The sequence below is a fragment of the Shewanella sp. Choline-02u-19 genome (assembly GCF_002836205.1).
In the GTDB taxonomy this organism is placed as follows: Bacteria; Pseudomonadota; Gammaproteobacteria; order Enterobacterales; family Shewanellaceae; genus Shewanella.
In genome coordinates, this window is record NZ_PJBE01000010.1 from 57,672 (window position 1) to 173,014 (window position 115,343).

Genomic DNA, 115,343 nt, shown 5'->3' on the forward strand with positions numbered 1-115,343 from the left:
GAGTCGAGCATGTTGTCACCGGTTTGAAATACCGTGGTACCGCGACCGCCGTCAAGCAGCCTTGGCGTGCGAGCCACCATTTGGTTTAGATCACGCTCAATGATCCCAAAGCCTTGTTGCATCGCTTTTAACTTGCCAGCAAACTCACGCGTAACCGTGTCGTTTTGTAGCACTGTGTGCAGTACCGTATTGGCTGCCAGCCCTAACAAAGCAAAAATCGAAATAGCGATCAACATCTCAAGCAGCGTAAAGCCACGATTAGATTTAGTCAGACTTGAGGACATAACTGCTCACCTCGGCAATGACACGACCAAAGCGCTCATCGTCGCTGATGGTTATTCGTATCATTCTAAAATTATCATCCGTTGTCTTAACAACCTCTTTGCGCCAGTACCAATCTTTGCTCGCTAACCGCTCTTGGCCATCTTTACGACCAATATCAGGAAACTTAGACTCTAAGCGGGCTTCAACCATTTGGTTATGCGCGACCCACTGTGCCATGGTGCGCTCTTCCAATATCGGCATATTAGCCATCTGCTCGCCTAAGCTTTTGGTAATCGATACCGCGGCAATAGAAAAAACCGCTAGCGCGACGATCACTTCGAGTAAGGTCATACCGCGTTGCTTAATAAACATAAGCACTCACTCTGTTGCTTGCGCTTGAAAATGCTGGAAAATAACTAGATATCATCTTCATGGTCCAATTTTAATCTACCCAGCACATCGCCAAACACAACCACTTCAATCTCTTTATTCATTTCATTTCGGGTGACGAAAGACAGTTCAAATGCACTCATTTCACCACTCGGGAATAGCAGGATTTGCGGTTCCGGATATTTCTTTTTGTCGTCCGCTGATGGCTCAATTAAAGGCTCATCGAACCAGCTGTCTTGTTCTTCATCTTCTTGCACTAGCGGCAAACCATCTAGAACAAGGTGTAACTCAAATCCAGGTTCCATTTGCCTTGCAGATAACAGCCGGTCTTGTTCTAAGGGCTTCCATTTACCGTCGTCGTAGTCGTAATAGACATATTCATAACTGTCTTTTTCAACAACAATACCAATGAATTGACCGCTAAGTACCGTTTCATCTAACACCATCTCAGCTGACATCATAAATTGCACAGCCAGACGTTCGAGCGCTTTCTCTTGGCTTGCGCCGCCCATACTTAAAGTCACAGCCGAAGCGGCTAATCCCATCAGTAACACCACGAGCAACACCTCCATTAAGGTGAAGCCCGCTTGACGTGCTCGAACAATTCGTGACAATGTCATCTTATTGCAAGTTCTGCAGGTTCCAGTTACCGATATCATCTTCTGTACCAGCCTGGCCATCAGGCCCGACACTGAAGATATCTAACTTACCATTTTCACCTGGGCTTAAAAGCAGGTAATCATTGCGCCATGGATCTTGTGGTAAACGCTTAACATAACCATCTTCGCGGTAGTTACGTGGCTCTGGCGACATCGTTGGCTTCTGCACTAACGCTTCTAAGCCCTGCTCTGTCGTTGGATAGATACTGTTGTCTAACCGATACATATCTAACGCATTTTCTAGCGCGACAATGTCTGAAACCGCTTTTTGTTGATCAGCTTTATCTTTGTTACCCATTAAGTTAGGCACGACCATCGAGGCTAAGATACCTAAAATAACGATAACGACCATCACTTCTAAAAGTGTAAAACCTTTTTGTTTACTACGAATTTGCATTGAAAACTTCCTTTAACTGAATGACTTATATATCTCGCTATATGGCAATGCCAACATCGAAACTATTCGTTAACCACTGATCAGATTATTCAGCGCTAAAATTGGCTGAAGAATCGCTAACACAATAAATAACACCACTGCGGCCATACTCACAACCAACATAGGTTCAAATACACCAAGTGCAATCGTGACATTTGACTCAAACTCCCGATCTTGGTTATCTGCAGCCCGCTCCAACATCTGCTCGAGTTGACCACTTTTTTCACCAGAGCTAATCATATAGAGCATCATTGGCGGAAAAAGTTTAGTATTTGCTAAAGCAGCACCCAAACTTGTGCCCTCACGCACACGCGATGTGGCCTCTTCAACGGCCGCTTTAACTCTTACATTAATCAATACATCGCTAGCAATACGCATAGCATCAAGCAATGGCACCGAACTCGCTGCGAGGATACTCAAAGTACGAGCAAAACGAGCGGTATTTAAACTTTTACTGACCTTACTGACCACGGGAACACGCAATAACAGCGTATCGTATTTCATTCTATTGGCTGGCACCACGAGTAAGCGCTTCAATAACACAAACAGTCCGATAAGCAGCCCAAGAACAACCAGTCCATAGTCTCGAATAAAATCAGAAGAGCTGATGAGTAACTCGGTAGTCCAAGGTAATGCTTGGCCCATGTGCTCAAACTGACCAACCACCTCAGGCACTACGGCTGCAAGCAAAATAGCAATCACACCCACTGCAACACACGTTAGGACAACAGGATAGATCATTGCTTGAGTCATTTTACTTTTGAGTTGCTGGCGACGCTCGGTATAGTCTGCAAGACGATTCAATACCACTTCTAAGTGACCAGACTTTTCACCTGATGCCACCATAGCGCGATAGAGCTCGTCAAAAATGTGGGGAAACTCAGCCATCGAGTCAGCTAAGCTATAACCTTCAACAACACGTGAACGAACCGCCATAATCATACTGGCGAGGCGATCTTTTTCGCATTGTTGACCGACGGCTTTAAGGGCCTCTTCAATCGGTAAGCCCGCCGCCACTAACGTTGCAATTTGGCGAGTGATCAATGCCAGTTCAGACACTGATATTCCGCGCTTAAAAAAGCTCACTCCTGCCGATTTTGTTTTACTCTCTTTTTCGACCACTGGGGTTATTTCCAGTGGCATTAAACGTAGCTCTCTGAGCTGGCCTCGGGCATGCCTTGCAGTGTCTGCTTCAACAACGCCTTTTTGTTGCTTGCCGGCTTTATCTAATGCTTTGTATTCAAATGCTGGCACTGATTATTCCTCGCGAGTGACACGCAGCACTTCTTCAAGGGTGGTTTTCCCTGCAAGCACTTTACTCATACCGTCATGACGAATACTCGGCACGGTTTTGCGAATATGTTTCTCTATCGCTAGCTCTCCGCGACCGGTATGGATTAATTCACGGACATGATCATCGACAATGAGCAGCTCATGGATACCGGTACGGCCACGGTAGCCATTATGGCCACAGATCTGACAGCCTTTAGCACGGTAGATTGTACGTGGGTCATCAAATGCAATACCCAGTAGCTCTCTTTCACGCTCGTCGGGTACATGTTCTTCTTTACAGTGCTTACATAAGGTTCTGATCAATCGCTGTGCGAGCACGCCCAACAAACTCGACGAAACAAGGAAAGGTTCAACACCCATATCTTGTAACCGCGTAATAGAACCAGATGCAGTATTCGTATGCAGTGTTGATAGCACCATGTGACCGGTTAACGAAGCTTGTACGGCAATTTGCGCCGTTTCAAGATCTCGAATTTCACCAATCATGACCACATCAGGATCTTGACGCAAAATAGCGCGCAGACCACGAGCAAAAGTCATATCAACCTTGGTGTTTACTTGCGTTTGACCAATACCCTCTAACTCATATTCGATAGGATCTTCGACGGTTAGAATATTGGTATCAACTGAATTGAGTTCGGTTAAGCCTGCATACAAGGTGGTACTTTTACCAGAACCAGTGGGCCCGGTGACCAAGATAATACCGTGGGGCCTGCGGATTAACTCATCGAATTTGACACGAACAGCTTCTGTCATTCCCAGCTGAACCAGATCTAAATTGCCAGCATTTTTATCGAGTAAACGCAGTACTACACGTTCGCCATGGCTTGATGGCATAGTCGATACACGTACATCAACGGCTCGACCAGCAATACGCAATGAAATACGACCATCTTGCGGGACGCGTTTTTCTGCAATATCTAATCGCGCCATTACCTTAATACGCGACACTAATAGTGACGATAGTTTGCGGTTAGGCTTTAGGACTTCTTTTAAGATACCGTCAACGCGGAAACGCACAACAAGTTGCTTTTCATAGGTTTCGATATGGATATCGGAAGCTTCTTCTTTAATCGCTTCAGACAAGAGCGCGTTGATCAATTTAATGATCGGCGCATCATCGTCACCCTCAAGCAGATCCTCTGTTTGAGGTAGCTCTTCTGCGATGGTAAACAAGTCCATCTCGTTACCAATATCTTCCATCATTTGCTGCGCTTCTGATGAATTGGCTTGATACGCTTGGGTTAAGCGTGTTTCAAACGCAATATCCTCTAGCTTGACCAGTGGTAACGACTTGCCACTATAACGACGAGCCTCCAGCAGCGCCGATAACGGGGTGCCGTTGGTATGGTAAAGCGATAAAACGCCATGTTCATCTTTATCTAATGCAGCGTTGAATCGATGCGCAAATGCAAAGGGCAACCGCTCTTTGCTCGTCGAGTGAAAGACTTCGTCAGCTTCTGCTTCAGACACTAGCCCAAGCTCATTCGATACTTGTGCTAGTTCATCATCTGCTTGGATCTTATTATCACTCATCAGCTGAATCTTTATCAATATCAGTTGCGGTTTCTGCCTTTGCGGCCTCAGCAGCATCTTCAGCCGCTTGTGCTTTTTCTGCGTCAGTATTTTTATTCTCAGAAATACTCTTTAAAGCAGCATCTGTTTGGCGCATCTTAGTATCTAGCCCTTTACCGTCTTTATAACGATTCAGCACTTCGTTCACTTCATCGGGCAGATATGCCTCTTGATCCCATTCTTCCAGAACTGGCACATTAGAATCTGGCATCAAGTTAACACCACGCTCTTGTTGCTCAAGTTGCAGCGCACGGAAATAGTTGTACTTGCGACCTGCGATACCTTGCATGGTAATACCATCTCGAATAATCGTGGGCTTAATAAACACCATTAAGTTGGTCTTTTTCTTGCCGCTAGAAGATGACTTAAACAGATAACCAATAATCGGGAGGTCGCCCAAAAATGGTACTTTTTGTACGGACTCTTGCACTTCTTCTTTAATTAAACCACCCAGCACCACTATCTGACCTGAATCTGCCATGACAGTCGTGGTTAAACGGCGAGTGGCAAACGTAACATCGACACCAGTTTTACCGTTAATGCCAGAGACTTCTTGCTCAATGGTTAGCTTAACCGCATTACCTTCGTTGATCTGAGGAAGCACTTTTAGCTTAACACCGACCTCTTTACGTTCAACGGTTTGAAATGGGTTACTGTTACCATTACTTGAATTCTGGCTACCGGTAAGGATCGGTACTTCATCGCCCACTATGAAAGTTGCTTCTTGGTTATCAAGTGTAGTAATAGAAGGCGTTGAAAGTACATTTGACTTGGTATCGCTCGACACAGCTTGGATTAGCGCGCCAAAGTCGCCCATTGCCACGCCCCAAGCCATACCATTCACTTTGCCTAAAGCTTGTGCCAGCAAGGTGATATCACCTTTTGTATCAGGATTATCAGTACAGGTTTGATTAATTCCAGAGCCGGTACATGTTTGCGATGCTTTCTCTGGTTGTGCTTGCCAAACACCGGCACCAATTTCGCCAATGGTAGGGCCTAAGTTGTTAAACTGTGTTCCACCGCCTGCAGCCGTTGCCCACTGCACACCAAAACCAACATCGTCGCCTTCGCCGACTTCAACAATAATGGCTTCAACCAGTACTTGAGCACGGCGAATATCTAACTGATTGATCACGCTTTCAATCGTGCGCATTTGGTCAGGTTCAGCACTAATAACCAACGCATTGGTATCGTTATGCGCCATAATATTGATTTCGTTACGGCGCTTCTTAGTACCTTGAGCTGCGCCACCTTTGTCGTCCACCAGTTGTTCAGCGAAACCAGTTAACACTTCAACTAAATCCTCAGCTTTAGCGTAATGTAGATAACGTACCTTGGTATTGCCCGTGCTCGCTTGCTCAGCATCTAATTGTCTAATTAACTTAACAACACGCTGACGGCTCTTTTCGTCACCACTGACCAGAACGCCGTTAGTACGTTCATCAGCCACAACTTTAGGCGCTTGGCCTGGCATTTTGGCTTGATTAGCCGTTGAACGATAAAGAGTATCGACGATACGGACAATTTCACCCGCTGAGGCAAATTCAAGTTTGACCACTTCAACAGCGGTGTCGCCCTGTTTATCAACGCGGCGCACAATTTCAACTAACTTATTGACCACGGCAGCACGGCCCGAGATCATCAATACGTTTGATGGGTCGTAGTTCACTACGTTACCGCCACCGGCATTATCATTTAACTGACGTAGCAATGGCGCTAACTGCTTAGCTTCGGTGTTATAAAGCGCAACGATACGAGTGACCATCTCGTCACCCATTCCAGGCGCATTATCATCAGCAACTCGAATTGACGCTGTTTTAGCATCTTTATCCTTGATGACCTTAATGATGTTGTTATCCATTTCGACAACAGCGTAACCGTAGACTTGAAGTACATTGAGAAAAAATTGATAGTATTGGTCGTCATCTAAAAGGTCATAACTTCGAACATTAATTTTGCCGCGTACGGTAGGATCGACAATAATAGTGCGATTCAAGTTCTTACCAACAATGTTGATGAACTCTTGAATATCAGTGCCCTTAAAGTTAGCCGCATATTGTTCAGACCAAGCAAGTTGTGGTGCGAGTAATGATGCCCCCATGACGATGCCAGCGATTAGTCTGCGTCTAATCCTTTTATTATTCATTGTAATACGTCCCCTAAAACCTTTAATTGCGGCAAGCTCAATTATTTATTGCAGCAGCCTTTATTTTTATTGGTTGCTGCTCTTTTATTGCGGCAAGCTAAACATAATTTCGATCAGTTGACCTTCACGCTCAACCATTAAGGCAATTTCAGTCATTTCTGGTAATTGCCCCATTACTTCCAATGCTTGACCCATATTGGTCAAGTCATAACCATTAATCGATTTTGCCAAATCATTGGGCTTAAAACCCGCCTCAATAAATAGCTTTCTGTCTTTACCGGGATTGAGTCGGTAGCCCGCGATCTCTCCACCACTTTTAACGGGTGAGATTGCTAAGTAATCGGTAATTTTACTGGGATCAGCCAAGATTTGTTCACGTGACTGACTTAACTCACGGGCCACTTCACGGTTTTTACGTTGATCTATTTTTCTGCTTTTAGGTAAGCTCTTGGCTTGTTGCAGTTGCTGATTAGCATTGCTGTTGGTGTTGTATTCAAGTCCATCCAACATCAAGGTTTCGTATCTGCCACTGTTAGTGATAATAATACGATCGGCATAGACCTCTTTTAACGACGCTGATGTGCCTTTAATTTTGTCGCCCAAGCCATAGGTATCTTGGCTACCGCTTGACGCAATCACCGCTAAACCTTTTTGCTCAGTTGTTGATGCAACCACGCCAGTCAATTGAATTGACAGCGATGTTTTGGGTGCGTCGGTAATAACCTCTTCTGTTGGAGCAACTTTAGGTTTGGTAGAAGTACCGTCAGTACGCCCAAATAACCCTAAATCGTGCAAGCCTGAGATGTTAACTGCCCCCGAAACTGTCGAAGAGGCAGGTGTCGGCGTCCAGCGAGAAACAGCTGAATTTTCAGGAACTAACTTCCATGTGATCTGCGCTAATAGAAACAGCATTAGCACAACACCGATACTAAATATCGCGGAGCTAACAGGTTTTTGAGGCACTGTAGCCGCTTTAGTTAAAAACTTATCTAATAAATCCATATTTATGTGGACCCTCTGCACAGGTCTCTGTTCTGATTATGATAATTTAGCCAATCCTGACTCATGCTAACCTACACTGCACCCCGCAACAAGCCCATAACAGCAGCAATGTTGGCGATAATAGGCCAAACATGCTAACTTTACGCGCCTTAAAAGGGTGTGAAGCACGCCACTATTATACGAGTAGGGACACACTCATTTGTATCTTAATACTCAGCTTGTGAACTTACCCCTACTTTAACAAAGGTTAATCTACCACTGGAGTCGCTCATGAACGACAACGAGCAACAAGCAGAAAAAGTCAGGCTAGATAAATGGCTCTGGGCCGCACGCTTCTATAAGACTCGCGCCATCGCAAAAGAGATGATTAATGGTGGTAAAGTACACTACAACGGCCAACGTACCAAATCGAGTAAATATGCCGAGGTAGGGGCCACCATTAGATTAAGGCAAGGGTATGACGAAAAAGAGATCGTCATCATAAAAATGTCCGAACATCGCCAAAAAGGGTTAATCGCGCAAACCCTTTATGAAGAAACACCGCAAAGCATAGCTAAACGTGAGACATATGCCGAGCAAAGACGTTTAAATATACTTCATAATCCCGCTCCAGAGCAGAAGCCGGATAAGAAGCAGCGTCGTCAAATCATGCGCTTTAAAGAAAGCTAAAATTGGAATACCGAAATGACTAAAGACAATTTATATCGTTACCTGTTCGAGAACGCTAGCGTGCGTGGTGAATTGGTACAACTAGAAAAGAGCTACCAAGAAGTCATTGCAGCGCATGACTACCCACTGGCCATTCAACATCTATTGGGTGAATTGATGGCTGCGACATCACTGGTAACAGCCACATTAAAATTCAGCGGCGATATTAGCATTCAATTGCAAGGTGATGGCCCGGTATCATTAGCCGTCATAAATGGTAATAACCTACAGCAGCTGCGCGGCGTTTCTCGCTGGACTGGAGACATTGCCAATGATGCTCCACTACAAGCTCTGTTTGGCAAAGGACACATGGTTATCACCTTAACGCCTAATGATGGCGAGCGTTACCAAGGTGTGGTCGCACTCGACAAGGAAACATTGGGCGAATGTTTAGAGGCTTATTTTGAACAGTCAGAGCAGCTACCGACTAAAATAAAGCTGTTTGCAAACACTAAGCAAGCGGCCGGTATATTCCTGCAAGTGTTGCCTACTGACGGCGAGCATAATGACGATTTCGAACACTTATCAGTGTTGACTGAAACCGTTAAGCAAGAAGAGCTATTTGAGCTTGAAGCCGAGGATGTACTGCATCGCTTGTACCATGAAGAAGAGGTCCTTTTATTCGACCCTGTTGCGGTTACGTTTAGCTGTACATGTTCAAAAGAGCGTAGTGCTCAAGCGATTCGCACCGTCGCTAAAGAAGAGATTGATTCTATTATTGCAGAGGAAGGTAAAATCGAGATGGGTTGTGAGTACTGCAATAGTAAGTATGTATTTGACAGCATTGATGTCGAAGCGATTTATGCTATTGCCCCAAGCAGTGATGTCACTCAGTAGTCATTAAATTAATTAAATCGATTAAAGGCGCTCATTGAGCGCCTTTTTTATGATTAAAATCTGCCCTCCTAACATGAATATCGGGCACCATGATGTAGCAGTAGTCACTTTTTAAGCTTTTTTTTGAACTAGTGCACATATTCAATTGCGCATACGTTACAATCGCCTCAGACAAAATAGCTGGCGCCATAGACCGGCAAACTTAAACGACCCTACAGATGGAGACCTTACACATGGCGGATGGATCTAACCGCGAGTACCTTAACCTCTCTACAGGCCAATTAGTCGAGCTTGCGTTAGCACGCGGCGAAGGTGAATTGACTGCAAACGGTGCTTTAGTTGCAAAAACCGGCGAACGTTCTGGTCGTTCACCCAATGACCGCTTTATCGTGAAAGAGTCTAGCTCAGAAGCTGATATTGAATGGGGCCCCGTCAACAAGCCATTTGAAGCTGACGCTTTTACCGCCCTTTGGGATCGTGTTGAAGCATACTTAGCGGATAAAGACACTTTCGTATCGAATCTAGAAGTCGGTGCAAGTAAAGAGCATTACCAGCCTGTTACTGTAACAACTGAATATGCATGGCACCAACTATTCGCCCGTAATCTTTTCATCATTCCAGAAGAGTTTAATGCGGCTGATAAGCCGACTTGGCAGATCATCAATGCACCCGGTTTTGAATGTGTGCCAGAGCGTGACGGTACTCATTCAGATGCGACTGTCATCTTAAATTTCGCAGAACGCAAAGTGCTACTTGCTGGCCTTAAATATGCTGGCGAGATGAAAAAGTCGATGTTCTCGGTACAAAATTTCCTACTTCCAGCGAAAGGTGTATTACCAATGCACTGCTCAGCTAACGTGGGTACTGACGGCGACACCACACTGTTCTTCGGTCTATCAGGAACGGGCAAAACAACCCTTTCAGCTGATCCTAAACGTTTCCTTATCGGTGATGATGAACATGGCTGGGCACCTGGTGGCGTATTTAACATCGAAGGCGGTTGTTACGCAAAGTGTATCGATCTTAGTGAGAAGAACGAGCCTGTGATCTGGGATGCTATACGTTTCGGCACTGTACTTGAAAACGTCGTCACCGATGAGAACCGTGTACCTGATTACACAAACTCTTCACTGACAGAAAATACCCGTGCAGCCTATCCACTTGAGCACATCGCTCAACGTAAAGAGGAAAACTGCGGTGCAGAGCCTCATGCAGTTGTATTTCTAACATGCGACGTTTCGGGTGTATTACCACCGGTTTCTAAGCTAACCAAAGAGCAAGCTGCGTATCACTTCTTGTCGGGTTATACCGCTAAAGTGGGTTCTACTGAGATGGGTTCAACAGCCGCCATTCAGTCAACGTTCTCAACTTGCTTCGGCGCACCTTTCTTCCCACGCCCAGCAGGCGTATATGCTGAGCTATTAATGAAGCGTATCGAATCATTTGGTAGCCAAGTGTACTTGGTCAATACAGGTTGGACTGGTGGTCCACACGGGATTGGTAAGCGTTTTGATATCCCAACGACTCGCGCCATTGTCGATGCGATAGTCAGCGGTGAGCTAAAAGATGTTGAAACTGAGCACCTTGAAAAGCTAAACCTACATGTACCAGTGTCGGTCACAGGTGTAGACAGTAATTTGTTAAACCCAATCAACACTTGGGAAGATAAGCAACAATACGCAGAGTTTGCACAGCACTTAGCTGACAGCTTTAAAGCTAACTTTGAAAAATACCAAGTGCCTGATGCAATCAAGAATGCAGGACCAAACGCTTAACGCCAATCATTAGCGTAAGTGCTTAAAAATCCCCGTTTAGCTCAGCTAAACGGGGATTTTTTTTGACTTAAAATCGTTAGTTTAACGATTAGATTCAGCCCTTAATAAGTAAAGTGAATCAAACTTAAAGTAAAGCCTACTTGACTTACATATCAAACAAGCCTAACTTTAAGTCAAGCTTACTTTACATTACAGCAAAACAAAAGGAACTGTATCGATGAAGAACATACTAAGTGCAATCTGTGCCAAAGGGCTGCCTAAGCGCGATCTGAAAAATGCCAATCGGGTTAACCTACTGGCACTGCTTTGGGCGCTGACCCTTATGATTAGCACCTATTTAGCCAAAACGGATATGCTTGATAGCGTACTCACTCTTACTATCGCCTTTGGGATACATACCGTTATAGGTATCGCTATGCTGCTGTCTTACAAACACTTTCTCACCCAACTCGATGAATTGGAACGTAAAGTACAGCTTGATGCATTAGCGCTAGCTGTCGGTGTTGCCATTATTAGCTTTTCTAGCTATTCAATCTTAGCTAAAGCAGGTACCTTACCGCCTTTAAACAGCTCTTATCTCATTGCACTCATCGCCTTGACCTATATGGTTGGCATTATTAAAGGAAGGTTAGCCTACCGATGAAAAATCGTCTCAAAGTACTTAGAGCTGAACGAGATTGGACCCAAGCTGATCTGGCTGACAAACTCGAAGTTTCACGGCAAACCATCAATGCGATTGAAAAAGGCAAGTACGATCCCAGTTTACCGCTGGCCTTCAAAGTTGCCCGTTTATTCGAGATGCCAATTGAAGCTATCTTCGAAGATGAAACAGAAGTAGAAGTGGGTTAGGTAAATAGGTCCTCCTTACGGGAGGACTTATTCATTGGCGCAATGGATGTCTCATTCTATAGCTGCAAATACCTCACCTTTCCCTTTTCGTGGACAAAGCGACACTATCTGCGTGACTTTATGTATTTATGGTTCCAATGACCTGCGGTGGTGCTGGACAGGATCTCCGAATGTCTTGATCACATGGTCAATGATGTTCCCGACATCATAACGACATTTCCCATATCCCTATGGGTCAGATGTGAATGAGCGACCGTATGTGCAGACGCGACTGAAGCTCGCTGTCATGCTTTATGAAAGAATGGGTCACTGTAAGCTCAACGAAAACATCTGACTTCCAGAGATGGATGATGCCGGGAATAAAATTGGCCCTGTTTTCGACGGCCTCGACCACATCTTCACTGGGTTAGAAAAGTACAAGCATTCGGCCATTGAGTTCACAACAGAAAACGATAAAACTCATTGTTCCCTTCAAACTAACGGTTAACAACCATTCCCCATCAAAGTTGCCGGAGTACGTTGAAGACTTCTTATAAACCAAAGTCCTTAATGCCATACCGTAACTCGACCAATCAGCATAATTAGACACAGTTATCCTATTGCACTCATTGGCATTTTGATGAAATATAAAGGACTTATAATAATTCTAAATTGATCTAATAGATGGATATCCTATCATGCGCCTAACACCCATCCAGACGAGGAACGTCGCCCTTACTGGCCTTATTGCGCTTGCGACAAGTGCCACCAGCTTATGCACTGTTGCAGCTGAACACGACACCCCGCCTCAACTGGCAACAACTTACGTTAATGACGCCATTTTACCGCCTAATATTGAATGGCATGGAAAAAGCGAATCGCTGTTAGCGGCTCCTGACAGTGAGTGGGCGACCCCTTTTGAAAAGAACGGCCTTAAAACCAGCCCAAGTTACGACGAAACATTTGCCTGGTTAGATAAGCTCATTGCCCAAAGCGATATGCTTAAAAAAGTCAGCATAGGTAAAAGTCCACAAGGGCGTGATATTTGGATGATTGTCGCGTCCAAAGAAGGCGCCGAAGATGCCGTCACGTTACTGAAGAACAGTAAACCAAGTGTGTTAGTACAAGCGGGGATCCACTCAGGCGAAATCGACGGTAAAGACGCTGGCATGATGTTACTACGAGATATCATCTTCGGCGGTAAAGCATCGCTGCTCGACCATGCTAACTTGCTGTTTGTGCCTATTTTCAGCGTCGACGCCCACGAGCGCTCAACAGAATATAATCGCGTCAATCAGAGAGGCCCGTTAAACATGGGTTGGCGTACTACCGCCAATAATCTCAACCTTAATCGTGACTACGCTAAAGCTGATACACTCGAAATGCAGCATATGCTGCGGGCTATCAATATCTGGCAACCTGAACTGTATATTGACATACACGTTACCGATGGCATCGACTATCAGTACGATGTTACCTTTGGCTATAACTTAGCTCAAGGTCAGAGCCCTGCAAGCTATAAGTGGTTAGAGCACAGTTATCGCCCAGCAATTGAAGCTGCGCTTGTAAATGAAGGTCATACCCCCGGGCCACTAGTGTTCGCGCTAGACAATACAGACATCACTAAAGGAATGTCTTTGTGGAACGCCAGTCCGCGTTTTTCTAATGGCTACGGCGACGCACGCCATCTGCCGACCATCTTGATAGAGAACCACAGCTTAAAACCGTTTAAGCAGCGAGTACTTGGCACTTATGTCATGCTCGAAGCCACGTTGAAAACCATTGGCAAAGAATCAACCAAGCTAAAGACTGCTATTCAGCAAGATAAGTATCGCTACTCGCCACGACTCACATTAACTTGGAAACAAGAACAGCAGAAACAGGGTTGGGACTTCAAAGGCATCGGCTACTCAATGGAGCAAAGTGCCATTAGTGGTAGCGAGATTGTGCGTTGGAATGGTGAGCCCAAGCTATACGAGAACTTACCAGTGATTGGGGGGACTAAAGCAGATATCAAAGTTAATCGTCCAACGGCGTATTTTGTGCCGCCTCAATGGACAGACGTAATTGAGCGATTGAGTATTCACGGTATCCGCATGACCACCCTCACCAAACCAAGCAAACAAAAGTTGCAACAATATCAATTTGCAGGCGCTAAGTTTGGCACTGCTGATTACGAAGGCCACCAGCGCGTCGAAGCCAAGGTCAGTAGCAACAACATCACCACAACGTTACCCGTCGGTACAGTCCGTATCGATACCGAGCAACCTTTGGGTGACTTAGCCATACTGCTGCTTGAACCACAATCGCCTGATTCACTGTTTCAGTGGGGTTTCTTTAACCCTATTTTCACTCGCACCGAATATATTGAAAACTACGCGGTTGAACCACTGGCGGCCAAAATGCTTAAACAAGACCCAGCATTGCAAGCTGAGTTTAATGAAGCATTAAAAGACAGTGAATTTGCTGCCAACCCTAAGGCAAGACTGCGTTGGTTCTATGAGCGTAGCCCTTACTATGATAACGAATACCAAAAGTACCCAGTACTGCGCAGTAACTAGCTTGTCAGATTAAACCTAGATAAGCATAGCTTTACATTCACTTAGCTAAAAGCAGCGCCATAAGGCGCTGCTTTAGTAACGCCTATCTAGCTCAAGCTTTCTTGAATCCTGAGATGGCATAGGTCAGCGGTAAACGCTGGCCTTGCTGCTCTACATAAAAACGCTCGCATTGTGTTTTACCTGCCGGTAACTCGACTTCAACAGCCTCTTTGGTTAGCCCCTCAAAACAGTCATAGGGGCTGAAGGGAAACTCATTGAATGACTCAATTTCAATACCTGCACCAATCAACGCATTAATGACATCTGATAAAGAGTGCGCCCAACTGACAAAAGTATCGGTTTCATCTGTCGCATTCTCGGTGTAGGTAGCCTCATCTTCGATATCGGGTTCATCTTGATGAAAATAGCTATAACCTTCAAAGGCAGCCTGAGCTGGATGAAACTCCACCATATAGAACTGGCCACCAGCCTTGAGCTTACTCGCTACAGTCTGGGCCCACTTGTCTAAATCCGGTAGCCACACGATGGCGCCATAAGAGGTAAACACGATATCGAACTGGCCAGCCACCTGCTCCGTCACCTTATAGACATCGGTACACACAAAGTCAGCATCCAACCCTGCTTGAGTTGCCAATGAATTGGCTTGTGCAATCGCCGCGATAGAAAGATCCACACCAGTCACCTTGGCGCCAAGTCGCGCCCATGACAGTGTATCTAAGCCAAAATGGCACTGTAGGTGTAATAAGCTTTTGCCTGCTACCTTCAACGCCGCTAGCTCTATCTCTTGTAAAGAGCTGTTACCCTCTAAAAAACCAGCAACATCGTAGAAATCTGAAGTGACGTGCGTTTGTACGCGGCGATCCCAACCTTGTTGGTTTACTGATAAATAATCCATGATTTTGGCTTCCATTCTAATAGTGCTAATTTGATTCTTTACTATCAAGGCCTTGAGGAAAATCACCACTAATGTTGATTTTGGCCAACTTGATGAGCTAATTCACCACTGCAAATTAAGATAACAATAAAACATCATAATTAAAACAATTAGATAACCACTTGGCACGTTACCTGCAAACATTAAAAAGCAAAGCAGTATGACTAAATATTGATCACTAAAATAAAAAACAAAAATAACAAGGACATCTTCTAATGAAACTACTCTCTAGCCTTTTTGCCGCAGCGATTACGCTAACCCTCTCCGGTTGCATCATCAATGTTAATGGCGCGAGTGCCGGTCCTATGGATCACCAGAAAAAAACAATTAAGATTGAAGCCGCTGGCATCGACACACTCATCGCCGATACGGGTGCTGGAGACTTGAAGATCCAAGGCATTGAAGGACTCACTCAGATCACCGTCATTGCCGACATATACACCTATGGCGATGTTAAAGCCGATTTAAGCTTAAATAGAAAGGGGAGCAACGCAAAATTGATCGCCGAGTTTGACAGCAATATCAACTTCAGCCGCTCTCCCTATATTGATTTAACCATTCAAGTACCCGCCACTATGATGCTTAAGCTTGAAGATGGCTCTGGTGATATTGAGATCAAAGATGTCTCAGCAAATATCGACCTTGAGGATGGCTCAGGTGATCTTTGGATTCAAGGCGGACATAACCTCAGCATCATCGACGGCTCTGGCTCAGTATCAATTAGCAACACCACAGGCAAGCTCACCCTAGAAGATGGTTCTGGGTCTATCAACGTAAAAGGGATCGGTGGCGATACCAACATTAATGATGGTTCTGGAGATATGACGGTCACCAACATCAATGGCCATGTCGTTATTGACGACGGCTCTGGTGACATCGAAGTCGACAACACCAAAGGCCTTAGCATTGTTGATTCAGGTAGCGGCGACCTCAGCGTCGACAATATCAACGGCTCTGTGAGCATGAACTAATTCGGCATTGAGTCGAATTAGTCATCCAGATAAGCGATTCAAACTCGCTTTTAAAACTAACTCTTAAATGAGTAAACCTTCCCGGCGCAGGTGCTGTTGTCGATTAATGTGCTTACCGGTCAGTTATGCTGACCGAAAGCACACTAGAGTACAGCAGTGCCCTGCCCACCCCATTTAGCTTTATCTCAGCGACATCCCCTATCTAAAGCCTAACTCCGAAACATTGAAATTGATGGTGCCAATGACCTGCGGCCAACGGCAGTACAGATATTCCCATCGAATATTGGCGGCTGAGGGTTGTATCTAAGATCTCAAACAACAAGGAAATAGGTTTTACCCCAATCAAGTGAAAGATGGACAATAGTTAACTTTACATAACAAATTAAAGGTTTACTGTTTTTGACTTAATATCCCACACTATAAATGATTAAAAAATGTCTATGAAAAAGATATTAGTTCCTCTATTCATCGCGCTTGGCGTTAGTGCTTGCGACACCAATAAATTAGATCTAACTGACCTTAATCAGGCCCAAAAAGACCAGCTTGGTGAGGTTGTCAGTGATTACCTCGTTCAGCACCCTGAGTTCTTAATTAAAGCGTCTGAGAAATTAAACCAACAGAAAAAAGCTGAAATGGCCCAGAAAGCAGTTGAAGTTGCGGTCTCAATGGCCAAACAACTCACTCAAGACAAGAAAACACCTTTTATAGGTCCTCAAGATAGCAAAGTAAGTGTTATTGAGTTTTTTGATTATCAATGTGTATATTGCTCAAAAATATCACCGATTATTACGCAATTGATCCAAGATAATCCTGATGTGAAATTTATTTTTAAAGAGACGCCCATATTCGCGCAACGCTGGAAGCCTTCTATGTATGCAGCAAAAGTAGGTCAATGGATTTTTAAACAAAAGGGCAGCAAAGCCTATATGACTTACCATGACAGTATTTTTGCTACTGGAAAGAATGAAGGAAAGCTCACTAAAGCAGATATTAATCAGCAAGCACAACTTGCTGGTATCCAAATAGCTGATTTTGAAGCCGCTGAACATAAAACTGATGGTATAGATGATAATTACCAACTTTTTTCTCAGCTTGGTTTCCAGGGAACACCTGCACTTATTGTGATGCCAACGTCTAACCCAACCGCAGAGAATATAAAAATAATCAGTGGATTTAACCCTGATAAATTAAAAAATACCATTGAGGAAATGAAAAAAAGTCTTCAATAACCCAGAGAAGATATGAGAGGGAGCTGACCTAATGTTGTCGCAAAATTGAAGCCCCTCCATATACCTGATAAACACAAAATAGCCAAACTAAAAGCGACCTCAACGTCGACAATATCAACGGCTCCGTGAGCATGGGCTAATTCGATATTGAGTCAAATTTGTCATCCAGATAAGTGATTCGAACTCACTTTTATAACTCATTCTTAAAATTTGGTCTAAAATTAACTCTTAACAGAGCAAACTTTCACGGCGCGGGTGCTGTTGTCGGTTAATGTGCTTTCGGTTGGTTATGCCGACCGCAAGCGTATTAAAGTACGACAGTGTCCTGCCCACCCTTTCAGGATCTCAGCTGGATTATCAGCTGAGGTTCGATAATCTCCTTCAGCTTTATCGTCACTCCGTAATCCAAAGTTAACTTCAATATTGTTGGTTCCAATGGTCTGCGGTGATGTTGGGTACTATTCGTGAACACATGATCAGTGATGCTCCTTACATCATAATGACACTCCTCATATCGCTATAGATCAACTCAAAATGAACAACCTGATGGCCAGATACACGCTTTAGCCTAATATGCATGAAACGCCACGACATGTATTTTGTCTTGAAGCTAATGAGCAGCTTGATACATCTGTGGTTCCAATGACTGCGGCCAGCGCATGTGCAGACGCTACTGAGGCTCGCCGCAAGTTCGTCTGACCTCCAGGGATGGAGGGAATGCCAAATTCTGTATGGAACAGAATTGGCCCTGTAAGCTCTACGATGGCATCCATGCCATCAAAGGCCTCAGCCGCATCTACACTGGTTTATAAAAGCACAACGGTCCAACATTTGTGTTTTCAATTTAAAAAAACTAGATCCAACTCTAAATCCGAAGCTATCAAATAACACCCACTTCCCCATCGAAGTTGCCGAAATACAGAGATAAAAATGCCGTAGAACCATCATGGTCTTTCCCGTGCATCCATGCACTTCAAGACATTCAGGCATCCTGCCTATCAGATGATGGTTCAAGCTCGGGGTACATGGATGTACCATCTGAGTCGTTAGGCGATTTTTGTTGGAGTATGAGGCTCGTACCAAATGCATGTAACTTCGTCGGGGCGTCGTGGTGGATGCAAGGAGGATAAGGACGAGCAGTGTGTGGGCGAAGCGCCACGACTTTGGTCAAGCGCAGCTTGATACTCTACCTTCTATGATTCCAACTGCTAGCCACAAACACTCGACAGAATGTCGGAATGCCCAATGGTTAACCATCGTTGGCTATCAACGCCAACTTCTTCGACCTTGGCCACTTCTTTAACGCTATTTCTCGTTTAAGCGCATCACTGCGACCGCCTACCGTTTCAGAGTAGACCAAGCTCAACGGGCCTTTACCGCGTAAGAACTTGGCTGACTTGGCATTACCACTCTGGTGTTCGTTAAAGCGCCGTGCAACATCCGTGGTAACGCCTGTGTATAGGTGGCCGTTTGCACAGCGCACCATATACAAAAACCAGACTGACTCGGTTGCCACTACTTAGCAGTTTCCTTATCCAGACTCTTATCTAAACCATTACCTAAACCTAGCAAGCCAATGAAGAAGGCGTACTCTTGTGCTTTGTCTTCATATTGGCGATAACGACCACTCTTACCCCCATGTCCCGCTTCCATATCGGTATCAAACAGCAGCACATTATCGTCCGTCTTCATATCACGCAGCTTCGCAACCCACTTCGCAGGTTCGAAATACTGCACCTGTGAGTCATGCAAGCCTGTCGTCACCAACAAGTGGGGGTAGGCTTGTGGTGTTACATTGTCATAAGGCGCGTAACTCAGCATGTAATCGAAATAGGTTTTCTCGTTCGGATTGCCCCATTCGTCATACTCGTTGGTCGTTAGCGGAATAGATTCATCCAACATAGTGGTGACCACATCCACAAACGGCACGTGAGCTGCAACCGCAAAATAGCTTTGTGGTGCTTGGTTTATCACTCCGCCCATTAACAAGCCACCCGCACTGCCACCCGCCGCAACGACTTTGTTTTTATCGGCATAACCTTGCGCAGTTAATGCTTGGGTAACATCAACAAAATCATTAAAGCTATTTTGCTTATTGAGCATACGACCATCGTCATACCAACTACGCCCAAGCATTTCCGAACCTCGAACATGCGCGATGGAATACACAAAGCCGCGATCGAGCAAGCTTAAAATCGAGGAGCTAAAGTCGGGTTCAACCGTATAACCGTATGAGCCATAGCCATACTGATACATTGGGTTAGTACCGTCCTTATTGAACATATCTTTACGGTAGACCAGGGTTACCGGTACCTCTTTACCGTCTCTGGCTTTAATAAAGACACGTTCTGCTTGGTAAAGCTCTGCATCAAAGCTACCAAGCACTTGTTCTTGCTTAAGCAGTTGGCGTTGATTTGGTTCGGTGAGATCATACTCATAGACAGATTCAGGCGTGGTTGGGCTAGAGTAATACACTCGAAGTTTATCACTCAGTTGGTTGGCATTCACATCAAAGCCGACAACATAGGCAGGGTCATTGAATTTAAGCTCAAAGCCCGCGGTGATATCAAAGTTTTGGTTTTTTACTGGGTACACATGGATCCGACTGATACCACGCTCACGTGTTTGCACCACCATGTATTGCTTTAACAGTAAAACGTCTTCAATTCTCGATTGCTCATCGTGGCCAATCACATCTTGCCAAGCGTGTTTGTCAGCAGCTTGATCAACCGCCACTTTCATTAATCTAAAGTTACTCGCCTGCCAGTTGGTTAAGATGTAATAGCTATCACCCAATTTAGAGACTGAGTACTCATGCCCCTCTTCGCGAGGCAGTACCGGCTTAAACTCGCCTAAGGCTGCATTGGCATTGAGCATTAACACTTCACTGGTAACGGTACTTTCAGCGTACAAGGCAATCGAGGTTTCATCGAGCGATTTGCCTAGGCCAATGTAGAATGTGTCGTCTTTCTCTTCATACACCAATACATCTTCAGTTTGAGCCGTCCCTAGCTTATGACGGAACACTTGATATCCGAGCAAAGTTTGTGGATCTTTAGCGATATAGAATAGATGCTGATTGTCATTTGCCCATACCACGTCCCCGTCAGTGCCTTCGAGCTTATCTTTGATTAGCTCACCACTGTTAAGATCTTTAAAATAGAGGGTGTAAATTCGGCGACTAAGCAGATCTTCAGCAAACACCAATGTCGTTTCATCAGGGCTGACCGACACCCCGCCTAAACCATAAAAATCATGACCCTTAGCGCGCTCATTGACATCGAGTAACACCAACTCTTCACTGCTTGCCAACTCGACTTTTCTGGCAACAACTGGGTATTCAAAACCTGCTTTGTAATAGCGGTAATACCAATGGTTATGCCAAAAATAAGGCACACTCGACTCATCTTTATCGAGTCTGCCAATCAGCTCTTCAAATAACTGTTTTTTGAGTGCGTCGTAAGGCTTAAATTGCGCCACGGTATATTCATTTTCAGCATTAAGGTGAGCAATGATTTTAGGGTCTTTACGCTCATCGTCACGCATCCAGTAATAGTCATCGACACGAGTTTCACCATGCAGCTCCATGATATGCGGAACTTTGTCAGCTTTAGGGGGTTCGATTTGTGGTTTTACGGTCATATTAGTACATCCGAGTAGCATTACGGTGCTTAGTGTAAGAGCGAAAATCAATTTCATGTGGCACATCCTTATGGGCAAAAGTATCGCGGCGAGACAATTCATCACCATGGCCACACTTCTGTATTCGCCAGCTTGTCATTTTAATCAAATTGACGCAACATGGCGGCGCTTATCTAATCAACAAACGTAAGATAAGCATAATTCTCAGGGCGGGGTGTAACTCCCCACCGGCGGTAAGTTATTAACTGATGACCGATTTCATTGAATGAAGTGGGCCATTACGACATAAAAGCCCGCGAGCGCCTACCGATACGACAAGAGGTCCACAGGTAGGGTCAGCAGATCTGGTAAACACGCCTTAGTGATGACGCACGTCATATTGAGGTTGCACCTACTCCAGAGCCGACGGTAATGAATACTACAGCGCACTATGTCGCTGCATGTACTAAGTCCGGATGAAAGAGAATATAAGAATACGCTAGTCATCCAAAGTGCTTTTACGCATTGCGGTGAATACGCACAGCTCTTATTAAGCATATGCCTTTGTCATTTTTATATGACCAAAGTCACATGTCATTTTCTGTACGCCCTGATTCTGGCAACCCAATGTAGTTTATTAAAGGATGTTAACCATGAATCAGTCTTTACTCGCGCCTTATGGCAATGCTATCGAACGTGTCAATGCAGCACTTATCGCCCTCCAACAAGGAAAAGGCGTCTTGGTTGTTGATGATGAAGATAGAGAAAATGAAGGCGACCTTATCTATGCAGCAGAAACACTAACCAATGAGCAGATGGCGCTATTAATTCGTGAATGCAGCGGCATTGTATGCCTTTGCCTTACCGATGAGCGCATTGCGCAACTTGAGCTGCCCCCCATGGTCGCTAACAACAACAGCCAATACGGTACAGCCTTTACGGTCAGCATCGAAGCTAAAGTTGGTGTCACCACTGGCGTATCGGCAGCAGATCGAGTCACCACGGTAAAAGCCGCTATCGCTGATGGCGCAAAACCTGATGATCTTGCGCACCCAGGGCATGTCTACCCGCTACGTGCTCGACCTGGTGGCGTATTGGAGCGTCGTGGCCATACCGAAGGCACCGTTGATTTAATGAAGCTTGCTGGATTGAAACCTTTTGGCGTTTTGTGTGAAGTGACTTTGCCCGACGGCACGATGGCGCGTTTACCTGAGATTATCAGTTTTGGTCAGCAACATGATATGCCCGTACTGACGATTGAAGACATTGTGGCTTTTCGTAACTCGCAGTAATGCCGTTGAATAACCATTGAATTAGCTGCTCTAACTTCTTGTTCCACGCTCTAATTATACCAGTAGACCGCATTTTTATGCGGTCTACTTCTTTGCCTAGATCTATTCCCCTCAAAGATAAAATCGCTTAAGCGAAAGCATTTTTCTAGCCAAGCTAACGATAAGATAATTTAGCAACAACGCATCTATTAGCATTTCAGGTAATTGACAGTGTCAAAAAAAAACCAATTAGAAGAAAGTTTTAGTCACTGCATTGACACTAACAACTAAATTCGTGACCTAGATTAGACTTTGGTGAATTAACTGAGACACCACAATCTTGATATGGTTATTATTTGGCGCGTTTTTAATCTCATCTTTTTATTTTTAATGATTAAAACAACAATGTTGATAATTAGAGTATTACGCGAAAGGGTTGTCGCCGAATGTTAAGCCTATTGAACCGCTTAAGCTTTAAACAAAAGCTATTCTTATTTGCCTCATTGCCAATGTTTATATTGGTGGTGTTTGCTGTGCTGCATTCCATATCGCTATTTAAGCAATATCAAAGTGCCTCCGCGAATGCGTTAACCACCCAGGTCACTCTCGGCGTTGAGAACGTCATTTTCGAGCTACAAAAAGAGCGCGGTTTATCAGCTGGCTACTTAAGCAGTGGCGGCAAAAAATTTGCCACTGAGCTACAGCAGCAGTGGCAAACCACAGATCAAGCATTACAAAATTTAGCCCATAACAGCTCACTTAAGAACGTAATACAAACCAGCCAAGACGACTATCCGTTAATGATTGCACTACAGGAGCGGATTGACCGCAGCAGTGCTGAACGCAAACGCTTGACACAGTTTCGTCGCCAAGTGCTCAATCTCGACAATAGTCAGTACTTTAATTATTACTCGCAACTAAATCAAAAACTGATCAATTTTGCCTCGCAACTGCGCTTGAAAAGTGAAGATTCCTACCTAGTAATGATTCAAGCCGATCTTGTAAACACCTTAAAAATCCAAGAGCTAGCAGGGCAAGAGCGCGGCTTAGTCAACCAGCTGCTTGCGGCGCCAACAATAAACCTTGACTCATACGGTGCCATTTTAAGCATCAGCAACCAGCTTAATAATTCCATTAACAACGCTAGATTGTTAATGACAAAAGATAATCGCACTAAGTTGAATGCATTTTTGAATAGCCCTGAACAACAAGAGATCCAAGCGTTACGACAAAAACTACAACAACAAGTTGGCCTCATCAAACATGCACGCATCATTAGTGATCTCATGGGCCATCAGGGCTTAATGCATGACTTCTATCGCTCAGTCACATCGGCAAAGCAGACGGATAACATGAGTTTTGAGCAGCACTATGCTGAACTCGGAATAGCCCTTACAGAGATTAAGCGCAAGCAAAACTTAACTGAGCATCAACTGCAACTCATTGCCGCTCTTGAACGCACTGTTGATCGTTACTCTCAGCACCTACAGCAGATTAAAAGCACGCAACAGCCATTCCTGAGCACCACAACAATTGTGGATGAATACACGGCAATGCATCAAGCCTTACAGCGATTACAAAACCAAACCCCAGTGATTAGCAGCGCACATTGGTGGTCAATGGCCAGTGCGGGGATCGAATTGTTGCATCAAATGAACATTCAACTGACAGAGAAAATAGCCCGTCAAAGCGATATCGAAAAACAACAGATTTTGTACTCTCTGTATATTAATCTGCTCACTGGCATATTGTTTTTCTATATTATATTTATCTTAGGTAAATACATCGGCAATAGCCTTATCAATTCAATCACCGTCATAGTACGTGATGTTGAAAAGATGGCAAAAGACCCAAATCTACAGCTGAAAATTGAGATTAAAGGCAACGATGAATTAGCACAAATATCCACCGCACTTAACCAAATGCTAAGCGAGCGCACGCTGGCCCAAATCTCATTACAACAAGCATCTGCGGTATTTGAACACTCTGCCGAAGGCATTATGGTGACCGATGCCGACAATCGTATCGAGTTGGTCAACCCCGCTTTTACTAAAATCACCGGTTATAACCTTGAAGACGTTAAAGGGCATAAACCGAGTATTTTAAGCTCCAACCATCATCATCCACAATTTTATCGTCAACTGTGGCAATCACTGGCTGACACCAATCATTGGGAAGGCGAGATCTGGAATAAGCGCAAAGATGGCAACGTTTATCCAGAGTATCTGTCGATCACTGCAGTAAAGAATGCCCAAGGTGATATTTGCCAGCACATAGGTTTATTCCTGGATGTGAGTAACCATAAGCAGTATGAACAAGACTTGTGGTACAAGACTAATTACGATTCACTGACTAAGCTGCCTAATCGCCATCTGTTTTCATCACGATTACAGCACGCCATTGATACCGCAAGCCAACATCAATCTCAGATTGCCGTTTTCTTAATCGATTTAGATCGTTTCAAATTCATTAATGAACTGCATGGTCATGCCGCTGGTAACAAAATCCTCAAACAATCAGCCATGCGCCTTGAAGCCGTACTGGGGCCGAAAGATTCTATTGCTCGTATCGGTGGCGATGAATTCGCCATTATCTCACCGCAACATAATACAACTGAAACTGCAGAGCATCTGGCGCAGAAACTAACAGAGGTGTTAGGGCAACCGATAAAGCTCGATGCGATTGAAAGTAATATATCCGCCAGCATCGGGGTCTCATTCTACCCAGAAGATGGCCAAGACATAGAGACGCTACTGAGAAACTCCGAAACTGCGATGTACCAAGCCAAGCGAGATGGCCGAGCACATTTCCAGTACTTCTCACCAGAGATGAACGTGGAGATGTTAGCGCGGATGCGACTCGAGCAACGGTTACGAAAAGCAGTAAAACAGTCTGAATTTTATTTGGAATACCAACCCGTTGTTGATATGCAGCGCGGCACAGTTGCCAGCGTTGAAGCGTTGATCCGCTGGCGAGATCCTGAGTTTGGCATTATCTCTCCCACGCTCTTTATTCCCATCGCTGAAGAGGCTGGGTTGATTGAATCGTTAGGGGAGTGGATTTTAAATCAAGCGCTTACCGACTTGGCTCTGTGGCATTCACAAGGTCATATGCTTAAAGTCGCCATTAACGTGTCTGGCCGCCAATGCATTAACTCTAATGGTCGCAGTTTTTATCAGATACTCAAGCAAGCGTTAGCACACCACTGCATAGCACCGCATTACTTGCATGTAGAGATAACAGAAAGCATGCTGATTGAAGACAAGCCTTATAGCTTACAGATCCTTAACTCGATCAGGCAGCTTGGTATCGATATCTACCTCGATGACTTTGGCACTGGCTATTCGGCATTAAGCTATCTTAACCAATTCCCTATTTCAGTGATCAAAATTGATAAGAGTTTCATCGATAACGCAACGGTTAACCAGTCTGATGCCAAACTCGTTAAAGCCATTGTTATGATGGGGCAAAGTTTAGAGATGCCACTTGTGGCCGAAGGAATCGAAACCGAAGAGCAATGGGATTTTTTACAAGCGCTCGGCTGCGACTATGCCCAAGGCTACTTAATGTCTAAACCATTATCCAGTGAAAAACTGCTTACCTTTCTTGAAAATGAAACCGCCATTAACCGTATCATTAACCGCAAAGCACTTAGCTATGTCGTTAATTAAGCTTAACCCTTTAGCGGTTATAAATTAAGCCCATAAAAAAAGAGCAGCCTAGCTGCTCTTTTTTTATGTACTAGCCGCGATTAAGCAGTGCTAGACATCACGCTGGCAGACTCTTCAACCGCCATTTGTGCTAAATCTTTATCGACGAAGAACAAGGCTTTGCCGTCTTCACCCACCAAACGAATTTTATCTACGATTGATTTGAATAGTTTCTCTTCTTCATGCTGCTCTGAAACATACCACTGCAAGAAGTTAAAGGTAGAGTAATCTTGATTAGAGAATGCTGCGTGAGCAAGCTCGTTAATCTTTTTAGTGATCAATTGCTCGTGCTCATAAGTGTATTCGAATAACGCCAGCAAAGAAGGGAAGTCAGCCTGTGGCGCTTCAATCGTCCCTAACAGTGGCATGCCACCTGTTTCACTGACATAAGTGAACAAACGGTGCATATGCCCCATCTCTTCATCAGCATGGGTGCGCATAAATTTAGCCGCGCCTTCAAAACCTTTGTCTTCACACCATGCACTCATCTGTAAGTACAGGTTAGAGGAGAAAAACTCCATGTTGATCTGGTCGTTTAATTGGTCAATCATCTTCTGGGCCAACATCTTAATTCCTCTGACTATTCTGTTTATGGTCGCTATTGTTATCAAGCTAGCGTAGAAATGCAATGAAATTTACTTAAGCTACTGTTTAATAAATAATAATGGTTTTCATTCACATAAAGAGGTGATTGCTAATATTGCGACTGTATGATTAAAAAACTCAAAAGAATCAGCCCTTAGCCTGAGCTGGCAAAAAGATAAAGTAATCGATGTAAGCCATAACCGAACGCTGATTTATTTGTCCTGTGGTAAGAAAAATAATCATAAAGCTGCGATCAGCTGTTAAAACTGCCAAGCAGATCATAGTCATCTACAATCACCATGGCATAATGCGCTATATTCGTTTTTACTTAACGTACTCTTATTAAGCCTCAAGGATAGATAGATGCAGACTCATGCAGACCCGTGTTCTCAACCTAGCCTAATGCATCCCACGCTGGCTATCGTAAAATTACTAGAGCAAGTGCAGCCGGTCACCGATTCAGAAGTCGTGTTACTGACACAAGCCCTAGGACGCGTCTTAGCTGAAGACCTAGCTTCTCATGTCGACCTACCTCCTTTCGACAACTCAGCAATGGACGGCTACGCCTTTAATTTTGATGAGCTTGACCCTGCTAAGCCGTTAACGCTTATCGGCGACTCTTTTGCCGGGCACCCGTTTACAGGCCAATGCGTTAAAGGCGGCTGCATTCGCATTATGACTGGGGCACCGGTTCCGGCTGGCTATGACACCGTTCAGATGCAAGAAAAAGTGACTGCTGACGGTACAAACATCAGCATTGAAGCGCCAAAGAAAAAAGGGGCAAACGTCCGCTATCGCGCTGAAGAACTCACTATTGGCACCAAAGTTCTTAAAGTAGGCACCCATATCGGGGCAGCCGAGATGGGAGTGCTTGCAACGATAGGCGCAAGTCAGTTACGTGTATTTCGTCCACTCAAAGTCGCTTTTTTCTCAACCGGTGACGAATTGCGCCCCGTCGGCAGTGAGCTTGGCCCTGGCCAGATTTACGACTCAAATCGATACAGTATTCAAGGCCTACTCAGCCGCGCTAACGTTGAGTGGATAGATCTCGGCGTCATTGAAGATGACAAAGAAGCAATTCGCCAAGCCTTTAAAACAGCTTCAGTAAGTGCCGATATGGTACTGACATCAGGCGGTGTTTCAGTCGGTGACGCAGACTATACCAAGCAAATTCTTGACGAAGAGGGTGAAATCACCTTTTGGAAGCTCGCCATTAAGCCCGGCAAACCGTTTGCATTCGGTCACTTAGGTGATGCTGTTTTCTGTGGACTTCCAGGCAACCCTGTTTCCTCTATGGTGACGTTTTACAAGCTTGTTTGGCCACTACTGCAAAAAATGCAAGGCCTACCCCAAGTTAAACCTGTCACATTCAAGGCCACGCTAACCCAAGATATTCGCAAGTTTCCTGGCCGAATGGAGTTCCAACGGGCGGTACTGAGCTATAACGAAGAAGGTGAAGCACAAGTCGCCGTCACTGGCGGACAAGGCTCTGGCATGTTGACTTCAATGACGTTAGCCAACTGTTTTATCATCTTAGAGCAAGATTGTGATGGCGTAGCCGCAGGCGAACGAGTGACGGTTGAGCCCTTCAATAGCGTACTAGCGTAAGAGACAAATACTAATGCCGAGTCAACACACCGTCACGGACGAGATATTAACTGACGCAGAAATATTGCGTTATAGCCGTCAAATATCCATTAAATCGATGGACTTTGAAGGACAGGAAAAGCTCAAACAAGCCAAAGTATTGATTATCGGTGCCGGCGGTTTGGGCTGTGCAGCCAGCCAGTACTTGGCCGTAGCGGGTGCAGGCTTAATCACACTAGTCGACTTTGATACGGTTGAAGTCTCTAACTTGCAGCGCCAAGTATTGCATCAAGATGCCAATGTAGGACAAGCCAAAGTTGACTCCGCCAAAGAGACGTTAACGAGCTTAAATCCGCATATTCAAATTGATACTATCAATGCCGTGTTAGACGACCATGAGATTGAAGCGCTCGTTAAGCAGCACTCAATCGTGATGGATTGTACTGATAATGTGGCGGTGCGGGAGCAGCTTAATCAAAGTTGTTTTTCCCATAAAGTGCCCTTAGTATCTGCCGCCGCGATTAGAATGGAAGGCATGGTCACGGTATTTGATTACCAAGCCAGCACGCCCTGTTATCACTGCTTCAGTCAGCTATTTGGTGAGCAACAGCTTAGCTGTGTTGAGTCGGGCATTCTTGCCCCTGTGGTCGGCATGATAGGTTGTTTACAAGCCGTAGAAGCGATAAAAGTGATCGCCAATATGGGACGCACCTTAGCGGGACGAATTTTGATGATCGATGCCATGACCATGGAGTTTCGTGAAATGAAGTTACCCAAACAGCCAAACTGCCCAATCTGCTCCACCGGTAGCTAATCCTTAGCTGAAATAATGAGAGATATTCGCTAACGGCGGATATCTCGCTTCTCTCTTGCTCAACCCTCTACTTATTCAAAAACAACTATCATAGCTACAGTAAACCGTTGTGCATTTCGCACCAAAGGAAAAACGCTAACTTAGATCCTTCAGCTAATACTGAGTAAAAATAAGAAAACATGCGATTATCAACACTTGAAGCGCTTATTTTATAACAGAAATAGATTGCCAATCTATGGAATAGTTTACTTGCCTAAATCTCATAGCCTTATGTCCTCTCAGGCTGTTCTACAAGGTCACTTATATTGAAAAACATCTCTAACCATGCAAGTATTCCTGCACGGTAATGACCATTACCGTCGTAAAATCCAAGTATATATAGCAAGGGTTTTACGTAAGCCAATAGTATTAATACTGACCAACATGGGTACAATTAAATTGCGATGACAATTGAGATGCTATTATATAACTACTAGATTGCTAATCTGGATTTACGTATCTAACGTTCATTTATGTAAATAAGAATCACTCTTTACCAAAAGGATTTGGTATACACATTGAGAATATGGAAGTTGTATGTCAGCATTATTTCGTCAACAAGCCGTTGAGGCACAAAAACAGAAGTTGCATGGTGATGTGTCATTGGCGCAGCCTATTTCAATTTATTTAACTGCATTCATTTTGCTCTGTATTATTATTGCACTCGCTCTATTCCTTTCTTTTTCTCATTATGCTCGTAAAGAAACAGTCCGTGGTTATTTAGTTCCAGACAAAGGCCTAATCAAAACATTTTCCAACCGTAGCGGTAATGTCGAAATATTACATGTGTCTGAAGGTGATATTGTTAAAAAGGGCTTCCCTTTAGCGACGATAGTATTACGACGTAGCATGCTCTCTGGTGAAGAATTAAGTGAGTCACTGATTGAAGAATTAACACTGCAACTTACCCTGCTTCAAACTGAGCAGAGCGTTAATAATGCCATGGAAGTAAAAGAAACCTCGCGCTTAAAAATTGCCATGACTGACAGTCGCTCATCGCTGGCGGTATTAACTAAGCTCGAAGAGTTGTTAGTTGAAAAGTTAGCACTACAGATGGCGCAACAAGTTCAGCACAATAAGCTATATAAAGATGGCTTCTTATCGACATTAGATTATCAATCCCAGCAAGAGAAATTCATTGCTGTTCGGCAAGAAATAGAAAGTTTAGCCTCCAACAAGATACAAACTCAAAGCCAACTTAATGCTTCGTCAGCAGAGCTGGATGTATTACCGAGCCAATATGCACTTAAAGACGGCGACCTTGCTCGGAGGCGCTCAGAACTCAAGCGCCAAATTGATGAAACCGAAAATAATTACCGTTATGTTATCCGAGCCACTGAATCCGGTACGGTTGCCTCGATACAAGTCGTAGAGGGTGAGTTTGTGGTCAACAGTCGCCCATTAATGAGTTTAATTCCACAAGGGGCGCTATTGGTCGCAGAGCTATTACTGCCGACGCGCAGTGCTGGTTTTGTAAAGTCGGGAGATGAGGCCCGATTGCGTTTCGATGCATTCCCTTATCAGCGCTTTGGCTTTCTTGAGAGTCACGTTTCACGAATTGATAAAGCCTTATTACTTGATGGTGAAGCCAGAGTGCCCATCACTTTATCTGAGCCTGTTTATCGCATTAGAACCCAGCTATCAAAACAAGATATGCTGGCCTATGGTGATAAGTTCCCATTGAAAAGCGGCATGCTACTTGAGGCTGATATCGTACTCGATAGGCGCAGTTTGCTTGACTGGCTACTCGACCCTATCTACAGCTTACAAGGGAGAGTGGGATAATGCGTGACACGCCATTAAACCAACCTAGCAATCCTGTTGAATTGTTGGAGTTTTCAGGCAATAAACGTGTGCCACTTATCCTGCAGGCTGAAATGGCAGAGTGCGGCTTAGCGTGTGTCGCCATGATTGCCAGTTTTCATGGTCATAAGCTGGATATGGCAGCATTAAGGAAACGCTATAGTGCTGACCTTAAGGGGATGAACTTACAGCAGCTTATTGGCTTAAGTGACAGCATGGGACTAGCGAGCCGTGCGCTGCGATGCCCGATTGAAGAGGTTGGTAAGTTAGCTTTGCCCTGTGTGTTGCATTGGGACATGAATCACTTTGTAGTGCTTACTGGTGTCACAAAATCAGGGGTGAGTATTAATGACCCAGGGCTAGGTAAGAGAAAGCTATCCCTTAAAGAGTTTGCCGAGCACTTTACGGGGATAGCACTGGAACTGACCCCAACCAAGGGCTTTGAACAGCAAGATGAGCGCCAGCAAATGCATTTATCCCAACTCTGGAGCAAGATGACTGGGTTAGGTAAAACCTTAACCTCTTTGTTTGTACTGTCCATATTGCTCCAAATCTTTGCACTTGTGACGCCCTATTACATGCAGTGGGTTGTCGATGAAGTACTGATTAGTCAGGACAAACCACTGCTAATCGTGCTCGCTTTAGGCTTTGGCTTGCTTGCCATTATTAATGTCATTACTACCGGTGTACGTAGCTGGTTAGTGCTTAGGGTATCAAGCCTACTCAATATGCAGATGGGCGTTAATCTGCTGCGTCACTTGCTTAGACTGCCCATGAGCTATTTTGAAAAACGCCACATTGGCGATTTAGTGTCACGCTTTGGCTCCCTTGCTCAAGTACGTGAAAGGCTCACTACAGGGCTCGTTGAAACGGTAGTTGATGGTGTTATGTCAATTGCCGTATTGGTGATGATGCTCTTATACAGCGTCAAGCTGACATTCGTGGTTGTCGCAGCCATTTTGATTTATGCCTTGCTGCGGTTAGCCCTCTATCGTCCCTTACACCGTGCAACCGAAGAGTCCATTCAGGCTAGCGCAAAAGAGCAGACTAACTTTCTTGAAAATATCCGTGGTATTCAGACTATCAAACTGTTTACCTGTGAGCCACAAAGGCAAAGCATTTGGCAAAACCGTTATAGCGAAGTTATCAATGCAGACATTCGACTCGGTAAACTAAAAATCAGTTTTGAAGCGGTTAATAAACTGCTATTTGGCCTTGAGAACATCATTGTTATCTATCTTGCGGCAACAATTGTCATGTCTGGCGACTTAACCATCGGTATGGTACTGGCATTTATCGCTTATAAAAATCTATTGACGGAGCGTTTCGCGAGTTTAATCGAGCAACTTATTCTGTTTCGTATGCTGCGCCTGCATCTGGACCGAATTTCAGACATTGCATTGCATGAACAAGAAGCTAATCGTGAAAGCATTATGCCGCTTAACAAGGTGACTGGCCAGCTTACCCTTGAGCATGTCAGTTATTGTTATGGCGATAATGAGCCGAATATTATCAACGATGCGTGCCTAACCATTAATGCACATGAGTCAGTCGCAATAGTGGGAGAGTCGGGCTGTGGTAAAACGACCTTAGTCAAACTGATGCTCGGGTTATTCACCCCCACTCAAGGCCGCATATTGATCGATGGGCAAGATATTACTCAAATCGGCCTGACTCAATATCGGCAACAGATTGCGGCAGTCATGCAGGACGATACCTTGCTATCCGGTTCCATCGCCGACAACTTAACCTTCTTTGAGCCTGAGCCCAATTACTTGCGCATGCAGCAGTGTGCCCAATTGGCCGCCATTGACAGTGATATCAGTAAAATGACCATGGGTTACAACACGCTTGTGGGGGATATGGGTAGTCAGTTCTCTGGTGGGCAGGTTCAACGCTTATTACTGGCAAGAGCCCTATACCAGCAGCCTAGTTTACTGTTTATGGATGAAGCCACCAGTCATCTTGATATCGAAAACGAAGCAAAAATCAGCGAGCAGATAAAGCACCTTGAAATGACGCGAATTATTATTGCCCACAGACCTGAAACCATCAAGCAAGCGCAGCGGGTATTAGTCATGCACCAAGGCAAAGTCTACACGCCTGAAGAGCTGCAGCAATTAACAGGAACGGAATAAAAAAGATGATGCGAGAGTAAAAAGGTGCATCGAAAAAGGAATTTAAACAGTGAAGTATTGAGTTTAAAGTAACGATGATATTTCATTGGTTAAAAACAAGGATGTGACAATTTTAGACGGACGCCACACCCTTGGTCAATCGCTTAAGGCTGGGATAGTCGAATAGACTCTTCAAGCACTTAGGCAAACATAACGTTAAACAGTGTAATTTAAGGAAGATATTATGCAAGTTTCAAAAATAGAAGAGCTAACAGTGAGTGAAGTGGAGCAAGTAAATGGTGGCGGGAGCTGGTTTGGTGCATTGATACTAGGTACGATAATCGGCGAAGTTTGGGGAGATTTTAAAAGCAACCCTTCATCATATGGTTCACGTTATTCTAATATGAACAATATGCACGCTAAATATTAATTGGGCCCCCCTTTACCCTAATAGAGTAAAGGGGGGGGAGATCTGACATGACGTTAAATTCATTGTTGAATTATAAATTTGGGAATAACTACCCAGCTCTTATTTTAGAAGCTTTTATAATTAATTTTTTTGTCCTTTTTTTATTTGTTTTCATATGGGGAGGGGAGAGTAATGTAGGTGCATTTGTATTTAACATTAGTAACATTGTGACTGCTATCTTCATTGTTCCCTTATTGGAAACTATCATTTTTTTTATTGTTCTTCCTTATGTTTTGTATGCTTTTGATATGAAAGCTTTCAACATCTGTATTATTTGCTCATCTGCTTTTTCATTTTCTCATAGCCCTGACGTAGCAGTTTTTTATATTTTTTATTTTCTATTTGGTTGGTACTTATCGGTTTGCTCTAGTAAATTTGTTTTTTCTAGCGGAAGTATGCTAAGAGGTGCATTTTTAGTGTTTTTCATGCATGCTATTTGGAATTTGATTATTCTCTCTATCTCTTACTTTATTGGTTAGTGTTAATGGCTCGCAATTATTTCGGCCAATTTTCGTTTACCTTCAGCGGATTTTCGGTCTCTACGTGCCTAACTACTGTGGGCTGATACTGTATCCATCCCGCGAACTTGGGTTCTGTCACAAACAGAGATTGAGCAGCTATAAATTGAGGAGAATTATTGTTGGAGTAATAGAATAAGTTCAACAAAATTAAAATATAATATTAGAAAGTACATTACTCATTTTAGCTTTATTTTATATAGGAAATTTGCTTAATTTAATTGTGACGCATTATCTTTTAATAATTATTCAAAATTTGAATAAACAACCACCCAGAAAGCCTTTGCCCTGTTTTTATAGTCAAACAGATACGAATCACACAACCTTCTTCGTATAAGTTATGTGGTATTACAACAATGAGACTTCTAGCCTGAAATGATACAAAACCACGATATTGGTGTAAAGTCTAAATGTAGAATGTGCTAAGTAACAAATAGCTACTTAATTTAGTGTAGTGGCAGTATATTAATAAGGCATTTAAGGAATATATGGAATTTATACTTCAACTATTATCTCTCTTAATTAAGCTTTTTTTCTTTATTAGCGTCATTCAGTTTTTTTTAGGAAAAAAGTTTATTAGAGAAAGTTATATTAATTTTCTCTAAACACTAAATAACCACTACAAATCAGTTGTATGCCTAGTTTGAGTGATGTCAACGCTTAGCCTCTATCAGCTCCTTTTTATAACAGGGCGGCCATGAGTGTGCATCATTTTAATAACGGCCTTTGTAAACGTTCAGAAACTCTGCCGCGGAAAACCCCATACCACAATAAATGGTCTAAACCATGCTACCCCTACCCTCAACTGAAGAGCCCATAGATACTGAGTACCACTATCTCTAAAATAAAATTATACTATTGATTATTAATAACTGAAGATATAATTTCCGTTGTGGATTTTCGCTAAATGAAATGCCGAGTTCTGCCGAATAAAGCTCGGAAGGAACATGTTTTAAAGGTTTTTCATTTTATATTAATCACAGGCTTTATCTTATGCTAAAAGTGTCGACTTACTTAGGCTATAGATTGTTGTTTTTTACTCATGCTATGACTCGATGTAAACGACAGAGCTGATTATTGAGTTCTGTTTTTACTGAGTTCAGTGTTTAACTAAGTTTATGTTGAGGTTTGTTTTGTCTGCCTTTTACCACCGATGTCGCTATTTCTTTCTTCCCCTTTTATTCACTGGCATAACATTGAGCATAATTCAGCTCTCTCAGCCAAGCTTACAAACTTGGCTGAGAGTGATTGAACAACTGCCTAACTGGCTACTTCCTGCTGTCGCTATCATCGCGCTGCAATTCAACCGCAGTCGATTAGCCTATTTAGCCATCTTATTGTTGGCATATTACTTCTGTATCACCACTGATCAAGTTGCAATAACAGATCTCAATCTATACTCAGATCCGCTACTGCTTGCAGGTGCTCTCACCATTACTTGGTTCGCGTTTATTAAAGACAGAGGGCTTCTGTCTTCCCATAGTGTAGTGAGGATCCTTGGGGTAATATTGAGCTTGGCAGTCGCTTTAGGTTGGATCTGGGTTAACACTAAATTCAAGATAACACTCGATAGTTATCTTCCCAGTATGGTTACCATAGAGATTCGAATATTAACGCCTTTGTATATCTGCTTATTATTGACTTTTATGCGAGGAATTTGGCCGTCTAATTTGGTCAATACTTCGATATTCATTACATTAGTATTATGGGCAATACATTTTATTTATCCTAGCTTGATCCCCATCTCCATTTCCATGACAGCATTGGCCATTCTTTATATTTTAACGGTCCTGACAGATTCCTACTTTCTCGCTTATCGTGATGAACTAACAGGGCTCGCTTCACGCCGTGCCCTTTATAATGCAGTGCTTTCCCTAGGCCGTAAATACAGCGTGGCCATGCTAGATATAGATCATTTTAAGAAGTTTAATGATACCTATGGCCATGATGTTGGTGATCAGGTTCTTAAGCTCGTCTCCAGTAAAATTGACCAGGTAAATGGCAATGGTAAAGCCTTCCGCTATGGCGGTGAGGAGTTCACCATCATCTTTCCCCGTAAAGATGTATCATCAGTTATCCTCTATCTTGAAGAGGTGCGCGAGGCCATAGAAGACTACGATATAGTGCTACGCAATGATAAACGTAAGCAACAAACCAAAGCTAAACGTAGCACCACTCAAAGTGACAGGAAAACTGTCAATGTCACCATCTCGATAGGCGTTGCAGAACATAAAAATGGCGAAACTTTTGAACAAACTCTGAAGAGATCTGATGTAGCCTTATACAAGGCGAAGAAAAAAGGACGTAACCAAGTTTGCGTTTAGTCCGTCACAGAGATAAATGAAAGTAGTGAATCAAAAGGCGATTTGTTAACTATTCTTTCTATAGTCGAGCCTCAACTAACCCTTTTGCGTATTCAGTGCGTTAGTACTTATAACGATACTTATCAGCCAACACACAGCAGAGAACGCAACATGAGAAAAATAACCTTACTTAGTCTTATAACCATCACAACATTATTTCTCCTAGGCTGCGATGCTCAGAAAACAGAACAAGCGTCAGCGGGCTCTATCAGCTTGGCAAACCCCGCATCTACTTATTGTGTCGCTCAAGGCGGTACCCTCTCGATTGAATCTGAAGAAGATGGGCAAGTTGGTTATTGCACCTTGCCCAGTGGTGAGAGAGTGGAAGAGTGGCAGCTGTATAAGCGTGACCACAAAGAGAGTAATGAGGATATTGAAGTGACCGAGATGCTACAAACTCCGAATCCAGCAGCTGAATACTGCTTAAAACTGGGCGGTACTTCAGATCTTTCCAGCGGTAATTGTATTTTGCCAAATGGCGAAAAAATTGATCAGTGGCAACTATTTCGCCGAGATCACCTGTTTATCGACCCACAAAACAGATAGCTCAGCAGCAAGTCCACCAATAAGATAAATTCAATCGACCGAACGAGCCGTTGCCATCAGTAAGCCCTTCTCAATCCAGATTGATACCTCTACGCCCCTTACGACTTGTTCAATGGGTTGCTGTCCTTGCTCTAGCACTGGCAGCTCTCCATAAAGACTGGGATCGTATTGCACCTCATACAGAGTAACGGGTGCACCGTTATCCTGTTTAAAGCGGATCTGCGCGGCTGTTAGCCCTTGAATGGAGCAGTAGCGGCCGCCCAACATTTTACTTGCGGAGTTATCTAACAAACTCGAATTAACCAAGGTGAAATCCAGTTGAGTGAAATACTCTCTAAGCTGGTTTAAGTTTTGTGTTTGCACTTCCAGTGGTTTCATCTTCACATGATTACGGGCGACTTCATCGGCTATTTTCCAGCTCATATCTCTAGCCGCAATGGCCGGTGAACCTGAGTGTAAATAACGGCGTAACTCCACACTCGAAGACAACTGATATCCTGCCACCAGCAGCAATAAGCTGGCGACCATGGCGTAAACCATTTTGCTGATACTGCGAGATTTTTTGTTAAGGATCTTGCCCGCGCTTGCACCAGTAGATATTTCGCCAGGTACTTCGCTGCACTGAGCACGATTATATTCAGTAAGCTGAGCATCGGTCAGGGTAGCAGGCTGCGCTAGTGACGGCGTGTCTGCGGCCAACGTTGACGAGTCAGCCGCTAACAGCGCTTCCATGCGTGCGAGCCCATCTTGTGAAAGACTTTGTGCTTCAATATATTGCTTTACCATGCCTTTAAAGTTGTTGTCGGCGGCGCCGTGTTTTTTACTCATGATGTTAGCCCCCCTGACCTGTGGTATTTGTTTGAGCAGACAGCTGCATAATATCGACTGATTTAATCTTAATACGATGCAATCTCGATAAAATGGTGCCTCTGGGTTGACCTAAATCCTTAGCAATTTCAGCGGCGCTATAGCCCTCAACCGCCCATAGATAAAGCACCTCTCGTTCCGCCGCGTTTAGCTGCGAAAACAGATACTCGATTAAGTCATGCTGTAGCTCGACCTCTTCCAAACATGTTTCATCGAGTAAGGCGGGAGCATGATCATCTATGGGTTCGAAATCAATTATTTTTAAGCGCCTGCAGTCATCAATAAATTGATTACGGATCACGGTGCGTAAATAGGCCCTAGGGTGCTCTGGTTTTGCTTCGCTCCTTAACCAACGTTCAATGGCTGTTTGCAGTAGGTCTTCCGCTTGCGCATTATGCCGAGTGAGACATAAACAATAACAGTATAAGCTCTGTAACAGCTCTCTATCCATCATGGGTTACCATTGACCTATAGCCAGCAATCCACCCTTGTTGGATCAACTGCGGCAGTATGTTCAAATCAACATCAGCATCCGTTAATGCCCCCAAAGACAAGCCGCGCTTTATCGCCAGCAATAGCAGTGCTTCAGCAGCTGAAACCAGCGTGAATGTCGTCTTAAAACGCTCTCTAAAGGTCAATAGGTATAGTGGAGATGTGTCGCTTTGCGACTGTGAATATTTCACTGCATCAGCTGAAGCTTGATGCTTTAACCAAATGCGATGCACTGGATACCTACAGGTAAGTAACTCCATGTCAGGCTGTAATAACAACACCGCTTGTTGTTGCTGCACTTCACTCAGCTGTCCCAGCCCTTCAAGTTTACATACCTGCGGTTGTTGCAAAAAATCTGTACGGTTCTGTGCGTAATAACCTTGCTTTAACGACCACTCTAGCGCCGCGAGCTCAGGCAGATACTCAAGTCCCGCAAACGCTTGATGTTGCTTTATCTCTTTAGCGAGCAGTTGCGAAAACTGTGCGCCATAATGATTTAAATTAGCGTCGTTAAGCGGATAAGCGGTGCAATACTGCTGCGCTAACTGACTGAAACAGCCCTCACCTAGCACCGTTTGGCACACTGGAAAACTGGTCTGTAAACCATTTAACAACGCCTGAAATGCATTATTTCGATAGACACTCAGCCGCGACTGTTCACGCTGATTGACCATGCTGAGCAACTCACTATCATCGCCATCAGCTTGCAACGCTTGAATAAATGCCCCTTGCCAGTCAGCTAAGCGCATTGGTCAACCCCCGCTGATGGCTTGCTGTTAAACTGCATGATATCAGCGGCAATCTGTCGCTCTTGCAACAGTCTATTTAATGAAGGGATCTCGCTGTCCCACTCGATCATGGTGGGAATATTGCCATTAAGCTCTATATAGCGCTGATAAGCGTTCCAGACTTGCGGATCGACGGGGTGGTTATGCGCATCAAGCAGATAGTCACCTTTTTGATGAAAGCCTGCCAAGTGGATCTGTTTCACCCGCTGTGCAGGTACAGCATCTAAAAATGACTGCAACTGCTGATCAAGATTCACGCTCGTCACAAAAGCATTGTTGATATCAAGCAGCAGATAGCAATCTGCCTCTTCGGCAATCGCGGCGATAAACTCCCCCTCACTCAATTCATTATGTTGACAGCTCATGTAGGTAGACACATTTTCGAGCAATATTCTTTCACCCATAATGTCTTGAGTTTGCTTTATCCTGTTACTGATATGCATTACCGCTTCGGCGGTATAGGGCAGCGGCAGCAGGTCAGCCACCTTAAAATCGTCGTTGCCAGAAAAGCTCGCGTGTTCCGAATACCAATGGCCGCCACACGCTTGCTTGAGTGATTTGATCTTATTGAGGTAATCAACATCTAGCGTATTCGCACCGCCAAGAGACAAGCCCACGCTGTGAAACACCAGCGGAAAACGCTCGCTAATACGATTGAGCAGATGTTGATTCAGTCCGCCGTCCACCAGCCAGTTATCAACCAAGACTTCAAGCCAAGGGATCTCAACACTGTCGTCAGCCAGAATCTGTTGTACGTGAGGAATGCGCAGGCCAATACCTGCGCCTGCTACAGCCGTAGCTAACATTAGCTTTTAGCCGGTTTAACCGCTTTTACTTCGCCGCCGGCTATCTTGTCGCATGTTCCAGCGGGCACATAAACCCACTCAGCCGCCAAGTTGTCAGTTTTAGCTTGGCCCGCACAACCATGGCTACCATCTAAAGCACCACAATCATTGGCACCCGCTTTAGCGATACCAGCGCATTTTTCCCACTCTTTCGGTTGATCAGGTACCGCTTGTGCACCTAAAGATAAACTGGCAGCCAAAATACCTGCCACGGTTACGCCGAGTGCTGTTGTAGATTTCATATCGATTATTCCTTTTGATAGATAACACATTCAACCCTATAACGATTGAGTCATGGGATTGATTGCATTGTGGTCAAAATTAATTCTAGTTGAATCGAGATGAATCGTGTAAACCACTCACGCTAGCGGGAACAAGTACCACTTTCGCAACGCTTCTTACCGGTTAACAGGTAAGAGATACGGTAGCGATGCTTAGCAAAAAATAGATAACCTTTATCGGCGAATGGTTTCACTAATGAGCAGCGCAACAATGAAACCCACCTCTCTTTGCCGACCACTGTCCAAGCTTCGTAAGTAACATCAAGCCCGGTAATAATTGAACCATCTGGACGTTGGGCATGCAGTATGCGGTTAGCAACAGTGAAATCAATCTCTGGAAATTTACTCGCAAAATCACTCTGATTAAGGTCTTGTAGTTCTATATCATCGCCAATATCTCGGGCTTTTATATGCTGCATTTCAGCGTCACAAAGCGGACAAAGTGAGTCATAAAAAATACGTAGTTTCATTGCAAACCTCCAAACAACTGATGGATCAACATCAGTAAATGCATACTCACAGCCACCAACGTTAGGCGATGTCTCATCGAGAGATAGTCATCATTAAGGCATAGCGCTTGCGATTTTTTCTCAACCGCAAGCAAACTTAAATAACCTACCGACAGAATTGCCAGACTGATGACCTCTTGATTGAGTAATAAAGCGACCCAAGCGAGTATTGAATAAAGATTACTGAGGATCAGTAATCGACCTATGGTGCCACTCGTCGATAGGGCTAGCGCACGGCCCCAAAGAGTGCCGGAAATAAAGCTAAGGATAATCGCGCTGTAGCTAATAAACGCAAAATGGGCACTAAACCACGGCAGCTGCCAACCCAGCCAAACCATTAATGTGGATAAGATAAAAGGCAACAGCCCGGCATAACCCAGTCCTAGCCAAACACGTTCATTTTTCCCCATAGCGGACTCATCTTCAGCGCTAAACATGACTAATCTGTACGATGTCAGTTGACTTTTAGATCTCTGCTTGATGTAAATGAGTCGTTAAGAGTTGATCTTAATCGCGGGATTATCCGTATTCTTGCCTATAATTGTACTTTTGGCCTCGCGTGAGTTTGAAAGCCCGTAGCTAAGGAAGCTAACGTTCGATATACGACTGGATGGATGCCTTAGCCGAGAATAACTATTAGCTTTTTGCTTTCAGTGCTTTAAATTTCCACTGAATGAACAGATACTGAATACCATCAGTATCCATTTAAAAGGACTCTAAATGACGACCAGCAATGCCATTATAAAAGTGACCAATTTACGCCTGCGCACCTACATCGGCTTCAATATCGAAGAGCGCGAGAAGATGCAGGACGTGGTGATTAACATTGAAATCCACTACCCCGCAAGCAATGCGATTCGAGAAGATAATGTAGACGAAGCGCTCAACTACAAGAAAGTGACCAAAGCGGTTATCCAACATGTGGAAGAGGGACGATTCCTACTGTTAGAAAAGCTCGTGTCTGACGTACTCGACATCAGTAGTCAACATCCATGGGTGCAATATGCCCGTGTGACGATTGATAAACCCCATGCATTAAGATTTGCAGACTCTGTTTCATTGTCACTCGAGTACCGTAAATCCTAATGCCCAATTGCCAAATTATTCATTCACAGCAGGAGTCAACTATGGATGTATCACAGGCTGAACAAGTGAGAGAAGCACTCATTGCCCAAGGGCTCGAAACGCCATTAACGCCCTCGGATATGACCGCCGAGCAAAAATATGAACGTATTAAAGGCTTAATGACTGAAGTCGTATCCACCCTAGGGCTCGATCTTAGCGATGACAGTTTGCAAGAAACTCCGCATCGTATTGCCAAGATGTATGTAAACGAAATATTTGCAGGCTTAGATTATGCAAATTTCCCCAAAATTGCCCAAATTGAAAATAAAATGGCTATCGATGAAATGGTACGGATCACCGATATCAGCGTGGTCAGCACCTGCGAGCACCACTTTGTCACCATCGATGGGCTCGCAAAAGTCGCCTACATACCCAATAACACCATTATCGGTTTATCGAAGATCAACCGCATTGTGCGATTTTTTGCTCAACGCCCTCAGGTGCAGGAGCGCTTAACCAAGCAAATTTTAGTCGCACTGCAAACATTACTGGCGACCGATAATGTAGCGGTGAGCATTGACGCCACGCACTACTGCGTAAAGTCCAGAGGGGTTATGGATACCCAATCTAAAACTCAAACGACAGCACTGGGTGGAAACTTTAAATCGAATGCTTCAACCCGTGCAGAGTTTTTAAGATAAATAAAATCAGCACCTCGGCTATCAGGCCCTAAAGGAATTAGATTAACGGAAGTGGTATAATGACAGCCCCCATTTTAATTACGGGAGTCGGTAAGCGTGTCGGCTTTTATCTTGCTAAACATTTAGCCCAGCTAGGACACAAGGTGATTGGCACCTATCGTAGCCAATACCCGCAACTGCAAGAGCTTGAAACCTTAGGTGTCGAGCTGCATCGATGTGACTTTGAAGATGCATCACAACTTGATGAGCTACTGGTCACGCTAAAACAGCAACCTGCAATCAGAGCCATTATCCATAATGCATCCGATTGGTTACCAGACGGTGATGCAGCCTCTGCCATATCCATTATCGACAAGATGATGCGTATTCATGTCAGCGTGCCTTATGCTATCAACCTTGCCCTGACAGAGCAGCTCAATGCCTACACAGGAGGCGCTGCTGATATTATTCACATTACCGATTATGTCGCTGAAAAAGGCAGTAAGAAGCATGCCGCTTATGCCGCCAGTAAAGCAGCACTGCACAACTTAACCTTATCGTTTGCCGCTAAGTTAGCGCCTAGTGTTAAGGTCAACAGTATTGCGCCCGCCATGCTGATGTTTAACCCCGATGACGATGAGCAGTACAAGCAAAAAGCCCTCAAAAAATCACTGCTACAGAAAGAGGGTGGCGAGAGTGAGATTTTAAATGCGGTGACTTACTTGTTGCAGAGTCAGTATGTGACGGGACAAGTGCTCAAGATTGATGGGGGTCGACATTTAGTTTAACGACGGCATCAATGTGATCGTAAACCCGAGCTCAGTTTAAAAATAGCCCATCGAAAAGGCACGTAAATACGTGCCTTTTTTCTTTAAATTAACTTCTCAGTTCGGTTTAGTGGCTTTGCAAGCTGCGAACATCTGCGCCTGTTGGTCCTTGGTAAACCCTTAAACCAAACTCCGGCAATATGGCGAACACATGGTCAAAGATATCGGCCTGAATGTCTTCATACACTGTCCACCGAGTATCGTTGGTGAAAATATATAGCTCAATAGGGACACCCGATGATGTCGGCGCAAGCTGACGAACCATCAATGTCATGTCTTTATGTATTTGCTCATGCTGTTTCAAGTAGGACAACATGTAAGCTCTGAACGTGCCGATGTTGGTTAGGTGACGACTATTCACGGGCATGTCGGCATCAACAACTTGAGCGTTAAATGTGGCGATCTCCTGCGATTTAGCAGTGAAATAAGACTTAAGGTGATTAATCTTAGCTAAGCGTTGTTTATCGTCTTCGGTTAAAAAACCGATTGAACAGATATCTATTTGCACCGAACGCTTGATCCTGCGACCACCTGATTCAGACATTCCGCGCCAATTTTTAAAGGCATCAGACACCAAAGCATAAGCTGGGATCATGGTAATCGTCTGATCCCAATTTCGCACTTTAACCGTGGTCAGCGACACCTCTTCTACTGCACCGTCGGCGCCATACTTGTCCATTTGGATCCAATCTGTTGGGCTCACCATTCTATTGGCGGCCAACTGAATTCCGGCCACAAAACCCAATATGGTGTCCCTAAAGACCAACATCACCAAACCCGTTGCGACACCTAAACCACTGAGAAAATAGACTGGCGATTGGTCAGCAAGCACTGAAACAGAGATGATAATGGCGACGAAAAACATGAATAACTTAAACAACTGCACAAAGCTTTTGATGGGTAATCGGCGGCTGACCAAGTTTACATCTGCAATTTCATTGGCGGCATCAAGTCCGCTATACACTGCTCGCACAAACAAAATAACGATAGTGACATCTAACAATCTGTCCGCCAAACTCGCCAATACAGCATGTTCGGTCAACGCTAGCGGCAGAATAATATTGAGGATCAGCGCAGGCACCAGCTTGGCTATTTTCTCCAGTACGCGATAGCGCATGAAGATGTCGTCCCAAGTGACACGAGAACGCTGGATAACCATGTTCATCGTGCTAACGACACCCCGCTTAACAACAATGTAGCCAATAAATGCCACAATGAAACAGGCTACAACCAAAATGCTAGTTGAAACCCCATCTGCAGGCTGGCTGTCGATACCAGCACTGGCTAACCATTGCGTAATAGTTGCTCGTAATTCCTGATCCAAAATCTAAATCTCCAAATAGTGAGTAGACAAAAAGTAACTCATCAATCTTATAAAAAAAAGTCAACACCCTAGAATCAAATAACAAACAACAGCGTTACAAATATCAATTTTAACAGCTATTTGAGCATTGTGAGTTGACTGTAATCTAAAGATTCACAACAATCCATTTTCTATTACCTGATAGCCAAATGAGAAGACCATGACCAAATATCTAATTGTCAGCCTTTTGGCTTTAATGAGCACTCAAGTTAGTGCTAATGACTTCAGTTTTGATGAACCCATCTTACCTAAGCCTGTCATCGCCCTCACGCTAGACTACATACCCGCGACGTCTGACATGTATGGCATCACCATTGCACCAAGCCATTACGACACTGATTATGCCAACTGGGGCTATTACATTGGCTATGCGCGGAGCAAAGAGACTGATGTCATTGTAGAAGAGCCTGGCGAAGCCCACACCAAAGATACCCAGTGGCGCTTTGGTCTCAGCTATACCTTGCTGCCTAAGTTAAGCTTATATGGCGGCGCCGCCGCTTATTCCAGCGAGTATACCTATACCAATAATATCGTGCCCTTGATTGTCGGCGGTAAGCCCGTTTGGGAAACTGACAAAGATACCACTTGGGGAGCTGAGATAGGCTTACGCTATGTAGTGGGTAAGCACCTGTCTTTAGGCGCTGGTTATAATTCGGCCACTGAATCTGCCGTATTCAGCATTGGTTACAGTATGTAGTTTGGCTGATAGCTTAAAGCGAGAATTTTTGATCTTGTCAGTATTAATTTATCTGCAGTTTGACTATGCTAGAACAATCTCCTTTATCAGGTAAATTGTCATGTATAACACTCTGCGAACCTTCGCTTCTGTCGTCTTATTAGTCTTTGCTTTACCAGCACTTGCAGACGAAGTCGGGCGAGTCACACTAGAGAATGGCGCAACAGTCAAACTCAACGATGATTTTACCTGGGAATATGTGATCCTAGAAAGTCAGACTCAAGACAGCACTGTAACCGCAGTCACTCTACCAGCCACCATCGCAGCAACTTCTGCCGCTGTCGCAACCGACGCCAGCACAGTAGCTAACACAGCACCAGCAGTGCCGACCACATTACCTGCCAATGCCGACAACCTGACTTCAAATGCGATAGCTCAAGCAGCCCTGCTTAAATCAACGGGTAAAAGTGGCGTAAAAGTTAGCTTTTTTAATGAGCAGTGGGACGATGATGGCCGCCTTGGCTTGACCTTCGAGCTATCGAGCAATAGCACAGAGCATTATGTGATGATCGAATTAGAGATCAGCTTATTTGCCGATTCTGGTGCACTCATTAAGAAAGAAACGGTCAATGTATGGCAAGCAGTATTTAGAATGCCTGACTCTTATTTACGTAAAGGCCAAACTCGAGAAAGCCGTGTGTTCTGGATAGAAGGCATAGATAAAGCCCAGTGGACTAAGCAGCTGATGAGCTTGAAGATGAAAGAGATGGATTCTCGCATGTAGTTCGCCCTTTGTGTAAGCAATACCCTTTAGAGACCTAGCCAATTCGGCTAGGTCTTTTTGTATCAGCTTGGAGTATTTTGGCTGCACAATTTTATCTGCAGCAACTAGAGCTGAGGCCCTTCGGCCTAGAAAGTTGTGGCGCTTAATCCACTCCTGAGTTTTAAGATGTAAAACTTTACCAGATAGCCAACAACCAGAAACCCTGCCTTGTTTTCAGCAATTGTAATGGATAGCTCACAGGGCAATTTACAAGCGCTTAAGTATATCGATACATTTAGTGGCGGCAGTATGGTCACCAGTCACATAAGCAGTTGTTATGGCGCCCTCTTTCATTATGCATAGTGCATCCACAAGCATAGGATCACTGTCTTTTACATGCCGTGTAATCAACTGTCTTACTTGCGCTTTATGGCTTTGGCAAAACCGAGATAAATGACTATTGGGATCACTAAACTCAGCGGAACTATTAATAAAGAAACAACCGCGAAAATTCCCCAACATAGGTTCTGAGTCGGTAAACCAGCTTTCTAATGCATTAAACAGTTGTATTACTACACGGTCATTAGAACCAGCTCCCAGCAGTTTCTCCTCTAGCCACACCATAAATATTGCATGCCTTTGCTCTAGGGCTGCAAGTATTAAAGCGTCTTTACTTTCAAAGTGACGATACAGGGTTTTTTTAGCGATACCTGAGACCTTAAGCACTTCATTAATGCCAATGGAATTAATGCCATTTTCATAAAAAAGCTCTAAAGCGGTATCGATTAGTAATTGACGTTTAATATTCATATTCCTCTCCAATAGTTTCTATATTGACAAAAGGAGACAGGTTTGTCTACAATTAACAAGTAGACACATCTGTCTCCTTGGCTTTAGGAAATAAATATGAACAAATTTACCTTAGCGCTGATTGCAGGGCTTGGGACATCACTCGCGATTGGATTGCTGTCGTATTTTGATGCAACGCTAACCAATACAGCTCTACTAATGGCGCCTTTTGGAGCGACTGCGGTACTTGTTTTTGGTGTTTATGACAGCCCTCTAGCGCAACCTAAAAACGTGATACTAGGTCACCTAATCACCTCTTTTATTGGAGTGTTTTTCTTTCAATTCATTGACGTAACGCCAATGAGTTTAGCGATAGCGACGGGGCTGGGAGTTAGTGTCATGTTATTCACTAAAACAACCCATCCCCCAGCAGGAGCGAATCCAATACTCATTATGTTGTCAGGGCAAAGCTGGGGATTTTTGGTGACTCCCGTACTCATTGGTGCGGTGACCATCGTACTCGTCGGGAAAATGATGCAAAAGGTTAAACATCAGTTCGATTCAAAATCTTAGCCAAGCAATCAATGTTCATAATTGCTTATTGCGAGTTGCAACGCTTGAGGTCGAGTCTACGTGACTCGATCTTTTGTATCCGTTTTAGTGTTTATCCAATAGGTAGTTATACCCACAACTTTGAACGCCTCAACCATGTGGCCAACAAAAGTGAAGTTAAAATGTCTAACGCTTACCGCATAATTCAATGCCACACCGCAATAATACTAACTCGTTATTTTAATATACCTTTGCTAGAGTAGTTTTTATCAGTGATATAAACCTTGTTATAGTATCGATAATAAAAATCTTGGGGTAACTCCGTTTTTTCAAGCAAATAAAGACATTGAATGAATTTAAACCGAGTAACACTGCCAGTTAATGATATGGATATATCAACTCAATTTTATCGTGATTTAGGCGTCGGTCCCCCCACTATGCGCGCTTCGAATGCCCTGAAGGCGGTGGCATAGTGATATATTTTGAGCACCAGCAATTAGATGATTGGGTAGGCGAAAATCGACTTAATCCATCATGGTGGGTAGAGCTTAGTACTTAAACTACACATAAAAACACTGCACTTGAAACCGTTGTGAGTAGCAACATGTTGCTTATTATTAATAAACGTACCAAAAGGCGTACTCATGAGAAATAGTGTTCGTTTTCAAAATAAACAATACTCCCCTTCTAAAGTCATATGCATTGGCAGAAATTATGTCGAGCATATTAAAGAACTCGATAATGAAGTACCGACTGAGCCGGTTATATTTTTAAAGCCCAATTCCGCTATCTCAAGTCACCTTTATCTTCATGACACAGACAGTATTCATTACGAAGGTGAAATATCCTTACTGATTGAATCTGATAACTTTGTAGCGGTGGGTTTTGGTTTGGATTTAACCAAAAGGGATCTGCAATCCGCATTAAAGAAAAAAGGCCTGCCTTGGGAAAGGGCTAAAGCATTTGATCAATCAGCATTATTCAGTCAATTCGTTGCCATCACTGAACCGATGTCACAATTAAAGATGCAGCTAACCATCAATGCCAAAGTCGTGCAAACAGCTGATTATGATCTGATGTTACACAAACCAGAGTCACTGTTAAACGAGGTTAAAACCTTCTTATCGCTAGAAGATGGCGATATTCTGATGACAGGCACGCCAAAAGGCGTTGGAAAAATAAACCCACAAGATGTACTTGTAGGTCAGATCTTTAGTGGTAAAACCCTGCTAGTGGAGCACACTTGGTCAGTCCAAAGTACTATCAAGGTCTAAAGCGGTTTAACTCATCATGCTCTCTGGCATCTTCACTGCCACCATATGCCCTTCGGCACAAACTATTCCGTTAGCGGATAGTGTGATATCTAACACCACTTTTCTCGGTTTTATCTCGCGAATAACACCACGCAACTCTAGCTCCACACCCATTGGCGTCGGTGCGAGATAGTCAATATTCAGTGCTGCGGTGACAAACCGAGGCGGCTCTTGATCGCGACTTCCAAATGCCCGTTGACCCGCGGCGCTGGCACTGCCTGTGCCGTGGCAATCGATTAAGGACGCTATCAGCCCACCATAAACAAAACCCGGTATTGCCGTGTGAAATGGCTTTGGCATAAAGTGCGCGATGGTTTCATCATCATCCCAATAGCTTTTGAGTTGGTGACCATGAGGATTGTTTTTACCACAGCCATAACAATGACTGAGATCTTCTGGGTACTGGTCTTGAAAAGACTGACTTGTCATACCGTCTCCTGACGCATTCAATTACTGCCCTTACGCTATTACTAATTGTGATTTTCAGCAACACAGACATAAGCCTTAAGACTAAAGGATGCAATGCAACTCATCGGCAAAGATCCATCTCAGCACGAGTCTGTAGATACAAAAAAAGGGACTATCAATCGATAGTCCCTTTATAGCTATTTTAAGGCTAACGAGCCGATAAAACAGTTACAGGCTTGGCAGAATATCTGCTGGCAAGTAAGCGTTAAAGCTAGCAGTCAGCAGTAGGTTTGTTGATGCTTCGATATCGGGGCCGAAGAAACGGTCCTTATCGTAATAAGAAACCAACTCACGGATCTCAGCTTTCGCCTTTGCCACTGCTGCACTTGGCTGTAATGGACAACGGAAGTCTAAACCTTGCGCCGAGGCCAATAGCTCAATCGCTAACACACCGCGGGTATTTTCAGACATATAACGTAAACGACGCGCCGCAAAGGTGGCCATAGACACATGGTCTTCTTGGTTAGCAGATGTTGGCAAGCTATCGACTGAGGCTGGGTGAGCGTAGGTCTTGTTCTCTGAAGCCAGTGCTGCAGCAGTTACCTGCGCAATCATAAAGCCTGAGTTTACCCCGCCATTTTCAACTAAGAAAGGCGGCAACTTAGACAAATTAGGATCGATAAGCAGCGCGATACGACGTTCAGCAATTGAACCCAATTCCGCAATTGCAATCGCCAAGTTATCGGCTGCCATCGCTACTGGCTCAGCGTGAAAGTTACCGCCTGAGATAATGTCACCGGTATCTTGGAACACTAATGGGTTATCAGTTACACCGTTAGCTTCGGTGCCTAACACCTCAGCTGCGTGGCGAATTTGCGTTAAACATGCACCCAATACCTGTGGCTGACAACGCAGCGAATAAGGATCTTGCACTTTTTCACAGTTAAGATGATCAACACTAATTTCAGATTCATCCGCTAATAAGTGACGGAATACAGCCGCTGAATCAATCTGGCCTTTCTGGCCACGAGCAGCATGAATACGCGCATCAAACGGACTACGACTGCCCATTGCGGCTTCAACACTCATAGCACCAATCACTGAACTGGCAGCAAACAGATCTTCAGCGTTAAACAGACCTTCCAGCGCTAAAGCGGTTGAAGCTTGCGTACCATTGAGTAGCGCTAAGCCCTCTTTGGCTGCAAGTTCAATTGGCTCAAGGCCGGCGATTCCCAACGCTTCAATGGCAGAGATAAGTTTACCTTGGTAGCGCATCTGACCTTCACCAAGCAGAGGTAAGCTCATGTGAGATAATGGCGCTAAATCACCCGACGCACCAACAGAGCCTTTTTCAGGTACGCACGGATATACTTCAGCGTTAACCAGCTTGATCAGGAAGTTGATCACCTCTAAACGAATACCGGAGAAGCCACGGCTCAGTGAGTTAATCTTCAATACCATCATCAAGCGCACAGTCGCATCACTCATGAGCTTTCCGGTACCTGCCGCATGGGAAAGTACAATCGAGCGCTGTAGCAGTTGCAGGTCTTCGGCGGCAATATTAGTGTTAGCCAGCAAACCAAAACCTGTATTAATACCGTAAACGGTACGGCCTTCATCTAAGACCTGTTGTACCAAACCAGCGCTGATGTTGATGTCAGCTATTGCGCTTGACGCGAGTTCTAAGGTCACTTTTCCACGACTGATTTGACGAATTTGTGGCAGGGTTAGGGTACCCGGCGTTAATACTAAATGGCTCATATTCTACTTACCTTCTGTCTTGGCTGTATCTAGCATCGGCAGATCTAAGTTCTGCTCTTTTGCACAATTTTTAGCGAGTTCATATCCAGCATCAGCATGACGCATCACACCTGTTGCAGGGTCATTCCAAAGAACGCGGCCTAGGCGTACGGCTGCGTCATCGCTGCCATCAGCAACAATCACCACACCAGAATGTTGGCTAAAGCCCATACCGACACCACCACCGTGGTGCAATGACACCCAAGTGGCGCCACTAGCAGTATTAAGCAGTGCGTTCATCAGTGGCCAATCTGATACCGCGTCAGAACCATCAAGCATGGATTCTGTTTCACGGTTAGGACTCGCAACTGAGCCTGAATCTAAGTGATCACGACCGATAACGATGGGTGCTGACAGCTCGCCATTTTTAACCATTTCGTTAAAGGCTAATGCCAAACGAGCACGGTCTTTAAGGCCGACCCAACAAATACGTGCTGGCAGACCTTGGAAAGCGATACGCTCGCGAGCCATATCTAACCAGTTATGTAGCTGTGGGTTATCAGGAATAAGTTCTTTAACTTTAGCGTCGGTTTTATAGATATCTTCTGGGTCACCAGAAAGAGCTACCCAACGGAATGGACCAATACCTTCACAAAATAATGGGCGTACATAGGCAGGCACAAAGCCTGGGAAGTCGAATGCATTCTCAACCCCCTCTTCAAATGCCATTTGACGAATATTGTTACCGTAGTCGGTGGTTGCTGCGCCAGCCGCTTGTAGCGCTAACATGGCCCTAACTTGAACGGCCATCGATTGCTTAGCCGCTTTAACCACGGCAGCTTCATCGGTTTTACGCATTTCTATCGCTTGTTCAAGCGTCCAGCCTTGTGGCAAATAACCGTTGAGCGGATCGTGTGCTGAGGTTTGATCGGTAACCACGTCTGGCGTAATACCACGCTCAACTAGCTCGGCAAAAATATCGGCCGCATTACCGAGTAGACCGACTGATACCGGCTTACCGCTGGTGTTAGCGTCTTCAATCATCGCCAAAGCTTCATCGAGTGAAGTGGCTTTTTTGTCGACATATTTAGTACGAAGACGGAAATCAATACGGGTTTCATCGACTTCACAGGTCAGCACTGAGTAGCCCGCCATGGTGCCAGCAAGTGGCTGCGCGCCGCCCATACCACCAAGACCACCGGTTAAGATCCACTTACCAGCAGATGAACCGCCAAAGTGTTGCTTAGCCATTGCCACAAACGTTTCGTAAGTGCCTTGCACAATGCCTTGCGAACCAATATAGATCCAAGAACCCGCTGTCATCTGGCCGTACATAGCCAAACCTTTCTTATCCAGTTCGTTAAAGTGTTCCCAGTTGGCCCAATGTGGCACTAGGTTAGAGTTAGCGATGATCACGCGTGGTGCGTTGCTGTGGGTTTTGAATACGCCAACGGGCTTACCTGATTGCACCATCAAGGTTTCATCTTCTTCAAGACGCTGTAATACTTCAATGATCTTGTCGTAACATTCCCAGTCGCGGGCTGCACGGCCAATGCCGCCGTAAACCACTAAGTCTTCAGGGCGCTCAGCAACATCTGGATGTAAATTGTTCATCAGCATGCGCATCGGCGCTTCTGTCATCCAGCTTTTACAGCTCAATTTAGTTCCATGCGGCGCAATGATGCGACGACTTGGATCGTGTCTCTTATCCATGGGGTCTACCTCGTTCAATTTGTTTGTTGTATTTGTTTTTATCTATTTTTTAATTACTGTCTTATTGTTTTTTTATGCTGATATTGCCATGGCTGACTTAACCTGCGACAACGTCATTTTTCTCGCTAATTCATTCGTACTAAAGTGGTTATGACCAAATGGGTGCTAACTAAATGTCAGGTGGCCGCCTAATCTAAATCTGCTACCGGGATGCACCAAGCGGGCAAAACTGACTACACCTTGGCGCGACCAAGTGCGACGAGTGATCTGTAAGCAAGGCTCTGTCGCGTCAATGTGTAATAGCGCCAACTGGGTAACGTCCGCCAACTTGGCTTCAATGGTGTGCTTAGCTTCTGTCAGCGGTGCCACCATCGATAAGTATTCATGCGGGGTTTGTTGACTAAAGTCTTGCGCCAAGTACTCAGGCACCAGCTTAGGATTCACAAAACGCTCCTCTAATTGCAGTGGCGTGTCTTGCTCGCAATGCACCAACACCGACAAAAACACCGCGCCGCCCTCTTCCAGCCCCAGCGCAATCGCTATCGCGCCCGTTGCTGTCGTTTCAGTAAGCTCCACTTGTTGAACAGTGTAACCATGGCCACGGTCTTTAATTTCATCAGCAATGTTACGGATCGCCATCATCGATGACTGCGATTTAAGCCCAGCCACAAAAGTACCAAGCCCTTGTGAGCGTTCTAATACGCCAGATTCAGTTAATTCAGTTACGCCACGGCGCGCCGTCATGCGGCTGCAATTAAACAATTCAGCTAATTGATTTTCAGACGGAACCCGGCTGTTCTCAGCCCATCTCCCTGACTCAATTTGACCGCGAATGTATTGTTTAATCTCTGCAAACTTTGGCGTTGCCATCGGTTATCCTGTCTTATACCGTTTTTGATGACCGATTACATATCAGTCCAGCGGCTATTTCTAATGGTCGAAAACTCGGCTACAATCCTAGCTTGTATATACAAGTAAACACAAGCTAGCTCACAAATTATTTTTAGTGGCAGCCCTTAGTGTTAGTATTCAACCTCTGCAAAAACTACAAAAAGAGAGAGCATCATGTCGTGGGATCAAGTCTGGATTGATATCAATATTGCTACTATGTCACCCAATATTGCAGAGCCTTACGGTGCTATTAAAGATGCCGCTCTCGCGGTGCAAGACGGCAAAATAGCCTGGGTAGGCAAGCGCGCAGACCTGCCTAAATTTGATGTGTTGGCCACGCCCACTTACAAAGGTAAAGGCGGCTGGTTAACCCCTGGATTAATTGATGCACACACTCACTTAGTGTTTGCGGGTAACCGTGCCAACGAATTTGAACTGCGCCTTCAAGGTGCTAGCTACGAAGAGATCGCCCGCAGCGGTGGTGGCATTATTTCGACTGTTAAAGCCTGCCGCGAAGCCGACGAAGCTGAACTGTTTGAACTAGGTCGCCAGCGTCTAAATGCCTTAGCAAAAGAGGGCGTCACTACAGTAGAGATAAAATCGGGTTACGGTTTAGACATTGAAACCGAGCTTAAAATACTGCGCGTTGCCCGCGAGCTAGGAAAGCATCACCATGTCGATGTAAAAACCACCTTCTTAGGCGCTCACGCTATTCCGCCAGAATACAAAAATGACAGCAATGCCTATGTTGACTTAGTGATCAACGAGATGTTGCCACGAGTGATTGAAGAAAATCTTGCCGATGCTGTCGATGTATTTTGCGAAAATATCGCCTTCAACCTAGAGCAAACCGAACGAGTACTCACCGCCGCTAAAAATGCCGGACTTGATATCAAGCTACACGCTGAGCAGTTATCAAATCTAGGCGGCTCAGCCATGGCGGCCAAGCTCGGCGCCAAATCAGTCGATCACATCGAGTATTTAGATGAAGCTGGCGTAAAAGCTCTCAGCGAAAGTGGCACCTGTGCCACACTACTACCCGGCGCATTTTATTTCTTGCGCGAAACTCAGATGCCTCCCATTGAGCTACTGCGCCAATACAAGGTGCCCATGGTGGTTGCCAGCGATTACAACCCTGGTTCATCACCAATGTGCTCAAGCCTACTGATGCTCAACATGGCCTGTACCTTAATGCGTTTAACGCCCGAAGAAGCCTTAGCGGGTATGACGCGCAACGCTGCTAAAGCACTGGGTATTGAAGCTGAAGTTGGTGTGTTAGAAGCTGGCATGAACGCCGATTTTTGCTTGTGGAATATCAGTACTCCAGCAGAGTTAGCCTACACCTACGGTGTTAGCTCTTGTATTGATGTGGTTAAGAATGGTCGTTTAGTGCATCAGTAAGGTGGGATGCCTGAGCGATGAGGCAACCTCATCGTTTAGGCGTCAACATTTGGCTTGGGTGGCCTCAGCCTTTTAAGCACAGTAGCTTAACTGTTTCTATTTCAGTATCTAATGACCTTTATGGGTCACTTCCTGCATCAGATGCAACTAATGACCTGCGGTCAGCGTATGTGCAGATACAGCAGAGGCTCGCCGCGACTCTTTATAAAAGAGAGGGTCCCTGTAAGCTCAACGAAAACATCTGACCTCCATGGACGGAGGAAATGCCAAATTCTGTCGGGAACAGAATTGGCCATTTTTTCAAAGGCCTCTGCCATATCTACACTGGATTAGAAAAGCACAATCATTTTGCCACTGAGTTCTTAATATAGAAACATAGAGCTCAATCTCTGCCTCATGAAGTCACAAAAAACACCAATTCCCCATCGAAGCAGCCGAAATACGCAGATACAAATGCCATAGAGCCATCATGGTCTTTCCCGTGCATCCATGCACTTCAAGACATTCAGGCATCCCGCCTATCAGATGATGGTCCAAGCTAGGGGGACATGGATATCTCATCTGAGCCGTTAGGCGATTTTTGGTGGAGTATGAGGCCTGTATTCAACGCATGTAACTTCGTCGGGCGTCATGATGGATGCAAGGAGGATAAGGCAGCTCTTTGACATCCATACCACCGCGACATTCGTGAACCCATTCACATCTAGACGAGCAGTCCTCCTTGCCCGGGTGTGGGATGGAGTCCCACGACGTTGCTCAGGCGCAGCCTGTGTGGACAAAGCAAAAGTCACATCAAACAGACACTTTAGAGTCCTTCCAAAATGCCTTACTCATCCAGTAAACCAGCAGTACTGCTACTGCAGAAGTCACTCCTAAAACAGACGATACACTGCTGTATAAAGAGCTAAAATCAAACGACGGTGATAGCAGATAAAGACTGATAAAAGCCAATGGCCCCTGTATTAGCAATACCGCAAAAATATCATTCGGAAACTGCGGCAGAATTTTCCGATAGCTAAAATAAATACCTGCTGCAAGCAGTAAACTCAGACCAACATCATGTATTAATAGCCACAAAAACTCTGAACTATTGCTGTGCATATCAGTATTAGATAATAAGAATCCCAACATATAACTGGCAGCGAAATCAAACGCAATTAGACTCATTCCCGCCAACAATATGCCAAATAATAGTGCGGGTAGATATTTAATGACTTTCCTTACGATCATAACCATACATCCTATAAAGACGACAAATATCAGCAACCATTAAAGCATTGAGTATGTGTGATTGAAATACTAAAGACGCCTTTCACCTATTCACTTAAAGATATTCAAGCATCCTTTTTATCCAATGGAGAATCTGAAGCGATAGAGAGCATCAAAGTCTGGAAAACGTGAAAGGAATTTAGAAGGTTAGTCATCCGAACACACTAGGCTGCTTGGTTAGCTGCACTCGCCGCTAAATCCTCATTATGCTCTTGAATAAAGTCTTCCATAAACCAGGCGCAGAAGGTATGTCGACCATCGACTTCCGCCTTGCCATAGACAGATGAAGCTTGTTGGCGTACCGTTTTCTCTTTGGTTTGCCGCACCTCAGCGATCTCTTTAAAGCTTAAGCCTTTTAACAGCAGATACGCCACCTGTTGCTCACTTTTGGTAAATCCCCAAGTGTCGAACTGACTAATAACAGCTTGACTATAATCCTTACGGGCAGAGCGCATCTGGCTCGACATATTATCGATCTGCTTATCTGCTTGAGCGAGTCGAAGCGCTAAAGATTTAACCTGCCGAGACCGACGTATCAAGTCATAGCTCAAATAGACAGTCCCTATAACAGTAAGCAACACCAATATGCTTTCTTGCATGATATGCCATGCAGGGATATTTAGTTGCAAGTCCGCCATGATATCAATCAGCTTAAACAGCATGATCAACACCAACAAAACAATAATAACAACATCCTTTTTCATGGAAAAAACCACTCCTATAACCAAAAACCAACATCTATTCAGTAAACGAATATTTGAACAAAAATAATTAAAATCAGGTAATTACTTTATGGGACATATGTACCATAAGCGCTTTTATGATACACCTCACTCAAGACATTAGCCTATCAATCTCTAAACTAACGGCACACTTTAATAGCATAGAAATCACTTATGTCTGTCGTTAAGTCTTGTATCAAGATATGTCTGTTGACCGCATTAAGTAGCAGTAGTTTCTTAAGCCATGGGGCATCCAATAGCGAACTGCCACCGCTGCTAGAAATAAGCCAAGCCAGATTGAACTCCTCGCAACACAATGGCACTCAACTCAATGATGAATACGCACTTGAACTAAGCAGTTCATCATGGCTCAGTGGCCTACCTAGTATTGGCCTGAGTTACCTCGGTAGCTTAGATAATGGAAACAGTTACGAACAAGAAGTATCGCTCAATTTGCCGCTTAAATCCCTAGGGTTACGCAGCAGTGATAAGCAACTAAAGCAGCTAACTCAATCAATTCAGGGGCAACAAATTGCTTTGCAGGGCCTCTATATTTCAGGCCTGCTAAGACAAAGTATCTGGGATCATCGCATCGCATCGATGAAGCTCATGCAACTTGATCGCAAAATAAAGTTACTCGAAAAACTGCATACTCAGCAGAAAATTTTAACCGATGTAGGCGAGTTACCACTCGCGAACCAGTTGCTGCTAGAAAGGGAGTTGGTCGATATCGAACTCGAACAAATTAACCTTAAGCAGCAACAAGCTGAGGCGCTCTCTCTCTTTAGTCAGCTAACAGGCCGACATGAGATGCCAACAAAAATTGATGAAAGCTCACGTCCCATTTTTGATGCACACTCATCCACGCTCACAGCGTTCAACACCGCTTTAGCACAGCACCCATTATGGCAACTGCAAACCCTGCAACAACAACAGCTGTTGGTAATAAAGAGTCAACAAGCGGGGGAACGCGATCCTTGGACACTGTCACTAACCGCTAAAAACACCAAAGATGATCAACTTGATGATCAGCAACTAGGGCTAGGCATCACAGTGCCACTTGGCTTTATTTCAGCGCTCTCTCAAAGTGAATTATCAACTTGGCAGCAAGCTCATAGTGAACAAAACCTCAATCGTGATCGAATCTATCTGCAATTAACAACACAAACAGAAAAACTGGCGAAACAGCAGCAAAAATTACTCGATCAACAAGTGCTGTTAAAGCGTGGTCTCTCTTTGAGTCGTACCATCACCGAAGAACTTGCCAAAGTAAAAGAGCAGAACCAAATCAGTTACGAGATATGGCTGCGTCGTTATATGGATGCGCTCGATACCGAGTCACGCTTAGTGCTTAACCAAGTCACCCAACAACAACTTCACTCCCAGCAACTGCAAGCCTTAGGAATTTCATTATGATGGCCAAGTACGGCGCCAGCCTTTTATGTTTATCAGCCTGCCTATCCACCAGCTTGGCCCAGGCAGAATCTATCGCCCTCAAGACATTAGGCAACTTAGAACTCAGCTATGTACAGCCACAAAAGGTCGCTAGCTATGAAGGTAGCGCACTTCCAGCACTGGTTGACCGATTACCGGGCAACGATTATTGGGTTAGCACGCCAGAGAATATCCAGCAGGTCACCTTCTTGGTCGGTCAGGGACAAATCGTCACTAAAGGGCAAGCAATTGTGAGATTAACCGGGCCAGAGGTGTTCCATTTCCTGGCTCAGGTCGATGCAGCAAACAGCTTATATCTGCTGGCAAAAAAACGCTATGAACGCAATAAACCTCTGTTAAAAAATGGCAGTATCAGCACCGAAAAGTGGCGAGAGATCAGTCAAGACTATTTCAGCAGTCATCTCGAGTACGAGCATATGCAACACTTCATGGAGATAGTGCTAAGCACTGATGAGATAACGGAATCCCTAGTGGTAAGCTCACCAGTGGCGGGCATCGTAAAGCTCAATCAACTCAACACCCCCTATATGGCCGACTCACAGCTGTTTTCGCTGGTGCCAGCCGAGAGTATTCGCGTCAAGGTCAATGTGCCGATGAGCCAGTCAACTTCGTTATCGGCGATTAATATCGACCAATGTCATATCGCCATCGAGTCAATATCAGCCATTGCTGACGGCGCTTTTCTTAGCGCATGGTCAATGCCCGTGCCGCAAGAATGTAACCTCCTGCTAGGTCAGAAAGCCACCGTGATACCCGAGTATCAAAAAACAGTGTACCTGCTACCGAAAAACAGTGTGTTTAGCTGGCAACAAGAAAGCCAAGTATTTACCCAAACGGCAGAGACACTAACGGCGATCAATATTGATATTTTAGGTTCCACACCTCAGCAATACATCGTCGCCAGCGACCAAGACTTAAGTAAAACCCAAGTATTATCTCAGTCGGTTGCCGCTGTTAAAGGCATATTACTCGGCTTAGGAGGCGAATAATATGCTGACCTCAGTCATCCGTTTTTCACTCACTCAGCGCCTATTTGTGCTCATTGTGGCGATGATCTTAATGCTAGCTGGTGCTCGCGCCTGGTTTGTCATTCCGCTTGATGCTTTTCCCGATATATCACCAACTCAGGTGAAGATAATTTTAAAAGCCCCAGGCATGACACCTGAAGAAATTGAAGCACAGATAACGGTGCCGATTGAGACCGAGCTGCTCGGAATACCCAATCAGGCGATCTTACGCTCAACCACTAAATATGCCATCAGTGATATCACCCTCGACTTTACCGAAGGTACCGATATCTACTGGGCGAGACAACAAGTGAGCGAGCGACTCGCCGCCGTGTGGGATAGTTTTCCAGAGAGTGTCTCTGGCGGTGTAGCACCGATGAGCACGCCACTGAGTGAAATTTTTATGTTTTCACTGGAGAACCCCAATCTGTCGTTGATGGAGCGCAGGCAGCTACTAGAGTGGGAGATCCGCCCATTGCTGCGTACCGTTGCGGGCGTGGCTGATGTCAATATTTTAGGTGGCCATGCCAAGAGCTTTAACATTAATCCCAATCCTGCGGCGATGGCGGCGGCGGGAGTGAGTTTTGCCGCGTTGCAACAGGCAATTATCGACAACAACCATAACGAAGGTGCGGGTAAGCTCACCATAGGCACTGATACCATTATCGTGCGCGCTGAGGGGCGGATCGATGATATCGACGAACTGGGTCAGTTGGTGATTAAAGCCGATGATGCCAAGGTGTATCGCCTAAGCGATCTCGCCGACATCCAAATTGGTCATTTAACCCGTTATGGTGCAGTGACTAAAGATGGTGAAGAGACTGCAGAAGCGTTAATTATCGCCCTTAAGAATGCCAACACCGCCCAAGTGGTGACCAACATTAAAGAGAAGCTGGAACAGATAAGCGCCACACTGCCAGAAGGCAGTGTGATCAACACCTTTTATGATCGCGCCAACCTGATTAATACGGCTATCAATACCATCTCTAGTGCCCTGTTTCAGGCGGTGCTTTTAGTGATTGTGTTGCTGGCACTGTTTCTAGGCAATGTGCGCGCCGCCTTAGTGGTGTCGCTCTCTCTACCACTCGCCGCCCTAATGACCTTTCTGATGATGGATCTGTTCAACTTATCCGCCAATCTGATGAGCTTAGGCGGCTTAGTGATCGCTATCGGTATGCTAGTCGACTCCTCGGTGGTGGTCGTCGAAAACATGGTCAATCTGATCGCCAGCAAGCCGCGCTTACCACGCCTGCATCTTATTTTTCGCGCGACTAAAGATGTGGCGGTTCCAGTGGTATCTGGCACCATTATTGTGATGATCGTATTCTCGCCACTGCTCACACTAACGGGGCTGGAGGGGAAACTCTTTACCCCAGTGGCAGTGACTATTGTATTTGCTATGCTGTCGGCGTTGATACTATCGCTGACAGTCATCCCAGTCATCGCCTCGTATTTGGTCAATGAAAAAGCGGCCCAAGAACCTAAGGCCATCATAAAGCTTAAAGCTGCATATCTAGGCAGCTTAAAAACGGCCTTTAACCATAAAAAGCCCTTTATGCTGATCACTTTTGGCCTGCTGATTGTCAGCCTCGGGCTCTTTAGTCTAGTGGGCAAAACTTTTATGCCCACCTTGGATGAAGGCGACATCATATTACAACTAGAAAAATCGCCCTCTATTTCACTCGATGCGTCTATCGCAATTGATAAACAAATTCAGCAAACCTTGCTCGCAAAAGTCCCGGAGATAAAGCAGATGGTCGCCCGAACAGGTGCCGATGAGATGGGTCTAGACCCTATGGGGCTAAACGAAACCGATGTATTTTTAGAATTGGTTCCACGCGATGAATGGCGCTTCGATGACAAAGGGCAACTAATAGAGGCGATCCGCAACGAACTGCTCAACTATCCAGGGGTAAACTTTAACTTTACTCAACCAATTCAGATGCGGGTCTCAGAAATGCTCACCGGCAGTATTGGTGATGTGGCGATTAAGGTGTTCGGTACCGATATCGACACCCTAGGCCAGTTAACCGCACAAATAGAGCAGTTGGTGAGTGCCACCCGCGGCAGCATCGATGTCAAAATGTCGATGATAGAGGGCAGCCCCTTTATCAACCTCACCCTAGACAACGAACTGGCTCGTGGCTTTGGCATGAGCACCATGGAGTTTGCTCGCTACCTCAAGAGTCAACTCGAAGGGGTGATGGTAACCGAAATATTACAGGGCAAGAAACGCACCCCGGTATTGATTGCCAATAATCAAAGCAGTTTAAGTAGCATCAATGAGTTACAAAATCAGCTGCTAGTGATGCCCGATCACTCATTAAAACGCCTGACTGATGTCGCTAAGTTAAGCTACAAAGAGGGGCCGATTTTGATTGAGCGCGAGCAAGGTGACCGCTTCTCGGTGATCACCACTAACGTACAAGAACGCGACATAGTCAGTTTTGTTGAAGAGCTTAATACTAAAATTGCCCAGCAAATCCAACTCCCCAGCGGCTATAGCGTGAGCTTCGGTGGTGAGTTTGAAAACCAGCAGCGTGCCACCAACAATTTGCTATTAGTGATCCCCATTGCTATCGCGCTGATCACCCTAATCCTATTCACCACCTTTGGCTCGCTCGCCAAGGCCGGACTGATCCTTGCCAACGTCCCGTTTGCGATGATGGGCGGTATCGTCAGCCTTTATCTGTCGGGCGAATATCTGTCAGTGCCGGCATCGGTTGGCTTTATTGCCCTGCTCGGTGTGGCCGTCCTCAATGGCGTGGTGATGGTTAGCTACTACGAGCAGACAAAGCATCTCTTTAGCGATCTATTGATTCGGGTCGAACAGGGTGCCGCGCGACGTTTGCGCCCCATCTTGATGACGGCAACGACGGCCATGTTTGGTTTGATGCCACTGGTATTTGCCTCTGGGCCAGGAGCTGAGATCCAAAAACCGTTAGCCATCGTGGTCATTGGTGGCTTACTCACCTCGACCATCACTACACTTTACCTATTGCCAATCCTCTATTACTGGCTGGAGAAACGTCGATGAACACAGAACAGCTATTAGTGCTGATCGCACAAAACGATATTAAAGACGATATTGTCGATACCCTGATTGACTTAGATTTCTTATCAGGCTTTAGTCTGGGCAATATCTGTGGCTTTAGCCGCGAGCACAGCCACTTTAATATCAAGGAACAGGTGGGGGGATATCGGGAATTTTGTAAGTTTGAGATTATGCATCCCACCGCCCAGCAAGATGCGCTTTTACAAGCTCTTGCCGTCGTGTGTAAACACAACCCCTGTCGCTACTGGATCATGCCAATCCAATTGTCTGGAACTCTTTGTTAATCGAGAGTCGAATATTTAGTCCATGGGATATTCACTTTCCCATGGACTAAACGAGTCTAGAATTTACGCTACCCAGCCTAAATAAGCATTTTTGAAGAGTTCCCTTTAGACTACTGCCAATATGTTGAATAGCATCTTTAAGCTGATCACAAACAACAGTAGACCGAATAGCTTCTTGAGCAGCTGTTGAGGGATCCTACCCGATAGTTTCACCCCCAAAGGAGCGGCTAAAAAACCGCCTATCGATATAATGACCACCGAGGGGAGATGGATGAATCCTAACGCCCAAGGTAATGCTGTAGAGGTCCCCCCGTAAGATGTCATCCCATTAATGACATAACCACTAGTGCCAACAATAGCGATTGATACCCCAATGGCTGCTGAACTAGCGACGGCCTTTCTGATATTAATGCCTTGCTTCACCAAATAGGGAACAATTAACGAGCCCCCTCCTATCGCGGTTAACGTCGACACGGCGCCAATGACAACCGATATTAGATTGCTAAGCCCTCCTTGCTGCTCTATCGCTTTTGGTGGCTGTCGATTTAACAACATACTCAGTGATAGATAACCCATAAATGCAGTAAAGAATAATGAAAGTAGTAGCGTATTCAGAACTGATATCAGTAATGCCGCCAACACGCTGCCTAATAAAATAAACGGCACCATATTCTTAACGACTTTCCAGTCAACATTTTGTTTTTGATGGTGCGCGCGTGCACTTGAAAAGGTCGTTGCAATAATAGAAGCCATCGCAGTCCCTAAGGACAGATGTACAGCCACATCTGGTTGCACACCTCTGGATAGAAACAGACTCGCCAAAACGGGAACTAAAATGCCTCCTCCCCCAACGCCAAGTAAGCCTGCAATAATACCAACACTTCCCCCTAAAACAGACAACAGCAATAGATCGATCCAAGTCATATATAACCCCCTTCCACAATAAGATGACAGGAGATGTTACATTGATACAGCAACGTCCTATTATCGAATATAGGACGACATATATCGACTAAAGGACAATATGAAACTCAGCCCATCAGATGAATCCTTTAAACCAATGGCTAGACCGATTGTTTTAGTCAAAAGGAGCCTCAAAAAAGGCGCTGCCATTGAGTTGCATCAACATAATTGGGGGCAGCTCTTATACGCCCATCGCGGAGTGATCCTTGTAACAACAGCCACAGCAAAATACATTTGCCCTGCAGAACAAGCTGTCTGGCTCCCTTCCCATGTCGATCATGAAGTGTTGGTGTTAACCGATTGCGAACTTAGCAGCGGTTATTTTGAGCAACAACAAACCCCAAAACTACCAAATTTTTCTCAAGTAATCAGTATTTCACCCTTACTAAAAATGCTCATTATTGAAGCGCTCAACATACCTGCGAATTACGAATGGCAAAGCCCTGCTGGCAGACATTTAAGATTGATCCGTGACTTCATGACCCTTGCTCCCGCCGTTGAAACCAGCTTACCGTCTCCCACTTCGGTAAAGCTGCTGTATATTGCACAGCAGCTCAATGAGACACCTGATGATATTAAGAGCTTAGAGGAATGGGGCAAGCTGGTTGGCGCTTCGGCTCGAACGCTTTCTCGCAACTTCAAGAAGGAAACCGGAATAAGTTATACGTCTTGGCGCCAAAGATTAAAAGTTCAGGCAGCGATACATCTACTTTACCGAGGAAAATCGGTCACCGAAATTGCTTTTCAACTGGGTTACGAAAGCCCATCCGCTTTTATTTGTATGTTCAAAAAAAATACAGGCATAACGCCCAGTAACATTATCACTAGGTCATCGTTATAAAGACTGAGATTGATAATAAGGCTACTAAAAAATGACTAGGTTGCGCTCATTCGCCATTCCCCATGTATAATCTAATCACTGAAACTATAACACGCTGATAAATGCCTAAATATCTATTCCTACTACTGTTAATCCCCTTCTATTGTGCCCATGCGAATACGCTGGATCTAACAAAATATGATACCGATGTCGCTGCATTATTACGAGAATACCAAGGGCAAGATGTAAACTCGCGGCCAGTGCTGCCATCAGTATTAGTATTCAATGAAAGTGAACAGGCCTCAACCTATGTCGACTTTAAACGCGGCTTAATTCTGGTTGAGACTCGTAGTAAAGCGCAGCTTAAACAAGCTGTGGTGCAGGTGTTATTGACCCAAATAGACCCTAAAGTGATTGATGCACAAACCGCGCAAGACTTTGGCTTAATCAGCAATAAAAAGAAGCCGTTTTTTTGGGGGCAGATAAGAGACCAAGAGAGTAAACCGATTGAGTTCGAGTGGCGTGCCTCGCGTTACGCTGATTACTTAGTCAATAACAGCCAAAAAGTTAACTCGCGCTTTCGCGTCGCTATCTACATGGTTAAAAATCACAGCAAAATTGCCAGCGGTAAATACATTAACTTTGCCCGTAACTCAGGCCAAAAACATGGTATCAATACTGACCTGATAATGGCCATTATTGAAACTGAAAGCGCGTTTAACCCATTAGCAAGATCGCGTTCCAACGCATTAGGATTAATGCAAATCAAAGCCAATACTGCTGGCCGCGATTACTTCTCCTTAGTGAAGGGCTATAAGCACACCCCTTCTTCAGCTTACTTATACGATCCTGAAAAAAATATTGAAGTCGGTACCGCTTATTTAAAGATATTATCAAGTCGCTACCTATCAGGTATTCACCATCCTAAGAAGCGCGAATATGCGGTAATATCTAGCTATAACGGTGGTGCGGGTAATCTCTGGAAGAGTTTAGATTCACGAGGCAATCGTACTAAAGCGCTGGCACGGATTAACAAGATGACGGTCAGTGAATTTTATTGGTTCTTAACCCATCGACATAACCGCCAAGAAACCCGTAACTACTTAAAGAAAGTCAGTAGTAAACAGAAAAAATACCTTTAGAGCATGATTAATATTCCATTAAAAATGATGGTCGTTATTCTGCGGCGCTATGGCTTGAACCTTAATCGCTAGATCCCTAAAATTCAACAGTTGAGTATTGTATAGTTCCTCTATGACTCACCCCGTCATGCATACCGCTCAAGAAAATTGGCGACTCAGTAGAAACCGAACATTTTTACCTATTGCTGAACAATGAGCCCCATAACGAGGAGACGGGCAAAGTCGCATCATTTACAGTCTTCACGCCATCTCTATCCTTAGGCGTTGGAAACTAAAACATGACATTTTTTGATCAAACACTCCTAGTCAGTATTTAAGCGTGGGCATTAAAGCTCCCATCACCTCAATTGAACACCAAATAGCTAAAGAACATTAAAAGCAATCACTTACATAACCATGCATCACTATGTTGCCGATAACTTCAGGCAAAGTGACGAATTGCCACTTTGTAGTAACGTCACAGATACACCACCATTTAATAAAACTGTACATAAAACTGAAAATTAACTACAACAAGAGGCCCGAATAAACTAGCCAAGCAGACCATTTCAGCTTAGGATCTGAACAATAAACAAAGCTCAACTACAGTTAATAGCACATTGCGGAGTAACCAAACATCATGGGTATCAGAGCCATTGTCGTAGATACAGCCGGTACAACTACCGATCTTAACTTTATTGAGGATATCCTTTTTCCTTATTCAGCTAAGGCCTTACCCGCTTTTCTTGAAGAAAACCAACATAATGTGTTAGTTGAGAACTGCATTTGTGATGTGCAAGACATTGCGCTTGAGCCGGATGCAGATCTTGCTCGTGTGACTGAAATTTTGTTGCAGTGGATTAGCGAAGATCGCAAAGCGACGCCACTAAAAACTATTCAAGGCCTTATCTGGAAACAAGGTTACGCTAACGGTGAATTTAAAGGTCATATCTTTCCAGACTTTATCGAAGCACTTGATGGCTACAAGCAAAAAGGCTTACGCGTTTATAGCTTCTCATCAGGTTCTGTTGATGCGCAAAAACTGCTGTTTGGTAATAGCGATGCAGGCGACTTAACCGATAAATTCAATGGTCATTTCGATACCCGCACCGGCAACAAACGCTTTAAACAGGCTTATTGCAATATCCTTAACACTATCAGCCTTAGCCCGAAGCAGATCCTATTTGTTTCTGACGTGCTAGAAGAGTTAAAAGCCGCCAGTGAAGCAGGCTTGAACGTAGCACAAATGGTACGTGACGATAGCCAGCGCACCGGTGACTTTAAGCAGGTTAGCAGCTTTGCAGAGCTTGATATCTAACACGGTATCGATGACTCGAAAAGGCATTCATTGAATGCCTTTTTTTGTGGCTAAAATTCGCTTTTCTAGTCCTTGTTGTCACTGAGGCATGCTGTTATGCTGACTATTAATCAAACAAGTGTTTGAATAACAATCAAGCTAGGCTAACGAAAAGAGATCATTATGGATAAGTTTCTCCAGCAATACCCAATCAATACCGCAATTAACGTCGCTTGGGGCGAAATGGATGCCTTGCAACACGTCAACAATGTGGTTTACTTTCGTTACTTCGAGACCGCAAGAATCGATTTTTTTAACCAAATAAACTTGCTCGAAGATCTACAAAAAACCTCTATCGGCCCAGTCATCAGCGAAAACCAAGCACGCTATAAGCGTCCAGTGACCTTTCCAGATACCTTGATTGTCGGCGTTAGCATAAGCGATATTAAAGATGACCGATTCATGATGCACTATCATGTTTTTAGCCAGGGCCAGCAAGCCGTCACCACCATTGGTGCATCTCAAGTCGTCATGTTTAATTTTAAAACGGGCCAAAAGGCCACGCTTACACCACAACTGCTTGATGCACTAAAGACCTACCAACAAGCATAACGCTGCTATTGTAGTCGTTGATGAAAATCGATTTGTTGTCAACGTCAATAATACTCAAACTGTGCAGTGCTATGAAGTGGTTAACGACCCTAACGTAATATCCGGCTCTGGACGGTGCAACTTCAGCAGTACCTTTGTGCCAAATGAACTACGAGGCAAAGGTCTAGCGGAAAAATTAGTGCGCCATGGCCTTAGCTGGGCCAAATCACAAGGTTTACAGGTTGAAGCGAGCTGCTGGTATGTACAGAAGTTTTTAACCTCAACATAGAGCAGCTCAAATAGCATAAGTTTAGCCGCCGGTTAGCTTAGCTAATTGCTCACGGAGACTATCACTTAAAGCCACGCTTTTTTCTGCTGTATAATCGTAATGTACTACCGATGTTTTCGCTTCGACTGTTTTGTTACCGTTTTGCCAGCAGCTTTGCGTTAACTCAAAACTGCTATTGCCAATGCGGTTCACCCAGGTTTTCACTGTAACATCGCTAGCGAAGTAGGTCGGAGCATTAAAATTCACCGTAAAACCCGCAATGATCAGGTTCCACTTCGACAAGTCTTGAGTAGGATTGAATATCTTGAATATCGGCTCACGTGCCGCTTCAAACCACACTGGGAACACCGTGTTGTTGATATGGCCTAAGGCATCCGTTTCGCAAAAGCGTGGCTGTATGGTGAGGCTAAACTCGCTTTGTTCCACTCTATCCCTTCCTTATATTTATTATTAATAGGCAACAGCTGCCATTCTACCGATAAAACTGCCAATACGGTAAAACCAGTATTTTTATATCGGTACCAATGCAGCAACAAGGGTAAACACTTGTCCCGTAGCCCGTTAATAACGGATTAAACAGATACAAAAAAGGATGCCTTAGCATCCTTTTTCGTTAGTAAATGAGCGCCAATGCCAGCTTAACGGCCGTACATCGCGTTAATTTCTGTTGAGTATTTCTGGTAAATCATCTTACGGCGTAACTTCATGGTGGGCGTGATTAACCCCGCTTCCATTGAAAAAGCATCAGGCAGTAAGGTGAATTTTTTAATCTTCTCAAACCCTGCGAGTTCTGTCTGCAGAGTCTTTAGCCGCTCTTCAAAATGTTCCACCACATGTGAGTGGCGTAGCAGCTCCAGTGGCGACTCGTAATGTAATCCCTTCTCTTTTGCCCACACTTCAAGTGACTCAAAAGCAGGTACAATCAAGGCGGTCACATAGTTACGCGCATCAGCAACAATCGCAACTTGCTCGATGAACGGGCAGCATCCCACTTTACCTTCGACTCGCTGCGGTGCAATGTACTTACCGTTAGAGGTTTTCATTAGCTCTTTAATGCGGTCGGTAATAAACAGGTTACCTTGCGCATCAATATGGCCAGCATCGCCCGTTTTAAGCCAGCCATCTTCAAAGGTATCAGCCGTTTCCTGTGGGCGATTATAGTAACCGCGCATCACGGTATCGCTGCGCACTAGAATTTCGTTATCTTTACCCAGCTTAATTTCGGTCTCTGGCAATACCTGACCATTAGAACCCGTGACACGATTACTTAGAGTATTACAGGTTACCGTCGCGGTGGTTTCCGTCATGCCATAACCACATAACACAGGCACGTTGATACTGTGGAAAAAGCTGGCGACCTTAGTATCTAGGGCGGCACCACCAACAGGCATAAATTTCAGACGCCCGCCCAGCACTTGCTGCAACTTGCTATAAACCAGCTTGTTGGCTAAGCGCCACTGTAAACTCAATGCAAAAGAGCCTTTAGCACGACCTTGGCCAACTTCAAATTGGCGCTCTCCCACCGACATTGCCCAAGCAAACATCTTCTGTCGTGTGTTAGGGGCTTTACTGACTTTATCTTGTACGGCGCTATACACTTTCTCAAGGAAGCGCGGCACCACACACAAAGTATGCGGACGCACTGCAGTAATAGCCTCTTTTGCCGCCATTGGATTCTGCAAATAAACATTGTGGCCACCGCGAGAAAGCACGTAAAAGGTCCAGCCACGTTCAAACACATGGCTTAGCGGTAAAAATGCCAGTGAAGTATCACCCGTTTCAAAATTCATTTTGTTATCGTGCTGACGTACTGTCGACGCTATATTACGGTGATCTAGCATCACCCCTTTAGGTTCACCCGTGGTGCCCGAGGTATAGATAAGCGTTAGCAAATCATCAAGATTGGTATCAGCGAGCCGCTTATCAAGTTCAGCATCAGCCGCGTTATCAACTTCACCTTGCAGGAGATCATCTAAATAGAAGTGGTTATGTAGATCGGTCAGTGGCACGCTTTTATCAAATACCACAATACGTGACACCGAATCACACTGCGTAATTAAGTCACATGCCATGGCATATTGCTCTGCGTCACCAGCAAAAATAAGCTTAGCTTGTGCATCGTTAATGATGTAAGCAGCTTGTTCCAAAGTACTGGTCGGGTAGATAGGCACAACTACCGCTTTAGCCTTTAATAATCCTAAATCAGCACATGTCCACTGCGGACAATTTTGCGAAAGGATCACTGCGCGGTCTTGTGACTGAATACCAAATTGGATTAACACCCGTGCTATTTTAGAGGTGATAACATCAAAGTCGCCCCAGCTAACTTGGTGCCAAGGCGCCGCCATTTCAAATCCTTCGAGTGCTATCGCATCGCCAAGCGCATGACTCTGTTGCTGTATGAGACGTATAACGTGAAATGATTCGAGTGACATAAAATAACTACCTTTTAGCTTACAAGTGTTCCGCTTTATACTCAGTTTACTCGAAGTTCTCCGAAAAACTAAGAGCTTTTGCTCTATTTATGTTAAGTCAAACACAAAAAAAGCCTGCTTAAGGTGATGAACAGCGGTCTATTAACAAGATTTATTTTTAGCTAAGCCGCTCAATCAAAAACAGAAACAATCAAATAACAAATGTGTATGCGACTGTACAAAAAGTCTGCACCAGTCATTCCTTTTCCATTTCAAAAAGAACCACCCACTTTTAGTGAGGCAATAACGTATCATTACCTCAGTAAAAATAGCCAATCACCAGTCAATTCAAGGCGCATTGTGGTAATAATGGTTGTTCCCTTATAAACAAGTGGATCCGCTCAGGCGCTCCCGTTGAGTGGGCTTAAAAGTGATTTAAACTACGTTAAAGACCTTGGCAATAGACCCGCTATTGCACTGCGCTCTAAGCCTCGCTTAAACCACTTTCAATTTCCTCTGAAATCAAGCATCTTGAAGTCGAGCGGGTATCGATCCGCTAAATTGCAAAAAGGAATCAGCATCATGCATCACGGAATGTATTCACCACTACGAGCAAGAGTGTGTCCCACTCTCACGCGCCGTAAAAAAGTCGCTCTAGCGGTGGTTATTTGGGCTGCAATACTGTTGCCTACAGTGCACGCACAGCCACTGACACTCAGTGCACCCAAGGCGGTAAATACCACAGATAACAGTTGCTATGTTGATGGCCTGTCAGAACAAATGAACTGTGGTTCAATCAGTGTGCCTGAGGATCATGACCAACCTGAAGGTAAGCACATTCAGGTGTACTACGTCGTCATGCCAGCGATTAAGAGCAGCGGTAAAAGTGAAGCACTACTGGCCATTGCGGGCGGCCCAGGTCAATCGGCGATTGAGAATGCTAAAGGCTTCGACCAGATGTTGACTAAGGTACGTCAAACCCACGATGTCATTTTGATCGACCAGCGTGGTACTGGCCAATCAAACCCGCTGCAATGTGTTGGTGATGGTTTTGCAAGCCCGCTTGCCATTAACGAAAGTGACTTTGATGCCCGTGAAGAATCTCAAAAGTGTTTAGATGAACTTGATGCCGATGTCACCCAATACGATAGTTTATCAGCACTTAGAGACTTTGAAGCTGTAAGGCAACACCTAGGCTACCAAAAATTGCACTTGTACGGCGTATCCTACGGCACACGCATGGCGCAGCTGTATATGCGTCACTACCCTGAACATATAGCCACCGTCACCTTAGATGGTGTGGTACCAATGCAGCAAAGCGTATTAGCCATTGGCGATGCTATCGCCCGTGCTTTTGATCTGTTAATTCAAGATTGTAGCAATAACACCCTGTGCCACAACCAGTTTCCTCAGCTGGCAGCTGAACTCGATAAAATGGACTCTGAACTGGCACAAGCACCAAAAATCAGCATGATTGCCGATCCAAGAACGGGTGAAGCCACTCAACTCACAATGACCCGCAGTAAATTCAACGGTGCGCTGCGTATGGCACTGTACTCGCCGAGTGTTCGCGCACTGATCCCCCATGCTATTCACCAAGCGTCGCAAGGTAATTTTCAACCCATTACCGGACTTTATGCCATGTCGATGGACGGCGCGGGGATCGCTATGGGAATGCACGCATCTGTAGTCTGTGCCGAAGACTGGCAACGCTTAACACCCCAGCTACGCGCCAACATTTCTCAGCATTACTTCGGCCGAGAGATGCTAAAAACATTTGAGAAATCGTGTGCTGTGTGGAATATGCCTACGGTTGATAGCAGCTTTAGCCAAGCCATTGCCAGTGATATTCCAACGCTGATTTTATCTGGCAAACTCGATCCAGCCACCCCACCCAGTTGGGGCGAGATGGCGATGGAAAAACTCACCAATGCCAAACACTTTGTTGCGCCTTATGCCACTCACGGTGTTGCTTACCAGTCTTGTGGTAACAACCTGATTGCCGAGCTGGTAGAAAAGGGGGCTGTAGCGGATATTGATGGTGAATGCTTAAACAAAGATATTAGCCGTAATTTCTACCTCAATGCCAGTACCGTTGAAGCCATACCCAGCGATACAGACACCAAACAAGCAGAAACAGCCCTGAATCAGTAAGGAAGCACTCATGATACAAGTAACAAATTTATCAAAACGCATCGGAGATGTGCAGGCGCTGGATAATTTAAGTTTTTCAGCACTCGATGGTCAAATTACCGGACTGCTAGGCCCTAATGGCGCAGGCAAAACAACCTGTTTACGTACCGTATTTGGTTTACTTAAGCCCGATAACGGTTTTGCTGAAATAGACGGGATTAACATTGCAAAATCCCCGGTTGCTGCAAAGCAACAATTAGGACTATTTCCCGACCCTTTTGGGCTTTACGAACGTTTAACGCCACGTGAATACATCAGTTACTTCGCCGAGCTCAATGGCCTCTCACGCAGTGATGCAAAACTCGCCACCAGCAGTGTAATTGAAAAGCTACACCTAGCCGATATTGCCGACAGACAATGTAAGGGCTTTTCCCAAGGCCAGAGAATGAAAACCGCGCTGGCGCAAGCCATTGTCCACCAGCCAACCAATATCGTGCTCGATGAACCGACGCGTGGCCTCGATGTTATGAGCACACGGGTATTACGTGACATATTGCGCGATCTTAAAAACCAAGGTCACTGTGTACTGTTTTCGAGCCATGTAATGCAAGAGGTTGCCGCGCTTTGCGATCAAGTGATTGTGATGGCCGAAGGTAGAGTGGTTGCGGTTGGCAGCCCAGATGCACTCTGCCAACAAACGGGCAAAAGCTCACTCGAGGATGCCTTTATTCAGCTTATCGGTACCGATGAAGGGATTGCTGCATGATGGATTTGACACTCAATGCCTCTACAAAAGACGGTAACAAAGGGATGTGGAAATGAGTAATAAAATAATCACCATGGTTCGCAAAGAACTTATTGATGCCGCTCGCGATAAACGCTCAGTGATGGCCGGGCTCTACTACGCCGTCGGTGCGCCACTGTTGATGTGCGGTATGTTTTTTATGTTGATAGGACAACTCACCAGCCCTGAAGATCTGAATATCAAGATTAACAATCCTCAAGGTGCACCGGATCTGATTAAATACCTTTCAAGCAAAGGTATTACCCAAGGAGATGCAGACAAAAATAAGGATATTTTGCTGGTGATTAGCGATGATTACGCTAGCAATATGGCCAAAGGGATCAGCGCCGACGTCACCTTGATTGCCGACGCCTCAAATGAAAAACTGCAAAAGTCGATTCGCCGTCTTGAAAAGAGCCTACAGCAGTACAGTTCTGAAATGGGTAGCTTACGTTTGATTGCCCGCGGCATCGACCCAAGAGTCATGCAACCTATCAAGCTCAATGTGGAAGACCAAGCCACCCCAGATTCAAAAGCAGGCATGATTTTAGGCTTAGCCACTATGACGATGATCTACGCCGTGTTTATCTCAGGAATGAATCTCGCTATTGATACCAGTGCCGGCGAGCGCGAACGTAATTCGCTCGCGCTACTGCTGAGTCATCCGGTGTCCACCGGGCAAATTGTGATCTCTAAAATCATCACCGTCACCCTATTTGGAATGATTGGTCTGCTATTAACCTTAATCGTGTCTAAATTTGCCTACAGCTTTGTGCCTTGGCAAGAGCTTGGGTTTAGCGTCAGCGTTAATAGCAGCTTTATCGGTATGATGATGCTCGTCGGTTTACCGGTGGCAATAATGGCAGCCTGCTTACAGCTGTTTGTGTCGTTTATGGCTAAGAGCTTTAAAGAAGCTCAGTCGTACCTCACCATTGTATTGATGTTACCTATGATGCTCGCGATGGCAGCCAGCTATGATATCGCGCCAGACACCCTACAATGGCTACCAGTATCGGGCCAACTGCAAGCGTTAATTGAGTTCATTAAAGGTCGTGAATTACCGGGAATGCAGTTAGCGATTTCATCATTGATCACCCTCGCCATCTCAGCACTATTAGCATTTGGTATGCAAAAATCACTTAAAAGCGAAAAGATTGTCTTTGGTTTGTAGCCTCAGATAAAAGGATGCCTCTTAAACATCATCATTTAAGAGGCTCATTATCAGGAGAGATAAAATGGAATTTATAGATAATATTTTAGCCAGTGACAATTACTTTTTTATGGCCATGCTAGCGGTCGTGGTATTAGTGCTGTGGTTTCTACCCGCTATGTTGGCGCTAATTTTTAACCGTAAGCATTTCAAGCTCATCTTAATCGCTTGTATTCCTGCTGGGTTTTCAATGATTGCATGGGGTGGCGTGATGGTGTGGGCAACGACCGGTAAAGCCGTCGATAAGTATGCTAAGCGTGACAAAAAACAAGTATAAAAAGTGTTGAAGCAGCAGATTTTAAAAACAAATACCAAAACTACCCATCCATGGGTTTTGCATAAGTGTTCCAGACACAAAAAAGCCCGAGTCATACTCGGGCCTTTGCATTCAATAAAGCGAGTAGGTACTACTTTGCTTTAGGTCTAAAAGGCTTAATAACCGCTTCGTCACACTCTAAAAACGGACCATCCATCAGATCAATACAGTATGGAATAGCAGGGAATACTGCATCCAAACACTCACGAATTGATTTTGGCTTGCCTGGCAAGTTAACAATCAATGAGTCACCACGAAGGCCCGCAGTTTGACGAGACAAAATGGCCGTAGCAACGAACTTTAAAGATTCGGCACGCATCAACTCACCAAAGCCAGGCATCATGCGATCACATACTGCTTCTGTCGCTTCAGGCGTCACGTCGCGCTTTGCTGGACCCGTGCCGCCAGTGGTGACAATCAAACTGCAGTTCTGCACATCTGCCATATCAATTAGCGTGGCTTCAATCACATCAGTTTCGTCTGGGATCACCTTATAAACAGGCTCCCAATCTGATGTAAGGTATTCGTTTAGCACTTCAATAATCGCCTTACCAGAAAGATCTTCGTAGACACCAGCGCTAGCACGGTCACTTACCGTAACAATACCAATTTTTGCTTTGCTCATTGTTTTATCCTTTCACTTTAATCTATTCCGAGATCACTCGCGGCTAACAGCCATCGAATGTCAAAACTGTTGATGCCGTATAAAGTAGCATAAAGTTAACTAGCTAGATTTGATAAATATCCAATATATGCGGTAAACCAACTAAAAAAATACCAAGCCTAGAGTCTTCTTGCTAACCAATACTTTTGCTTCCAATAGCTATTGTTCAAACTAGAGATCATCACACCTTGGCTCGTCGAAGCATGTAAGAACTGATGGTTACCAATGTAGATACCTACATGGCGAGTGCTCCAGCCCGTTTTAAAAAAAACTAAATCGCCCTCTCTAAGCTGACTTTTACTCACACTTTGGCCGATGCCCCTTTGTTCATCAGTGGTTCGGGGCAAGGTTATGCCAAATTTATCTTGAAATCCTAGCGCCACAAACCCAGAGCAATCAATGCCACGTTTACTCATACCACCGAAACGATAAGGCGTGCCTTTCCATTCGCTATACAATTGCATTAATTGGATTTTTACTGCGGTAGCATTATCTAACGTTACCGTTACTTTTGAATTGTTTGTGCTGCTTATGTCGCGACTAGGTGCGCTGGAACAGGCATTTAATAATAAAATAAAGACTAAAACAAAAAGAACTTTCATATAAATCCATAGGGTATATACCCGTTCTACTTCAACCTGCTCATTGCTGCATTTCTAGGTTATTTCAGTCTAAATATACCGTCGGCAGAACGGTAAGCTTACCCAGTATGAGTATTTTAAATTAGTAAATCTTAAATTAATTAGCAAGTAAGCTTTCAATGCCAAATATTTAAACTATATATAAAGGGAGCGCTAGTTAAATTAAAGGAAGTTGTAATGGAAAAATATGTCATTAATAAATATAAACAGGGTGAATTTGAACAGTCAAAAACAGCTAATGAGGAGTCAACACTGCTGGAAAGTCAGTCATACACTGAAGAACTGGAGGATGAAACACCGAGTTATATCCTTGGTTATAATTAATCCTATACCGCTTCAATTATTAACGATTGAAGCGGTATTAACATAGCTGCTTATTTAAACAATTACGCTGCAGCATACCCCTCATAGATTAAGTCATCCTTAAAATATTATCCGCATACCTAGATGGAAAAAAACACTTAATGTTTATGTCATACTCATCAATATATATTAACGAGTAATGAAACTACTCCAGATTCTTTTTAAATCGAAGTGAAGCGATAATTAGCCCTATAACCGTAAAGATAGCTAACCAACTCACATCATAAGACATGTCAATAATGTCCACATCTCGTAATATTACCCCACGTACTAAGCGCATAAAATGCGTTGCTGGTAATGCCTCAGCAATATACTGCGCCTCAATTGGCATGCCTTCGTAAGGGAACATAAAGCCAGATAACAAAATAGAAGGTAATAATACAAATATGGTCATCTGCATTGATTGAAGCTGGTTCTTTGCTATCGTAGAAATGACTAACCCCAATGTTAAACTTGCCATAATAAACAAGAGTGTAGCGCCAAAAAGCTGCGCTAAGCTACCATTGATAGGCACATTGAACAGGCTGTAACCTATCCCTAAAATAATCGTAACTTGCAGTATTCCGATAAACATATAAGGGATGATTTTGCCTAGCATTAACTCCATTGAACGAATGGGAGTGGTAATGAGCATCTCTAAGTTGCCCCGTTCTCGTTCGCGCACGATTGCCGCAGAGGTAAACATGATCATGGTCATGGTTAGGATTACGCCGACCAAACCCGGAACAATATTAACCACGGTGCGCTGCTCTGGGTTATAAAACAGCGCCACCTCAAACGTCGGCGTTGAACGATTACTCGGCAAGCGCAACAATTCAGTTAACGGCATATTGCGTAACCCTTTAATTGCCGCTGCGATCATCGTATCTGAGCCATCTACAATCCATTGTGCAACAGGGCGACTTGTCTCCTCATCAGTCGAGGGTGGACTCCCTAAGCCAACAGCCTGATGGCGTACCAACCGCTGATCCACATCTTTGGGGATCACTAACACGGCTCTCACTTCTCCCCTAGCGATGGCGGCATTAGCAGATTCAATATCGTAGAAATGTTGGGTAAACTTCACCACTTGAGTCGCCCGCACAGTCTGTACCAACACTCGACTCAATGCTGTTTGGCTTTGATCGATGACACCAACGGGTATATCTCGAATATTGGTATTGATAGCAAAACCAAATAGCATTAATTGAATAAGCGGGATCATTATCACCATACCAAAGGTCATTCTATCGCGCTTTAGCTGGATTAACTCTTTACTGACAATGGCTTGGATCCGATACAGTGCTTTCATTGTCTCCCCTTACCAGTACAGGTAACAAACACATCTTCCAGGCTTGGCCTCACGATATGTAACTGCTGTTTATCCAGTGATTCATGCTGTGCCAAAAATGCGATAGGATCAATGCAACGGTCGCTCACCAATACCCGTAAACGTGAACCTAATTGCGCAGCGGTGATCACCTCTGGTAACGCGGTAAGTTGCTGTTTAAGTTGACGCAAGTTATTGGATTCAACCTCAACGACATGTGCCCCCATGTCACGCATAAGTTCATCAGGAGAGCCGTCAGCACGCTTTATCCCCGTTTCCAATATTGCCAATTTGTGGCATCGTTCCGCTTCATCCATATAATGGGTCGAGACAATAATACTGGTGCCTTGATCACTTAAATCGAATAGCTTTTCCCAGAAGTCTCGTCGATTTTCAGGGTCAACGGCTGATGTTGGCTCATCTAGAAATAGTAATTCAGGTTTATGTATGGTTGCAGCTGCAAGCCCTAAGCGCTGCTTCTGGCCACCGCTCATGCTGCCTGCTAACTGACCCGCGCGTTGGTCGAGCCCATAGGTACTTAGCAACTCATTAATTCGAGAACGCTGCTCATGGCGGGATAAACCATATATTTTGGCAATGAATTGCAGATTCTCTTTTACGGTTAAATCATCGTACAAAGAGAATTTTTGCGTCATATAACCCATTTTCAAACGCAACTTTTCAGCATCTCTAGGCAGTGTTAGCCCGAGTACCTCAACCTCTCCAGAAGTGGGTAACAAGAGTCCCGTCAGCATGCGAATTGCAGTAGTTTTCCCACATCCATTCGGGCCTAAAAAGCCATATATCTGCCCTCTTTCAACCTCAAAATTAAGGTTTTGAATTGCCTTTAAGCTACCAAAGTGACGACATAACTGCGTTGCCCGAATCACAGTGTCACTCATGGCAGCTCCACTTGTGCTGGCACTCCGCTGGGTAAAGAGGCGGCACTATCGGGTAGCTGTACCTCAGCAAGGTACATTAGCCTCGCTCGTTCCTCTTGGTTTAGCGCGTAATAGGGCGTAAATGCCGGTTCATTTGAGATCCAGCGAACGTGCCCCATGATAGGCTTATCGACTCCATCAACATGCACCAGCATATTATCGTTAATCTTCACTTTCACCCGGTAAGGCTCAGGTATATAAACCCTGGCAAAAGGTGCTTTGCCCGCAAGTAATATGGCGAGGGGGCTACCTTGCGTCACACGCTCACCCAAATTCCACGGTAAATTATCTAAAATGCCGTCTCGTGTCGCGCGAATCGTTAAATCTGCTAACTGCTTTTTCTCTCCTGCTAACACCGCTTTGGCGGCGTCGAGGTTAGCCTTGGCAAACCGAATGTCTTCTTCTCTGGTGCCGGAGGTTAATTCTCGTAATTGCTCTTGGGTATTTTCTAGATTAGCGATACCAGAATCGCGACTCGCAAGGGCGCGGTCAAGATTTGCCTTGCTGGCTAAGTTGTTTTTTACCATGGTCTGCATACGGCGGTAATTGGCTTCACTTTCGAGTAGCGTAGCCTTTGCGCCTGCAACATTCGCGCTGGCAGCGGCTATCTCCTCTTCACGGGCGCCTTTTCGTAATTTATCGTAGTTAGCAACCGCTTGATCAACATCAGCTAGCGCCTTTAACACCTGTGATTGTTGAAAGGTATCATCTAATTGAACTAGCACTTCACCTTTGCTAACCATACTCCCTTGTGCGACAGGAAGGCTGACAACAACTTCATTAATGGTCGCGGTATGGGCGATCCGTTCTCGCTCTAAGCTCCCCAATGCGACATGTTTTGCGCCGCTATCACAAGCTGTGAGAGTAAAGAATACGAATATAAAAATGAGTATGCGCACATTAACCGTCCTTATTGCATTGCACTTGCTAAAGCTCAAATTATCAAGGTATTAACGTATGCTTCAAAGCACTAATCTGCAAGTAAAAGTCGAATATACTCATCAAGTTTGTACCGTATCGTTAGCCGAGATTAAGGCTTTTAAATACAGAGAACATGAAAATTAAAAAAAATACTGAATCAATCTTCAATGCAGTATTTCCGTTTTGACGTTATGGATGAAGCGATGCTAGCTAATCATTGGACTTGCTTAGTCCTTAGCTCCTAACTGCAATGTTTGGCTAATCTCACTCCAAGGCACCCACTTAAAATTTTGATTCTGGTCCGGCATTCGATTACGGCCATCTTGCACCACCATCATGCCTTGTGACCAAACCCCACTCCCAACCGCACTTGAGGTCACATCGAGTCCATCAGTTTCGGCGCTGCCGTCATAACCCTTACTTGCATTAATGCCAATTCGAAAGCGATCAACATAGGCATAAGGTGCGGTGCTGTTGTACAGCAAATAGCTATCATTGCCTTGGCTAGATACCACTAAATAGCCCGTTTCACTGTCAGCTTGATAAAGTGATATTCCCTCGATATCGGCCACCAGCGGCCCGCCCACTTTAATGATCATCTTGCCGCTTAAGTTTGCTGACTTATCATCAAGATTAAAGGCCCATATACCCGCATTTTCTTCACCGAGGAATAACTGTTTGTTAGCATCATCGGCGACACAACCCTCCGGTTGGCTGGGGACACTGAACTGCCGTACTTGCGTCGCTTTAAGATGATTATCTTGCCATTTTAGTTCGATTTGACTGACTAACCCTGACTTCTCATTGGCAAAAACATATAGCTCATCTTCACTGGGTTGATACAAACACAGGCCATAAATATCGCTCAGCGTGGTCGCTTGTTCCGGTAGCTGCGTAAGCACACCATACTCATCGACATTAAAGATACTCAAGCTATTGCGATCACGATTGCTGGCAACGGCGATATCGCGGTACTCGCCGCCCAATAACACCCTTTGCCTAATGTCGATATTGTTGACCCGCCCCGCACCAATGGCCTGCTGTTGCTCACCTTGCATAGAAAAGCTCAACAACCCCCAACGTTTATTAGTCCCCAGTACACGGCTTTTTTCTGGTGTGGTTGGGTGAATCCATATCGCGGGGTCGTCCATGGTATCGCCCGCTCTATCAGAAATATCACTTTCTACTGCCGTTGGGATCTCTTTTATCAGCTCGTTTGAGGCCAGCACGACTTTGGTCGGTGGTTGCCATGGCGCTTGATAGAACTGAGCGTCGTCGTCCGAATAAGCCCAAAGCTGCTTATCAGTCACGTACAGACTTTCGAGTGTTTGCAGCCCTTTGAAAGGCGCTGCGACTTTATCGCCCTTAGCATCAAAAATGTGCCCGCTTTCATCCATCATCATGATCTGGCCCGCGTTAATGACTAAACCAGATAAGTCGTTATCGGGCATAGAGATAGCAAGCGCAGATTCTGCCGCCACATACGGCGCTGCAGGATAACGCCATAAACCTTGATGATTATCGAGTACATATAACTGCTCATTATCATCGACGGCGCATTTCAACGCGCCCATTGATACCGATAAACTACGTACTAATTGTGGTTGCCATTGTCCATCAGACGACAGTAACCACTGCTCCGCATGCCCTGCATCATCCCCTAACCACGCATAAAGATTCTTATCCGCTTGGCGTGGTTGCAAGCATAGCCACTCGACTTGAAATGAGCGTTTTGGCAGCAGTGACAAACGTTGAGTATTGCTTAGGCTCAAATTAATCCCTTGCACTTGATCTATCTCAGTGTCGTAAGTGAGTGCGATATCTTTATGCACTGCCAAATATTCAAACTGACCCGGTACAATGACTTTTAATAGCTGCTTATCTTCAATTACTAACCCTAGGCGCTCACTGGCAAATAGTGCTCGCTGATCCCACATCGCCATCTCACTTGCCGCGATAGGTCCCTGTAAAGCCGTTCTGACTTGCTGCGCTACGGGATTGGCCATCGCGGTTCCGAGCTGACAACTAAAAAGAGTGGCTGCTACTGTCGTTATTATGTTTTTGGTGTTAATCATGTGAACCTCTAACCTTAAAAGTTGATGAACTGGATACCTAGCTGGAATGTACGGCCATACTCTTCGTATTGGGCGTTATAACGGCTCTCTCGGGTATAGGCATAGAAAGGTTCATCGGTAATGTTTATCGCTTTAAAATAGACAGTGATCTCTTCTGTGATAAAGCTTTTGGCAACAAAATCCCACTGGGTATGTGCATCTTGGTAGATATCAAAATCGGCATCATCCAACTCTGTGACCTCAACCAAATATTCAGACTTATAGGCTGCAGAAAGGCGCACACTCACATAGGGATTTTCATATCCAAAAGACGCGTTTGCGGTAAGTTCTGACTGACTCGGTAATGGAATGTCGCGTCCCTGTTCACCATCATCTTGCCAACTGATATGCGCAGTTGAATCACTCAAGGTTAGATTGCTGGTAAAGATAAGGCCGCGCCAGCCTTCAGGCATAAACCCAAACTCCTGCACATAAGCCAGCTCTAGCCCTAAAATATCCGCTTCGTCACCATTAACAAAGGTCTCTGCTTTATCAAAATTTTGGTATTTACCATAGCCAGCTAAATCTGCTTCATAGATAAAATTGGTAATATCTTTGTAAAAGCCACCAGCAGAGATAACCCCGAGGCCGCCCATGTAGTACTCAATACTGAAATCCCAGTTAATGGCTTCTAATGCTTCTAGATCCGGGTTACCAAAGCTCGCTTCTAACTCATCGTCATCTTGCTCAATTAAGTAACCGGGTGCCAATTGACCAAATGTAGGACGTACAATCGTGTTAGTCCATGATGCACGCACTACCGTTTTATCACTCCACTTATAGTTAAGGTGGAAGCCAGGTAGCCAATGCTGATAATCACGGTCGGTGTTATTGGCAAAGAAATCATCTTTACTTTCATCAAAGCCAGAGCCTTGCGACTGCACAGCTGTGTGTTCAAAGCGCACACCCGCTAGTAGGCGGAGACTATCGATATCAATATGGCCCATAAGGTAAGCAGCGGTAATATCTTCGTCGATATTAAAGTCATTAATCCGCGATTCAATCTCATCTTTTGCAACGGTATCATTCATGCTATTAACCAAATCCCAAATGGGATCAGCAGCAATAGAGGGCCCAAATCGACCGAGATTATAATTAGGTTCTGCAGCTGAAAACTGACTCATAGCCAACTGTTCATCGCTAATACCTTGCTCGTCGAAATCCTCATAGATCCAAATATCTTCACGGTTTTCTTTAGCGCGAGCACTGTACTTTGCACCAAACTTTAGCGCTACCGGCCTTTCTGCCACCCGCCATGTTTTACTTAAATCAAACTTAGTTGATGTGATGGTATCGACGGTGTTGGATTCTGCTATTTCGACTTTATCTAACTGGTACTCATCAGCGCTGTAGAATCCTTCAGATGCTGAGATTATTGGAACTGTGGGATCTTGGTAAGCAACATCATCGAATTCGCCTTCAAAGTCAGCCCCCCCTATATAACGTGGCTTATCCGCTTGTGCTCGGCTCCAACTCGTCTGGTAGTTAAGTGTCCATGTGTCGAACCTAGACTCACCCCCAAGCACGATTGAAATGATCGACTGATCTTCTTCTCGTGATTTCAACGAACGGGTCGCTTCTGCAGTATTAGGACTGTCCGGTAAGGTGCCATCATCCCATTTTATCTCGTTAGCATTACGGGTTTCGGTATCGACAAAGCCACTATACAACGTGCGTAAAAACAGGTCATTGTCATCATTGGGTCTGAAATCAAGGTTAGCGCCAAGCCCAACTCGCTCGCGATTGATTTGATAATCTCGCTGCTCAACCTCTTCTAACACTGCCGGGTCATCAAAGCTCCAGTTGCCACCGGTTTCAACATTATCAGAGCCAAAGTCGCGGTTATACCAACTCGCAGCAATGGCAACGCCGAGGTTTTCTTGAAAAATGTCGCTATAACTGCCCGCAAGTTTAGGATTAACACTTTCGGTCATCTCATCAAAACTGCCTTCAGCACTCACATTAAAGTAGGTATCGTCACGGTCAAAAGCCGATAGGCTTTTCACTTCAATGGCACCACCGAGAGAGTCGGCGTCCATATCAGGCGTTAGGGTTTTAGTTACCTCAACAGATTGCAACAAGTCAGATGGCACCACATCCAGCGCCACCGCGCGGCGGTCACTGTCTGGTGATGGTAAGCGCGTGCCATTCATCGATACCGCATTATAATCTGGTGCCATTCCGCGGATGCGAACAAAGCGGCCTTCACCCTGATCGCGCTCAATAGAGACGCCAGGAACTCGCTGTAAAGCCTCGCTAATATTGGTGTCGGGAAAGTTACCCAGCGCATCCGCACTCAATACGCTGACTAAGTTGTCAGCCGCTCGCTGGCGGTTTAAAGACTTACTCAATGCACCTCGTTGGCCAACAACTTGAATATGCTCTACTCCCTGACCTTTCAGCTCAATTTGCTTATTGATCAGGCTAACTTCACCCACTTGGATCTGCGACCGGTAAGTGGTTCCTCCCAAATACTCCACGACTAAAGTGTATTGTCCCTTGGGTACCTCTTGGAAAAAAAAGCGACCATCACGACTCGACTCCTGCTTGAGGTTTAGCTCTTCAATACTGATGAGCGCTCCCTCCAGTGGCATTTTTGTCGCTTCATCTGTAATCGCACCTTCGACTTTTCCAGCCCATGAGGTTGATGGAAAAGCTAAGCTGGCGGCAAAAAGTGCAAGGTAGAGCGGTGATAGCGAACCGAGCTGCTTCATGTGGTTAAATTCCTATTTTAGTTTGCGTTATATGGGTTATTTGCAGGCAAATCTAAAATAGACTGATGACAATTGCGTGACGTCGATATTTGAATAGGGCAAAAAGGAGGATTTTTGAACGACTTTACCGGCAACTGAGCTTATTTGACTGCTAATTACAGTCGCGAACCTCGAGTAGGAGGCAAGTAATAAAACAAGAACATTGTACTTAAACCGCTGTATCTAAATGAAATACATTCAAACTAGTACATCTACAGTTGCCTACGAGTAGTCGCCATATTAAAAAAGTTCCCCCAGTGCTGAACATCCATTGAGCCAATTTGACGACTAAAAGGATCATAAAGTCGTCATGAAATAGCAGTACGTTAAACGCAATACTCAGCTCACGAACATACACAGCATGCATAAATTTGTTACCTCAAAGTTTACTCTAGGCATCCTCTTGCTTAGCGGCATATTGCTCAGCCTCTGTCTGTTACAGGCCGATACCAAAGTTAGCGGTAGTATTGATTGGCTTGATGTCGCGACAGAGGGTGCTTTGCTGCTGCTTGGGTTAAGTTGGCTTGCACTAGTGTTGCAAGCTCGTCCGGGAGGCAAAGTCACTCAACTGCTAATCTTCGGTTTACTAGGTTATAGCTTGGGCTGTTATATGGATCTGCTCGATGAGTTTTTTATTAACCACAGTCTGCCCTTTTGGTTCGCCTTTCTTGAAAAGCTACCAACCCCTATCGGCTTGCTTACACTAACGGGTGGCTTATGGCTGTGGCGCGAAGAACAGATCACCATTAATGAGCAGCTACGCACTCGAGAGCAGTTTTTTCGTCAGCACAAACTCGTAGATAGGGTGACTAAGATCTATGATGCTCGCGCAATACGTCACCAAATAGTACTCAACCGCAATAACGCAATAAGCTTGATCATGATTGATATCGACAATTTTTCTGAGATTAATCAACGCGACGGCTTCCACCAAGGTGATAAGTTACTCGCCAATATTGCCCAAATGCTCACTTGCCAACTGCGCTCCCAAGACCTCGTCTGCCGATTTGCTGGCGACCGTTTCATTATTTTACTACCTCACTGTTCAGCATCCTTCTCACAAGCGATGGCAGCAGAGCTGCAACTAGCAATCGCTCGGTTTGGTTGCCAAGCCAGTAGTGCCTATGTTCACTATGATCCACACACAGAGTCAGCCGCTGCCGATGCAGAGAACTTGATCAGTCAGATAAATAGAGAGATGGAACGCGTCAAACAAGCAAGATCTTGGCCTAAGGCGGTCTAGATGCAGTCCATTGCCTACGCTCAAGATAAATGTATTGATAGCCAACTGCTGATCACCAGTATCGTGGCGATATTTGAATATCGACAGCTCGATGTAAACCGCTTACTCAAAGGAACAGGTATTTTCAGGCAAGATTTACAACTCATCGACCACAAGATTAGCCCCTTGCAACTCATGAGCTTAATCGACAATGCACTCGCCCTATGGCCAGGCGATGACTTGGCATTTTTACTCGGGCAGCAATGGTTACCGGTGCAAAGCGGTTCACTCACCAATGGGCTTTTTTGCTGCGATGGCCTAGCGCAAATGCAGAACTTTTGGCATCAATATCATTGGGCTAGTCAACCATGGCTGCAAGGGTGGCATTGGCGCACTGAAAACTTACAACACCTGCTACTGCAATTGGATATTGGTGCTCAGCGGCAACAGCGTTTTTTTATTGAATTGACGCTTTCAAGTTTAGTATCAACCTATAAAAAGCTGAGCCATAACACATGGCAAGGCCACTTTTCACTGCCTTATACAGCGCCTAAGTTATTAGATCAATACTACAAATATTTGGGTGAAGACTTGTCATTTAATCAACCTATCTGCGTGATTAGCTACGACCCAGACATACACCAACATCCATTCGAACTGGCAAACTCACAAGGGCTTAAACTCGCCCGCCAACAAGTTAAACAGCAGAAGCAAGCAGCCCATTATCGAATAGGACTTCCCGCAGCCATCCGTTTATTGCTCATAAGGCGAAAAACTCGATCATACACACTGCCACAGATAGCGGAACAATTAAGCCTCAGCCCAGCCACGTTAAAGCGCCGACTCAAAGCGTATGACATTCGTTTTCAACAACTGCAAGATCAGGCCAATATGCAACAAGCTATCTTCCTACTCGCAATTTCTGGTGAGAATAATTTAACCGTTGCCAAGCAACTACAATTTGCCGACGGCAATAACTTTAGACGTTCATTTAAACGCTGGACAGGGCAACTCCCCAGCCAGTTCAAGTATTGGCTAAGCCAAGTTAGCCAGCCCTAACAAATAGCGAAACTCACCTAAACCATTAAGACTTGATGCAGCACTTATTAGAGGGGCGCTATGACGCGCTGCAAACTTAACCTTTTAGTGACTTAGGTATACGACTATAATAAGGGAGAAATGCACAACAGTTAGGCATGAATGAATAATAATCTAGAGATTGTCACCCGTCTGCGTGAGCGCATTCCAACGTTCGAATGTGTGCCAGGTTGTCACGATTGTTGTGGACCGGTAACGACGTCTTCGGAAGAGATGTCGTGTCTGCCAGTGAAAACAGATGCTGAACATGACGCCGCATTAGAAGAGTGGAACTGCGTACATTTGGGCCCTAAAGGTTGCAAAGTTTACAAGCAACGACCGTTGATCTGCAGAGTGTTTGGCACAACATCGAATATGCCCTGCCCGAATGGTCGTAAACCAGAAGAGATGCTTGATACTGAAACAGAGGCTCAGGTCCATCACTACATTGCGAATACACGCCAAGTATTGGTGTAAGTGATCGCGCCCGTTATTATACTCCTCCTTTCAATATTCGCTGCATTAGCGCTCTAACTCACCGATATATATCACAGAGTGTAGCGCTAAAGTCACTTAGCTGGGCAATAACGGGGATTAAAGCATAGTCGACACCAGACTAGACCAAATACCATCCCCCTCAATGATGGCTCACCCACTAAGATAAACCAATCGAAAAGCACAACTTCATTAACGAAAGATAACGTTCAACATCAAGTTGATGAGACATAAGATGAAAGTGAAAGCCCATCAGATCCACCTGCGGCTTACCCGCTAGTGTGGGTATATCTCTAATCATGGCAATAGCCGTATCAAGCTCGCAGGCATCAATACCAAAAGGGCTTGGCTTACCGCCCATTGTTAGCCGCGTTTCAGCGATCCCTTCCTTTCCTAATAAATAGCTCAATCAATAACCGCGACATAGAAACACTTAAAACAACAAGTGTAAATAATTATCACTACAGTTTAATGTTTTGATGGAAATAACTTACACCCAGACAAATAACCATGCAAAATACTGATTTACATAGATATAAAATGTAAAGAATCATAATAAAAAATCAAAAACCTAGTTCATATAAACAAATAACTTGACCCCCACCGCCAAATGAGAACAATTAGCGTCCTCATTTGTGTTTAAGGGGGAGTACAATGCCATTCTCCAATGCGCTGAAATCAAAGCTTGCGAAACAAGATATTATCTATGGGATCTTAAACTCAGTCCCCTCTCCTGTTATTTGTGAAATGTTTGCTTATGCGGGTTTTGATTTTGCGGTTATCGATACCGAACACGTACTTATTTCGGATGAGACACTGGCACATTGCATTCGTGCAGCAGACTGCTCTGGACTGACTCTTTTGGTGAGAGTTCCTGATGATGATCCACTAACTATCGCTAAAGTCTTAGATGCTGGCGCAGCGGGCATTGTGGTATCACGAGTGTCGAGCCTAGAGATGGCTAAAAATGCCATTAAAGCCAGTAAATACCCACCCATTGGCACACGTGGGATCACGGGTGGCCGTAATACGGGTTTCGGTACGCTAGCGTTACAAAACTATATCGACCAGGCCAACGATGAAACCTTAGTCTGCCTTATGATCGAAGACGCAGCCGGTATGGCATCACTACCTGAAATCGTAGCTTTAGATCATGTCGATATGATTCTGGAGAGCGCATTAGATCTGAGCCTATCGCTGGGCTATGGCACTCAAGTGAATCACCCCGCCGTTCAAGCACAAATTCATAAAATGGCGCAAATTTGCCGTGACAATAATATCGCTTTCTGCGCAATTCCAAGAACACCTGAACAGCAAGTTAGCTGGCATCAAAAAGGCACTCAGGCATTTTTGCTAGGCGAAGATCGGGGAATGATTTTTAAACATTTTAAACAACAGCTCGAAGCACTTAAAAATACCAAATAAATCGTAGGGACACATATGTTAAACCGCAACAAAATATTCAACTTGAGCACGATTGCAGTGGCGATTTCAAGCAGTTTTTACTGCTCAGCAGTCTTTGCTGAAACACCTAAAACAGAGCAAAAACCAGAAATCATTATCGTCACGGGTAGTTTACTTGGTGACTCTGAAGTCGCGGATCTAAAAACGTATACCGGTAACCGCTCTATTATTACTTCTGAGCAATTAGAACGCACAGCGGTGAGATCAATTGATACTGCATTACAGCAAGTACCAGGACTAAAAGTTAAAGATGAAAGTGGCACTGGTGTGCTACCCAATATTTCAGTGCGTGGCTTAGATAGCAGCCGTAGCGGCTATGCACAGATCTTACTCGATGGCATTCCAATGACGCTCGCTCCCTACGGTCATACAGGCCAATCGCTGTTCCCTGCCACCCTATTTATGATTGATAGAATCGATGTGGCTCGCGGTGGCGCTTCTATTCAATATGGCCCTAATAATGTCGGTGGCGTTATTAACCTAGTCTCAAAACCTATCTCAACCGATTGGGAAACGAGCCTCAATGAACGCATTACATTTTTTGGTGATAGCCGCAATTTGTATGATACCAATATCAGCACCGGTGGAGCCGTTAATGATGACTTCTCTATGCGCTTGGATGGCAACTTTATCAAAGGCGAGTCTTTTAGAGATCACTCCGATACTGACGTTACCAACGTAATGCTAAAAACAGTGTGGAATATCGATGAACAGAACAGCCTTGATGCCACACTGCAATACTACGATGCCTTCTCAGAGCTTCCCGGCGCGCTAAACTCAGCGGCTTATGATGCGGATCGTAGCCAATCGCTGCGGCCTAATGATGAATTTGAAGCCGACACTAAGCGAGTCTCTCTTAACTATAATCATGTGCTTGATGACTCTAAAACCATTGACTACGGTGAGCTAGATTTAACCGTATTTGGCAATAAAAGTAAGCGTAACTTCCAGTGGGATTTTTATAACAAAAATAGTGATACTGACGGTAACTTAGGTTCACATTGGGCTGATACCACCCAAGAAGCAACGCATTTGCGTAACTCACCGCGTGAATTTGCAGTTTTTGGTATTGAACCTAAGGCTAGCTTGCTGCTCGATGGCGATATTTCTCAGCACATTATTGCTGGCGTTCGTTATGTAAACGAAGACATTAGCTATCAGTTGAATCAAATCGACAAGTCGACTCAAGTTGCTGTTCGCCCCCGAGACTGGCAGATGGACACCAATGCCATGGCCTATTACATCAGCGACAAAATAGGCTTCCTTGACGATAGATTATCGGTGACACCGGGGATCCGCTTTGAAGATGTACGCATGACGTTTACTAACGTGGGCCAAGACTATAGCCAAGACAACCATGTGCAAGAATGGCTTCCGGGTATCACCGTTGGCTATGAGTTTACTGATAGTTGGTTTGGTTATGCTAATGCGCAGCGTTCATTGCGCACACCACAAATCTCTCAACTTTGGCCAAAAGGGCAAACATTGGAGTCAGAGTTATCGTGGAACTATGAGGCAGGTGTTCGCTTTACTCCAACTGAGCGCAGCAACTTGAATTTAGCGGTCTATCGTATCGACTTTAAAAACAAAGCCGAGTACAGCAGAGATATCAGCATGTTCGTCAATATCGGTAAAACTCAAAACCAAGGTGTTGAGCTAGAGGGCACATACTCGCCAATGTCTTTGCCGGACCTGACGTTAACCGGTGCATATAACTACTTGGATACCGAACAACTCGAGGGGCAATATGCAGGCAACCAACTACCTTTCGCTTCAAAGCATCAACTTTCAGCCAGTGCTCTCTATAGCATCAAGGATATAGATTTAGGATTGTTGGCATTCTACTACAGCGAATCATTTGCAGATCTAGCCAATAGCGTTGACGAAAATATCTCTGGCACCGCGGGTGAAATACCTGAATATACCGTGGTTAACTTCAATATTGGTACTGAGCTTTTTAAGCAAAATAATAGTGGTTTAAAGCTAGGTTTATCAGTCAACAACCTATTTGATAATGAGTACTTCTTCCGAGGATTAGATGTATCACCGGCAGGAAAAGTCCCCGCGCCAGGTCGCTCATTTAGTCTAGACATTGGCTATACTTTCTAAACTGGTTTTAATGCACTAGCTAAAAAGGCCTCCAATTTACATTGGAGGCCTTTCTTATCTAATCTAATATATTTACGGGTTAAACTGCTTGCCCAGCAGCCACTCCAGAACTCCAAGCCCATTGGAAGTTAAACCCGCCTAGCCAACCACTTACATCAATGACTTCACCAATAAAGTACAGACCAGAAACATTTTTAGCTTCCATCGACTTTGATGACAGTTCGTCAGTGTCTACGCCGCCTAAGGTCACCTCTGCCGTACGATAACCCTCTGTGCCATTCATGACTATGCTCCAAGCTTCTAAATCAACAGCGAGCTGTTCTCGCTCAGCATGGACTAATTGGTTAAGGGCTTTATTAAGCAGTGCTTCGTCAAATAATGCCTCGACTAAACGCTTTGGTAGCCACAATGCCAACGCATTACGCAAACTTTGCTTAGGGCTATTATCGACCAATTGCTCAATCTCAGATCTGGCATCTTTACCAGGTAGCAAATTAATACTAATCGCCTCTCCAGGATTCCAATAATTGGAGATCTGTAAAATAGCTGGGCCAGATAAGCCGCGATGGGTGAAGAGTAATGCTTCACTAAATTGGGTACCGTCTTTGGCAGTAATAGTGGTGGGTACCGCAATGCCCGATAGTGGCTCGAAGCGTTGTTTCTGGTCGCTATGCCAGGTAAAAGGGACTAACCCTGCGTGGGTCGGTAACACTTTTAGCCCAAACTGTTCGGCGACGTGGTATCCATAAGGCGATGCACCCAGTTTAGGCATCGACAAGCCGCCTGTGGCAATGACCAGTGACTGACAAGTGTACTGTGCTTTATCGGTGTGCACTTCAAACAGACCATCAGCATTTTTAGTCACTTGGCGAATTTCAGTGCGCAGCTTTACAGCAGCGCCGGCCCACTCACACTCAGTAAGCAGCATACTAACAATCTCTTTGGCAGAGTCATCGCAAAAAAGCTGACCATGATCGCGCTCGTGGTATTCAATACCATGGCGCTCAACCAACTCGATAAAGTCACTTGAGCGGTAGCGTGCCAGTGCCGATTTTACAAAATGGCTGTTACTACAGAGAAAATTTGCCGGTTCGACTTTTTGATTGGTGAAGTTACAACGGCCACCACCGCTGATAAGAATTTTCTTACCCGCTTGTTTGGCATTATCGAGTACGAGCACATCGCGGCCACGGTAACCTGCGGTTGCAGCGCACATAAGTCCTGCAGCCCCAGCTCCGATAATAATGACGTCGATATGTTCCACTCAATAACTCCTAGAAAGACTTCGCCTATTGATAAATATTAGGCACAAAAAAGGGCGCTATTTTAGCACCCTTCTCTCACGATATACCATCACCGAATGTCAGCACTCATATGGCGAGTCACTGACAGACTTTAATCGTCCGATGTTTCGGACTTTTTCTCACGACCTAACAGCTCTTTAGCTGCATCATGAGGTGATTTCCCTTTATACAATACTTGGTAAACCTGCTCAGTGATCGGCATTTCAACACCTAAACGTTTTGCGAGCGTGTAAACTTCTTTAGTATTGCGGTAACCTTCAACAACTTGACCAATCTCTACTTGCGCGGCTTCGACATCACAGCCTTTACCAAGCGCTAAACCGAAACGACGATTACGAGATTGATTGTCGGTGCAGGTCAACACTAAATCGCCTAAACCTGCCATCCCCATAAAGGTTGATGCTTGCGCACCCATAGCTTCACCGAGACGTGTTAATTCAACTAAACCACGGGTAATTAATGCGGTACGCGCATTTGCACCAAAGCCGATACCATCTGATAGTCCTGCACCAATCGCGATAACATTCTTAACCGCACCGCCCAATTGGAGGCCGATAAAGTCATCGTTAGCATAAACGCGTAAACGTTTAGGGCTATGCAACAATTCAACTAAATCATTAGTAAATTGCGGATCTGTACCTGCAATAGATATTGCTGTAGGCATTCCTGCAGCAAGCTCTTTAGCAAAAGTAGGACCCGATAACACCGCGAGTGGGAAATTATCACCGAGTACTTCACGCGCCACATCTTGTATCAACCGACCAGTTTCAGGCTCAAGGCCTTTGGTCGCCCATACAATACGTGCTTCTTTACGTAAAAACGGCTTAGCTTGCGCTAACACGTCCCCAAAAACATGACTAGGTACAACAACTAATACGTTGTTGGAAGCAGCAAGTGCTGTTGCTAAATCAGATTCTGGAATAAGAAGATCGGGAAGCGCAATACCGGGTAAGAACGCTTGATTACACTTGTCGTTCTTCAGGTTTTCGATGTGCTTAGGGTCATGCCCCCAAAGCAGGGTTCTGTGGCCATTATTCGCTAAAGAAATGGCAAGGGCGGTGCCATAAGAGCCCGCCCCCAGTACCGTAATATCGGCAGTATTTTCCATGCGATTAAGCGTTTGCTTCTTCTGCAGGCGCATCAGCGGCAGCAGCTTGACGCTGTTGAACGTACTGAGCGAATAGCGCGTCAAAGTTAACTGGAGCAAGGTTTAGTTGTGGGAAAGTACCACGGCTAACTAGGCTACCAATTGCTTCACGAGCATATGGGAAAAGAACGTTAGGGCAATATGCACCTAAAGAGTGAGCAAGTTGCTGCTCAGTAAGACCCGTAATTGCGAAGATACCAGCTTGCTGAACTTCACAAAGAAACGCAGTTTCTTCGCCGTTCTTAGCTGTAACCGTTAGAGAAAGAACAACTTCATATACATCGTCAGACAATTTGTTGCTACGAGTATCAAGGTCTAGCTTAACTTCTGGCGTCCACTCTTTCTGGAAAACAGCTGGGCTGTTTGGTGTTTCAAAAGAGATATCTTTTGTGTAAACACGTTGAATGTTAAATTGTGGACCTTGCTCTTGTTCTTTGTTTGCTACTTCAGCCATGATTTCCTACCTTAAAAATGTTAATGAGGCTACTTCAAAAGAGCCAGTCTCAGGGTTTTGCCTTTATGGGTAATAACCCAATTGGCTGTCCCAGTATTTGATTTATTTAGTCAACAGACGCTTTTTGGAGGGTATTCCCTCAATTCAATGCCGGTAACCATTAATGTTAAGCCGTGACACTTTAATCAATTACTTAACAATAATGCAATGGCTACACCGACACTTCTATCTTTTGCTTTTTGAAACAGGCAAATTACTTGACTGCCATTCACCCATACCACCTTTCAAATTATTCACGTTTTCAAACCCGTGCTTAACCATCAGTTGGGCCGCTTGAGACGAAGTCATGCCAGCGTTGCATACCATTATTATGGGACTGGCTTTTGAGTTTTCAAGGGTACCAAGCTGATTATTTTTAATCTCAGCTAATGGAACATTAATTGCGCCAACAATATGGCCCTTCTTAAATTCCTCTTTACCGCGTACATCAACAACTGTTGCTTCTTGCTTGTTCATCAACAAAGTGGCTTCTTGGTGATTCACATTTTTAACTTTTGATACGCTAGACTTAAATACCATCACGATAAGTCCGACGAATAAACCCACCCACGCCAAACTTAACATCGGGTTTGCTTTAAAAAATTCCATATATTCTTGCATGCTTTACTGCCTACTTTTAATTGGCCCAAATATAATGAGGGCACAGAGTATACCATTGCGATGACAGAATACAGAATGTTAGTCACGTAACGCACACGACAGCTGGCTTTGAATCACACCTGTTTGTAAATCGATAACCGCAATCTGGGTAAATTTCTTTATGCCGAGTACCAATTGGTAGTAATATTTAACCAATTAAAATTTTAATCTTATTTTTTCAAACTTAAAGGTACTACCATGACGACTCACAAACGCCCGTTGGCATTGCTGATCCTCGATGGATGGGGCTCTCGTGAAAACACGCAAAAAAATGCTGTTTTTCATGCGAACACTCCTGTTCTCGACAAGCTTAATGCGCAATATCCACATAGTTTAATTTCCGGTTCAGGTATCGATGTTGGGCTACCCGCTGGCCAAATGGGCAACTCCGAAGTTGGCCACATCAATATTGGTTCTGGCCGTATTGTCTATCAAGAACTAACCCGTATCGGCAAGGCTATTGATGATGGGGAGTTCGATACTAACCCAGCACTTACTGCGGCCGTTGATGGGGCAGTCAAAGCCAATGGTGCCGTTCATATCATGGGACTATTATCGCCAGGTGGGGTACATAGTCATCAAGATCATATAGAAGCCATGTGTCGCCTTGCCGTTAAACGCGGTGCAACTAAGGTTTATCTACATGCCTTTTTAGACGGTCGCGATACTCCGCCTCGTAGCGCAGAAGCTGGTTTAGCTCATTTCGAAGATATGTTTAAAACCCTAGGTACTGGTCAAGTGGCTTCCATTATTGGTCGTTACTACGCCATGGATAGAGACAACCGCTGGGATCGTGTATCCCAAGCTTATGAGTTAATCACTGAAGGCAAAGGCTTGCATCAAGTAGCAAGTGCTGTTGAAGGTATTAAAGCCGCTTACGCTCGTGATGAAAATGACGAGTTTGTCGGTAGCACTGCAATCCCTGACGCTGAAGGTAACATTGCCAAGCTAGAAGATAATGACGCGCTCATTTTCATGAACTTCCGCGCTGACCGTGCCCGCCAAATCACTCGTAGCTTTGTGGATGCTGACTTTGATGGCTTCGAACGTGCTGTGACACCTAAAGCACACTTTGTCATGCTAACGGAATATGCCGCGAGCATTGATGCTGCCATCGCTTATCCGTCGACCGATCTGGTCAACACCTTAGGCGAAACCTTGCAAGATCAGCACATGACACAGTTGCGCATTTCAGAGACCGAAAAGTACGCTCACGTCACTTTCTTTTTTAACGGTGGTAAAGAGGAGCCTTTCGAAGGCGAAGATCGCATCTTAATCCAATCACCAAAAATTGCGACCTATGATCTACAACCTGAGATGAGTTCAACAGAACTCACAGACAAACTCGTTGCTGCAATAGAATCAACCAAGTATGACGTGATTATCTGTAATTATCCGAATGGCGATATGGTTGGCCACACCGGTAACTTTGATGCAGCAGTCAAGGCCTGTGAAGCTGTCGATACCTGTTTAGGGCGTGTTGTTGAAGCGCTAGACAAAGTTGGCGGTGAGTGTTTAATTACAGCCGACCACGGTAATGCTGAACAAATGACGGATGAGTCAACAGGGCAAGCACATACCGCTCACACCTGTGAACCTGTGCCACTGATTTATGTTGGACGTGATGCAGATATAGAAAAAGGCGGACGTTTGAGTGATTTAGCGCCGACTATGTTAACCTTGATGGGACGAGAAGTGCCTAAAGAGATGACAGGCCGAGCGATAATTAAACTCAAAGAGTAATATGAACATTCGACTTTTTATCAAAGCCAGCATTATTGCTGGCTTTATATCACTTCCCTTATCGGTAAATGCGACTGATCTCGATCGTCGTCAATCTGAACTTAAGTCGATTCAGACACAGATAAACAAGCAACAATCAGCCGTTAAAAATACCAATAAACAGAGAGAACGTTTGATCTCTTTGCTCAAAAAAGATGAGCAAGCTATTGCTGCCGCTGCAAAAAAAGTTAATAAAACCAAACAAGATTTAACCAAAATAGATAAGGCTTTGGCTAAGCTTAACGCTAAATACACCCAGTTAGAAAAACTCAAAAACATCCAGCAAAAAACATTGTCTAATCAACTTGCTAGCGCTTACTTAGCCGGTAATCATGATTACAGTAAAATGCTGCTTAATCAACAATCTCCAGCCAGTATCGAACGCTTACTCGCTTACTACCAATACTTGAACAATGCCCGTATCGCTTCGATAAAACAGCTTCAAAGCACCATCGTAGAACTTGATGAAGTACAACTTCAGCAGAAAGATAACCAAACTCGATTAAACAAGTTAGCCCTTGAGCAGCAACAGCAAGCTACGCTTTTGAGCCAAGAGCAGTCTCAGCGCCAACAAACCTTAACTCAATTACAAAGAACGCTTAGTAGCAGTGGTGCAAAATTAGAGCAGCTGCAAATTGAAGAGGCCAGTTTAAAACGAGTGGTTGAACAAGCGCTATTGGCGATGAAAAACAACCCTGCGTTCGATGGTTTATCGAGTAAACGAAAACTAAAATGGCCCACTAAAGGCCGAATAAAATCAGGTTTTGGCAGTAAACGTTCAGGCCAAGTCAAATGGAAAGGCGTGACGATTTCAGCTGCTGAAGGAAAAAACATTGAAGCGATTGCTGGCGGACAAGTCATTTATGCTGACTGGCTACGCGGTTTCGGTATGGTTTTAGTTGTCGATCATGGCAAAGGGTATATGAGCTTATATGGGCATGCACAAACTCTTTTAAAAGCTGCAGGAGACTCTGTTCGCAAAGGTGAACCCATTGCATTGGTCGGTCGCTCAGGTGGACAGACCGAGTCTGGCCTATACTTTGAAGTAAGACATAAAGGGCAAGCTGTCGATCCGGCGAGGTACTGTAAGCGGTAGACATAGAATCCCTTTCTTATACAAGGGGTTAATATGTCAGGAGTTGTCCGTAATCTTAGTTTTGCCGCCGCGGGTTTAGCATTAGGCCTGTCACTCACTTTATTTGGCCAAGAGCATACTCAGCAATATAAAACACGCATCGACTATCCCGTATTACTCGATGTCATCGATACAATTGAAACCTACTACGTTACAAAGATCACCGAAGAAGAACTCATTGAAGCGGCCATTGAAGGTATTTTTGCAAAACTCGACCCCTATTCTAGCTTTCTAGATAAACAAGCATTCGCCAATATCCAAGATAGTAACGACGGTGAATATTATGGCTTTGGCGTAGAGATAGCGACAGATAATGATCAAATAACAATCGTCACTCCTTTCCCCCAGTCGCCCGCTGAACTGGCAGGTATTATGCCGGGAGATAGAGTTATAAAGCTAAATCAACAGTTAGTTACCGCAGATAAACTTGAAAACCTACTCAATGAAATCAAACAACATAGCTACGACAAGCAAGCGATTGATTTAGAGCTTATCAGAGCAAACTCCGAAACAACTTATAGCGTAACCATCAGCCCTAGTCTTATCACCATTAACTCTGTCGAAGCACAGCTGTTAGATAACCAAATTGGCTATATAAAACTGTCGAGCTTTCAAGAAAACTCCACTCAAGATATGGTTAAACAACTTGCATTATGGCAAGCCAAACCCCTAAATGGGCTTATTCTTGACCTTAGAAATAACCCTGGTGGTCTACTCGATCAAGCCATTAAAATCGCAGATATCTTTTTAGAGAAAGGGAGGATTGTTGCAACTGAAGGTCGTTTCTTTGACGCAAATTCTGATTACTACGCCTCACCACAAACCATGGTAAACAGCGTACCCATGCTGGTACTGATCAATAAAGGATCAGCATCTGCATCAGAGGTACTCGCCGCTGCACTGCAAGAAAACGGCAGAGCTAAGCTCATCGGTCAAACAAGCTTTGGTAAAGGCACAGTTCAAAGCCTTATCCCTACGCTTACCGAAGGCAATGCCATTAAGCTCACCATTGCCAAATACACCACCCCTAATGGCAGAGATATACACGAAAAAGGGATTATACCCGACATTAAAGTGGCATTAGACATTGTAACAAGTGATCAAACTATGCCTATAATAAATACAAATTCACTCCGTGGTGATATTGCTGAAGATAAACTCGTTAACTCAGCAATAGCCTGGATTAAAACAGAAAAATAACTAATACAGTGCGCTACTTATTATTTTGCTTTTTATTATTCAGTTCGAATGTGTTTGCCGCAAGGATTGCCATCATCATTGACGACATTGGATATCGTCAATCTGATAAGGCCGTGCTGGCGCTGCCATCAAATGTGACCCTGTCGGTGTTGCCACTAACACCTTTAGGCAAAGACGTTGCCACTCAAGCATACCAACGAGGTAGTGAGATTTTAGTGCACCTGCCAATGCAGGCGCTCAATGGTAAAACAATTGGGCCAGGTGCTTTAACGAACGCTATGTCAGAGCAAGATTTTAAACAGCAGCTAGAACACGCTATCGATAGTGTACCATTCGCAATTGGCGCTAATAACCATATGGGCAGCTTGTTAACGCAGCTTACCGAACAAATGCACTGGGTAATGGATACGCTATTACAGCGGGATATTTATTTTATAGACAGTGTGACAACCAAATTTACTCAAGCTGGAGCAATAGCAGAAGAGATGGGAGTTCCGTTATTAAAGCGGACTATTTTTCTTGATAATGATAAATCAAATGCCGGGTTAGAATTTCAATTTCAACAGGCGATAACACTTGCTGAAACACAGGACAGTATTGTTATTATTGCTCACCCCTACCCTGAAACGTTGGCTTTTTTGAGCAATAATCTTCATCGCTTAGCGGAGGCAAATATCGCCCTAGTTCCCGCGTCAAAGCTATTACCTTTCAATGTAGCCTCACAGGATAAAGGAACTAAAGAGCCTACTGTAAGATTGGAATAGACAAGTCTGGTAGTAGCGACTTAAGCTCTTTATTGTTACTTACAATCATATCTAACGTATAGCCATCAAGCACTGCTAAATAAGCATTAACCGCTTCTGAAAGGACACTTTTTAATTTGCAAGCAGGCGTAAATAAGCAGTATGGCTTACTGCAATCGATAGGAGACAAGGAGTTTTCAAGAGCGCGAACCACTTCACCTATATTGATTTCGTTAGCAGCTTTTGCCAACTTAAAACCACCACTCTTACCTCTTACTGTTTTTAAGTAGCCTAATTTACCAAGATGATGAACAACTTTAGAGATATGGTTCGCTGATAAGTCAAAAACATCTGTAACTTCAGAGATACGAAAAAGCGACTCACGCTCTGGATGTAAAGCCAGATACATCAGTGTTCTCAATCCAAAATCAGTGTAACGAGTTAACTGCATTGCTTACCAATCCATATATTGACTATCTAACAAAATTTTCTAGCTGTTTGTTGCTTGTTCCAATGAGCTAATCAGCCATAAAGCTTCTTCATCATTAGCGCCACAAACATCTTCCGTTGCTGTAAATTGACCACAAACAGCAGGTCTCTCTGGTTTACCAAAAAGCTTACACAAATTACCATAATTCAACTGAATGCACCTAACTCCTGCCAGCTTACCCTGAGGCATTCCTGGAATTGGAGTCGTGATAGAAGGCGCAATGCAGCAAGCACCACAACCTAAGCGACAGTTCATCTTAATACCTTAAATTAGCAATTTTCATTATACCGCTATCAAACAGAATTGATTTGTATCACATCACATACTGCTTAACAGTAAGCCAATATCTTACCAGAATCGTGATCAGTGCATACTATTTAGCATCGACTTATACACACTTTTTACATCTAAAAATTCAGACACAAAAACGCGCTAATAGTACGGATAAGCATTTGCGCAATCTTGGCCCAGCTGACGAGCTCTTCTCAAAAAAGAACCCGCGCTACAGCCTAGACTGACAATTTCAGCTCAATAATAAACCAACGAGCCCGTATATTGTCTCTTTTTATGTCATAAAAAACAGACACGAAAAAGCCCTAGCATTGCTGCTAGGGCTTATCGTAATGTTGGCGGAGTGGACGAGACTCGAACTCGCGACCCCCGGCGTGACAGGCCGGTATTCTAACCAACTGAACTACCACTCCTTTAGCAAAAAGCCGAAGCATGATGCTAAATTCTTTTAAAGTCGCTAACGTGTCAAAGGTTAGTAGACTCGCTTTACCTCTTTATAAGAGATTAAGCTAAATAGGCGCCTGGAAATGACCTACTCTCACATGGGGAAACCCCACACTACCATCGGCGATACTGTGTTTCACTTCTGAGTTCGGAATGGGATCAGGTGGGGCCACAGCTCTATGGTCTCCAGACAAATTTGGAATTCGAAAAGCTGTTACTCGCTATCGCAAGTAAATCGAAATTTATTATTGAGTTCAACACCACATTAAGTGCTTATTCTAACTCTGGTGTTTTGTAAAAACATCAGTCTCATACAAAACCCATCAGGGTTGTATGGTTAAGCCTCACGAGTCATTAGTACAAGTTAGCTCAACGCCTCACAACGCTTACACACCTTGCCTATCAACGTCCTAGTCTCGAACGGCTCTTTAGAGGAATTAAATTCCTAGGGATGACTCATCTTAGGACTCGCTTCCCGCTTAGATGCTTTCAGCGGTTATCGATTCCGAACGTAGCTACCGGGCAATGCTATTGGCATAACAACCCGAACACCAGCGGTTCGTCCACTCCGGTCCTCTCGTACTAGGAGCAGCTTCCTTCAATCATCCAACGCCCACGGCAGATAGGGACCGAACTGTCTCACGACGTTCTGAACCCAGCTCGCGTACCACTTTAAATGGCGAACAGCCATACCCTTGGGACCGACTTCAGCCCCAGGATGTGATGAGCCGACATCGAGGTGCCAAACACCGCCGTCGATATGAACTCTTGGGCGGTATCAGCCTGTTATCCCCGGCGTACCTTTTATCCGTTGAGCGATGGCCCTTCCATACAGAACCACCGGATCACTATGACCTACTTTCGTACCTGCTCGACGTGTATGTCTCGCAGTTAAGCTGGCTTATGCCATTGCACTAACCGTACGATGTCCGACCGTACTTAGCCAACCTTCGTGCTCCTCCGTTACTCTTTGGGAGGAGACCGCCCCAGTCAAACTACCCACCAGGCACTGTCCCGAACCCCGATTCAGGGGCCGCGGTTAGAACATCAAAACTACAAGGGTGGTATTTCAAGGTTGACTCCACATCATCTAGCGACAATGCTTCAAAGTCTCCCACCTATCCTACACATGTAGGTTCAATGTTCAGTGCCAAGCTATAGTAAAGGTGCACGGGGTCTTTCCGTCTAGCCGCGGGTATACGGCATCTTCACCGCAATTTCAACTTCACTGAGTCTCGGCTGGAGACAGCGTGGCCATCATTACGCCATTCGTGCAGGTCGGAACTTACCCGACAAGGAATTTCGCTACCTTAGGACCGTTATAGTTACGGCCGCCGTTTACCGGGGCTTCGATCATGAGCTTCTCCGAAGATAACCCAATCAATTAACCTTCCGGCACCGGGCAGGCGTCATACCGTATACTTCCTCTTGCGAGTTTGCACAGTACTGTGTTTTTGATAAACAGTTGCAGCCACCTGGTATCTGCGACTGCCAACAGCTTAAGGAGCAAGTCCTATCACCGTCGGCAGCGTACCTTCTCCCGAAGTTACGGTACCATTTTGCCTAGTTCCTTCAGCCGAGTTCTCTCAAGCGCCTTGGTATTCTCTACCCAACCACCTGTGTCGGTTTGGGGTACGATTCCTACTAACCTGAAGCTTAGAAGATTTTCCTGGAAGCATGGCATCAACTACTTCATCACCTTAGTGACTCGTCATCAGTCCTCAGTCTTGCAATTAAATGCGTATTCCCGGATTTGCCTAAGAATACAACCTACAACCTTAAACGCGGACAACCAACGCCGCGCTAGCCTAGCCTTCTCCGTCTCTCCATCGCAGTTAGCAGAAGTACAGGAATATTAACCTGTTTCCCATCGACTACGCCTTTCGGCCTCGCCTTAGGAGTCGACTCACCCTGCCCTGATTAACATTGGACAGGAACCCTTGGTCTTTCGGCGAGGGAGTTTTTCACTCCCTTTATCGTTACTCATGTCAGCATTCGCACTTCTGATACCTCCAGCGTGGGTTACCCCTTCACCTTCAACGGCTTACAGAACGCTCCTCTACCGCACTAGTGTAAACACTAGTACCCATAGCTTCGGTGTATTGCTTAGCCCCGTTAAATCTTCCGCGCAGGCCGACTCGACTAGTGAGCTATTACGCTTTCTTTAAATGATGGCTGCTTCTAAGCCAACATCCTAGCTGTCTAAGCCTTCCCACATCGTTTCCCACTTAGCAATAACTTTGGGACCTTAGCTGATGGTCTGGGTTGTTTCCCTTTTCACGACGGACGTTAGCACCCGCCGTGTGTCTCCCGAGTAGTACTCATTGGTATTCGGAGTTTGCAAAGGGTTGGTAAGTCGGGATGACCCCCTAGCCTTAACAGTGCTCTACCCCCAATGGTATTCGCTCGAGGCGCTACCTAAATAGCTTTCGAGGAGAACCAGATATCTCCCGGTTTGATTGGCCTTTCACCCCCAGCCACAAGTCATCCGCTCATTTTTCAACATAAGTCGGTTCGGTCCTCCAGTTGATGTTACTCAACCTTCAACCTGCCCATGGCTAGATCACCGGGTTTCGGGTCTACACCTTGCAACTAAACGCGCAGTTAACACTCGGTTTCCCTACGGCTCCGCTATTCGCTTAACCTCGCTACAAAATGTAAGTCGCTGACCCATTATACAAAAGGTACGCAGTCACGGTCTCAAGAACCGCTCCCACTGCTTGTACGTATACGGTTTCAGGTTCTATTTCACTCCCCTCACAGGGGTTCTTTTCGCCTTTCCCTCACGGTACTGGTTCACTATCGGTCAGTCAGGAGTATTTAGCCTTGGAGGATGGTCCCCCCATGTTCAGACAAGATGTCACGTGTCCCGTCCTACTCGTTTTCACGTAAAGTTAGTTTTCATGTACGGGGCTATCACCCTGTGCCGCTGTGCTTTCCAACACATTCCACTAACACCCTCTACGCTTAAGGGCTAATCCCCGTTCGCTCGCCGCTACTAGGGGAATCTCGGTTGATTTCTTTTCCTCCGGGTACTTAGATGTTTCAGTTCCCCGGGTTTGCCTCATTAACCTATGAATTCAGTTAATGATACATGCTTATGCATGTGGGTTTCCCCATTCGGAAATCGTTAGCTCAAATGCTTGTTACTAGCTCGCCAACGCTTATCGCAAGTTACTACGTCCTTCATCGCCTCTGACTGCCAAGGCATCCACCATATACGCTTAGTCACTTAACCATACAACCCAAATAAGTCTCTATGAGAAATACTCGTTGTTTCAAGCGGGTAAGCTTAAAACAGCCGTATCATAACTAATGGTTTCTACTTTCGCCAAAATTAGAATTTTTCACTTATTGCTGCGACGCAATAAGCCAAGACACTTAATGTTTAAGTGTTTAGAACTCAATTTTTTAAATTTCGCGCTAACCCTATAAACAACAACCTACAAGTAAGTCGCTGTCCCTTTTCAGGTTAACACTATCAGCTTTCCAAATTTTTAAAGAACGATATCACTGCAACAAGGCAGGATATTTTGTCGCTCACCTCAACTCAATTAAGAGATAAGGAGAACAAGCAATCTGTGTGGACACTCAAACGTATTTTCATACTTCAGATGTGAGTTAGTCGTATAGGTAAGGAGGTGATCCAGCCCCAGGTTCCCCTAGGGCTACCTTGTTACGACTTCACCCCAGTCATGAACCACACCGTGGTAAACGCCCTCCCGAAGGTTAAGCTATCTACTTCTGGTGCAGCCCACTCCCATGGTGTGACGGGCGGTGTGTACAAGGCCCGGGAACGTATTCACCGTGACATTCTGATTCACGATTACTAGCGATTCCGACTTCACGGAGTCGAGTTGCAGACTCCGATCCGGACTACGACCGGCTTTGTGGGATTAGCTACACCTCGCGGCTTTGCGACCCTCTGTACCGACCATTGTAGCACGTGTGTAGCCCTACTCGTAAGGGCCATGATGACTTGACGTCGTCCCCACCTTCCTCCGGTTTATCACCGGCAGTCTCCCTAAAGTTCCCACCATTACGTGCTGGCAAATAAGGATAAGGGTTGCGCTCGTTGCGGGACTTAACCCAACATTTCACAACACGAGCTGACGACAGCCATGCAGCACCTGTCTCACAGTTCCCGAAGGCACTAATCCATCTCTGGAAAATTCTGTGGATGTCAAGAGTAGGTAAGGTTCTTCGCGTTGCATCGAATTAAACCACATGCTCCACCGCTTGTGCGGGCCCCCGTCAATTCATTTGAGTTTTAACCTTGCGGCCGTACTCCCCAGGCGGTCTACTTAATGCGTTAGCTTGAGAACCCAGTGTTCAAGACACCAAATTCCGAGTAGACATCGTTTACGGCGTGGACTACCAGGGTATCTAATCCTGTTTGCTCCCCACGCTTTCGTACATGAGCGTCAGTCTTTGTCCAGGGGGCCGCCTTCGCCACCGGTATTCCTTCAGATCTCTACGCATTTCACCGCTACACCTGAAATTCTACCCCCCTCTACAAGACTCTAGTTTGCCAGTTCGAAATGCAGTTCCCAGGTTGAGCCCGGGGCTTTCACATCTCGCTTAACAAACCGCCTGCGTACGCTTTACGCCCAGTAATTCCGATTAACGCTTGCACCCCTCGTATTACCGCGGCTGCTGGCACGAAGTTAGCCGGTGCTTCTTCTGCGAGTAACGTCACACCCAATCGCTATTAACGCTTGAGCTTTCCTCCTCGCTGAAAGTACTTTACAACCCGAAGGCCTTCTTCATACACGCGGCATGGCTGCATCAGGCTTTCGCCCATTGTGCAATATTCCCCACTGCTGCCTCCCGTAGGAGTCTGGACCGTGTCTCAGTTCCAGTGTGGCTGATCATCCTCTCAGACCAGCTAGGGATCGTCGCCTTGGTGAGCCATTACCTCACCAACTAGCTAATCCCGCCTAGGTTCATCCAATCGCGGAAGGCCCGAAGGTCCCCTCCTTTCCCCCGTAGGGCGTATGCGGTATTAGCAGTCGTTTCCAACTGTTATCCCCCTCGATTGGGCAGATACCTAGGTATTACTCACCCGTCCGCCGCTCGTCACCTCAGGAGCAAGCTCCCTTGTGTTACCGCTCGACTTGCATGTGTTAGGCCTGCCGCCAGCGTTCAATCTGAGCCATGATCAAACTCTTCAATTAAAGTTTTTTGCTTTACTCCGTTAAGAGCAAAGCGGCTCAATGAATTATACTGTTTTTCAAAAGCCCGAAGACTTTCGAAGTTTACATATTGCTATGGTCACTCAGTGGTTCATTGAGTAAATATTTTTGATTGCTTCCTAAGAAGCAATTTCGAATAACTCAACACCTGTGAGTGCCCACACAGATTTGCTTGTCATATTGTTAAAGAGCGTGACACCATCTTTCATGTGTCGCCGAAGACGCTAGGTCGTTGGCTTGAGGAGGCGTATTCTACACTCTCCAGTGTCGGCGTCAAGTGCTTATTTTAAGAAGTTTTTCGAGTGATGCTTTCTTAATCAGAAGTCAAAACCGAAGCCCTTAAAGCGCTTGTCACCTGAATCAAATCTCCGAAGAGTTTTAACTCTCTAACACCGCTGCAAGTCCCGTACTACCTAAGTAGTTGGCCTGCTGTGCCGTGTCAGTGGGTGCGAATTATAGGGAATTCCTCAGTAAGCGCAAGGGTCTTTCTTCATAAAAGTGAAACAATCATGCCAACCGCATGGTTATCAAACGATACGTACAAAAAAGGGGCTAAAAGCCCCTTTTTTACCATTTATATCGCTAGATTAGTTACCAAAAAAGCGCGATTCTTGTTTAGCTTCTATAGCACCATCATTAGTCTCTACTTCAAAGTTGATATGTGTCATCGCTCTGGTGAGATCAACTGGGTCAACAGCGATACTGATCGGAAGTGTTAATACCTCCCCGCCATTTAAAGTCACTTGTTGTGGGCCAATCCATTCATAGTTAGTTAAGCCTGCCACTGTCATATTATAGATATGGGTACTTTCGGTCTTATTAAGGATCTTTAGCGTAAAGGTGTTCTCAATTAAACCTTGGTCAGTTTCTCTAAACAATAGGTTACGGTCACGGATAACATCAATGCGGATCGGAGCAATTGTCGCTGTGGCATATATAAAGACTAAAATCATCACCGATAGAATGACACCGTAGCCAACAAGCTTAGGACGTAAGACTTTCTCTTTTACCCCTTCTAACTTGTTCTCAGTGGTATAACTGATTAAACCTTTGTCGTATCCCATGCGTTGCATCGTGGTATCGCAAGCATCAATACATGCACCACAGTTAATGCACTCGTACTGTAGACCGTTACGTATATCGATACCCGTTGGGCAAACCTGTACACATAAGTCACAATCAATGCAGTCGCCTAAGCCCATCGCTTTATGGTCCGCTTTGCGTGATCTTGGCCCTCGCGTTTCACCGCGCTGAGTATCGTAGCCCACTATATAGGTATTTTTATCAAACATAGCAGCTTGAAAACGGGCATAGGGGCACATATGAATACACATGATCTCGCGCATCCAACCGGCGTTACCGTAAGTCGCAAAGGTAAAGAAGATCACCCAGAAATAGATCCCACCACTGGCACTTAAGCTGAATACTTCTAAGTAGACTTCTCGTGTAGGCACAAAGTAGGAAACAAACGTCATTGCGGTTAATAACGATACCAGCAACCAAGCCGCATGTTTTGCCGTTTTACGCCAAAGCTTATTAAAGCTCCATGGCATCTGATCTAGCTTTATACGTTTATTACGTGCGCCTTCGAGCTTCTCTTCAAACCAAATAAAGATAAAGGTCCAAACTGTTTGGGGGCAGGTATAACCGCACCAAACCCGCCCTAGATAGGTGGTAATAAAGAACAATCCAAAAGCTGCTATCATCAGTAGTGCGGCAAGCAAAGTGAGGTCTTGTGGCCATATAGTTAAGCCGAACACATGAAACTTTTGCTCTGCTAAGTTAAACCATACAGCTTGCCTGTCTCCCCAAGGGATCCAAGGCAACAGTAAAAAGAACAGCATCGCAATCCAACCTAAACGTCGACGCAGTGTGCTCCATAAGCCTTCTACAGCCCTTACATAGATTCGATTTCGAGGATTAAACCTATCCGCTTTACTAGCATCTGGTTGATGGATTTTGATTCTTTCTACTTTTGAAAAATCTTTTTTATTTTGCTCTTCGTTCATTTTGTAGCCTTACAGCTTTAATATTGCTAGAAAACTAGCTTATTATAACGCTTATAATACAAGTTATTCACCTATATAGGACTAATTGATGAAAGGCTGGATTTTAATAGCGTTAATTGGCGGTATCCTTTATTACCTCTATACCGAAACGGACACACTTGATGAACCTGTTGCCGAAGTACAGGCTATTTATCAACAAGCTGAGGACAAACTTGATAGCATGACTGGCACGCAAATGAAGCGTATTGACGCTAAAGTTAATCTCTTAACGACTGATATAACAGAACGACTATCGGTTACAGAGCAACAAGCCCTAAAACTCATTAGCCAGTCACAGGTAAAACTAGATGACTATAAAGAGCGCTATTGTGGCAACGGTGCCGAGAGGCACAGTAGCTTTAGTAAAGAAAACCAAACTTATCTATGCGACAAATTGAATTAGGCAGCGATAGCCTAACCAATAAGCCATTGCGATAGATCTCAGTTCACGCATTAGCGATTAATGTTAATTGACCTGAGATCTGATTCCGCCTAGCCTTTACTCATTACTGTTATATAACGAAATGAAAAGGCTAGCTGCTCATGACTGAAAAAGTATCTGATATTTTTGACCCCGCATTATGGGATGTCGTTCCTGGATTTGATTTCGAAGATATTACCTACCACAGAGCTAAAGCTCAGGGAACCGTTCGCGTTGCGATTAACCGTCCTGATTGCCTGAACTCGTTCCGACCAAAAACGGTAGATGAACTTTACACTGCACTCAATCATGCTCGCCAATGGTCTGATGTAGGCTGCGTGTTAATTACCGGCAACGGCCCATCTGCTAAAGGGCAACACTCTTTCTGTGCTGGCGGTGATCAACGGATCCGCGGCAAAGATGGTTACAAATACGAAGGGGCTGAAGAGGGTACGCCAGATGTCGCTCGAATGGGCCGCCTACATATTCTTGAAGTACAGCGCCTAATACGCTTTATGCCTAAAGTGGTTATCGCGGTTGTACCTGGTTGGGCTGTGGGCGGAGGGCATAGTTTGCACGTGGTCTGTGACTTAACTTTAGCTTCAAAAGAACACGCAGTATTCAAACAGACAGATCCTGATGTTGGTAGCTTTGACTCTGGCTACGGCAGCGCTTATTTAGCCAAGATGATTGGCCAAAAACGTGCTCGAGAAATCTTCTTCCTTGGTTTTAACTACACAGCAGAAGAAGCCTTCGATATGGGTATGGTTAACCGGGCTATTCCTCATGCAGAGCTTGAGACCGAAGCGTTAAACTGGGGGAAAGAGATTAACTCCAAGTCGCCAACGGCTATGCGCATGCTCAAATATGGGTTTAACTTACCTGATGATGGTTTAGTGGGACAACAGCTTTTTGCAGGTGAAGCAACACGTTTGGCTTATGGTACAGCGGAAGCTCAAGAGGGACGTGACGCATTCTTAGAAAAGCGTGATAAAGACTTCTCATCATTTCCATGGCACTACTAATTGACAGATTGAGCAATTAATCAGAGATGATGTAAACCCATCAATACATTAAAGATGTTGATGGGTTTATACCCAAAAAGACTTTCCAATCGAATATTCCTATCAAACTTATCTATATAAATCTCTTTCAATTGCAAATGATAATCGTTATCATTTAGTTAACTTTTAAAGGAGTACCCTCATGACCAAGACTATGACCTTTGCGATTCTTCATTTTAGCGTCGCCTTCACAGTGACTTATTTGCTAACCGGCAGCGTTATCATTGGTGGTGCAATAGCCTTAATAGAGCCCGCTATTAATACCGTAGTGTTCTATTTCCATGAAAAAATCTGGAAAAGTATTGAGTCTAAAAACGCCTTACAAAGCGCCACGGCATAAAGAGTTAGGTTCCAGTGCCACTTTAGTCTTTATCTGAATTGTTCAAACCGAGCTTGTTCGCTAGAGGCGCTATCGCCCCACCTTGGATAAACACAGAGAACAGCACGATAAAGAACACCATATGCACGATTTCGAGCGAACCTGGAACACCCGCTGCGGCAGGAATTAATGCAAATACAATAGGGGTAGCCCCTTTTAAGCCAATGGCCGAAATAAACAATCGCTTCTTCCAGCTCGCTTTTACAAATGGCAGATAACAAAGTTGCACAGCCAATGGCCTTGCAACCAACATCAGCAATATTGCAGGTAATAATGAACTCACAAATACCGCTGCTAGCGACTGCGGGAAGATCTGTAAGCCCAACACAATAAACATCAGTGCTTGAGCTAACCAAGACAAGCTATTAAGGAAGTGTTGATTAACCGATTGCCCACGCTTAATACCATTGCCTATCACTACACCCGCTATATAAGACGCTAATAAGATATTACCGCCGAGCATTTCAGCGCCATAAGTTGCCACCACAAAGCTTGCGAGCACAAAAACAGGGATAAGACCGAACTCGGAAAGATGAATTCGATTAAGTAACGTAACAGCCAGCTTAGCCACCAGCCCACCGACGATTATCGCCACCGATATCTGTGTTACTAATTCAAGCGCAATTTCAGAGGCTATTACCGTTTTACTCGCAGAAAGTGCCATATCGGTTAAGAAAATCACCAGTAACATAGCAACCGGGTCATTAGTTGCAGATTCAAATTCCAATATGGTGTCAGTTTGCTCTTTCAGCTTTAACTTTTTAGATTCTAAGATAGAGAATACGGCGGCGGCATCGGTCGATGACACGATGGCAGCAAATAGCAGGCAGGTGATAAAATCGAAATCAAGCAGCCAATATAAAATGACCGCAAAAAACATCGTGGTAAACAAGACCCCAAAAGAAGCCAATACACCGCCTTCTTTATAGGCCACTTTAATCTTATCAGTTGATGTGTTTATGCCACCAACAAAGACAATAATATTTAGCGCCAGCCCACCAATCCAAGCCGTTTTACCCAAGTCATCATAAACAAAGTTGAACTCACCGTTGCCTAACACTAAGCCCACAGCCATAAAAATAAGCAGTGATGGGATCCCTAATGTTCTTGAAGGGTGATGCAGTAATATTCCGACTAAGATCAAAATAGACATACCAATCATGATCATTTCAGTCGTCATAAAACGTCCTTAAGTAAGTAGAGCTAATGAGAGTGTTAAAACCTAGCGCGTGCGGTGAGCGAAATATAAATCCGCTTTATAACCATTTATGTAGCTTAGTAGACTAAATTGCAATAACCGAATAGGTTGCAATTATCAGCTAATAATTAATGCGGCCAACCGATTACTGTCATAAAAGTTTAACAATAAATTTATCAAGCATTCTTCAACGTTAAATATACTACAAAACACTAGGTTAACCCTTAAATTAAGCTTAACGCTAAGTGAACCCCATGAAGCACACTAGTAAGTTAAGTCACCAAAACCAACTGCAACACATACCAAGCCCTCAAAAGTGGTTTTAAAATAGCATTTAAGAAAAGTCGTCTTAAATGTTACCAATCTAATAAAGTCCCTGCATTTCACTCAAGTAAAGCGCATTTACATTTTCAATTCAGCTTTTACATCAATAAAACACTGTCACCTAACTGTCATATATCTCTGTCTTAATGCAATCGCCTTCAGTGAGGCACTCATTTGGTTTCGTATTTAGACAACTTATAACAGAGTAGGAAAAGTAATGAAAAAAGTTATTAGCTTATTAACCGCTGTCGGTTTGATGGTATCGCCACTGGTTCAAGCTGGCACTGTTACCGTATCGGGTTCAACTTCAGTAGCACACGTAATGGAAGTGCTGGCAGAGAATTACCAAAATACCACGAAGAACAATGTTGAAGTGCAGAGCACAGGATCTTCAGCGGGTATTCGCGCCGCTAAAGATGGCACCAGCATGATAGGCATGTCATCACGCAACGTAAAACAAAGTGAGCTTAGCAGTGACACCAAAAAAGTTGTTATCGCACGCGATGGCATCGCAGCGGCTGTTAACAATGCCAACTTAGTAACAAGTTTAACCCAAGCTCAAATTTCGAAAATCTATCGCGGTGAAATTAAAAACTGGAGTGAAGTTGGCGGCGAGTCACGCCCTATTGTGGTCGTTACTCGTGAAAATGGATCAGGAACTCGCGGGGCTTTCGAAGAGATAATGAAGCTACAACGTAACATCAACGGTCATAAAGTTACCGCTATCACCCCTAGAGCCCAAGTCGGTAATGGCAACGGCATGATCAAGACCATTGTGGCTAACAACCCATATGCCATCGGTTATATCTCATTAGGCAGCGTCGATGACAGCCTACGTGCAATCGATGTTGATGGGGTTGCCGCAACAGATGACAACATTGCCACAGGTGACTATCAAATCGCTCGTCCCTTCATTGTGTTAATGGACAAGAACGCACCGAGTAATGCGCAAGACTTTATTAAATACATCTTGTCTGAAGACGGACAGAACATTGTCGCAAGCGAAGGTTATATCCGCGTTCAATAAGCTTACAAGGTCATAAAAAAAGAGCAGCTTTGCTGCTCTCTGTTTAGTTAATTGATCAGCCGATTATTTATAAGCCGTAAGATATCGAGGCCAAGTGATGAGCACTGCCAGTAAAGCCCGAGCGCAAGGACTGCAACTCGCCCCAGCAAAAAAACATGATTGGAAAGAGCTCTTTTTTCATCTGTTATTTCTAGCCAGTGCCATGATTGGCGTAGTGTCTGTCGCCACCATTGGTTGGTTTGTATTCCAAGAGGGACTGCCTGCGTTTAAAGAAGCTGGCATATTCAACTTGGTTTTTGGTCGTGAATGGTTACCACCAGCCCTTTACGGCATTTTTCCGATGATAGTCTCGACCCTCATATCAACAACGGGCGCAGTAATCATTGGTGTACCCATTGCGATTCTAACAGCGGTCTTCTTAGCGGAGCTCGCTCCTAAATGGTTGGCTGATATTGTACGTCCTGCAGTCGAGCTGTTAGCCGGTATTCCTTCAGTTGTATACGGATTTTTTGGTCTCGTCATTATTGTTCCTGCAATCGAAGTCATCTTTAACATTCCAGCGGGTAACACCATTCTTGCGGGGATCATTGTATTGGCAATCATGATTTTGCCCACTGTAATCACCATCTCAGAAACCTCACTACGCGCGCTACCTCCGGTGTATAAAGAGAGTGCATTAGCGCTTGGCGCATCGCATATTTACAGTATTTTCAAAGTGCTTATACCTGCGGCACGCAGCGGTATATTCACAGGTGTAGCGCTCGGTGTTGCCCGCGCAATTGGCGAGACGATGGCCATTATTATGGTGATGGGTAACGCGCCAGCCATGCCAGGGTCGTTACTTGAGCCCGCAAGAACATTAACGGCCAATATCGCGATGGAGATGTCTTATGCCACAGGCATTCACTCCAGCGCCCTTTACTCAACAGGTATCGTGTTATTGGTGTTCATCGTTTTACTTAACGCTAGTTTGTTATATCTAAACCGTAAGAGGAGCGACTAATGCTTCAAGATAAGCGTATTTTTAATAGAGGCATACAAGACAAATTGCTGTTTGGCGCAATTTGGGCCGCGGCTGCCATCACGATTTTGTTCCTCCTGTGGGTTGTTTGGCACATTTTAAGTAATGGCTTGGCCTATGTTAGCTGGGAGTTCATCACTGGATCCTACACCCGTATTGGTGAAGCCTCAGGTATTTGGGCAATGATAGTATCAACCGTATATATGGTGGGTCTGTCACTCAGCATCGCCGCGCCTATCGGCATTATGACGGCCATATACCTAACCGAATATGCAGCTCCGGGCAGTAAAGTGGTTAAAACCATTCGTTTCTGTACTGAATCACTTGCTGGGATCCCATCCATCGTTTATGGCTTATTTGGTATGACTTTCTTCGTCACAACCTTAGGGCTGGGCTTCTCTATTCTTTCAGGCTCCTTAACACTGGCTATGTTGATATTACCTGTGATTATCCGAACCACAGAAGAAGCACTACTCGCGGTACCTATGAGCTACCGTGAAGGCGGTTATGCCCTTGGCAGCTCAAAAATCTACACTATCTGGCGCCTTATTCTCCCCAGTGCTCTACCCGGTATTGTCACCGCAGTGATCTTAAGCACAGGTCGAGTCATCGGTGAGTCTGCTCCGGTATTTTTAACGGCGGGAATGGTAACGCAAATACCCGAATCGGTTCTTGATTCGGGCCGTACCTTAACTGTTCACCTCTATAAGCTCACGCAAGAACTCTTTACCCAACATGAGTGGGATCAGGCTTATGCCACCGCAACAGTGCTGATTGTATTAGTGCTGCTGCTCAATATGACCACCAAATTCATTGCTACACGTCTAAGCAAATCTTAAAAGGCTATCCCTATGAATAAGCTAGAAGTGAACAACTTAAACCTATTTTACGGCGATAACCATGCGCTAAAAAATATCTCAATGGCAATACCATCACGCCAAGTGACCGCACTTATTGGTCCCTCTGGCTGCGGAAAATCAACACTGCTTCGTACTCTCAATCGCATGAATGACTTGGTCGCAGGCGTGAAGATTGACGGTGATGTGATGTTTGAGGGAAACAATATCTATAAAGATGTTGATGTAAAACAGCTTAGAATGCGCGTGGGTATGGTTTTTCAAAAGCCTAACCCATTTCCAATGAGCATTTTTGAGAATGTCGCTTTTGGACTAAAAGCCCAAGGTGTCAGAGATAAACGAGTTTTAGCTGAAGCAGTAGAGGAATCGCTTCGTAGCGCGGCCCTTTGGGATGAAGTCAAAGACAGGCTCGACTCACCAGGCCAAGGCTTATCTGGAGGTCAGCAACAAAGACTGTGTATTGCCCGTGCCATAGCAATGAAGCCAGAAGTGATCTTGATGGATGAACCCACCAGCGCCCTTGACCCTATTGCAACTCATAAAATTGAAGAGTTAATGGATGAACTGCGTAAAAAATTCACCATAGTGATAGTGACCCATTCTATGAACCAAGCAAAACGCATCTCAGATAAAACCGCTTTCTTCTGGATGGGTGAGTTGGTCGAACACGGTGAAACAAGCCAGATATTTAATCATCCGCTAGACAAACGTACTCAGGGTTATGTCAGCGGAGAGTTTGGTTAAGCTCGTATCTTAAATTTAGACGCCCATTTTCTTACGTGGGCGCACCAATTCTTCGCTTTATCCCCACTGAACAGATTATTTATCATTAGATAAGGATCTACTTAACGTACTAAAAAGCTAACACTTGATAAATTAAACCATTATTGTAAATTCTGTCATTCCGCTTGTGACCAACGTCAGCAAGCACTTCTTTTCAGCCAAAAGTTGATATCGACAGAGTCAACACAGTGTTTTTAGGGTGTATATGCAGGTCGAAATCTATAACAATAAATCACTTTGTTCAGAAACCAAGCACCTTTCTCAAGCATTACTTATCTTACTCTCTAAAGGGCTACCTCTAGATCAACTCCCGCAAGTAAAGGAGTCTATATTGGCAGGCAACGAGTTCGAATTTAAGAACTCTTATATTATTCGCCTATATAAGAAGCCCCTTAAACCGTAAAAATGAGTACAAAAGGTAATCTACAAAAACACATCCCCCTCTAACGGATTAACTTTTGCCGAGTGACTTGTTTAAATTTTGTTAATAAGTTAGCTTCGAGTTATGGGTTAATCATAT

General features: G+C 44.7%; 101 protein-coding genes, 1 tRNA gene, 3 rRNA genes, 2 pseudogenes and 1 riboswitch (1 of these 108 only partly in view). Of the genes and pseudogenes, 57 read left to right on the forward strand and 50 right to left on the reverse strand.

The annotated features are described in order from the left end of the window. The 8 genes from gspJ to gspC all read right to left on the reverse strand — a co-directional run. A protein-coding gene (gspJ, locus tag CXF83_RS00435; protein ID WP_101091925.1) for a type II secretion system minor pseudopilin GspJ crosses the window boundary here: on the reverse strand, nucleotides 1-284 show its 5' portion. The gene continues 445 nt to the left of window position 1, outside the view; 284 of the gene's 729 nt are visible here — the first part of the coding sequence; its start codon is at nucleotides 282-284; the stop codon falls past the left edge of the window. Next, nucleotides 265-636 carry a type II secretion system minor pseudopilin GspI gene (gene gspI, locus CXF83_RS00440; protein WP_101091926.1) on the reverse strand — a complete coding sequence of 124 codons (372 nt, stop codon included), beginning with the start codon at nucleotides 634-636 and terminating at the stop codon, nucleotides 265-267. Before gspI ends, gspJ begins: the two co-directional genes overlap by 20 nt. A 44-nt stretch (nucleotides 637-680) precedes the next feature. Further along, a complete protein-coding gene (gene gspH / locus CXF83_RS00445) occupies nucleotides 681-1,313 on the reverse strand; it encodes a type II secretion system minor pseudopilin GspH (RefSeq protein WP_101091927.1) in 633 nt (210 codons plus the stop codon). After that, the gene (gene gspG, locus CXF83_RS00450; RefSeq protein ID WP_101091928.1) at nucleotides 1,276-1,710 is read right to left on the reverse strand and encodes a type II secretion system major pseudopilin GspG; all 435 of its coding nucleotides are present in this window, start codon (nucleotides 1,708-1,710) and stop codon (nucleotides 1,276-1,278) included. The genes gspH and gspG overlap by 38 nt, the downstream gene beginning before the upstream one ends. Nucleotides 1,711-1,779: 69 nt before the next feature. After that, entirely contained in the window at nucleotides 1,780-3,003 is a 1,224-nt protein-coding gene (gene gspF, locus CXF83_RS00455; RefSeq protein ID WP_101091929.1) for a type II secretion system inner membrane protein GspF, read from the reverse strand. A gap of 3 nt (nucleotides 3,004-3,006) precedes the next feature. After that, the gene (gene gspE / locus CXF83_RS00460; protein ID WP_101091930.1) at nucleotides 3,007-4,578 is read right to left on the reverse strand and encodes a type II secretion system ATPase GspE; all 1,572 of its coding nucleotides are present in this window, start codon (nucleotides 4,576-4,578) and stop codon (nucleotides 3,007-3,009) included. After that, nucleotides 4,571-6,763, reverse strand: a complete 2,193-nt coding sequence (gspD, locus tag CXF83_RS00465; protein ID WP_101091931.1) for a type II secretion system secretin GspD — start codon at nucleotides 6,761-6,763, stop codon at nucleotides 4,571-4,573. The genes gspE and gspD overlap by 8 nt, the downstream gene beginning before the upstream one ends. A gap of 84 nt (nucleotides 6,764-6,847) precedes the next feature. Then, a complete protein-coding gene (gspC, locus tag CXF83_RS00470; RefSeq protein WP_101091932.1) occupies nucleotides 6,848-7,765 on the reverse strand; it encodes a type II secretion system protein GspC in 918 nt (305 codons plus the stop codon). A 270-nt stretch (nucleotides 7,766-8,035) separates the two neighbouring features. Between gspC and hslR the strand changes: the two genes are divergently transcribed. The 6 genes from hslR (at nucleotide 8,036) to CXF83_RS00500 (ending at nucleotide 14,474) form a co-directional block, all read left to right on the forward strand. Continuing rightward, nucleotides 8,036-8,434: a ribosome-associated heat shock protein Hsp15 gene (gene hslR, locus CXF83_RS00475; protein WP_101091933.1), complete on the forward strand. Its 399-nt coding sequence runs from the start codon at nucleotides 8,036-8,038 to the stop codon at nucleotides 8,432-8,434. Between the two features lie 15 nt (nucleotides 8,435-8,449). After that, a complete protein-coding gene (gene hslO, locus CXF83_RS00480) occupies nucleotides 8,450-9,310 on the forward strand; it encodes an Hsp33 family molecular chaperone HslO (protein WP_101091934.1) in 861 nt (286 codons plus the stop codon). 233 nt (nucleotides 9,311-9,543) lie between these two features. Continuing rightward, entirely contained in the window at nucleotides 9,544-11,085 is a 1,542-nt protein-coding gene (locus CXF83_RS00485; protein ID WP_101091935.1) for a phosphoenolpyruvate carboxykinase, read from the forward strand. A gap of 217 nt (nucleotides 11,086-11,302) precedes the next feature. After that, nucleotides 11,303-11,728, forward strand: a complete 426-nt coding sequence (locus CXF83_RS00490; RefSeq protein WP_101091936.1) for a hypothetical protein — start codon at nucleotides 11,303-11,305, stop codon at nucleotides 11,726-11,728. After that, on the forward strand, nucleotides 11,725-11,934 hold the full coding sequence (locus CXF83_RS00495) for a helix-turn-helix transcriptional regulator (protein ID WP_101091937.1): 210 nt from the start codon (nucleotides 11,725-11,727) through the stop codon (nucleotides 11,932-11,934). The genes CXF83_RS00490 and CXF83_RS00495 overlap by 4 nt, the downstream gene beginning before the upstream one ends. Before the next feature lie 677 nt (nucleotides 11,935-12,611). Continuing rightward, nucleotides 12,612-14,474, forward strand: coding sequence for a M14 family metallopeptidase (locus CXF83_RS00500; protein WP_101091938.1), 1,863 nt, complete (start codon nucleotides 12,612-12,614; stop codon nucleotides 14,472-14,474). A gap of 91 nt (nucleotides 14,475-14,565) precedes the next feature. Here the strand turns inward: CXF83_RS00500 and CXF83_RS00505 are convergent, their stop codons facing one another. Beyond that, nucleotides 14,566-15,369 carry a class I SAM-dependent methyltransferase gene (locus CXF83_RS00505; protein ID WP_101092011.1) on the reverse strand — a complete coding sequence of 268 codons (804 nt, stop codon included), beginning with the start codon at nucleotides 15,367-15,369 and terminating at the stop codon, nucleotides 14,566-14,568. Nucleotides 15,370-15,623: 254 nt separating this feature from the next. Between CXF83_RS00505 and CXF83_RS00510 the strand changes: the two genes are divergently transcribed. Both CXF83_RS00510 and CXF83_RS00515 read left to right on the forward strand, forming a co-directional pair. Then, nucleotides 15,624-16,379, forward strand: a complete 756-nt coding sequence (locus CXF83_RS00510; RefSeq protein ID WP_101091939.1) for a hypothetical protein — start codon at nucleotides 15,624-15,626, stop codon at nucleotides 16,377-16,379. A 434-nt stretch (nucleotides 16,380-16,813) separates the two neighbouring features. After that, complete coding sequence (locus CXF83_RS00515; RefSeq protein ID WP_232774994.1) at nucleotides 16,814-17,608, forward strand: DsbA family protein; 795 nt, start codon at nucleotides 16,814-16,816, stop codon at nucleotides 17,606-17,608. A 1,249-nt stretch (nucleotides 17,609-18,857) separates the two neighbouring features. Here the strand turns inward: CXF83_RS00515 and CXF83_RS00520 are convergent. Beyond that, a pseudogene (locus CXF83_RS00520) lies at nucleotides 18,858-19,112 on the reverse strand (GIY-YIG nuclease family protein); the annotation flags it as partial. Between the two features lie 11 nt (nucleotides 19,113-19,123). Further along, on the reverse strand, nucleotides 19,124-21,307 hold the full coding sequence (locus CXF83_RS00525) for a S9 family peptidase (protein WP_101091940.1): 2,184 nt from the start codon (nucleotides 21,305-21,307) through the stop codon (nucleotides 19,124-19,126). Nucleotides 21,308-21,446: 139 nt separating this feature from the next. Beyond that, a riboswitch (FMN riboswitch) is annotated at nucleotides 21,447-21,721 on the forward strand. A 161-nt stretch (nucleotides 21,722-21,882) separates the two neighbouring features. On the opposite strand from CXF83_RS00525, the gene ribB reads away from it, so the two are divergent. Both ribB and CXF83_RS00535 read left to right on the forward strand, forming a co-directional pair. Continuing rightward, nucleotides 21,883-22,521 carry a 3,4-dihydroxy-2-butanone-4-phosphate synthase gene (gene ribB / locus CXF83_RS00530; RefSeq protein ID WP_101091941.1) on the forward strand — a complete coding sequence of 213 codons (639 nt, stop codon included), beginning with the start codon at nucleotides 21,883-21,885 and terminating at the stop codon, nucleotides 22,519-22,521. A gap of 425 nt (nucleotides 22,522-22,946) precedes the next feature. Beyond that, nucleotides 22,947-26,171 (forward strand): EAL domain-containing protein, encoded by a 3,225-nt coding sequence (locus tag CXF83_RS00535; RefSeq protein WP_101091942.1) that lies wholly within the window; start codon nucleotides 22,947-22,949, stop codon nucleotides 26,169-26,171. A gap of 80 nt (nucleotides 26,172-26,251) precedes the next feature. On the opposite strand, the gene ftnA is transcribed toward CXF83_RS00535, so the two are convergent. After that, complete coding sequence (gene ftnA, locus CXF83_RS00540) at nucleotides 26,252-26,776, reverse strand: non-heme ferritin (protein ID WP_101091943.1); 525 nt, start codon at nucleotides 26,774-26,776, stop codon at nucleotides 26,252-26,254. 382 nt (nucleotides 26,777-27,158) lie between these two features. Here ftnA and moeA point away from each other — a divergent pair, with 382 nt between their 5' ends. The 8 genes from moeA (at nucleotide 27,159) to CXF83_RS22665 (ending at nucleotide 37,051) form a co-directional block, all read left to right on the forward strand. Next, complete coding sequence (gene moeA / locus CXF83_RS00545) at nucleotides 27,159-28,403, forward strand: molybdopterin molybdotransferase MoeA (protein ID WP_101091944.1); 1,245 nt, start codon at nucleotides 27,159-27,161, stop codon at nucleotides 28,401-28,403. A 13-nt stretch (nucleotides 28,404-28,416) separates the two neighbouring features. Next, nucleotides 28,417-29,196, forward strand: coding sequence for a molybdopterin-synthase adenylyltransferase MoeB (gene moeB, locus CXF83_RS00550; RefSeq protein ID WP_101091945.1), 780 nt, complete (start codon nucleotides 28,417-28,419; stop codon nucleotides 29,194-29,196). 576 nt (nucleotides 29,197-29,772) lie between these two features. Next, entirely contained in the window at nucleotides 29,773-31,020 is a 1,248-nt protein-coding gene (locus CXF83_RS00555) for an HlyD family secretion protein (RefSeq protein ID WP_101091946.1), read from the forward strand. Continuing rightward, on the forward strand, nucleotides 31,020-33,176 hold the full coding sequence (locus CXF83_RS00560; RefSeq protein ID WP_101091947.1) for a peptidase domain-containing ABC transporter: 2,157 nt from the start codon (nucleotides 31,020-31,022) through the stop codon (nucleotides 33,174-33,176). The genes CXF83_RS00555 and CXF83_RS00560 overlap by 1 nt, the downstream gene beginning before the upstream one ends. A gap of 223 nt (nucleotides 33,177-33,399) precedes the next feature. Further along, nucleotides 33,400-33,585 (forward strand): hypothetical protein, encoded by a 186-nt coding sequence (locus CXF83_RS00565; protein WP_101091948.1) that lies wholly within the window; start codon nucleotides 33,400-33,402, stop codon nucleotides 33,583-33,585. Between the two features lie 47 nt (nucleotides 33,586-33,632). Further along, complete coding sequence (locus tag CXF83_RS00570) at nucleotides 33,633-34,103, forward strand: hypothetical protein (protein WP_101091949.1); 471 nt, start codon at nucleotides 33,633-33,635, stop codon at nucleotides 34,101-34,103. Nucleotides 34,104-35,338: 1,235 nt separating this feature from the next. After that, nucleotides 35,339-36,466 carry a GGDEF domain-containing protein gene (locus tag CXF83_RS00575; protein ID WP_332871139.1) on the forward strand — a complete coding sequence of 376 codons (1,128 nt, stop codon included), beginning with the start codon at nucleotides 35,339-35,341 and terminating at the stop codon, nucleotides 36,464-36,466. Between the two features lie 150 nt (nucleotides 36,467-36,616). Further along, entirely contained in the window at nucleotides 36,617-37,051 is a 435-nt protein-coding gene (locus tag CXF83_RS22665) for a DUF333 domain-containing protein (RefSeq protein ID WP_198553496.1), read from the forward strand. Nucleotides 37,052-37,081: 30 nt separating this feature from the next. Here CXF83_RS22665 and CXF83_RS00590 read toward each other — a convergent pair whose 3' ends face one another. The 7 genes from CXF83_RS00590 to CXF83_RS00620 all read right to left on the reverse strand — a co-directional run bounded on the left by CXF83_RS00590 (nucleotide 37,082) and on the right by CXF83_RS00620 (nucleotide 41,270). Beyond that, the gene (locus CXF83_RS00590; RefSeq protein WP_101091950.1) at nucleotides 37,082-37,879 is read right to left on the reverse strand and encodes a hypothetical protein; all 798 of its coding nucleotides are present in this window, start codon (nucleotides 37,877-37,879) and stop codon (nucleotides 37,082-37,084) included. Nucleotides 37,880-37,883: 4 nt separating this feature from the next. Then, nucleotides 37,884-38,372 carry an RNA polymerase sigma factor gene (locus tag CXF83_RS00595; protein ID WP_232774995.1) on the reverse strand — a complete coding sequence of 163 codons (489 nt, stop codon included), beginning with the start codon at nucleotides 38,370-38,372 and terminating at the stop codon, nucleotides 37,884-37,886. Next, the gene (locus CXF83_RS00600) at nucleotides 38,362-39,159 is read right to left on the reverse strand and encodes an HvfC/BufC N-terminal domain-containing protein (RefSeq protein ID WP_101091952.1); all 798 of its coding nucleotides are present in this window, start codon (nucleotides 39,157-39,159) and stop codon (nucleotides 38,362-38,364) included. The genes CXF83_RS00595 and CXF83_RS00600 overlap by 11 nt, the downstream gene beginning before the upstream one ends. Further along, entirely contained in the window at nucleotides 39,150-40,004 is an 855-nt protein-coding gene (locus tag CXF83_RS00605) for a DUF692 domain-containing protein (protein WP_101091953.1), read from the reverse strand. Before CXF83_RS00605 ends, CXF83_RS00600 begins: the two co-directional genes overlap by 10 nt. Beyond that, the gene (locus tag CXF83_RS00610) at nucleotides 40,004-40,285 is read right to left on the reverse strand and encodes a BufA1 family periplasmic bufferin-type metallophore (RefSeq protein ID WP_101091954.1); all 282 of its coding nucleotides are present in this window, start codon (nucleotides 40,283-40,285) and stop codon (nucleotides 40,004-40,006) included. The genes CXF83_RS00605 and CXF83_RS00610 overlap by 1 nt, the downstream gene beginning before the upstream one ends. 122 nt (nucleotides 40,286-40,407) lie before the next feature. After that, entirely contained in the window at nucleotides 40,408-40,794 is a 387-nt protein-coding gene (locus CXF83_RS00615; RefSeq protein WP_101091955.1) for a thiol-disulfide oxidoreductase DCC family protein, read from the reverse strand. Continuing rightward, complete coding sequence (locus tag CXF83_RS00620) at nucleotides 40,791-41,270, reverse strand: DUF3429 domain-containing protein (RefSeq protein ID WP_101091956.1); 480 nt, start codon at nucleotides 41,268-41,270, stop codon at nucleotides 40,791-40,793. Before CXF83_RS00620 ends, CXF83_RS00615 begins: the two co-directional genes overlap by 4 nt. A 283-nt stretch (nucleotides 41,271-41,553) precedes the next feature. Here CXF83_RS00620 and folX point away from each other — a divergent pair, with 283 nt between their 5' ends. Genes folX through folM form a run of 3 tightly spaced genes read left to right on the forward strand, consistent with a single transcriptional unit; the run spans nucleotide 41,554 to nucleotide 43,366 of the window. Then, the gene (gene folX, locus CXF83_RS00625) at nucleotides 41,554-41,919 is read left to right on the forward strand and encodes a dihydroneopterin triphosphate 2'-epimerase (RefSeq protein ID WP_101091957.1); all 366 of its coding nucleotides are present in this window, start codon (nucleotides 41,554-41,556) and stop codon (nucleotides 41,917-41,919) included. Nucleotides 41,920-41,960: 41 nt separating this feature from the next. After that, entirely contained in the window at nucleotides 41,961-42,599 is a 639-nt protein-coding gene (folE, locus tag CXF83_RS00630; RefSeq protein WP_101091958.1) for a GTP cyclohydrolase I FolE, read from the forward strand. A gap of 59 nt (nucleotides 42,600-42,658) precedes the next feature. Further along, nucleotides 42,659-43,366 (forward strand): dihydromonapterin reductase, encoded by a 708-nt coding sequence (folM, locus tag CXF83_RS00635; protein ID WP_101091959.1) that lies wholly within the window; start codon nucleotides 42,659-42,661, stop codon nucleotides 43,364-43,366. A gap of 106 nt (nucleotides 43,367-43,472) precedes the next feature. Here the strand turns inward: folM and CXF83_RS00640 are convergent, their stop codons facing one another. Beyond that, nucleotides 43,473-44,729 (reverse strand): mechanosensitive ion channel family protein, encoded by a 1,257-nt coding sequence (locus CXF83_RS00640; RefSeq protein ID WP_101091960.1) that lies wholly within the window; start codon nucleotides 44,727-44,729, stop codon nucleotides 43,473-43,475. 199 nt (nucleotides 44,730-44,928) lie between these two features. Here CXF83_RS00640 and CXF83_RS00645 point away from each other — a divergent pair, with 199 nt between their 5' ends. After that, on the forward strand, nucleotides 44,929-45,465 hold the full coding sequence (locus tag CXF83_RS00645) for an outer membrane beta-barrel protein (protein ID WP_101091961.1): 537 nt from the start codon (nucleotides 44,929-44,931) through the stop codon (nucleotides 45,463-45,465). Nucleotides 45,466-45,565: 100 nt separating this feature from the next. Next, the gene (locus CXF83_RS00650) at nucleotides 45,566-46,228 is read left to right on the forward strand and encodes a DUF3157 family protein (protein ID WP_101091962.1); all 663 of its coding nucleotides are present in this window, start codon (nucleotides 45,566-45,568) and stop codon (nucleotides 46,226-46,228) included. A gap of 246 nt (nucleotides 46,229-46,474) precedes the next feature. Here CXF83_RS00650 and CXF83_RS00655 read toward each other — a convergent pair whose 3' ends face one another. Then, nucleotides 46,475-47,017, reverse strand: coding sequence for a TetR/AcrR family transcriptional regulator (locus CXF83_RS00655; RefSeq protein ID WP_101091963.1), 543 nt, complete (start codon nucleotides 47,015-47,017; stop codon nucleotides 46,475-46,477). A gap of 96 nt (nucleotides 47,018-47,113) precedes the next feature. Here CXF83_RS00655 and CXF83_RS00660 point away from each other — a divergent pair, with 96 nt between their 5' ends. From CXF83_RS00660 to CXF83_RS00670, 3 genes and pseudogenes are all read left to right on the forward strand, one after another. Continuing rightward, the gene (locus CXF83_RS00660; protein ID WP_101091964.1) at nucleotides 47,114-47,569 is read left to right on the forward strand and encodes an HPP family protein; all 456 of its coding nucleotides are present in this window, start codon (nucleotides 47,114-47,116) and stop codon (nucleotides 47,567-47,569) included. A gap of 329 nt (nucleotides 47,570-47,898) precedes the next feature. After that, nucleotides 47,899-48,107, forward strand: a pseudogene (locus CXF83_RS22740) (hypothetical protein). Between the two features lie 85 nt (nucleotides 48,108-48,192). After that, complete coding sequence (locus tag CXF83_RS00670; protein WP_101091965.1) at nucleotides 48,193-48,822, forward strand: fumarylacetoacetate hydrolase family protein; 630 nt, start codon at nucleotides 48,193-48,195, stop codon at nucleotides 48,820-48,822. 6 nt (nucleotides 48,823-48,828) lie between these two features. Here CXF83_RS00670 and CXF83_RS00675 read toward each other — a convergent pair whose 3' ends face one another. The 4 genes from CXF83_RS00675 to hutC all read right to left on the reverse strand — a co-directional run bounded on the left by CXF83_RS00675 (nucleotide 48,829) and on the right by hutC (nucleotide 53,592). Beyond that, nucleotides 48,829-49,290, reverse strand: a complete 462-nt coding sequence (locus CXF83_RS00675) for a PaaI family thioesterase (protein WP_101091966.1) — start codon at nucleotides 49,288-49,290, stop codon at nucleotides 48,829-48,831. A 207-nt stretch (nucleotides 49,291-49,497) separates the two neighbouring features. Further along, the gene (gene hutH / locus CXF83_RS00680; RefSeq protein ID WP_101091967.1) at nucleotides 49,498-51,030 is read right to left on the reverse strand and encodes a histidine ammonia-lyase; all 1,533 of its coding nucleotides are present in this window, start codon (nucleotides 51,028-51,030) and stop codon (nucleotides 49,498-49,500) included. Nucleotides 51,031-51,033: 3 nt separating this feature from the next. Next, complete coding sequence (gene hutU, locus CXF83_RS00685) at nucleotides 51,034-52,722, reverse strand: urocanate hydratase (RefSeq protein ID WP_101091968.1); 1,689 nt, start codon at nucleotides 52,720-52,722, stop codon at nucleotides 51,034-51,036. A gap of 165 nt (nucleotides 52,723-52,887) precedes the next feature. After that, nucleotides 52,888-53,592 carry a histidine utilization repressor gene (gene hutC, locus CXF83_RS00690; protein WP_101091969.1) on the reverse strand — a complete coding sequence of 235 codons (705 nt, stop codon included), beginning with the start codon at nucleotides 53,590-53,592 and terminating at the stop codon, nucleotides 52,888-52,890. Between the two features lie 195 nt (nucleotides 53,593-53,787). Here hutC and hutI point away from each other — a divergent pair, with 195 nt between their 5' ends. Further along, entirely contained in the window at nucleotides 53,788-55,014 is a 1,227-nt protein-coding gene (gene hutI, locus CXF83_RS00695; RefSeq protein WP_101091970.1) for an imidazolonepropionase, read from the forward strand. A gap of 792 nt (nucleotides 55,015-55,806) precedes the next feature. On the opposite strand, the gene CXF83_RS00700 is transcribed toward hutI, so the two are convergent. Beyond that, nucleotides 55,807-56,244, reverse strand: coding sequence for a hypothetical protein (locus CXF83_RS00700; RefSeq protein ID WP_101091971.1), 438 nt, complete (start codon nucleotides 56,242-56,244; stop codon nucleotides 55,807-55,809). A 203-nt stretch (nucleotides 56,245-56,447) separates the two neighbouring features. Beyond that, a complete protein-coding gene (locus CXF83_RS00705) occupies nucleotides 56,448-56,987 on the reverse strand; it encodes a helix-turn-helix transcriptional regulator (RefSeq protein ID WP_101091972.1) in 540 nt (179 codons plus the stop codon). Nucleotides 56,988-57,179: 192 nt separating this feature from the next. On the opposite strand from CXF83_RS00705, the gene CXF83_RS00710 reads away from it, so the two are divergent. Genes CXF83_RS00710 through CXF83_RS00725 form a run of 4 tightly spaced genes read left to right on the forward strand, consistent with a single transcriptional unit; the run spans nucleotide 57,180 to nucleotide 62,806 of the window. Next, nucleotides 57,180-58,421: a metal transporter gene (locus CXF83_RS00710; protein ID WP_101091973.1), complete on the forward strand. Its 1,242-nt coding sequence runs from the start codon at nucleotides 57,180-57,182 to the stop codon at nucleotides 58,419-58,421. Next, entirely contained in the window at nucleotides 58,418-59,449 is a 1,032-nt protein-coding gene (locus CXF83_RS00715; RefSeq protein ID WP_101091974.1) for a membrane fusion-like protein, read from the forward strand. Before CXF83_RS00710 ends, CXF83_RS00715 begins: the two co-directional genes overlap by 4 nt. A gap of 1 nt (nucleotide 59,450) precedes the next feature. Then, on the forward strand, nucleotides 59,451-62,504 hold the full coding sequence (locus tag CXF83_RS00720) for an efflux RND transporter permease subunit (RefSeq protein WP_101091975.1): 3,054 nt from the start codon (nucleotides 59,451-59,453) through the stop codon (nucleotides 62,502-62,504). Beyond that, nucleotides 62,501-62,806 (forward strand): DUF3240 family protein, encoded by a 306-nt coding sequence (locus CXF83_RS00725; RefSeq protein ID WP_101091976.1) that lies wholly within the window; start codon nucleotides 62,501-62,503, stop codon nucleotides 62,804-62,806. The genes CXF83_RS00720 and CXF83_RS00725 overlap by 4 nt, the downstream gene beginning before the upstream one ends. 105 nt (nucleotides 62,807-62,911) lie before the next feature. Here CXF83_RS00725 and CXF83_RS00730 read toward each other — a convergent pair whose 3' ends face one another. Beyond that, nucleotides 62,912-63,730 (reverse strand): sulfite exporter TauE/SafE family protein, encoded by an 819-nt coding sequence (locus CXF83_RS00730; RefSeq protein WP_101091977.1) that lies wholly within the window; start codon nucleotides 63,728-63,730, stop codon nucleotides 62,912-62,914. A gap of 100 nt (nucleotides 63,731-63,830) precedes the next feature. Between CXF83_RS00730 and CXF83_RS00735 the strand changes: the two genes are divergently transcribed. The 5 genes from CXF83_RS00735 to CXF83_RS00755 all read left to right on the forward strand — a co-directional run bounded on the left by CXF83_RS00735 (nucleotide 63,831) and on the right by CXF83_RS00755 (nucleotide 67,887). After that, on the forward strand, nucleotides 63,831-64,610 hold the full coding sequence (locus CXF83_RS00735; RefSeq protein ID WP_101091978.1) for a helix-turn-helix domain-containing protein: 780 nt from the start codon (nucleotides 63,831-63,833) through the stop codon (nucleotides 64,608-64,610). 101 nt (nucleotides 64,611-64,711) lie between these two features. Then, nucleotides 64,712-65,731, forward strand: coding sequence for a murein transglycosylase domain-containing protein (locus CXF83_RS00740; RefSeq protein WP_101091979.1), 1,020 nt, complete (start codon nucleotides 64,712-64,714; stop codon nucleotides 65,729-65,731). A gap of 619 nt (nucleotides 65,732-66,350) precedes the next feature. Next, nucleotides 66,351-67,028, forward strand: a complete 678-nt coding sequence (gene mtnC / locus CXF83_RS00745; protein WP_101091980.1) for an acireductone synthase — start codon at nucleotides 66,351-66,353, stop codon at nucleotides 67,026-67,028. Between the two features lie 162 nt (nucleotides 67,029-67,190). Then, complete coding sequence (locus CXF83_RS00750; RefSeq protein WP_101091981.1) at nucleotides 67,191-67,619, forward strand: acyl-CoA thioesterase; 429 nt, start codon at nucleotides 67,191-67,193, stop codon at nucleotides 67,617-67,619. Between the two features lie 61 nt (nucleotides 67,620-67,680). Beyond that, nucleotides 67,681-67,887, forward strand: a complete 207-nt coding sequence (locus CXF83_RS00755) for a GNAT family N-acetyltransferase (protein ID WP_232774996.1) — start codon at nucleotides 67,681-67,683, stop codon at nucleotides 67,885-67,887. A 21-nt stretch (nucleotides 67,888-67,908) separates the two neighbouring features. On the opposite strand, the gene CXF83_RS00760 is transcribed toward CXF83_RS00755, so the two are convergent. Further along, nucleotides 67,909-68,313: an acyl-CoA thioesterase gene (locus tag CXF83_RS00760; protein ID WP_101091983.1), complete on the reverse strand. Its 405-nt coding sequence runs from the start codon at nucleotides 68,311-68,313 to the stop codon at nucleotides 67,909-67,911. Nucleotides 68,314-68,525: 212 nt separating this feature from the next. Next, a complete protein-coding gene (locus tag CXF83_RS00765; protein WP_101091984.1) occupies nucleotides 68,526-70,322 on the reverse strand; it encodes an AMP-dependent synthetase/ligase in 1,797 nt (598 codons plus the stop codon). Nucleotides 70,323-70,883: 561 nt separating this feature from the next. Here CXF83_RS00765 and CXF83_RS00770 point away from each other — a divergent pair. The 4 genes from CXF83_RS00770 (at nucleotide 70,884) to CXF83_RS00785 (ending at nucleotide 74,705) form a co-directional block, all read left to right on the forward strand. Then, nucleotides 70,884-72,455, forward strand: coding sequence for an alpha/beta hydrolase (locus CXF83_RS00770; protein WP_101092016.1), 1,572 nt, complete (start codon nucleotides 70,884-70,886; stop codon nucleotides 72,453-72,455). A 10-nt stretch (nucleotides 72,456-72,465) separates the two neighbouring features. Further along, the gene (locus CXF83_RS00775) at nucleotides 72,466-73,200 is read left to right on the forward strand and encodes an ABC transporter ATP-binding protein (protein ID WP_101091985.1); all 735 of its coding nucleotides are present in this window, start codon (nucleotides 72,466-72,468) and stop codon (nucleotides 73,198-73,200) included. A 52-nt stretch (nucleotides 73,201-73,252) separates the two neighbouring features. Then, a complete protein-coding gene (locus CXF83_RS00780; RefSeq protein WP_101091986.1) occupies nucleotides 73,253-74,389 on the forward strand; it encodes an ABC transporter permease in 1,137 nt (378 codons plus the stop codon). A gap of 64 nt (nucleotides 74,390-74,453) precedes the next feature. After that, on the forward strand, nucleotides 74,454-74,705 hold the full coding sequence (locus tag CXF83_RS00785; protein ID WP_101091987.1) for a superinfection immunity protein: 252 nt from the start codon (nucleotides 74,454-74,456) through the stop codon (nucleotides 74,703-74,705). Nucleotides 74,706-74,835: 130 nt separating this feature from the next. Here CXF83_RS00785 and mog read toward each other — a convergent pair whose 3' ends face one another. Both mog and CXF83_RS00795 read right to left on the reverse strand, forming a co-directional pair. After that, nucleotides 74,836-75,369, reverse strand: a complete 534-nt coding sequence (gene mog, locus CXF83_RS00790; RefSeq protein WP_101091988.1) for a molybdopterin adenylyltransferase — start codon at nucleotides 75,367-75,369, stop codon at nucleotides 74,836-74,838. A 158-nt stretch (nucleotides 75,370-75,527) separates the two neighbouring features. Beyond that, nucleotides 75,528-76,010: an NlpC/P60 family protein gene (locus tag CXF83_RS00795; protein ID WP_101091989.1), complete on the reverse strand. Its 483-nt coding sequence runs from the start codon at nucleotides 76,008-76,010 to the stop codon at nucleotides 75,528-75,530. A 216-nt stretch (nucleotides 76,011-76,226) separates the two neighbouring features. Here CXF83_RS00795 and CXF83_RS22425 point away from each other — a divergent pair, with 216 nt between their 5' ends. Further along, complete coding sequence (locus CXF83_RS22425) at nucleotides 76,227-76,373, forward strand: hypothetical protein (protein ID WP_157822927.1); 147 nt, start codon at nucleotides 76,227-76,229, stop codon at nucleotides 76,371-76,373. 184 nt (nucleotides 76,374-76,557) lie between these two features. Here the strand turns inward: CXF83_RS22425 and CXF83_RS00800 are convergent, their stop codons facing one another. The 5 genes from CXF83_RS00800 to CXF83_RS00820 all read right to left on the reverse strand — a co-directional run bounded on the left by CXF83_RS00800 (nucleotide 76,558) and on the right by CXF83_RS00820 (nucleotide 84,411). Beyond that, nucleotides 76,558-77,703, reverse strand: a complete 1,146-nt coding sequence (locus CXF83_RS00800) for an ABC transporter permease (protein ID WP_101091990.1) — start codon at nucleotides 77,701-77,703, stop codon at nucleotides 76,558-76,560. Continuing rightward, complete coding sequence (locus tag CXF83_RS00805) at nucleotides 77,700-78,623, reverse strand: ABC transporter ATP-binding protein (RefSeq protein ID WP_101091991.1); 924 nt, start codon at nucleotides 78,621-78,623, stop codon at nucleotides 77,700-77,702. Before CXF83_RS00805 ends, CXF83_RS00800 begins: the two co-directional genes overlap by 4 nt. Continuing rightward, nucleotides 78,620-79,561: an HlyD family secretion protein gene (locus CXF83_RS00810; protein WP_101091992.1), complete on the reverse strand. Its 942-nt coding sequence runs from the start codon at nucleotides 79,559-79,561 to the stop codon at nucleotides 78,620-78,622. The genes CXF83_RS00805 and CXF83_RS00810 overlap by 4 nt, the downstream gene beginning before the upstream one ends. A 249-nt stretch (nucleotides 79,562-79,810) precedes the next feature. After that, complete coding sequence (locus tag CXF83_RS00815) at nucleotides 79,811-81,658, reverse strand: phytase (RefSeq protein ID WP_101091993.1); 1,848 nt, start codon at nucleotides 81,656-81,658, stop codon at nucleotides 79,811-79,813. A 14-nt stretch (nucleotides 81,659-81,672) separates the two neighbouring features. After that, nucleotides 81,673-84,411: a TonB-dependent receptor gene (locus CXF83_RS00820; protein WP_101091994.1), complete on the reverse strand. Its 2,739-nt coding sequence runs from the start codon at nucleotides 84,409-84,411 to the stop codon at nucleotides 81,673-81,675. Between the two features lie 400 nt (nucleotides 84,412-84,811). Between CXF83_RS00820 and CXF83_RS00825 the strand changes: the two genes are divergently transcribed. The 3 genes from CXF83_RS00825 (at nucleotide 84,812) to CXF83_RS00835 (ending at nucleotide 87,226) form a co-directional block, all read left to right on the forward strand. Further along, complete coding sequence (locus CXF83_RS00825; protein ID WP_101091995.1) at nucleotides 84,812-85,693, forward strand: diguanylate cyclase domain-containing protein; 882 nt, start codon at nucleotides 84,812-84,814, stop codon at nucleotides 85,691-85,693. Continuing rightward, on the forward strand, nucleotides 85,694-86,731 hold the full coding sequence (locus CXF83_RS00830; RefSeq protein WP_101091996.1) for an AraC family transcriptional regulator: 1,038 nt from the start codon (nucleotides 85,694-85,696) through the stop codon (nucleotides 86,729-86,731). Nucleotides 86,732-86,872: 141 nt separating this feature from the next. Continuing rightward, nucleotides 86,873-87,226 (forward strand): YkgJ family cysteine cluster protein, encoded by a 354-nt coding sequence (locus tag CXF83_RS00835; protein WP_101091997.1) that lies wholly within the window; start codon nucleotides 86,873-86,875, stop codon nucleotides 87,224-87,226. A gap of 178 nt (nucleotides 87,227-87,404) precedes the next feature. On the opposite strand, the gene CXF83_RS00840 is transcribed toward CXF83_RS00835, so the two are convergent. Continuing rightward, nucleotides 87,405-87,653 (reverse strand): hypothetical protein, encoded by a 249-nt coding sequence (locus tag CXF83_RS00840; RefSeq protein WP_145992383.1) that lies wholly within the window; start codon nucleotides 87,651-87,653, stop codon nucleotides 87,405-87,407. 245 nt (nucleotides 87,654-87,898) lie between these two features. Between CXF83_RS00840 and CXF83_RS00845 the strand changes: the two genes are divergently transcribed. Both CXF83_RS00845 and CXF83_RS00850 read left to right on the forward strand, forming a co-directional pair. Continuing rightward, entirely contained in the window at nucleotides 87,899-88,669 is a 771-nt protein-coding gene (locus CXF83_RS00845; RefSeq protein ID WP_101091999.1) for an HpcH/HpaI aldolase family protein, read from the forward strand. A gap of 15 nt (nucleotides 88,670-88,684) precedes the next feature. Continuing rightward, nucleotides 88,685-90,817 carry a TonB-dependent receptor family protein gene (locus CXF83_RS00850; RefSeq protein ID WP_101092000.1) on the forward strand — a complete coding sequence of 711 codons (2,133 nt, stop codon included), beginning with the start codon at nucleotides 88,685-88,687 and terminating at the stop codon, nucleotides 90,815-90,817. Between the two features lie 79 nt (nucleotides 90,818-90,896). Here the strand turns inward: CXF83_RS00850 and CXF83_RS00855 are convergent, their stop codons facing one another. The 4 genes from CXF83_RS00855 to CXF83_RS00870 all read right to left on the reverse strand — a co-directional run bounded on the left by CXF83_RS00855 (nucleotide 90,897) and on the right by CXF83_RS00870 (nucleotide 94,382). Continuing rightward, a complete protein-coding gene (locus tag CXF83_RS00855) occupies nucleotides 90,897-92,081 on the reverse strand; it encodes an NAD(P)/FAD-dependent oxidoreductase (protein WP_101092001.1) in 1,185 nt (394 codons plus the stop codon). Between the two features lie 131 nt (nucleotides 92,082-92,212). Beyond that, the gene (gene gpsA / locus CXF83_RS00860; RefSeq protein ID WP_101092002.1) at nucleotides 92,213-93,229 is read right to left on the reverse strand and encodes an NAD(P)H-dependent glycerol-3-phosphate dehydrogenase; all 1,017 of its coding nucleotides are present in this window, start codon (nucleotides 93,227-93,229) and stop codon (nucleotides 92,213-92,215) included. Between the two features lie 4 nt (nucleotides 93,230-93,233). After that, the gene (gene secB / locus CXF83_RS00865) at nucleotides 93,234-93,722 is read right to left on the reverse strand and encodes a protein-export chaperone SecB (RefSeq protein ID WP_101092003.1); all 489 of its coding nucleotides are present in this window, start codon (nucleotides 93,720-93,722) and stop codon (nucleotides 93,234-93,236) included. Nucleotides 93,723-93,947: 225 nt separating this feature from the next. Further along, nucleotides 93,948-94,382, reverse strand: a complete 435-nt coding sequence (locus CXF83_RS00870; RefSeq protein WP_101092004.1) for a rhodanese-like domain-containing protein — start codon at nucleotides 94,380-94,382, stop codon at nucleotides 93,948-93,950. Between the two features lie 237 nt (nucleotides 94,383-94,619). Here CXF83_RS00870 and gpmM point away from each other — a divergent pair, with 237 nt between their 5' ends. Genes gpmM through CXF83_RS00890 form a run of 4 tightly spaced genes read left to right on the forward strand, consistent with a single transcriptional unit; the run spans nucleotide 94,620 to nucleotide 99,302 of the window. Next, a complete protein-coding gene (gene gpmM, locus CXF83_RS00875; protein ID WP_101092005.1) occupies nucleotides 94,620-96,164 on the forward strand; it encodes a 2,3-bisphosphoglycerate-independent phosphoglycerate mutase in 1,545 nt (514 codons plus the stop codon). Between the two features lies 1 nt (nucleotide 96,165). Continuing rightward, the gene (locus tag CXF83_RS00880; RefSeq protein WP_101092006.1) at nucleotides 96,166-97,299 is read left to right on the forward strand and encodes a murein hydrolase activator EnvC family protein; all 1,134 of its coding nucleotides are present in this window, start codon (nucleotides 96,166-96,168) and stop codon (nucleotides 97,297-97,299) included. A 33-nt stretch (nucleotides 97,300-97,332) separates the two neighbouring features. After that, nucleotides 97,333-98,538, forward strand: coding sequence for a S41 family peptidase (locus CXF83_RS00885; protein ID WP_101092007.1), 1,206 nt, complete (start codon nucleotides 97,333-97,335; stop codon nucleotides 98,536-98,538). Nucleotides 98,539-98,546: 8 nt separating this feature from the next. After that, nucleotides 98,547-99,302, forward strand: a complete 756-nt coding sequence (locus tag CXF83_RS00890) for a divergent polysaccharide deacetylase family protein (RefSeq protein WP_101092008.1) — start codon at nucleotides 98,547-98,549, stop codon at nucleotides 99,300-99,302. On the opposite strand, the gene CXF83_RS00895 is transcribed toward CXF83_RS00890, so the two are convergent. The 7 genes from CXF83_RS00895 to ccoG all read right to left on the reverse strand — a co-directional run bounded on the left by CXF83_RS00895 (nucleotide 99,283) and on the right by ccoG (nucleotide 107,710). Then, a complete protein-coding gene (locus tag CXF83_RS00895) occupies nucleotides 99,283-99,732 on the reverse strand; it encodes an Rrf2 family transcriptional regulator (RefSeq protein ID WP_101092009.1) in 450 nt (149 codons plus the stop codon). The two genes, CXF83_RS00890 and CXF83_RS00895, sit on opposite strands and share 20 nt — an antisense overlap. A gap of 39 nt (nucleotides 99,733-99,771) precedes the next feature. Next, nucleotides 99,772-100,026 carry a YkgJ family cysteine cluster protein gene (locus CXF83_RS00900; RefSeq protein WP_101092010.1) on the reverse strand — a complete coding sequence of 85 codons (255 nt, stop codon included), beginning with the start codon at nucleotides 100,024-100,026 and terminating at the stop codon, nucleotides 99,772-99,774. Between the two features lie 372 nt (nucleotides 100,027-100,398). Beyond that, nucleotides 100,399-100,475, reverse strand: a tRNA-Asp gene (locus tag CXF83_RS00905). Between the two features lie 106 nt (nucleotides 100,476-100,581). After that, a 5S ribosomal RNA gene (gene rrf, locus CXF83_RS00910) occupies nucleotides 100,582-100,697 on the reverse strand. Between the two features lie 142 nt (nucleotides 100,698-100,839). After that, a 23S ribosomal RNA gene (locus CXF83_RS00915) occupies nucleotides 100,840-103,744 on the reverse strand. A 396-nt stretch (nucleotides 103,745-104,140) separates the two neighbouring features. Then, nucleotides 104,141-105,683 (reverse strand): 16S ribosomal RNA (locus CXF83_RS00920). Together the 16S, 23S and 5S rRNA genes with 1 tRNA gene alongside form the textbook arrangement of a ribosomal RNA operon. A gap of 605 nt (nucleotides 105,684-106,288) precedes the next feature. Beyond that, nucleotides 106,289-107,710, reverse strand: a complete 1,422-nt coding sequence (gene ccoG, locus CXF83_RS00925) for a cytochrome c oxidase accessory protein CcoG (RefSeq protein WP_101089506.1) — start codon at nucleotides 107,708-107,710, stop codon at nucleotides 106,289-106,291. 88 nt (nucleotides 107,711-107,798) lie between these two features. Between ccoG and CXF83_RS00930 the strand changes: the two genes are divergently transcribed. The 3 genes from CXF83_RS00930 to CXF83_RS00940 all read left to right on the forward strand — a co-directional run bounded on the left by CXF83_RS00930 (nucleotide 107,799) and on the right by CXF83_RS00940 (nucleotide 109,574). After that, nucleotides 107,799-108,152, forward strand: a complete 354-nt coding sequence (locus tag CXF83_RS00930; RefSeq protein ID WP_101089507.1) for a hypothetical protein — start codon at nucleotides 107,799-107,801, stop codon at nucleotides 108,150-108,152. Between the two features lie 140 nt (nucleotides 108,153-108,292). After that, on the forward strand, nucleotides 108,293-109,195 hold the full coding sequence (locus CXF83_RS00935) for a 1,4-dihydroxy-2-naphthoyl-CoA synthase (RefSeq protein ID WP_101089508.1): 903 nt from the start codon (nucleotides 108,293-108,295) through the stop codon (nucleotides 109,193-109,195). 181 nt (nucleotides 109,196-109,376) lie between these two features. Then, nucleotides 109,377-109,574: a DUF2061 domain-containing protein gene (locus tag CXF83_RS00940; protein ID WP_101089509.1), complete on the forward strand. Its 198-nt coding sequence runs from the start codon at nucleotides 109,377-109,379 to the stop codon at nucleotides 109,572-109,574. Between the two features lie 22 nt (nucleotides 109,575-109,596). Here CXF83_RS00940 and CXF83_RS00945 read toward each other — a convergent pair whose 3' ends face one another. Further along, nucleotides 109,597-110,793 carry a potassium/proton antiporter gene (locus CXF83_RS00945; protein WP_101089510.1) on the reverse strand — a complete coding sequence of 399 codons (1,197 nt, stop codon included), beginning with the start codon at nucleotides 110,791-110,793 and terminating at the stop codon, nucleotides 109,597-109,599. Between the two features lie 559 nt (nucleotides 110,794-111,352). Between CXF83_RS00945 and CXF83_RS00950 the strand changes: the two genes are divergently transcribed. The 4 genes from CXF83_RS00950 to pstB all read left to right on the forward strand — a co-directional run bounded on the left by CXF83_RS00950 (nucleotide 111,353) and on the right by pstB (nucleotide 114,784). After that, entirely contained in the window at nucleotides 111,353-112,162 is an 810-nt protein-coding gene (locus CXF83_RS00950) for a phosphate ABC transporter substrate-binding protein (protein ID WP_101089511.1), read from the forward strand. A gap of 97 nt (nucleotides 112,163-112,259) precedes the next feature. Then, nucleotides 112,260-113,165 (forward strand): phosphate ABC transporter permease subunit PstC, encoded by a 906-nt coding sequence (gene pstC, locus CXF83_RS00955; RefSeq protein ID WP_101089512.1) that lies wholly within the window; start codon nucleotides 112,260-112,262, stop codon nucleotides 113,163-113,165. Beyond that, nucleotides 113,165-114,022 (forward strand): phosphate ABC transporter permease PstA, encoded by an 858-nt coding sequence (pstA, locus tag CXF83_RS00960; protein WP_101089513.1) that lies wholly within the window; start codon nucleotides 113,165-113,167, stop codon nucleotides 114,020-114,022. Before pstC ends, pstA begins: the two co-directional genes overlap by 1 nt. Before the next feature lie 12 nt (nucleotides 114,023-114,034). Beyond that, entirely contained in the window at nucleotides 114,035-114,784 is a 750-nt protein-coding gene (pstB, locus tag CXF83_RS00965) for a phosphate ABC transporter ATP-binding protein PstB (protein ID WP_101089514.1), read from the forward strand. Nucleotides 114,785-115,343: the final 559 nt, after the last annotated feature.

What these genes read in the sequence shown, in the direction of transcription:
- gspI (WP_101091926.1), bottom strand. Translation starts at nt 636, where the DNA reads ATGTTTATTAAGCAACGCGGTATGACCTTACTCGAAGTGATCGTCGCG.
- gspH (WP_101091927.1), bottom strand. Translation starts at nt 1,313, where the DNA reads ATGATATCGGTAACTGGAACCTGCAGAACTTGCAATAAGATGACATTG.
- gspG (WP_101091928.1), bottom strand. Translation starts at nt 1,710, where the DNA reads ATGCAAATTCGTAGTAAACAAAAAGGTTTTACACTTTTAGAAGTGATG.
- gspE (WP_101091930.1), bottom strand. Translation starts at nt 4,578, where the DNA reads ATGAGTGATAATAAGATCCAAGCAGATGATGAACTAGCACAAGTATCG.
- gspD (WP_101091931.1), bottom strand. Translation starts at nt 6,763, where the DNA reads ATGAATAATAAAAGGATTAGACGCAGACTAATCGCTGGCATCGTCATG.
- gspC (WP_101091932.1), bottom strand. Translation starts at nt 7,765, where the DNA reads ATGGATTTATTAGATAAGTTTTTAACTAAAGCGGCTACAGTGCCTCAA.
- hslR (WP_101091933.1), top strand. Translation starts at nt 8,036, where the DNA reads ATGAACGACAACGAGCAACAAGCAGAAAAAGTCAGGCTAGATAAATGG.
- hslO (WP_101091934.1), top strand. Translation starts at nt 8,450, where the DNA reads ATGACTAAAGACAATTTATATCGTTACCTGTTCGAGAACGCTAGCGTG.
- CXF83_RS00485 (WP_101091935.1), top strand. Translation starts at nt 9,544, where the DNA reads ATGGCGGATGGATCTAACCGCGAGTACCTTAACCTCTCTACAGGCCAA.
- CXF83_RS00490 (WP_101091936.1), top strand. Translation starts at nt 11,303, where the DNA reads ATGAAGAACATACTAAGTGCAATCTGTGCCAAAGGGCTGCCTAAGCGC.
- CXF83_RS00495 (WP_101091937.1), top strand. Translation starts at nt 11,725, where the DNA reads ATGAAAAATCGTCTCAAAGTACTTAGAGCTGAACGAGATTGGACCCAA.
- CXF83_RS00500 (WP_101091938.1), top strand. Translation starts at nt 12,612, where the DNA reads ATGCGCCTAACACCCATCCAGACGAGGAACGTCGCCCTTACTGGCCTT.
- CXF83_RS00505 (WP_101092011.1), bottom strand. Translation starts at nt 15,369, where the DNA reads ATGGATTATTTATCAGTAAACCAACAAGGTTGGGATCGCCGCGTACAA.
- CXF83_RS00510 (WP_101091939.1), top strand. Translation starts at nt 15,624, where the DNA reads ATGAAACTACTCTCTAGCCTTTTTGCCGCAGCGATTACGCTAACCCTC.
- CXF83_RS00515 (WP_232774994.1), top strand. Translation starts at nt 16,814, where the DNA reads ATGTCTATGAAAAAGATATTAGTTCCTCTATTCATCGCGCTTGGCGTT.
- CXF83_RS00525 (WP_101091940.1), bottom strand. Translation starts at nt 21,307, where the DNA reads ATGAAATTGATTTTCGCTCTTACACTAAGCACCGTAATGCTACTCGGA.
- ribB (WP_101091941.1), top strand. Translation starts at nt 21,883, where the DNA reads ATGAATCAGTCTTTACTCGCGCCTTATGGCAATGCTATCGAACGTGTC.
- CXF83_RS00535 (WP_101091942.1), top strand. Translation starts at nt 22,947, where the DNA reads ATGTTAAGCCTATTGAACCGCTTAAGCTTTAAACAAAAGCTATTCTTA.
- ftnA (WP_101091943.1), bottom strand. Translation starts at nt 26,776, where the DNA reads ATGTTGGCCCAGAAGATGATTGACCAATTAAACGACCAGATCAACATG.
- moeA (WP_101091944.1), top strand. Translation starts at nt 27,159, where the DNA reads ATGCAGACTCATGCAGACCCGTGTTCTCAACCTAGCCTAATGCATCCC.
- moeB (WP_101091945.1), top strand. Translation starts at nt 28,417, where the DNA reads ATGCCGAGTCAACACACCGTCACGGACGAGATATTAACTGACGCAGAA.
- CXF83_RS00555 (WP_101091946.1), top strand. Translation starts at nt 29,773, where the DNA reads ATGTCAGCATTATTTCGTCAACAAGCCGTTGAGGCACAAAAACAGAAG.
- CXF83_RS00560 (WP_101091947.1), top strand. Translation starts at nt 31,020, where the DNA reads ATGCGTGACACGCCATTAAACCAACCTAGCAATCCTGTTGAATTGTTG.
- CXF83_RS00565 (WP_101091948.1), top strand. Translation starts at nt 33,400, where the DNA reads ATGCAAGTTTCAAAAATAGAAGAGCTAACAGTGAGTGAAGTGGAGCAA.
- CXF83_RS00570 (WP_101091949.1), top strand. Translation starts at nt 33,633, where the DNA reads ATGACGTTAAATTCATTGTTGAATTATAAATTTGGGAATAACTACCCA.
- CXF83_RS22665 (WP_198553496.1), top strand. Translation starts at nt 36,617, where the DNA reads ATGAGAAAAATAACCTTACTTAGTCTTATAACCATCACAACATTATTT.
- CXF83_RS00590 (WP_101091950.1), bottom strand. Translation starts at nt 37,879, where the DNA reads ATGAGTAAAAAACACGGCGCCGCCGACAACAACTTTAAAGGCATGGTA.
- CXF83_RS00595 (WP_232774995.1), bottom strand. Translation starts at nt 38,372, where the DNA reads ATGATGGATAGAGAGCTGTTACAGAGCTTATACTGTTATTGTTTATGT.
- CXF83_RS00600 (WP_101091952.1), bottom strand. Translation starts at nt 39,159, where the DNA reads ATGCGCTTAGCTGACTGGCAAGGGGCATTTATTCAAGCGTTGCAAGCT.
- CXF83_RS00605 (WP_101091953.1), bottom strand. Translation starts at nt 40,004, where the DNA reads ATGTTAGCTACGGCTGTAGCAGGCGCAGGTATTGGCCTGCGCATTCCT.
- CXF83_RS00610 (WP_101091954.1), bottom strand. Translation starts at nt 40,285, where the DNA reads ATGAAATCTACAACAGCACTCGGCGTAACCGTGGCAGGTATTTTGGCT.
- CXF83_RS00615 (WP_101091955.1), bottom strand. Translation starts at nt 40,794, where the DNA reads ATGAAACTACGTATTTTTTATGACTCACTTTGTCCGCTTTGTGACGCT.
- CXF83_RS00620 (WP_101091956.1), bottom strand. Translation starts at nt 41,270, where the DNA reads ATGTTTAGCGCTGAAGATGAGTCCGCTATGGGGAAAAATGAACGTGTT.
- folX (WP_101091957.1), top strand. Translation starts at nt 41,554, where the DNA reads ATGACGACCAGCAATGCCATTATAAAAGTGACCAATTTACGCCTGCGC.
- folE (WP_101091958.1), top strand. Translation starts at nt 41,961, where the DNA reads ATGGATGTATCACAGGCTGAACAAGTGAGAGAAGCACTCATTGCCCAA.
- folM (WP_101091959.1), top strand. Translation starts at nt 42,659, where the DNA reads ATGACAGCCCCCATTTTAATTACGGGAGTCGGTAAGCGTGTCGGCTTT.
- CXF83_RS00645 (WP_101091961.1), top strand. Translation starts at nt 44,929, where the DNA reads ATGACCAAATATCTAATTGTCAGCCTTTTGGCTTTAATGAGCACTCAA.
- CXF83_RS00650 (WP_101091962.1), top strand. Translation starts at nt 45,566, where the DNA reads ATGTATAACACTCTGCGAACCTTCGCTTCTGTCGTCTTATTAGTCTTT.
- CXF83_RS00655 (WP_101091963.1), bottom strand. Translation starts at nt 47,017, where the DNA reads ATGAATATTAAACGTCAATTACTAATCGATACCGCTTTAGAGCTTTTT.
- CXF83_RS00660 (WP_101091964.1), top strand. Translation starts at nt 47,114, where the DNA reads ATGAACAAATTTACCTTAGCGCTGATTGCAGGGCTTGGGACATCACTC.
- CXF83_RS00670 (WP_101091965.1), top strand. Translation starts at nt 48,193, where the DNA reads ATGAGAAATAGTGTTCGTTTTCAAAATAAACAATACTCCCCTTCTAAA.
- CXF83_RS00675 (WP_101091966.1), bottom strand. Translation starts at nt 49,290, where the DNA reads ATGACAAGTCAGTCTTTTCAAGACCAGTACCCAGAAGATCTCAGTCAT.
- hutH (WP_101091967.1), bottom strand. Translation starts at nt 51,030, where the DNA reads ATGAGCCATTTAGTATTAACGCCGGGTACCCTAACCCTGCCACAAATT.
- hutU (WP_101091968.1), bottom strand. Translation starts at nt 52,722, where the DNA reads ATGGATAAGAGACACGATCCAAGTCGTCGCATCATTGCGCCGCATGGA.
- hutC (WP_101091969.1), bottom strand. Translation starts at nt 53,592, where the DNA reads ATGGCAACGCCAAAGTTTGCAGAGATTAAACAATACATTCGCGGTCAA.
- hutI (WP_101091970.1), top strand. Translation starts at nt 53,788, where the DNA reads ATGTCGTGGGATCAAGTCTGGATTGATATCAATATTGCTACTATGTCA.
- CXF83_RS00700 (WP_101091971.1), bottom strand. Translation starts at nt 56,244, where the DNA reads ATGATCGTAAGGAAAGTCATTAAATATCTACCCGCACTATTATTTGGC.
- CXF83_RS00705 (WP_101091972.1), bottom strand. Translation starts at nt 56,987, where the DNA reads ATGAAAAAGGATGTTGTTATTATTGTTTTGTTGGTGTTGATCATGCTG.
- CXF83_RS00710 (WP_101091973.1), top strand. Translation starts at nt 57,180, where the DNA reads ATGTCTGTCGTTAAGTCTTGTATCAAGATATGTCTGTTGACCGCATTA.
- CXF83_RS00715 (WP_101091974.1), top strand. Translation starts at nt 58,418, where the DNA reads ATGATGGCCAAGTACGGCGCCAGCCTTTTATGTTTATCAGCCTGCCTA.
- CXF83_RS00720 (WP_101091975.1), top strand. Translation starts at nt 59,451, where the DNA reads ATGCTGACCTCAGTCATCCGTTTTTCACTCACTCAGCGCCTATTTGTG.
- CXF83_RS00725 (WP_101091976.1), top strand. Translation starts at nt 62,501, where the DNA reads ATGAACACAGAACAGCTATTAGTGCTGATCGCACAAAACGATATTAAA.
- CXF83_RS00730 (WP_101091977.1), bottom strand. Translation starts at nt 63,730, where the DNA reads ATGACTTGGATCGATCTATTGCTGTTGTCTGTTTTAGGGGGAAGTGTT.
- CXF83_RS00735 (WP_101091978.1), top strand. Translation starts at nt 63,831, where the DNA reads ATGAAACTCAGCCCATCAGATGAATCCTTTAAACCAATGGCTAGACCG.
- CXF83_RS00740 (WP_101091979.1), top strand. Translation starts at nt 64,712, where the DNA reads ATGCCTAAATATCTATTCCTACTACTGTTAATCCCCTTCTATTGTGCC.
- mtnC (WP_101091980.1), top strand. Translation starts at nt 66,351, where the DNA reads ATGGGTATCAGAGCCATTGTCGTAGATACAGCCGGTACAACTACCGAT.
- CXF83_RS00750 (WP_101091981.1), top strand. Translation starts at nt 67,191, where the DNA reads ATGGATAAGTTTCTCCAGCAATACCCAATCAATACCGCAATTAACGTC.
- CXF83_RS00765 (WP_101091984.1), bottom strand. Translation starts at nt 70,322, where the DNA reads ATGTCACTCGAATCATTTCACGTTATACGTCTCATACAGCAACAGAGT.
- CXF83_RS00770 (WP_101092016.1), top strand. Translation starts at nt 70,884, where the DNA reads ATGCATCACGGAATGTATTCACCACTACGAGCAAGAGTGTGTCCCACT.
- CXF83_RS00775 (WP_101091985.1), top strand. Translation starts at nt 72,466, where the DNA reads ATGATACAAGTAACAAATTTATCAAAACGCATCGGAGATGTGCAGGCG.
- CXF83_RS00780 (WP_101091986.1), top strand. Translation starts at nt 73,253, where the DNA reads ATGAGTAATAAAATAATCACCATGGTTCGCAAAGAACTTATTGATGCC.
- CXF83_RS00785 (WP_101091987.1), top strand. Translation starts at nt 74,454, where the DNA reads ATGGAATTTATAGATAATATTTTAGCCAGTGACAATTACTTTTTTATG.
- mog (WP_101091988.1), bottom strand. Translation starts at nt 75,369, where the DNA reads ATGAGCAAAGCAAAAATTGGTATTGTTACGGTAAGTGACCGTGCTAGC.
- CXF83_RS00795 (WP_101091989.1), bottom strand. Translation starts at nt 76,010, where the DNA reads ATGAAAGTTCTTTTTGTTTTAGTCTTTATTTTATTATTAAATGCCTGT.
- CXF83_RS22425 (WP_157822927.1), top strand. Translation starts at nt 76,227, where the DNA reads ATGGAAAAATATGTCATTAATAAATATAAACAGGGTGAATTTGAACAG.
- CXF83_RS00800 (WP_101091990.1), bottom strand. Translation starts at nt 77,703, where the DNA reads ATGAAAGCACTGTATCGGATCCAAGCCATTGTCAGTAAAGAGTTAATC.
- CXF83_RS00805 (WP_101091991.1), bottom strand. Translation starts at nt 78,623, where the DNA reads ATGAGTGACACTGTGATTCGGGCAACGCAGTTATGTCGTCACTTTGGT.
- CXF83_RS00815 (WP_101091993.1), bottom strand. Translation starts at nt 81,658, where the DNA reads ATGATTAACACCAAAAACATAATAACGACAGTAGCAGCCACTCTTTTT.
- CXF83_RS00820 (WP_101091994.1), bottom strand. Translation starts at nt 84,411, where the DNA reads ATGAAGCAGCTCGGTTCGCTATCACCGCTCTACCTTGCACTTTTTGCC.
- CXF83_RS00825 (WP_101091995.1), top strand. Translation starts at nt 84,812, where the DNA reads ATGCATAAATTTGTTACCTCAAAGTTTACTCTAGGCATCCTCTTGCTT.
- CXF83_RS00830 (WP_101091996.1), top strand. Translation starts at nt 85,694, where the DNA reads ATGCAGTCCATTGCCTACGCTCAAGATAAATGTATTGATAGCCAACTG.
- CXF83_RS00835 (WP_101091997.1), top strand. Translation starts at nt 86,873, where the DNA reads ATGAATAATAATCTAGAGATTGTCACCCGTCTGCGTGAGCGCATTCCA.
- CXF83_RS00845 (WP_101091999.1), top strand. Translation starts at nt 87,899, where the DNA reads ATGCCATTCTCCAATGCGCTGAAATCAAAGCTTGCGAAACAAGATATT.
- CXF83_RS00850 (WP_101092000.1), top strand. Translation starts at nt 88,685, where the DNA reads ATGTTAAACCGCAACAAAATATTCAACTTGAGCACGATTGCAGTGGCG.
- gpsA (WP_101092002.1), bottom strand. Translation starts at nt 93,229, where the DNA reads ATGGAAAATACTGCCGATATTACGGTACTGGGGGCGGGCTCTTATGGC.
- secB (WP_101092003.1), bottom strand. Translation starts at nt 93,722, where the DNA reads ATGGCTGAAGTAGCAAACAAAGAACAAGAGCAAGGTCCACAATTTAAC.
- CXF83_RS00870 (WP_101092004.1), bottom strand. Translation starts at nt 94,382, where the DNA reads ATGCAAGAATATATGGAATTTTTTAAAGCAAACCCGATGTTAAGTTTG.
- gpmM (WP_101092005.1), top strand. Translation starts at nt 94,620, where the DNA reads ATGACGACTCACAAACGCCCGTTGGCATTGCTGATCCTCGATGGATGG.
- CXF83_RS00880 (WP_101092006.1), top strand. Translation starts at nt 96,166, where the DNA reads ATGAACATTCGACTTTTTATCAAAGCCAGCATTATTGCTGGCTTTATA.
- CXF83_RS00885 (WP_101092007.1), top strand. Translation starts at nt 97,333, where the DNA reads ATGTCAGGAGTTGTCCGTAATCTTAGTTTTGCCGCCGCGGGTTTAGCA.
- CXF83_RS00895 (WP_101092009.1), bottom strand. Translation starts at nt 99,732, where the DNA reads ATGCAGTTAACTCGTTACACTGATTTTGGATTGAGAACACTGATGTAT.
- CXF83_RS00900 (WP_101092010.1), bottom strand. Translation starts at nt 100,026, where the DNA reads ATGAACTGTCGCTTAGGTTGTGGTGCTTGCTGCATTGCGCCTTCTATC.
- ccoG (WP_101089506.1), bottom strand. Translation starts at nt 107,710, where the DNA reads ATGAACGAAGAGCAAAATAAAAAAGATTTTTCAAAAGTAGAAAGAATC.
- CXF83_RS00930 (WP_101089507.1), top strand. Translation starts at nt 107,799, where the DNA reads ATGAAAGGCTGGATTTTAATAGCGTTAATTGGCGGTATCCTTTATTAC.
- CXF83_RS00935 (WP_101089508.1), top strand. Translation starts at nt 108,293, where the DNA reads ATGACTGAAAAAGTATCTGATATTTTTGACCCCGCATTATGGGATGTC.
- CXF83_RS00940 (WP_101089509.1), top strand. Translation starts at nt 109,377, where the DNA reads ATGACCAAGACTATGACCTTTGCGATTCTTCATTTTAGCGTCGCCTTC.
- CXF83_RS00945 (WP_101089510.1), bottom strand. Translation starts at nt 110,793, where the DNA reads ATGACGACTGAAATGATCATGATTGGTATGTCTATTTTGATCTTAGTC.
- CXF83_RS00950 (WP_101089511.1), top strand. Translation starts at nt 111,353, where the DNA reads ATGAAAAAAGTTATTAGCTTATTAACCGCTGTCGGTTTGATGGTATCG.
- pstC (WP_101089512.1), top strand. Translation starts at nt 112,260, where the DNA reads ATGAGCACTGCCAGTAAAGCCCGAGCGCAAGGACTGCAACTCGCCCCA.
- pstA (WP_101089513.1), top strand. Translation starts at nt 113,165, where the DNA reads ATGCTTCAAGATAAGCGTATTTTTAATAGAGGCATACAAGACAAATTG.
- pstB (WP_101089514.1), top strand. Translation starts at nt 114,035, where the DNA reads ATGAATAAGCTAGAAGTGAACAACTTAAACCTATTTTACGGCGATAAC.